The sequence below is a fragment of the Streptomyces sp. 12E genome, from assembly GCF_055633275.1.
This window is the reverse complement of record NZ_JBVNCJ010000001.1, coordinates 340,381-455,723: the sequence shown is the minus strand read 5'-3', so window position 1 is coordinate 455,723 and position 115,343 is coordinate 340,381. Positions and strand designations below refer to the sequence as shown.

84 protein-coding genes and 6 pseudogenes (2 of these 90 only partly in view) are annotated in these 115,343 nt (G+C 73.4%); 52 read left to right on the top strand and 38 right to left on the bottom strand.

Translation table 11 applies throughout. The features are described 5' to 3' along the window. From ACZ8ZB_RS02055 to msrA, 3 genes are all read left to right on the top strand, one after another. Positions 1–1,182, top strand: the 3' portion of a protein-coding gene (locus tag ACZ8ZB_RS02055) for a S9 family peptidase (RefSeq protein WP_470735996.1). The gene continues 957 nt to the left of window position 1, outside the view; only the last 1,182 of its 2,139 coding nucleotides appear in the window; its start codon lies beyond the left edge, outside the window; its stop codon occupies positions 1,180–1,182. Between the two features lie 90 nt (positions 1,183–1,272). Further along, positions 1,273–1,716, top strand: coding sequence for an ATP-binding protein (locus tag ACZ8ZB_RS02050; RefSeq protein ID WP_470735995.1), 444 nt, complete (start codon positions 1,273–1,275; stop codon positions 1,714–1,716). 298 nt (positions 1,717–2,014) lie between these two features. Further along, complete coding sequence (gene msrA / locus ACZ8ZB_RS02045; RefSeq protein ID WP_470735994.1) at positions 2,015–2,527, top strand: peptide-methionine (S)-S-oxide reductase MsrA; 513 nt, start codon at positions 2,015–2,017, stop codon at positions 2,525–2,527. Between the two features lie 47 nt (positions 2,528–2,574). Here the strand turns inward: msrA and ACZ8ZB_RS02040 are convergent, their stop codons facing one another. Next, positions 2,575–3,048 carry a carboxymuconolactone decarboxylase family protein gene (locus ACZ8ZB_RS02040; protein WP_470735993.1) on the bottom strand — a complete coding sequence of 158 codons (474 nt, stop codon included), beginning with the start codon at positions 3,046–3,048 and terminating at the stop codon, positions 2,575–2,577. 176 nt (positions 3,049–3,224) lie between these two features. Here ACZ8ZB_RS02040 and ACZ8ZB_RS02035 point away from each other — a divergent pair, with 176 nt between their 5' ends. The 6 genes from ACZ8ZB_RS02035 (at position 3,225) to ACZ8ZB_RS02010 (ending at position 11,754) form a co-directional block, all read left to right on the top strand. Beyond that, positions 3,225–3,449, top strand: coding sequence for a hypothetical protein (locus ACZ8ZB_RS02035; protein WP_470735992.1), 225 nt, complete (start codon positions 3,225–3,227; stop codon positions 3,447–3,449). A 598-nt stretch (positions 3,450–4,047) separates the two neighbouring features. Next, a complete protein-coding gene (locus tag ACZ8ZB_RS02030) occupies positions 4,048–6,327 on the top strand; it encodes a catalase (RefSeq protein WP_470735991.1) in 2,280 nt (759 codons plus the stop codon). A 259-nt stretch (positions 6,328–6,586) separates the two neighbouring features. Continuing rightward, positions 6,587–7,768, top strand: a complete 1,182-nt coding sequence (locus ACZ8ZB_RS02025) for a spore photoproduct lyase family protein (protein WP_470735990.1) — start codon at positions 6,587–6,589, stop codon at positions 7,766–7,768. A gap of 80 nt (positions 7,769–7,848) precedes the next feature. Beyond that, positions 7,849–8,703: an ABC transporter ATP-binding protein gene (locus tag ACZ8ZB_RS02020; RefSeq protein WP_470735989.1), complete on the top strand. Its 855-nt coding sequence runs from the start codon at positions 7,849–7,851 to the stop codon at positions 8,701–8,703. After that, positions 8,700–9,683 carry an ABC transporter substrate-binding protein gene (locus tag ACZ8ZB_RS02015; RefSeq protein WP_470735988.1) on the top strand — a complete coding sequence of 328 codons (984 nt, stop codon included), beginning with the start codon at positions 8,700–8,702 and terminating at the stop codon, positions 9,681–9,683. The genes ACZ8ZB_RS02020 and ACZ8ZB_RS02015 overlap by 4 nt, the downstream gene beginning before the upstream one ends. A 4-nt stretch (positions 9,684–9,687) precedes the next feature. Further along, positions 9,688–11,754, top strand: coding sequence for an iron ABC transporter permease (locus tag ACZ8ZB_RS02010; RefSeq protein WP_470735987.1), 2,067 nt, complete (start codon positions 9,688–9,690; stop codon positions 11,752–11,754). 274 nt (positions 11,755–12,028) lie between these two features. Here ACZ8ZB_RS02010 and ACZ8ZB_RS02005 read toward each other — a convergent pair whose 3' ends face one another. The 6 genes from ACZ8ZB_RS02005 to ACZ8ZB_RS01980 form a co-directional block, all read right to left on the bottom strand. Then, positions 12,029–12,622, bottom strand: coding sequence for a sugar O-acetyltransferase (locus tag ACZ8ZB_RS02005; protein ID WP_470741400.1), 594 nt, complete (start codon positions 12,620–12,622; stop codon positions 12,029–12,031). Between the two features lie 116 nt (positions 12,623–12,738). Further along, the gene (locus ACZ8ZB_RS02000) at positions 12,739–14,778 is read right to left on the bottom strand and encodes an RICIN domain-containing protein (protein WP_470735986.1); all 2,040 of its coding nucleotides are present in this window, start codon (positions 14,776–14,778) and stop codon (positions 12,739–12,741) included. 121 nt (positions 14,779–14,899) lie between these two features. Further along, complete coding sequence (locus ACZ8ZB_RS01995) at positions 14,900–16,942, bottom strand: beta-galactosidase (protein ID WP_470735985.1); 2,043 nt, start codon at positions 16,940–16,942, stop codon at positions 14,900–14,902. Between the two features lie 73 nt (positions 16,943–17,015). Next, positions 17,016–18,353 carry an ABC transporter substrate-binding protein gene (locus tag ACZ8ZB_RS01990; RefSeq protein WP_470735984.1) on the bottom strand — a complete coding sequence of 446 codons (1,338 nt, stop codon included), beginning with the start codon at positions 18,351–18,353 and terminating at the stop codon, positions 17,016–17,018. Between the two features lie 76 nt (positions 18,354–18,429). Continuing rightward, positions 18,430–19,377, bottom strand: coding sequence for a carbohydrate ABC transporter permease (locus ACZ8ZB_RS01985; protein WP_470735983.1), 948 nt, complete (start codon positions 19,375–19,377; stop codon positions 18,430–18,432). A 4-nt stretch (positions 19,378–19,381) separates the two neighbouring features. Next, positions 19,382–20,308: a carbohydrate ABC transporter permease gene (locus ACZ8ZB_RS01980; RefSeq protein WP_470735982.1), complete on the bottom strand. Its 927-nt coding sequence runs from the start codon at positions 20,306–20,308 to the stop codon at positions 19,382–19,384. A gap of 345 nt (positions 20,309–20,653) precedes the next feature. On the opposite strand from ACZ8ZB_RS01980, the gene ACZ8ZB_RS01975 reads away from it, so the two are divergent. Both ACZ8ZB_RS01975 and ACZ8ZB_RS01970 read left to right on the top strand, forming a co-directional pair. Further along, entirely contained in the window at positions 20,654–21,646 is a 993-nt protein-coding gene (locus ACZ8ZB_RS01975; RefSeq protein WP_470735981.1) for a LacI family DNA-binding transcriptional regulator, read from the top strand. Between the two features lie 426 nt (positions 21,647–22,072). Further along, positions 22,073–22,834 (top strand): sulfite exporter TauE/SafE family protein, encoded by a 762-nt coding sequence (locus ACZ8ZB_RS01970; RefSeq protein WP_470735980.1) that lies wholly within the window; start codon positions 22,073–22,075, stop codon positions 22,832–22,834. Positions 22,835–22,860: 26 nt separating this feature from the next. Here ACZ8ZB_RS01970 and ACZ8ZB_RS01965 read toward each other — a convergent pair whose 3' ends face one another. Then, positions 22,861–23,655, bottom strand: a complete 795-nt coding sequence (locus tag ACZ8ZB_RS01965; protein ID WP_470735979.1) for an SDR family NAD(P)-dependent oxidoreductase — start codon at positions 23,653–23,655, stop codon at positions 22,861–22,863. A gap of 185 nt (positions 23,656–23,840) precedes the next feature. Between ACZ8ZB_RS01965 and ppk2 the strand changes: the two genes are divergently transcribed. Continuing rightward, positions 23,841–24,839 carry a polyphosphate kinase 2 gene (gene ppk2, locus ACZ8ZB_RS01960; RefSeq protein ID WP_470735978.1) on the top strand — a complete coding sequence of 333 codons (999 nt, stop codon included), beginning with the start codon at positions 23,841–23,843 and terminating at the stop codon, positions 24,837–24,839. A 5-nt stretch (positions 24,840–24,844) separates the two neighbouring features. On the opposite strand, the gene yicI is transcribed toward ppk2, so the two are convergent. Then, the gene (gene yicI, locus ACZ8ZB_RS01955; RefSeq protein WP_470735977.1) at positions 24,845–27,115 is read right to left on the bottom strand and encodes an alpha-xylosidase; all 2,271 of its coding nucleotides are present in this window, start codon (positions 27,113–27,115) and stop codon (positions 24,845–24,847) included. A gap of 294 nt (positions 27,116–27,409) precedes the next feature. On the opposite strand from yicI, the gene ACZ8ZB_RS01950 reads away from it, so the two are divergent. From ACZ8ZB_RS01950 to ACZ8ZB_RS01935, 4 genes are read left to right on the top strand one after another with little or no spacing between them, the layout of a single operon-like run. After that, positions 27,410–28,669, top strand: coding sequence for an ABC transporter substrate-binding protein (locus ACZ8ZB_RS01950; RefSeq protein ID WP_470735976.1), 1,260 nt, complete (start codon positions 27,410–27,412; stop codon positions 28,667–28,669). An 11-nt stretch (positions 28,670–28,680) separates the two neighbouring features. Continuing rightward, complete coding sequence (locus ACZ8ZB_RS01945) at positions 28,681–29,634, top strand: carbohydrate ABC transporter permease (protein ID WP_470735975.1); 954 nt, start codon at positions 28,681–28,683, stop codon at positions 29,632–29,634. 5 nt (positions 29,635–29,639) lie between these two features. Continuing rightward, entirely contained in the window at positions 29,640–30,467 is an 828-nt protein-coding gene (locus ACZ8ZB_RS01940; protein WP_470735974.1) for a carbohydrate ABC transporter permease, read from the top strand. Between the two features lie 34 nt (positions 30,468–30,501). After that, the gene (locus ACZ8ZB_RS01935) at positions 30,502–31,881 is read left to right on the top strand and encodes a GH1 family beta-glucosidase (RefSeq protein ID WP_470735973.1); all 1,380 of its coding nucleotides are present in this window, start codon (positions 30,502–30,504) and stop codon (positions 31,879–31,881) included. Between the two features lie 12 nt (positions 31,882–31,893). On the opposite strand, the gene ACZ8ZB_RS01930 is transcribed toward ACZ8ZB_RS01935, so the two are convergent. From ACZ8ZB_RS01930 to ACZ8ZB_RS01920, 3 genes are all read right to left on the bottom strand, one after another. Beyond that, positions 31,894–33,129 carry a PP2C family protein-serine/threonine phosphatase gene (locus ACZ8ZB_RS01930; protein WP_470735972.1) on the bottom strand — a complete coding sequence of 412 codons (1,236 nt, stop codon included), beginning with the start codon at positions 33,127–33,129 and terminating at the stop codon, positions 31,894–31,896. 101 nt (positions 33,130–33,230) lie between these two features. After that, positions 33,231–33,983, bottom strand: coding sequence for an IclR family transcriptional regulator (locus ACZ8ZB_RS01925; RefSeq protein WP_470735971.1), 753 nt, complete (start codon positions 33,981–33,983; stop codon positions 33,231–33,233). A 109-nt stretch (positions 33,984–34,092) separates the two neighbouring features. Further along, the gene (locus ACZ8ZB_RS01920) at positions 34,093–35,517 is read right to left on the bottom strand and encodes a cellulose binding domain-containing protein (protein ID WP_470735970.1); all 1,425 of its coding nucleotides are present in this window, start codon (positions 35,515–35,517) and stop codon (positions 34,093–34,095) included. Between the two features lie 297 nt (positions 35,518–35,814). Here ACZ8ZB_RS01920 and ACZ8ZB_RS01915 point away from each other — a divergent pair, with 297 nt between their 5' ends. Together ACZ8ZB_RS01915 and ACZ8ZB_RS01910 are read left to right on the top strand one after the other, a co-directional pair. Further along, the gene (locus ACZ8ZB_RS01915) at positions 35,815–36,663 is read left to right on the top strand and encodes a GntR family transcriptional regulator (RefSeq protein WP_470735969.1); all 849 of its coding nucleotides are present in this window, start codon (positions 35,815–35,817) and stop codon (positions 36,661–36,663) included. Between the two features lie 153 nt (positions 36,664–36,816). Then, positions 36,817–37,993, top strand: a pseudogene (locus tag ACZ8ZB_RS01910) (glycoside hydrolase family 64 protein). 56 nt (positions 37,994–38,049) lie between these two features. On the opposite strand, the gene ACZ8ZB_RS01905 reads toward ACZ8ZB_RS01910, so the two are convergent. Next, positions 38,050–40,671, bottom strand: a complete 2,622-nt coding sequence (locus tag ACZ8ZB_RS01905) for a SpoIIE family protein phosphatase (RefSeq protein WP_470735968.1) — start codon at positions 40,669–40,671, stop codon at positions 38,050–38,052. A gap of 121 nt (positions 40,672–40,792) precedes the next feature. On the opposite strand from ACZ8ZB_RS01905, the gene ACZ8ZB_RS01900 reads away from it, so the two are divergent. Genes ACZ8ZB_RS01900 through ACZ8ZB_RS01890 form a run of 3 tightly spaced genes read left to right on the top strand, consistent with a single transcriptional unit; the run spans position 40,793 to position 43,699 of the window. After that, on the top strand, positions 40,793–41,890 hold the full coding sequence (locus tag ACZ8ZB_RS01900) for an AI-2E family transporter (protein ID WP_470735967.1): 1,098 nt from the start codon (positions 40,793–40,795) through the stop codon (positions 41,888–41,890). 38 nt (positions 41,891–41,928) lie between these two features. Further along, positions 41,929–43,152: a cysteine desulfurase-like protein gene (locus tag ACZ8ZB_RS01895; protein WP_470735966.1), complete on the top strand. Its 1,224-nt coding sequence runs from the start codon at positions 41,929–41,931 to the stop codon at positions 43,150–43,152. Continuing rightward, a complete protein-coding gene (locus ACZ8ZB_RS01890) occupies positions 43,145–43,699 on the top strand; it encodes a DUF1990 family protein (RefSeq protein WP_470735965.1) in 555 nt (184 codons plus the stop codon). Before ACZ8ZB_RS01895 ends, ACZ8ZB_RS01890 begins: the two co-directional genes overlap by 8 nt. On the opposite strand, the gene ACZ8ZB_RS01885 is transcribed toward ACZ8ZB_RS01890, so the two are convergent. Continuing rightward, positions 43,680–45,596: an AMP-dependent synthetase/ligase gene (locus tag ACZ8ZB_RS01885; RefSeq protein ID WP_470735964.1), complete on the bottom strand. Its 1,917-nt coding sequence runs from the start codon at positions 45,594–45,596 to the stop codon at positions 43,680–43,682. The genes ACZ8ZB_RS01890 and ACZ8ZB_RS01885 overlap by 20 nt on opposite strands. Positions 45,597–46,238: 642 nt before the next feature. On the opposite strand from ACZ8ZB_RS01885, the gene ACZ8ZB_RS01880 reads away from it, so the two are divergent. From ACZ8ZB_RS01880 to ACZ8ZB_RS01865, 4 genes are all read left to right on the top strand, one after another. Continuing rightward, positions 46,239–47,003, top strand: a complete 765-nt coding sequence (locus ACZ8ZB_RS01880) for an ABC transporter ATP-binding protein (protein ID WP_470735963.1) — start codon at positions 46,239–46,241, stop codon at positions 47,001–47,003. Positions 47,004–47,006: 3 nt separating this feature from the next. Then, positions 47,007–49,535: an FtsX-like permease family protein gene (locus tag ACZ8ZB_RS01875; RefSeq protein ID WP_470735962.1), complete on the top strand. Its 2,529-nt coding sequence runs from the start codon at positions 47,007–47,009 to the stop codon at positions 49,533–49,535. A gap of 113 nt (positions 49,536–49,648) precedes the next feature. After that, entirely contained in the window at positions 49,649–50,917 is a 1,269-nt protein-coding gene (locus tag ACZ8ZB_RS01870) for a sensor histidine kinase (RefSeq protein ID WP_470735961.1), read from the top strand. Further along, positions 50,905–51,564 carry a response regulator gene (locus ACZ8ZB_RS01865; RefSeq protein ID WP_470735960.1) on the top strand — a complete coding sequence of 220 codons (660 nt, stop codon included), beginning with the start codon at positions 50,905–50,907 and terminating at the stop codon, positions 51,562–51,564. The genes ACZ8ZB_RS01870 and ACZ8ZB_RS01865 overlap by 13 nt, the downstream gene beginning before the upstream one ends. Before the next feature lie 152 nt (positions 51,565–51,716). On the opposite strand, the gene ACZ8ZB_RS01860 is transcribed toward ACZ8ZB_RS01865, so the two are convergent. Further along, positions 51,717–52,262: a DoxX family protein gene (locus ACZ8ZB_RS01860; protein WP_470735959.1), complete on the bottom strand. Its 546-nt coding sequence runs from the start codon at positions 52,260–52,262 to the stop codon at positions 51,717–51,719. Positions 52,263–52,388: 126 nt separating this feature from the next. Between ACZ8ZB_RS01860 and ACZ8ZB_RS01855 the strand changes: the two genes are divergently transcribed. The 5 genes from ACZ8ZB_RS01855 (at position 52,389) to ACZ8ZB_RS01835 (ending at position 62,134) form a co-directional block, all read left to right on the top strand. Further along, positions 52,389–52,715: a nuclear transport factor 2 family protein gene (locus tag ACZ8ZB_RS01855; protein WP_470735958.1), complete on the top strand. Its 327-nt coding sequence runs from the start codon at positions 52,389–52,391 to the stop codon at positions 52,713–52,715. A gap of 484 nt (positions 52,716–53,199) precedes the next feature. Further along, complete coding sequence (locus tag ACZ8ZB_RS01850) at positions 53,200–56,574, top strand: pyruvate carboxylase (RefSeq protein ID WP_470741399.1); 3,375 nt, start codon at positions 53,200–53,202, stop codon at positions 56,572–56,574. Positions 56,575–56,643: 69 nt separating this feature from the next. After that, positions 56,644–57,354, top strand: coding sequence for a hypothetical protein (locus tag ACZ8ZB_RS01845; RefSeq protein WP_470735957.1), 711 nt, complete (start codon positions 56,644–56,646; stop codon positions 57,352–57,354). 588 nt (positions 57,355–57,942) lie between these two features. Further along, positions 57,943–60,954, top strand: coding sequence for a 3-keto-alpha-glucoside-1,2-lyase-like domain-containing protein (locus ACZ8ZB_RS01840; protein ID WP_470735956.1), 3,012 nt, complete (start codon positions 57,943–57,945; stop codon positions 60,952–60,954). 382 nt (positions 60,955–61,336) lie between these two features. Further along, positions 61,337–62,134 (top strand): VOC family protein, encoded by a 798-nt coding sequence (locus ACZ8ZB_RS01835; RefSeq protein WP_470735955.1) that lies wholly within the window; start codon positions 61,337–61,339, stop codon positions 62,132–62,134. 24 nt (positions 62,135–62,158) lie between these two features. Here the strand turns inward: ACZ8ZB_RS01835 and ACZ8ZB_RS01830 are convergent, their stop codons facing one another. The 4 genes from ACZ8ZB_RS01830 to ligA form a co-directional block, all read right to left on the bottom strand. Next, a complete protein-coding gene (locus ACZ8ZB_RS01830) occupies positions 62,159–62,548 on the bottom strand; it encodes a RidA family protein (protein ID WP_470735954.1) in 390 nt (129 codons plus the stop codon). Between the two features lie 174 nt (positions 62,549–62,722). Further along, positions 62,723–63,373, bottom strand: coding sequence for a phosphoribosyltransferase (locus ACZ8ZB_RS01825; protein WP_470735953.1), 651 nt, complete (start codon positions 63,371–63,373; stop codon positions 62,723–62,725). 130 nt (positions 63,374–63,503) lie between these two features. Next, entirely contained in the window at positions 63,504–64,412 is a 909-nt protein-coding gene (locus ACZ8ZB_RS01820) for an SMP-30/gluconolactonase/LRE family protein (RefSeq protein ID WP_470735952.1), read from the bottom strand. Positions 64,413–64,626: 214 nt separating this feature from the next. Further along, positions 64,627–66,708: an NAD-dependent DNA ligase LigA gene (ligA, locus tag ACZ8ZB_RS01815; RefSeq protein WP_470735951.1), complete on the bottom strand. Its 2,082-nt coding sequence runs from the start codon at positions 66,706–66,708 to the stop codon at positions 64,627–64,629. Between the two features lie 108 nt (positions 66,709–66,816). Between ligA and ACZ8ZB_RS01810 the strand changes: the two genes are divergently transcribed. From ACZ8ZB_RS01810 to ACZ8ZB_RS01800, 3 genes are all read left to right on the top strand, one after another. Beyond that, on the top strand, positions 66,817–67,389 hold the full coding sequence (locus tag ACZ8ZB_RS01810) for a TetR/AcrR family transcriptional regulator (RefSeq protein ID WP_470735950.1): 573 nt from the start codon (positions 66,817–66,819) through the stop codon (positions 67,387–67,389). Between the two features lie 45 nt (positions 67,390–67,434). Beyond that, a complete protein-coding gene (locus tag ACZ8ZB_RS01805; protein ID WP_470735949.1) occupies positions 67,435–68,622 on the top strand; it encodes a GDSL-type esterase/lipase family protein in 1,188 nt (395 codons plus the stop codon). 263 nt (positions 68,623–68,885) lie between these two features. After that, positions 68,886–72,158, top strand: coding sequence for a LamG-like jellyroll fold domain-containing protein (locus tag ACZ8ZB_RS01800; protein WP_470735948.1), 3,273 nt, complete (start codon positions 68,886–68,888; stop codon positions 72,156–72,158). A gap of 243 nt (positions 72,159–72,401) precedes the next feature. Here the strand turns inward: ACZ8ZB_RS01800 and ACZ8ZB_RS01795 are convergent, their stop codons facing one another. Next, positions 72,402–73,433, bottom strand: coding sequence for a LacI family DNA-binding transcriptional regulator (locus ACZ8ZB_RS01795; RefSeq protein WP_470735947.1), 1,032 nt, complete (start codon positions 73,431–73,433; stop codon positions 72,402–72,404). Between the two features lie 174 nt (positions 73,434–73,607). Further along, positions 73,608–73,916: pseudogene (locus ACZ8ZB_RS01790) on the bottom strand (substrate-binding domain-containing protein); the annotation flags it as partial. Here ACZ8ZB_RS01790 and ACZ8ZB_RS01785 point away from each other — a divergent pair. Beyond that, positions 73,812–74,162: pseudogene (locus ACZ8ZB_RS01785) on the top strand (carbohydrate ABC transporter permease); the annotation flags it as partial. The pseudogenes ACZ8ZB_RS01790 and ACZ8ZB_RS01785 sit on opposite strands and share 105 nt — an antisense overlap. 55 nt (positions 74,163–74,217) lie before the next feature. Then, positions 74,218–75,408 carry an MFS transporter gene (locus ACZ8ZB_RS01780; protein WP_470735946.1) on the top strand — a complete coding sequence of 397 codons (1,191 nt, stop codon included), beginning with the start codon at positions 74,218–74,220 and terminating at the stop codon, positions 75,406–75,408. A gap of 47 nt (positions 75,409–75,455) precedes the next feature. Here the strand turns inward: ACZ8ZB_RS01780 and ACZ8ZB_RS01775 are convergent, their stop codons facing one another. After that, positions 75,456–76,286, bottom strand: coding sequence for an alpha/beta fold hydrolase (locus ACZ8ZB_RS01775; protein WP_470735945.1), 831 nt, complete (start codon positions 76,284–76,286; stop codon positions 75,456–75,458). 115 nt (positions 76,287–76,401) lie between these two features. Here ACZ8ZB_RS01775 and ACZ8ZB_RS01770 point away from each other — a divergent pair, with 115 nt between their 5' ends. Beyond that, entirely contained in the window at positions 76,402–77,004 is a 603-nt protein-coding gene (locus ACZ8ZB_RS01770) for a DUF998 domain-containing protein (protein WP_470735944.1), read from the top strand. On the opposite strand, the gene ACZ8ZB_RS01765 is transcribed toward ACZ8ZB_RS01770, so the two are convergent. After that, on the bottom strand, positions 76,968–77,198 hold the full coding sequence (locus ACZ8ZB_RS01765; protein WP_470735943.1) for a hypothetical protein: 231 nt from the start codon (positions 77,196–77,198) through the stop codon (positions 76,968–76,970). The two genes, ACZ8ZB_RS01770 and ACZ8ZB_RS01765, sit on opposite strands and share 37 nt — an antisense overlap. A gap of 395 nt (positions 77,199–77,593) precedes the next feature. Here ACZ8ZB_RS01765 and ACZ8ZB_RS01760 point away from each other — a divergent pair, with 395 nt between their 5' ends. Beyond that, on the top strand, positions 77,594–78,067 hold the full coding sequence (locus ACZ8ZB_RS01760) for a DUF4396 domain-containing protein (protein WP_470735942.1): 474 nt from the start codon (positions 77,594–77,596) through the stop codon (positions 78,065–78,067). A 19-nt stretch (positions 78,068–78,086) separates the two neighbouring features. On the opposite strand, the gene ACZ8ZB_RS01755 is transcribed toward ACZ8ZB_RS01760, so the two are convergent. Next, entirely contained in the window at positions 78,087–78,305 is a 219-nt protein-coding gene (locus tag ACZ8ZB_RS01755; RefSeq protein WP_470735941.1) for a hypothetical protein, read from the bottom strand. Between the two features lie 208 nt (positions 78,306–78,513). On the opposite strand from ACZ8ZB_RS01755, the gene ACZ8ZB_RS01750 reads away from it, so the two are divergent. The 5 genes from ACZ8ZB_RS01750 to ACZ8ZB_RS01730 are packed head-to-tail and all read left to right on the top strand — an operon-like array spanning position 78,514 to position 90,914. After that, positions 78,514–79,368, top strand: coding sequence for a DUF4132 domain-containing protein (locus ACZ8ZB_RS01750; protein ID WP_470735940.1), 855 nt, complete (start codon positions 78,514–78,516; stop codon positions 79,366–79,368). Beyond that, positions 79,365–84,422 carry a hypothetical protein gene (locus ACZ8ZB_RS01745; RefSeq protein ID WP_470735939.1) on the top strand — a complete coding sequence of 1,686 codons (5,058 nt, stop codon included), beginning with the start codon at positions 79,365–79,367 and terminating at the stop codon, positions 84,420–84,422. Before ACZ8ZB_RS01750 ends, ACZ8ZB_RS01745 begins: the two co-directional genes overlap by 4 nt. 35 nt (positions 84,423–84,457) lie before the next feature. Continuing rightward, positions 84,458–85,627 (top strand): ATP-binding protein, encoded by a 1,170-nt coding sequence (locus tag ACZ8ZB_RS01740; RefSeq protein ID WP_470735938.1) that lies wholly within the window; start codon positions 84,458–84,460, stop codon positions 85,625–85,627. A gap of 5 nt (positions 85,628–85,632) precedes the next feature. Further along, positions 85,633–89,160, top strand: a complete 3,528-nt coding sequence (locus ACZ8ZB_RS01735) for a vWA domain-containing protein (protein WP_470735937.1) — start codon at positions 85,633–85,635, stop codon at positions 89,158–89,160. After that, complete coding sequence (locus ACZ8ZB_RS01730; protein WP_470735936.1) at positions 89,157–90,914, top strand: hypothetical protein; 1,758 nt, start codon at positions 89,157–89,159, stop codon at positions 90,912–90,914. Before ACZ8ZB_RS01735 ends, ACZ8ZB_RS01730 begins: the two co-directional genes overlap by 4 nt. 88 nt (positions 90,915–91,002) lie before the next feature. Here the strand turns inward: ACZ8ZB_RS01730 and ACZ8ZB_RS01725 are convergent, their stop codons facing one another. After that, the gene (locus tag ACZ8ZB_RS01725; protein ID WP_470735935.1) at positions 91,003–91,512 is read right to left on the bottom strand and encodes a hypothetical protein; all 510 of its coding nucleotides are present in this window, start codon (positions 91,510–91,512) and stop codon (positions 91,003–91,005) included. Between the two features lie 162 nt (positions 91,513–91,674). On the opposite strand from ACZ8ZB_RS01725, the gene ACZ8ZB_RS01720 reads away from it, so the two are divergent. Continuing rightward, positions 91,675–92,247 (top strand): hypothetical protein, encoded by a 573-nt coding sequence (locus tag ACZ8ZB_RS01720; protein WP_470735934.1) that lies wholly within the window; start codon positions 91,675–91,677, stop codon positions 92,245–92,247. Positions 92,248–92,353: 106 nt separating this feature from the next. Here the strand turns inward: ACZ8ZB_RS01720 and ACZ8ZB_RS01715 are convergent. Both ACZ8ZB_RS01715 and ACZ8ZB_RS01710 read right to left on the bottom strand, forming a co-directional pair. After that, positions 92,354–92,769: pseudogene (locus ACZ8ZB_RS01715) on the bottom strand (DUF475 domain-containing protein); the annotation flags it as partial. 138 nt (positions 92,770–92,907) lie between these two features. After that, positions 92,908–93,870: an NADP-dependent oxidoreductase gene (locus ACZ8ZB_RS01710; RefSeq protein ID WP_470735933.1), complete on the bottom strand. Its 963-nt coding sequence runs from the start codon at positions 93,868–93,870 to the stop codon at positions 92,908–92,910. Between the two features lie 126 nt (positions 93,871–93,996). Between ACZ8ZB_RS01710 and ACZ8ZB_RS01705 the strand changes: the two genes are divergently transcribed. Next, complete coding sequence (locus ACZ8ZB_RS01705; protein WP_470735932.1) at positions 93,997–94,977, top strand: GlxA family transcriptional regulator; 981 nt, start codon at positions 93,997–93,999, stop codon at positions 94,975–94,977. Between the two features lie 25 nt (positions 94,978–95,002). On the opposite strand, the gene ACZ8ZB_RS01700 is transcribed toward ACZ8ZB_RS01705, so the two are convergent. The 3 genes from ACZ8ZB_RS01700 to ACZ8ZB_RS01690 all read right to left on the bottom strand — a co-directional run bounded on the left by ACZ8ZB_RS01700 (position 95,003) and on the right by ACZ8ZB_RS01690 (position 98,473). Continuing rightward, the gene (locus ACZ8ZB_RS01700; RefSeq protein ID WP_470735931.1) at positions 95,003–96,535 is read right to left on the bottom strand and encodes an FAD-dependent oxidoreductase; all 1,533 of its coding nucleotides are present in this window, start codon (positions 96,533–96,535) and stop codon (positions 95,003–95,005) included. A 48-nt stretch (positions 96,536–96,583) separates the two neighbouring features. Continuing rightward, complete coding sequence (locus ACZ8ZB_RS01695) at positions 96,584–97,471, bottom strand: AurF N-oxygenase family protein (protein WP_470735930.1); 888 nt, start codon at positions 97,469–97,471, stop codon at positions 96,584–96,586. Positions 97,472–97,621: 150 nt separating this feature from the next. Continuing rightward, the gene (locus ACZ8ZB_RS01690; protein WP_470735929.1) at positions 97,622–98,473 is read right to left on the bottom strand and encodes a hypothetical protein; all 852 of its coding nucleotides are present in this window, start codon (positions 98,471–98,473) and stop codon (positions 97,622–97,624) included. Between the two features lie 354 nt (positions 98,474–98,827). On the opposite strand from ACZ8ZB_RS01690, the gene ACZ8ZB_RS01685 reads away from it, so the two are divergent. Then, a complete protein-coding gene (locus tag ACZ8ZB_RS01685; protein ID WP_470741398.1) occupies positions 98,828–100,228 on the top strand; it encodes an MFS transporter in 1,401 nt (466 codons plus the stop codon). 57 nt (positions 100,229–100,285) lie between these two features. Here ACZ8ZB_RS01685 and ACZ8ZB_RS01680 read toward each other — a convergent pair whose 3' ends face one another. The 3 genes from ACZ8ZB_RS01680 to ACZ8ZB_RS01670 form a co-directional block, all read right to left on the bottom strand. After that, on the bottom strand, positions 100,286–101,845 hold the full coding sequence (locus ACZ8ZB_RS01680; protein ID WP_470735928.1) for a mucoidy inhibitor MuiA family protein: 1,560 nt from the start codon (positions 101,843–101,845) through the stop codon (positions 100,286–100,288). Positions 101,846–101,851: 6 nt separating this feature from the next. Further along, positions 101,852–103,879: a DUF4139 domain-containing protein gene (locus ACZ8ZB_RS01675; protein ID WP_470735927.1), complete on the bottom strand. Its 2,028-nt coding sequence runs from the start codon at positions 103,877–103,879 to the stop codon at positions 101,852–101,854. Positions 103,880–104,003: 124 nt separating this feature from the next. Beyond that, the gene (locus ACZ8ZB_RS01670; protein ID WP_470735926.1) at positions 104,004–104,231 is read right to left on the bottom strand and encodes a hypothetical protein; all 228 of its coding nucleotides are present in this window, start codon (positions 104,229–104,231) and stop codon (positions 104,004–104,006) included. Positions 104,232–104,589: 358 nt separating this feature from the next. Between ACZ8ZB_RS01670 and ACZ8ZB_RS01665 the strand changes: the two genes are divergently transcribed. Further along, positions 104,590–104,922, top strand: a complete 333-nt coding sequence (locus ACZ8ZB_RS01665; protein ID WP_470735925.1) for a hypothetical protein — start codon at positions 104,590–104,592, stop codon at positions 104,920–104,922. Between the two features lie 667 nt (positions 104,923–105,589). Here the strand turns inward: ACZ8ZB_RS01665 and ACZ8ZB_RS01660 are convergent. Then, entirely contained in the window at positions 105,590–106,147 is a 558-nt protein-coding gene (locus tag ACZ8ZB_RS01660) for a DUF2087 domain-containing protein (protein ID WP_470735924.1), read from the bottom strand. Between the two features lie 344 nt (positions 106,148–106,491). On the opposite strand from ACZ8ZB_RS01660, the gene ACZ8ZB_RS01655 reads away from it, so the two are divergent. The 4 genes and pseudogenes from ACZ8ZB_RS01655 (at position 106,492) to ACZ8ZB_RS01640 (ending at position 110,062) form a co-directional block, all read left to right on the top strand. Further along, entirely contained in the window at positions 106,492–108,195 is a 1,704-nt protein-coding gene (locus ACZ8ZB_RS01655) for a PP2C family protein-serine/threonine phosphatase (RefSeq protein WP_470735923.1), read from the top strand. 236 nt (positions 108,196–108,431) lie between these two features. Next, a pseudogene (locus ACZ8ZB_RS01650) lies at positions 108,432–108,737 on the top strand (methyltransferase domain-containing protein); the annotation flags it as partial. Continuing rightward, a pseudogene (locus tag ACZ8ZB_RS01645) lies at positions 108,721–109,689 on the top strand (lectin); the annotation flags it as partial. The pseudogenes ACZ8ZB_RS01650 and ACZ8ZB_RS01645, both read left to right, overlap by 17 nt. Positions 109,690–109,792: 103 nt before the next feature. Next, the gene (locus ACZ8ZB_RS01640) at positions 109,793–110,062 is read left to right on the top strand and encodes a hypothetical protein (RefSeq protein ID WP_470735922.1); all 270 of its coding nucleotides are present in this window, start codon (positions 109,793–109,795) and stop codon (positions 110,060–110,062) included. Positions 110,063–110,228: 166 nt separating this feature from the next. Here the strand turns inward: ACZ8ZB_RS01640 and ACZ8ZB_RS01635 are convergent, their stop codons facing one another. From ACZ8ZB_RS01635 to ACZ8ZB_RS01625, 3 genes are all read right to left on the bottom strand, one after another. Beyond that, entirely contained in the window at positions 110,229–110,999 is a 771-nt protein-coding gene (locus tag ACZ8ZB_RS01635) for a GNAT family N-acetyltransferase (protein WP_470741397.1), read from the bottom strand. Between the two features lie 207 nt (positions 111,000–111,206). Further along, positions 111,207–111,707: an N-acetyltransferase gene (locus ACZ8ZB_RS01630; RefSeq protein ID WP_470735921.1), complete on the bottom strand. Its 501-nt coding sequence runs from the start codon at positions 111,705–111,707 to the stop codon at positions 111,207–111,209. A gap of 295 nt (positions 111,708–112,002) precedes the next feature. Continuing rightward, positions 112,003–112,851 carry a helix-turn-helix transcriptional regulator gene (locus ACZ8ZB_RS01625; protein WP_470735920.1) on the bottom strand — a complete coding sequence of 283 codons (849 nt, stop codon included), beginning with the start codon at positions 112,849–112,851 and terminating at the stop codon, positions 112,003–112,005. 101 nt (positions 112,852–112,952) lie between these two features. On the opposite strand from ACZ8ZB_RS01625, the gene ACZ8ZB_RS01620 reads away from it, so the two are divergent. Continuing rightward, entirely contained in the window at positions 112,953–113,717 is a 765-nt protein-coding gene (locus ACZ8ZB_RS01620; RefSeq protein WP_470735919.1) for an SDR family oxidoreductase, read from the top strand. A gap of 74 nt (positions 113,718–113,791) precedes the next feature. Here the strand turns inward: ACZ8ZB_RS01620 and ACZ8ZB_RS01615 are convergent, their stop codons facing one another. Then, positions 113,792–114,214 (bottom strand): MerR family transcriptional regulator, encoded by a 423-nt coding sequence (locus ACZ8ZB_RS01615; protein ID WP_470735918.1) that lies wholly within the window; start codon positions 114,212–114,214, stop codon positions 113,792–113,794. Positions 114,215–114,415: 201 nt separating this feature from the next. Between ACZ8ZB_RS01615 and ACZ8ZB_RS01610 the strand changes: the two genes are divergently transcribed. Further along, positions 114,416–115,343, top strand: partial view of a SulP family inorganic anion transporter gene (locus ACZ8ZB_RS01610; RefSeq protein ID WP_470741396.1) — the 5' portion only. 563 nt of this gene lie beyond the right edge of the window; the window shows 928 of its 1,491 coding nt (coding positions 1–928); the start codon lies at positions 114,416–114,418; its stop codon lies off the right edge, out of view.

Sequence of the window (115,343 nt, the reverse complement as noted above, 5' to 3'; positions counted from 1 at the left end):
CTCGATCCGCGAGGACACCTGCTCGGCACCACGGTGGCCGCCCAGCGCCCCGACTGCGGCCTGGAGCTGCTCGCCCTGGGCCGCGACGGACGCAGCGCGGTGCTGGCGTGGAACGTGCGCGGGGTCAGCGAACTGGAGGTGACCGAGCTGACCGCCGCCCGGCCGCCCGGCCTCCCGGCCGGCGTCCCGTCGTCCCGGTCCGCCTCCGCCGGTGCCGCACGGGCCGTCGGCCTGCCCCACGAGGTGGTCACGCGCATCGCGCCCACCGCCGACCCCGACGCCCCCGTCGTCGCGCTGTCCGGATCCCGGCGCCATCCCGGAGTGTGGTGGCTGCCGCACGGACTGCCCCTGCGCACCCCGTGGTCCTCGCGCGACGAGGACGTGTTCCCCGAAGGCCGCACGCCGGTGCGCCCGATGCCCATGAGCCCCGTGGCCCGCGACGGCCTCGTCCTGGGCGGCTGGTACTACCGTGCCCCGGGCCGCTCGCCCGGCGAGCCGGCACCGTGCGTCCTGCACCTGCACGGCGGGCCGGAGGAACAGGAACGCCCGGTGCTCGAACCGCTCTACCTCGAACTGCTCGGCAGGGGACTGGACGTCTTCGCGCCCGACGTCCGCGGCTCCTCCGGCCACGGTCGCTCCTTCGTCGACGCCGACCTGGGCACGGGGCGCTTCGACGCGATCAACGACGTCGCGGACTGCGCGGCCCACGTGATGGTGCGGGGCCTCGCCGATCCCCGGCGGATGGCCGTGATGGGCCGGTCGTACGGCGGCTACCTGGTGATGGCGTCCCTGGTGTGGCACCCGGACCTGTTCCGCACCGGCGTGGCGGTCTGCGGCATGTCGGACCTCACCACCTTCTTCGCCGGGACCGAACCCTGGATCGCGCAGTCCGCCGCCCACAAGTACGGCCACCCGGAACACGACCGGGAACTGCTGCGCGCGCTGTCGCCGATGAGCCGCATCGACGCCCTGCGGGTCCCGGTCCTCGCCGTGCACGGCGAGCACGACACCAACGTGCCTCCGGGGGAGTCCGAGCAGTTCGTCCGGGCGGCCAGGGAGCGCGGACTGGAAGCGGAACACCTCCTGCTGCACCACGAGGGCCACGACTTCCGCCGCTCCGACAACCGGCGCCTGTTCCGCCGGACCGCCGCCGACTGGCTGGAACGGCACCTGGCGGGCTGAGGTGTCAAAGGCACCTGTCACACTTCGGTGGCGTGTGGGGGAGCGATGCGGGTAGTCGCGCGGTGTGATCGGTGAGTGAAGGCGGACCGGATGGAACCAGTTCCAGTCGACGAGGGGGACACGGTGCCGGGGGCGTCACGGCTGGGGGCTTCGTACGCCCTGGACGAGGACGGCACCTGGATAGCCCAGGCGCGCCACCTCGCCGCGGCGTTCCTGAACCGGGCACGGGCGGAGGACGGCCTGCCGGTGTCGGCCCGCGCGGTGGAGATCACCCAGCTCGTGGTCAGCGAGCTGGTCACCAACGCCCGCAAGTACGCTCCGGGGCCCGTCGGCCTCGATCTGCGGGTGGTCGGCGACGCCGTCGAGGTGGTCGTCCGCGACGGCAACCCCGTGCCGCCGGTGGTCCGGGACGCGGACCCCGGCCGGGTGGGCCAGCACGGGCTGGAGATCGTGATGGCCGTCGCCCAGGCCCTGGACGTACGGCAGGAGCCGGCCGGCAAGAGCATCACGGCCCGCATCTCGCTGATCGCCTGAGTCCGCCGGCCCGCGGCTCGCTCGCCGTTCCCGGCAGCTTCGTCCGGACCACCTCACGGTGCGCCGCGTGCCCCCGCGTCCGGCGGGCCGCGCGACGGGAACGGCCCGCGTCCGCCCGCGTGCGGGGCGGCCGTCCGGCGCGGTCGCGGACGAGCCGTACCCGGCGGGCGCGAACGCGCCCGTGCGCCGTTGCCCGGCCCGCTGTCCGGGGGAGCCGGCACGGCCGGAACAATGGGGCCGCCGGCGCGGTTCTCACCGATGAACGCCGCAGGACACGTGGGAGAAGGGCGAGACGAAGATGACGACGAACGAGGAGAGGGCGCTGCTCGCGGGCGGCTGCTTCTGGGGCATGCAGGAGCTGATCCGCACGTTCCCGGGCGTGCTGACCACCCGGGTGGGCTACAGCGGAGGTGACGTGCCGAACGCGACCTACCGCGACCACGGCACCCACGCCGAGTCGATCGAGATCACCTACGACCCCGCCGTCACCGACTACCGCGCGATCCTGGAGTACTTCTTCCAGATCCACGACCCGAGCACGAAGAACCGGCAGGGCAACGACATCGGGACGAGCTACCGTTCCGCCATCTTCTACCTCGACGACGAGCAGAAGCGCGTCGCCGAGGAGACGATCGCCGATGTGAACGCCTCGGGGCTGTGGCCGGGCCCCGTGGTGACCGAGGTCGTGCCGGCCGGCCCGTTCTGGGAGGCCGAGCCGGAGCACCAGGACTACCTCCAGCGCTACCCGGACGGCTACACCTGCCACTTCCCGCGGCCCGGCTGGCGTCTGCCGAAGCGCGCGGAAGCCTGACCGGACGCCCGTCCCGTCCCCACCGGGGCCGGGACGGGCGCGCCCGGTCAGCCGAACTGGCCGGGCCGGTAGCCGCCGGCGGGCTGCTGGTTGATGACGTTGACGCGGTTGTAGGCGTTGATGAGCGCGATCAGCGAGATCAGTGCGGCGAGCTGGTCCTCGTCGTAGTGCTTGGCCGCGTTCGCCCAGACCTCGTCGCTGACACCGCCGGCCGCGTCGGCGAGCCGGGTGCCCTGCTCCGTCAGCTCCAGCGCGGCCCGCTCCGCCTCGGTGAAGACGGTGGCCTCCCGCCAGGCGGCGACCAGGTGGAGCCGGACCGGCGTCTCCCCGGCCGCGGCGGCGTCCTTGGTGTGCATGTCGGTGCAGAAGCCGCAGCCGTTGATCTGGCTGGCGCGGATCTTCACCAGCTCCTGGGTGGCGTGCGGCAGCCCGGAGTCCGTCACCGCCTTGCCCGCCGCGTTGATGTGCTTCAGCACCTTGGCCGCGAGGGGGTTGGCGAAGAGGTCGATGCGCGCTTCCATGGTGATCTCCTGGTCGGTTCTTGCGGTTACGCAGCACTGACGGATGGGCTCCGCTTCATGTGACCGGAACGGCGGTGTGACCTACGTCTCTCTGTCGGACGGTGCCGCGCGACGTGCCGTTCTCGGGGCACCGGACGACCGATAACCTGGCCGGATGGACGGGGAGCGGAGCGTCGGTGAGTGAGCGTCGGGAACGCGACTGGACGGACATGACGCCCGGGGACTTCGATCTCGACGCCCCCTTGTGCCTCAACGTGGGGACCGGTCCCCACGTGGTGCCGGCCGAGCCGGACGAGTACGGCACGGCGCCGCTGTTCGGGGAGGAGACCCCGGCGCGGGGCCCCGGCCCGCGCCGTGCCCCGCGCAGGACCGCCCCCGCCGAGCAGGGGCAGCTGTTCTGAACCCGGCGCGGGGGACCGACGCGCTCGGGGAGCCGCGTGGCCCCGGACGGGGCGGTGTCCGTGCCCGAGGCGGACGAGCCCGTGTCGTCGACGACGCGGCGGTACCGCCCTCCGCCGCCGAGCGCCCGGGAGCTCTGGTGCGTCCGCCGGGCCGCGTGTCCGCCTGCGTGCGGGCATGCCGGAGGACTGGACGCGGCCCCACGGCCGCTTGGCCCAGGCCCGATTCAAGCGGTGAGGTGCCGCGCGGGCGAGTGCCCCGGACACGAGGGGCGGGCGGGCACCCGTCGGCGGGGTGACGTGCCGGACCGAATCCGCATGCCTTGACCGCCGGGCCGGGGGTACGCGGGCGGGGCGGTCGGATCAGGAGGGGAGGCGCGGAGAGGGGAGTGCGGGTGTGCCGAGGCGCGGGGCGCGGTGCTCCGGGCGTGGTTTCACCCCGTCGGCGGGCGTTCGCTGCGCGGGCGTGTCCGCCGTGAGACGTTGACGGCACCCGATGTCCTTTTCAGGCTCTTTGTCTCCCGGGCCGCCCGCAGTCGGCAACTGAACGTACGGCCACCCGTCCGTGGCCGGTCCGAAGCGGAGGAGTGTCACCCCCCCCATGAGCGAGGCCAACCCCGTCAAGCGGGCAGCGCAGAAGATCGCCGAGAAGCTGCAGGAGGACGGATCGGCTCCGGCCGACGGCGTCCCCGGAAGGCCGGGCCCCCGGCCGCCGTCCGTGACGGAGCCGACCGAGCCCCGTGAACCGCTGCCGCCGAAGCCGGACCAGAGCGGTCCGGCCACCGTGTCGCCCACCGGCCGGCCCACCGGCGCCGACCAGGCCAGGGTGGCGCAGTCAGGGAGCTATCTGACCAACGCCCAGGGCACCCGGCTGTACGACACCGACCACTCGCTCAAGGCGGGTCCGCGCGGCCCCGTGCTGCTCCAGGACCACCACCTGCGCGAGAAGATCATGCACTTCGACCACGAGCGCATCCCGGAGCGCGTGGTCCACGCCCGCGGCGCGGGCGCGCACGGGGTCTTCCAGAGCTACGGCACGGCGGCCTCCGTGACCAAGGCGGGGTTCCTCGCCCCGGACGTCGAGACGCCGGTGTTCGTGCGGTTCTCCACCGTGGTCGGCTCACGCGGGTCCGCCGACACCGTGCGCGACACCCGCGGTTTCGCCACGAAGTTCTACACCAGCGAGGGCGTCTTCGACCTGGTGGGCAACAACATCCCCGTCTTCTTCATCCAGGACGCCATCAAGTTCCCCGACGTCGTCCACGCCGCGAAGCCGCACCCGGACCGGGAGATCCCGCAGGCGCAGAGCGCGCACGACACCTTCTGGGACTTCGTCTCGCTGCACACCGAGGCGACCCACCACACCATCTTCTTCATGGGCGACCGCGGCATCCCGCGCTCCTACCGCATGATGGAGGGCTTCGGCGTCCACACCTTCCGGCTGGTGAACGCCGAGGGCGGCACGACCCTGGTGAAGTTCCACTGGAAGCCCAAGCTGGGCGTGCACTCCCTGGTGTGGGACGAGGCGCTGACGATCAACGGCGTCGACCCGGACTTCCACCGCCGGGACCTCGCCGACGCCATCGAGGCGGGCGCCTACCCGCAGTGGGAGCTGGGCATCCAGACCTTCCCCGACACCCCGGAGCAGACCTTCGAGGGCATCGACCTGCTGGACCCGACGAACATCGTGCCCGAGGAGCTCGCCCCGGTGCAGCCGATCGGGCTGATGACCCTCAACCGGAACCCGTCCAACTTCTTCGCCGAGACGGAGCAGGTCGCCTTCCACGTCGGTCACCTCGTGCCCGGTATCGACGTCACCGACGACCCGCTGCTCGCGGGACGGCTGTTCTCGTACCTGGACACCCAGATCACGCGCCTGGGCGGCCCCAACTTCCCGCAGCTGCCGATCAACCGCCCCCACGCCCCGGTCAACGACATGCTGCGCGACGGCATGCACCAGACCGCCGTGCACCGGGGCGTGGCCCCCTACCGGCCCAACTCCCTCGACGGCGGCTGTCCGTTCACCGCGGGCGCGGACATGAGCGCGTTCATCGAGACGCCGGTGACCGTCCCGGAGGGGCGGAAGGTGCGCGAGGCGCCGGAGTCGTTCGCCGACCACTTCAGTCAGCCCCGCCGGTTCTGGCTGAGCATGAGCCCGGTGGAGCGCGAGCACATCATCGGCGCGTACACCTTCGAGCTGGGCAAGTGTTACGAAGAGGCCATCAGGGTGCGGACCCTCCAGGTCCTGGCCAACATCGACCCCGAACTGTGCGCCGGTGTCGCCGAGGGTCTCGGTCTGCCCGCGCCCGAGCCCACCGTCCCGCTCGCCGACGTCGAACCGAGCCCGGCCCTCTCGCAGATCGGGGGGACCTGGCCGGTGGACGGCCGTGTCATCGGCGTCGTCGTCGGCCCGGACGGCGACCTCGAGGGCGTCCACGCGGTGCGCGACGCGGTGCTCGAGGCGGGCATGGTCCCGCTGGTCGTGGCGCCGACCGGCGGCACGCTCGGCTCGGGCGACTCGGCCCTGACCGTCCAGCGCAGCTACGTCACCGCGCGCTCCGTCGAGTTCGACGCCGTGCTGCTGGCCGGGGCGCCGGCCATGGGCGGCGACCTGCCCGGCGCGCGCGACGGCAAGGGCGCGCCGTCCGCCGCGCGGCGGACGGCGACCGATCCGCGGATCGGAATGCTGCTGGCCGAGGCCTTCCGGCACGGCAAGGCGATCGGCGCGTGGGCGGGCGGTGAGGCGGCCCTCGAAGCGTCCGGCGTTCCCACCGACGCCCCCGGCATCGTGGTCGGTGACTCCGGCTCCGCCGTCCTCGGCCAGGTCCGCGAGCTGCTGGGCTCGCACCGCGTCTGGGAACGCTTCACGGCCCGGGCCTGACACCCCGGCCGCGGTCGGCCCCGGCGACCGGCTCGGCCGCCGGGGGAGCGGACGGACACCCAGGGGCCCCGGCGGCCGGCCGGGCCGCCGACGGCCGTGCGGTGGTGCGTGAGGGCGGCCGGACGGCCGTCGGTGAGCCGCGGTCCGGCCGGCCGCGGTGTGCCGTCCCGTCGCCGTACAGTGGGAGGATGGCCGGATTCCGACGGAACCGGCCGGCGGGCACCCGTACCGCCTCCCCGTTCGAGAAGCCGGTCAGGACATGCGCCACCACCCCTCCCCGTCCCACGGCCCGCAGGAGCCGCTCTTCGGCCTCGACGCGTTGCCGGTGGCGACGGCGGCCGAGCCGGCGCCGTCCGCCCCCGCCTTCCGGGACTCCGCGCAGGCGCGTCGGCTCCTCGCGATCCGGGAGATCCACGCCGAACCGGCCGCCGCCGCCTCGCCCCGCGGACGGCAGATCCTCGCCCGGTTCCCCGGAGCCCGGCTGATCGAGACGGACTCCCACTGGCGCGTCCCCGAGCTGCACGGCAACGAAGGCAGCGCCGACCGCTGGATGCGGATCAAGCGCGAGACCCTCGTACTGGGCGTGAAGAAGACGCTCACCACGCGTCCCAACGGCCGCTCCGCCGACTGGATCGCCCCCGGCCCGTCCAACGGCTGCGCCCTGTCGTGCGTGTACTGCTACGTGCCCCGCCGCAAGGGCTTCGCCAACCCGATCACCCTCTTCACCAACATCGACCGGATCATCGCCCACCTCGGCCGCCACGTCGCCGCCCAGGGCCCCAAGACGGAGCCCAACCAGTGCGACCCCGGGGCCTGGGTGTACGACATCGGGGAGAACGGCGACTGCTCCGTCGACGCCCTCGTCTGCGACAACACCGCCGACCTGGTGCGCGCCTTCCGCGACTGGCCCACCGCGAAGGCGTCCTTCGCGACCAAGTTCGTCAACCCCGACCTGCTGGAGCTCGACCCGCGCGGCCGCACCCGCATCCGGTTCTCGGTGATGCCGGCCGACGACTCACGCCTGCTGGACCTGCGCACCAGCCCGGTCGACCGGCGGATCGCCGCCGCCGCGGACTTCCTCGACGCCGGGTACGAGGTGCACTTCAACCTCTCGCCCGTCGTCGTCCGCCCCGGCTGGCAGGACGCCTGGGCCGGACTGCTGCGGCACATGGACGACGTACTGCCGCAGCGCGTGAAGCGGCAGGCCCGTGCCGAGGTCATCATGCTCACCCACAACGCGGACCTGCACGAGGTCAACCTCCGCTGGCACCCGCGCGGCGAGGAGGCGCTGTGGCAGCCCGCCGCGCAGGAGACCAAACGCTCCCAGAACGGCGCCCTCAACCTCCGCTACCGCGCCGGCATCAAGCGCGGGGCCCTCACGGACCTGCGTGAACTGGTCGCCCGGCACGCACCGTGGCTCGATATCCGCTACGCCTTCTGACGGGACGGCAGGAACACGCTCAGGCTTTCTCCCAGGTCACCCCTTGATAACACGAATTAAGGGTAGGCTAACCTTGCCTCGTGATTCCTGCTGAAGAGGCGGCCCCGGGTCCGCGCGGCCATCAACTGTCGGCCACCGATGTGACCGTGGCGTACGACGGCGTCGACGTCGTGCACGACGCGGCGCTGACCCTGCGCCCCGGCGAAGTGACCGCCCTGGTGGGCCCGAACGGCAGCGGCAAGTCGACCCTGCTGCGCACCGTCGCCCGGCTGCAACGGCCGCGGAGCGCCACGCTCACGCTCGACGCCGGCACCGACGCGCTGGCCCTCGGCCCCCGGGAGTTCTCCCGTCGCGTCGCCCTGCTGCTCCAGGGACGCCCCACCCCCAGCGGTCTCAGCGTGCGGGACGTCGTCGAGTTCGGCCGCTACCCGCACCGTGGCCGCTGGGGCGGCACGGACCCCGGTGGCCGCGCCGCCGTGGACCGCGCCCTCGCCCTCACCGGCGTCGCCGAACTCGCCGAGCGCGGGGCCGAACACCTCTCCGGAGGACAGCTCCAGCGCGTGTGGCTGGCCGGCTGCCTCGCCCAGGAGACCGGCGTCCTCCTCCTCGACGAACCGACCACCTACCTCGACCTGCGCTACCAGGTCGAACTCCTCGACCTCATGCGCGACCTGGCCGACGAACACGGCATCGCCGTCGGCGTCGTCCTGCACGACCTCGACCAGGCGGCGGCCGTCGCCGACCGGATCGTGCTCCTCGCGGCCGGACGCGTCGTCGCCGAGGGCCTGCCCGAGGACGTCCTCACCCCGGAGCGCCTGACCGAGGTCTACGGCATCCGGATCGAGGTCGACACCGACCCCCTCACCGGCCGGCTGCGCACCCGCGCCATCGGCCGTCACCACACCCGAAGCGAAAGGCTCGGCACCACCTCATGAGACGACTCCTGCTCACCGCGCCCCTGGCCACCGCCGCCACCCTCCTGCTGGCGGCCTGCGGCACCACCGAACCCGCCGCCGACGACGCCGGCGCCAAGGAGTCCGCGCAGGCCATCACCCTCACCGACGCCACCGGCGCGAAGGTGGAGCTGGACGGCCCCGCCAAGAAGGTCGTCGGCACCGAGTGGAACGTCGTCGAGCACCTGGTCTCCCTCGGCGTCGACCCGGTGGGCGTCGCCGACGTCAAGGGCTACAACACCTGGGACGCCGCCGTCCCGCTCAAGAACGCGCCCGAGGACATCGGCACCCGCGGCGAGCCCAGCATGGACACCATCGCCTCGCTCAAGCCCGACCTCATCGTCGCCACCACCGACCTGCAGCCCGACGCCGTCAAGCAGCTGCGCAAGGTCGCCCCGGTCCTGGAGGTGAAGTCCGCCGACGCCGCCGACCCGATCGGGCAGATGCTGAAGAACGTCGACCTCATCGCCGAGGCCACCGGCACCACCGAGCGCGCGGCCACGCTGAAGAAGGACTTCGACGCCAAGCTCGCCGAGGGGAAGAAGGCCCTCGCCGACGCCGGCCTGGACGGCGCGGAGATCGCCTTCGCCGACGGCTACGTCGCCTCCAACCAGGTCTCCGTGCGCCCCTACACCTCCGGTTCGCTGATCGGCGCCGTCAACGAGCGGCTCGGACTGAAGAACGCCTGGAAGCAGAAGGGGGACGAGGCCTACGGCCTGGCCGCCACCGACGTCGAGGGACTGACCGACCTGGGCGAGGTCCAGTTCGCCTACATCGGCAACGACGGCGACGCCGCCAGCGACCCCTTCGGCAAGGAGCTCGCCGGCAACTCCGTGTGGAAGTCGCTGCCCTTCGTGAAGTCCGGTGACGTCCACCGGCTGGACGACGGCATCTGGATGTTCGGCGGCACCGGCTCGATGGAGGCGTACGCCGACGCCCTCGTCGCCTCGCTGACGAAGTAGCGCGATGGCCGTCACCGCCACCACTCCCACCGCCCGTCCGGCGACGGTGTCGTCCCGGGCGGGCGCGGCCGCGGTGACGACCGCGCTCGTGCTCCTGGTCGCCGCCCTCGCCGTCGTCGACATCACCCAGGGCACCGCCGCGGTCGGCCCGGCCGAGGTCCTCAAGGCCCTCACCGGCCGGGCCGACCCGGCCGACGCGTCCGTCGTCATCGCCTCACGGCTGCCCCGCATGACCGCCGGGATCCTCGTGGGCGCGGCCCTCGGCATGGCCGGCGTCGCCCTGCAGGCCGTCAGCCGCAACGTCCTGGCCTCCCCGGACACCCTCGCCGTCAACGCGGGTTCCTACTTCGCCCTCGGCGTCGCCGCCGTCACCGGCGTGTCCCTGCCGCTGCTCGCCTCCTCGGGCATCGCCTTCGCCGGCGGGCTCGCGGCGGCGGCCGTCGTCCTCGGACTGTCCGGGCTCGGGGCCGGCACCGTGCGGCTGGTGCTCGCCGGCACCGCGCTCGCCCTCGGGCTCACCGCCGTCACCGAGGGGATGCTCCTGCTGTTCCCGGAGCAGACCGAGGGCCTCTACCAGTGGAACCAGGGCAACATCGGCCAGAACGGCTTCGACGGCGTCCTCCAGATGCTGCCCGTCGCCGTCGTCGCACTCGTCGGCCTGCTGCTCATCGCCCGCCGGATCGACGCCCTCGCCCTCGGCGACGAGGCGGCCCGTGGGCTCGGCGTCCCGGTGCGGGCCACCCGTGTCACGGCCGTCGTCCTGGCGACCCTGCTCTCCGCGGCGGCCGTCACCCTGGCCGGTCCGATCGGCTTCGTCGGCCTGTGCGCCCCGGCCCTCGCCCGCCCGCTCGCCCGCCGGGCCCGTGGGCTGCGGCGGCTGCGGGCGGGCGTGCCGGTCGCGGGCCTCGTCGGCGCCGCGCTGGTGCTCGGGGCGGACGTGCTGCTGCGCGCGTCCGTCGACGCGGACACCGCCGTCGCGGTGCCCACCGGCGTGGTCACCAGCCTCGTCGGCGCGACGTTCCTGGTGGTGATGGCGGCCCGGCTCCGCGACACCGCCGGCGCCGCCGCGCCGGACAAGCTGCGCATCCGCAGCCGCGCCGTCTTCCTCACCACGCTCACCGTGCTGTCGGTCGTCCTGGTCGGCGTCACCGTCGCCGCCGTCCTGCTGGGCGACAGCAAGCTGCTGCTGGGCGACGTGGTCAACTGGGCGCAGGGCAGGGCGGGCAGGACCGTCTCCTTCGTGCTGGACACCCGTGTGCCCCGGGTGTCCGCCGCGCTCCTCGCCGGAGCGGCGCTCGCGCTGGCCGGCACCTTGGTGCAGGCCGTCACCCGCAACCCGCTCGCGGAACCCGCCGTCCTCGGCGTCTCCGGCGGCGGCGCGCTCGGCGCGGTGATCCTCGTGACGACGGTCCCCGTCGCCGGGGGCTGGGGCGTCGCCGGGGCGGCCTTCGCCGGATCCGCGGTCACCGCGGTCGTCGTGTTCGGCCTCGCCGCGCGCGGCGGCTACCAGCAGAACCGGCTGGTGCTCGTCGGCATCGGCGCCGCGACCGCGACGACGGCCCTGATCAGCCTGCTGATCGTGCTCACCGACCCGTTCAACGCGACCAAGGCCCTCACCTGGCTGTCGGGCTCCACGTACGGCCGGACCCTGCCCGACGTCCTGCCCCTCGCCGCCGTCCTCGCGATCGGTGTCGCGGTGGCCGGCGTACGGCACCGGGAACTCGACCTGGTCTCCCTCGACGAGGACACCCCCCGGCTCCTCGGACTCGACCTGGCGCGCGGCAGACTGGGCTTCCTCGTGCTGAGCGTGCTGCTCACCGCCACCGCCGTGGCCGCCGCGGGCACCATCGGCTTCGTCGGCCTGGTCGCACCGCACGCGGCGCGCGCCCTCGTCGGACGGCGGCACACCCGCGTCCTGCCGGTCGCGCTGCTCCTGGGCGCCGTCCTGGTGTGCACGGCCGACCTGCTGGGCCGCACCGTGATCGCCCCCGCCCAGCTGGGCGCCGGCCTGATGACGGCCGTGATCGGAACGCCGTACTTCCTGTACGTGCTGGTGCGCAGCCGCCGGTAGTCCGGCGTGGCGATCGCCGCCCGCCGCGGGACGGCGGGCGGCGGGCTCGGCCGAAGGCCTTGACGGCCCGGCAGTACGTCCACGCGGTGCCGGTGCGGGCGGTCTTCGCAAGGCGCTGTCGAGCCGTGGCGTGTCGGCGCCGGGACCGCGGTCCGGCCCCGGACCGCGGTCCCGTGCCCGAACGACGCCCCTGGCACCCGTCCTCCCGCACCACGCGCGTCCGGCGAACCGTCCGCTCCTGGCCGCACGCCCGGACGGCGGTGGCGGAACGCGCTCAGGCCCGCGCGGTACGGGGCGGCCGGTAGCTCCATTCCCGGTCCGCGTCGGTGATCGGCCGCAGGACGCGGGCCGGGGTTCCGGCGACGACCGTCATCGGCGGCACGTCGGCGCTCACCACACTGCCCGCGCCGACGACCGAGCCCCGCCCGACGGTCACCCCGGGCAGGACCACCGCGCCGGCCCCGATCCACACGTCGTCCTCGATGCGCACCGGCGCCGAGAACTGGCTGCCGTCCCGGCGCAGTTCCGGGTGGACCGGATGGCCGGTGGTGCTGACGGTCACGTGGGGCGCGAACATCACGCGGTCGCCGACGAAGACCTCGACGTCGTCGACCAGGGTCAGGCCGAAGTTGACGTACACGTCGTCGCCGAGGTGCACGTGCCGGCCGTAGGCGACGTACAGCGGCGGTTCGATCCACACGCCACGGCCCACCGAGCCGAGCAGTCCGTCCAGCAGGGCGCGGCGGGCCTCCTCGTCGCGCGGGCCGGTGGCGTTGTACTCGGCGGCGATCTCCTTGCCGCGCAGCCGCTCCTCCTCGAGGCGGTCGAGGCCGGGCGCCGAGTCGGTGTACAGCTCGTGGGCCGCCATGCGGCGGCGTACCTCGCGCTCGGCGGCGTCGTCCTGTGCCACGGGTTCTCCAGGGTGTCGTGGAAGCGGACCGGCCGCACCACGGGGCGGTGGTGCGGCCGGGTGGGACGGACCGGTCAGTCCGTGACGTCGGTGACCGTCCAGCGCTGGTTGGAACCGGAGTTGGGCTGCCACGTCGTGACCGCGGCGCCCTCGTGCGTGGCCTGTCCGCCGACCTCGAGGAGTCGCCCGGTGGCCGCGTTGACCAGGGTCCAGGTGCCGTCGCCCGTGGTCGACATGATCCACTCGGCGGCCGGGTCCCGCTTTCCGGTGTCGGGCTCCACCACCGGTACGTCGTCCCGTACGGCGAGACGCCTGCCGTCCACCGCACTGGTGAACTCGTAACGCTCCCGCACGCCGTCGTCGGGACGCACCGCGCTCAGCCGCCACCGCTGGGCGGCCGGGCCGTCACCGGAGCCGATCACGAGGTTCGTGCCGCCGTCCGCGACGGTGACCGCCTTGCCGCTCTGCACGCCGGTGAGGGTGTAGGTGTGCCCCTTGCGCAGCAGCGGGGCGTCCTCCGCGACGCCGGAGACGCCCTTGATCTCGAAGGACGTCACCGACTGGGCGGGCACGGCGAAGGTGGCCGCGCGGTCGGTGACCTTGACGGCCCGGTGCCGCTCCAGCTTGCCGTCGGCGCTGGTCACCACGGGGGTGACGGTCGCGTTGCGGCTGACGGTGCGGAACCTGGACAGGTCGACGGTGACGTTGCGGACCTCGGTGGTGCTGTTGACGTGGACGAGCGAGGCGCCCTTGCCGTTCTTCGTCACCGCCGCCGCGCTGGAGGTGTCGTCCACCTTGATCAGCCGGTCGCCCGGCTTGATGAAGTGGGTGAAGTTGCGGGCGGTGTCGAACTTGGTGTTGGTGCGGATGGGGCAGGTCTCGAGAGTGTCCTCGGAGGTGCAGCCGAAGGGGAGCTGGATCTCGCCCCAGTTGCCGCCCCCGGCGGACTCGCCGCCGGGCTTCATGTTGTCGTAGTCCTCGACGGGCTGCCAGAACACCCAGGCGCGCGGCTCCAGTTCACGCAGGTCGTCGACGATGCGCTGGGCGAGGCCGAGACCGGGGCGCATGTCCGTGAAGCTCTGTCCGTCGCCCCAGTCGCCCTCGACCTCGCTCATCCACAGCCGCTTGTCCTCGGCCTTGGCGATGTCGCGCACGGTGGTGCGCTGACCGGTGCCGTAGGTGTGGACGTTCATCTGGCCGACGAGGTCGCGCGTCTCGGGCGAATAGGCGTTCCAGTTCTGCGCGAAGACCGACGGGTTGGTCTCGTCCATGGCGGAGATCTCTGCCTTGGTCTTCGCCTTCTTCAGCGCCGGGGCGAGCGCGTGGAGCACCTTCTCCTGGAGCCCGGGGCCGATGTGGGCGCCTTCCTGACGTCCGCCGACGGGTTCGCCGTCCGCGCCGAGGCGGGTGCTCCAGTAGGTGGTGTTCGGCTCGTTGAAGGGGTCGACGGTGTCGACCTCGATGCCGTGCGCCTTCTCCAGCCGCTTGGTGGCGCCCGCCAGGTAGGCGGCGAAGTCGTCGACCGACTCGGTCTTCAACTGGTCGGCGCCGGCGTCGAACCCACCGGACACGTAGCCGCTGACCGTCATGAACCAGGGCGGGGAGTTGCTGAAGGTCTCCCAGTGGGTGATGTCCTTCTTGATGCGGTCCACCCACCAGCGCTGGGTGGCGTCGGCGTCCTCGTTCCAGTCGGCGGGGTCCTCGGCGTCCCACCAGTCGGTGTCCTCGCGGGTGGTGCCCGCGGGAGCCTTCCACCAGCCCTCGACCGCGCCGCCGGCCCGCAGGTAGTCCTTCACGTCCGGGGCGTTGCCGCCGCCGATGTTGTACCGGGCGATGTTCAGGGCGAGGCCGTCGTCGCCGAACAGCAGCCGCGCGAGCTTCTCGCGGATCTGGGGCGGGTAGTCGCCGGTGGCGTTGGCGAACCAGACGAGGCTGGTGCCCCAGCCCTCGAACTCCTCCTGCTGGTAGGAGGGGTCGGGCCGGACGGTGACGGAGGGGAGGTCCGCGGCCTGGGCGGCGGACGTCGGCCCGGGGACCAGGGCGGCCCCGGCGGCCAGGGCTGCGGTGAGCCCGGCGGCCGTGAGGAGCCGTCTGTTGCGGGTGCGGCGTGCCATCGGTGTGCTCCCAACAGTGAGGTGTGGTCGCGCTTCGGTGGACCCTCCCGCCGTGCCGGCGGCCGACAGGAGGGGCGGCCCCCGGAACGGGTGCGTGCCGTTCCGGGGAGTCGTGGGGGTGTCAGACGGCGGGCTGCCGCAGTACGGCGACCTCGCGGGGGCCGAGCGTGAGGGCGCCGTCGGCGCCGGTGGCGCCGACGAGCACCTCCCCGTCGAGGCCGTGCACCGGGACGGTGCCGTCGGTCCGGTTCACCAGGAACAGGAACCGGTTCTCGGCGTCCCGGCGTACGACCGGCTCGACCGGTCCCCGTACCTCGGCCGGGAGTTCGCTCTCCACCCCGGCCGGCCCCAGCAGCCGCGGCAGCAGCGAGGTGAGCCCCTCGACGCCGAGCCGGGTGGAGACGTACGTGGCGGAACCCCCGCCCGTCGGACGCCGGGTGACGGCGGGCCTGCCCGCCTGCTCGCCGGTGCGGTAGCGGGCCAGGACCTCGGTCCCGGCCCCGGTCACGGTGATCCGGTCGGTCCACAGGGTGCCGGTCGTGCCGTCGTCGAGCTCCACGCCGTCACCGGCGAGCAGCGGCCCGAACTCCTCGATGCGGATGCCGAGCAGATCCCGCAGGGCGCCCGGATAGCCGCCGAGCCAGACGTGGTCGTGCTCGTCGACGACACCGGAGAAGTACGTGGTGATCAGATGGCCGCCCTGTTCGGCGTACCGGGTGAGGGTCTTCGCCAGGTCGGCGGGGACCAGGTGCAGCACGGGGGCGATCAGCACCCGGTGGCGGTGCAGGTCGGACCGGGTGGTGACGAGGTCGGCTCGGATGCCGAGGGCGAGGAGCGCCGAGTACCAGTCGAGCGCCTCCTGCCGGTAGTCGAGCAGGGAGGTGGGGTGGGAGTCCTGCTCGCTCGCCCACCACGACTCCCAGTCGTAGAGGATGCCGACCCGGGCGGGCTCCCGTTCGGACCCGGCGATCGGGGCGAGCGCCTTCAGGGTCGCGCCGAGTGCGGTGACCGCGCGGAACAGCTCGCTGTCCGCGCCGGCGTGCGGGACCATCGCCGAGTGGTACTTCTCGGCGCCCGCCGCCGACTGCCGCCACTGGAAGAAGCACACCGCGTCGGCGCCGTGGGCGACGTGCAGCAGCGAGTCGCGGGCCAGGTCGCCGGGCCGCTTGGCCACGTTGACGGGCTGCCAGTTGACGGCACTGGTGGAGTGCTCCATCAGGAACCAGGGACGCCCGCCGGAGATGCCGCTGGTGAGGTTGGCGGAGAAGGACAGCTCGTCGCGGTCCTGCGGGCCGGGGTGGACGTAGTGGTCGTTGGAGACGAAGTCGATCTCGTCGGCCCAGTCGGGGTAGTTCATCCCCTTGGTGTTGCCCATCACCATGAAGTTGGTGGTGACGGGGACGTCCGGCGTGAGCTCCCGCAGGATCTCCCGCTCGGCGCGCAGGTGCTCCTTCAGCGCGTCCGAGGAGAACCGCTTGAAGTCCAGCTGCTGGGTGGGATTGGGGTGGGAGGCGGCCAGCCGCGGCGGCAGGACCTGCTCCCAGTCGCTGTAGCGCTGCGACCAGAACGCCGTGCCCCAGGCGTGGTTGAGGGCCTCCACCGTGGTGTAGCGGGCGCGCAGCCAGTCGCGGAAGGCGCGGGCCGCGTCGTCGGAGTAGTCGTAGACGTTGTGGCAGCCCAGTTCGTTGTTGACGTGCCAGGCGACGAGCGCCGGATGACCGGCGTAGCGGGTCGCCAGCTCCCGGACCAGGCGCAGCGCGTACCGGCGGAAGACGGGCGAGGTGGGACGCCAGTGCTGGCGCGCACCCGGCCACAGTGTCTCGCCGGTGGCCGTGACCGGCAGGATCTCCGGGTGGGCCGTGGTGAGCCAGGGCGGCGGGGAGGCGGTGGCGGTGGCGAGGTCGACGCCGACGCCGCCCTCGTGCAGCAGGTCCATCACCTCGTCGAGCCAGGCGAAGTCCCAGGTGTCCTCGGCCGGTTGCAGCCGGGCCCAGGAGAAGATCCCCACGGACACGAGGTTCACGCCGGCCTCCCGCATCAGCCGGACGTCCTCCTCCCACACGGTGCGGGGCCACTGCTCGGGGTTGTAGTCGGCGCCGTAGACGAGACGGGGGGCGGGGTCACCGTCCGCCCCGCCCGTGCGGGACAGGAGGGTGGAGATCATGGCGGTCCTTCCGAGGTGTGGTGCACGGGGGCGGCGCGGAGTCCGCCCGCGCCGCCCTGCGTCTGGTGCCGTCCTACTTCTCGACGGTGAAGCCCTGCTCCTCGGCGTACTTCACCGAGGCGTCCTGCCAGGCCTTCAGACCGTCCGCGAGCGTGGTGTCCGAGACGTAGGCCTTGCCGACCGTGTCGTTGAAGACCGAGTGGGCGTACTGCTGGAACGGCAGGTACGACCAGTCGCTGGCGACGTTCGCGGCGGACTCGGCGAAGATCTTGTTGGCTTCCTGGCCGCCGAGGTAGTCGAACTTGGTGCTCTGGAAGTCGGCGGACTGCAGCTCCGCCTTGGTGGCCGGGAAGGCGCCCTGCTCGACGCGGGTTTGGACGCCGTCACCGGAGTTCGCGTACTCCACGAAGGCGTAGGCGAGTGCCTTGTTCCTGCCGAGCGAGGGCAGGGTCAGCGAGCTGCCGCCGTTCTCCGCGCTGGCCTTGTCGCCCTTCGTCCAGGCCGGCATCGGGGCCGCGCGCCAGTCGCCGGCCGCGTTCGGCACGCCGCTGACGAAGTTGGCGGGCATCCAGGCACCGGTGGTCAGGGTGGCGATGGTGCCGTCGCCCAGGCCCTTGTACCACTCGTCGGTCCAGCCGTTGACCGGGGCGAGGAGCTTCTCGTCGATGAGCTTCTGCCAGGTGTCCGTGTACTTCCTGGCCTTCGCGTCGCTGAAGTCGATCTTCACGTTGGTGCCGTCGACCTTGTACGGACGCGAGCCGGCCTGCCACAGCAGGCTGGTGGTGAAGCCGGCGTCGCCGGCGTCGTTGGCGATGTAGACCTTGGGGTCGGCCTTGTGCAGCTTGCGCGCGGCGTCGACGTACTCGTCCCAGGTGGTCGGGACGGCGATCTTGTGCTTGTCGAAGACCTTCTTGTTGTAGAACATCGCCATCGGGCCGGAGTCCATCGGCAGGCCGTAGACCGCCTCGCCCTCGCTCACGGCGTTCCACGGGCCGGGCGTGTACGTGGAGGCCAGCTTGTCGGCGCCGAAGGGGGCCAGGTCGGTGAGGCCCTTGCCGAGGGCGTACTGGTTCACCGCGAAGTACTCGACCTGCGCGACGTCCGGGACGCCCTTCTCGGCCGACATCGCGTTCGACAGCGCGGTGTAGTGCTTGTCGCCCGACCGCTCGCTGACGAGGTTGATCTTGACCTTCGGGTACTTCTTCTCGAAGTCGGCGGCGACCGTCTTCAGCGTGGGCTCCCAGGACCACACCGTCACCGTGCCGCCCTTCTTCAGGGCCGCCTGGACGTCCGAGGCGGAGACCGCCTCGTCGGTGGAGCCGTCGTCGGAGCCGCCGCAGGCGGTGGCGCCCAGGGCGACGGCGGACAGAAGGGCGATGCCGCGCAGCAGGCGGCCGGTGTTTCTGCGCATGAGGGTGCTTCCACTTCTTCGTGGGCGGGACGGGTTCTTCGTGGACGGGGCTGAGGGGCCGCCGGGGAGCCGCGCGTCACTCCTTGACGCTGCCCGCGGCGAGACCCGACTGCCAGTACTTCTGGAGCAGCAGGAACGCGGCGATGAGCGGCAGGATGGTGAGCAGCGAACCGGTGATCACCAGGTTGAAGACGACCTCGCCGCCGACGGTCTCGGCCTGGGAGTTCCACGCGCTCAGACCGAGCGTCAGCGGGTACCAGTCCGGGTCCTTGAGCATGATCAGCGGCAGGAAGTAGTTGTTCCAGGTGGCGACCGTGGTGAACAGCAGCACGGTCACGGTGCCGGGGGCGAGCAGCGGGAGGGCGACGGTGAAGAAGGTGCGCGCCTCGCCGGCCCCGTCGATGCGGGCGGCCTCGAGGAGCTCGGTGGGGATGGCCTCGGTGGCGAACACCCACATCAGGTACAGGCCGAACGGCGAGACCAGCGAGGGGATGATCACCGCCCACGGCGTGTCGGTCAGGCCCATCTCGCTGAACATCAGGAAGGTGGGCACCGCGAGGGCCGTGCCGGGCACCGCCACCGCGCCGATGACCGTGGCGAAGACGCCGCGCTTGCCGGGGAAGTCGAACTTCGCCAGCGCGTAACCGCCGAGGACCGCGAGGAGGGTGGCCCCGCCGGCGCCCAGCACCACGTACAGCAGCGTGTTCAGCAGCCAGCGCGTGAACACGCCGTCGTGGTAGGTGAACGTGGAGCGGATGTTGTCCCACAGCGCGAAGTCGTCGGCGAACCACATCCCGGCCGAGTCGGCCAGACCCGCCTGCGTCTTGGTGGCGTTGACGACCAGCCAGACCAGCGGCACGACGGTGTAGAGGACGACCAGGGAGGTCAGCACGGTCAGCAGCACGCTGCGCCGGGGCTTGTCGACGGAGTGCCTGCGTGTTCCGCGCAGCCGTGGCGCGCCGCGGCCGGAGCCGGAGGTCCTGGCGGGTGCGGCCGGGGCGGCGGTGGTGAGAGGGCTGCTCATCGGGTCACGCTCCCTTGCGCATGCCGCGCAGCTGCACGACGTAGGCGATCACCATCGTGATCAGGCCCATGATGATGGCCACCGTCGCGGAGTAGTTGTGCTGCTGGCCGTTGAAGGACAGCGAGTAGGTGTAGAAGTTCGGCGTGTAGTCGGTGGTGAGGGCGTTGCGGGCGAGCGGGCGCAGGATGTTCGGCTCGTTGAACAGCTGGAAGCTGCCGATGATGGAGAAGATCGTCGCGATGACCAGGGCGCCCCGGATCGCGGGCAGCTTGATCGCGGTGATCACGCGGACCTGTCCGGCGCCGTCGATCTCCGCCGCCTCGTACAGCGAGTTCGGGATGACCCGCAGCGCCGAGTAGAAGATCAGCATGTTGTAGCCGACGAACTCCCAGGTGACGATGTTGCCGATGGACGCCAGCACCAGGTCGGGGGAGAGCGGGTCGGGCAGCGAGACGCCGAACGCCCCGTTGACGTCGCCGACCAGGCCGTACTTCGTGCCGTACATGAAGCCCCACATGAGGGTGGCGACCACGGCGGGCACCGCGTACGGCAGGAAGATCGTGATGCGGAAGAAGTTCTTGCCGTAGAGCCGGCCGCTGTCCAGGGCCAGCGCCACCAGCAGCGCGATGCCGAGCATGATCGGCACCTGGACGCACAGGAAGAGCGAGACCCGGCCGAGGGCCGCCCAGAACCGGTCGTCCTTGAGCGCCTGTTCGTAGTTGTCGAGGCCGACGAAGGTGGTCCCGCCGATGAGCTGGTCGCGGAAGAGGCTCAAGTAGACCGAGTACGCGATCGGCGCCAGGAAGACCAGGGCGAACACGGCCACGAAGGGGCCGATGAAGCCCCACCCCGTCCAGGAACGGCGGTCCCGTCTCGCCGGGGGAGGCGCCGGCCTCGGCTCGGCGTCCACCGGCGGTTGCAGCGTCGTCATGTCGTTCCTCGCTCGTCACCGTTCCGGACCGGCGGCCGCCCGGCGCGTGAGCCGGACGGCATGCCCCCTGTACGTGATGTTTGCGTAAACATCGACCACCGCGGCGCGCCGTCGAGCTGTTATGTTTACGTAAACATCGGATGGCGGAATGTTTACACTGCCCTCCTGAGGACGGTCAAGGGTTTCCTGGGGAAACCGTGACGCAGGCAGCGATGGGAAGGCGGCTGACGGCGAGTGGACACGGCCGAGAGAACGCCGGCGAACGCATCAGGCCCCGCCACCGGGTCCACCGCGGCCGGCGGCGGCGCGCGGCGCGCCCCGGGGGGCGCCCGGACCACGGCCTCCATGGCCGACGTGGCCCGCCTGGCGGGGGTCTCGTCCCAGACCGTCTCCCGCGTCTCCAACGGCTACGCGGGAGTGACCGAGGAGACCCGCCGCCAGGTGCTGGCCGCGATGAAGGAGCTCGGCTACCGGCCCAACAGCGCGGCCCGCGCCCTCAAACGCGGCGAGTTCCGCACCATCGGCGTCATCACCTTCACCCTGTCCACCACCGGCAACGTCCGCACCCTGGAGGCGATCGCCACCTCCGCCGCGCACGAGGGCTACGCCGTGACCCTGCTGCCGGTCGCCGTGCCCACCCAGGACGAGGTGCGCGGGGCGTTCTCCCGGCTGGAGGAACTCGCCGTCGACGCCGTCATCGTCATCATGGAGGTCCACCTGCTGGACGCGGCGATGGTCCAGCTCCCCCCGCACGTCCAGGTCGTGGTCGTCGACTCCGACGCCGGCGACCACTACACGGTCGTCGACACCGACCAGGCCGGGGGCACCCGCGCCGCCGTGCAGCACCTGCTCGGCCTCGGCCACCGCACGGTGTGGCATCTGGGCGGCCCCGAGGACTCGTTCGCCGCGCAGCGCCGTACGGACGCCTGGCGCGCCGCCCTTGTCGAGGCCGGACGGGTGCCGCCGCCCCTCGTCCGGGGCGACTGGTCGGCGGACTCGGGCTACCGGGCCGGTCTCGAACTCGCGGCCCGGGACGAGTGCACGGCCGTCTTCGCGGCCAACGACCAGATGGCGCTGGGCCTGCTGCGCGCCCTGCACGAACACGGCCGGCGCGTCCCTGAGGACGTCAGCGTGATCGGCTTCGACGACATCCCCGAGGCGTCCTCCTTCCTCCCCCCGCTGACCACCGTCCACCAGGACTTCGCCGAGGTGGGGCGGCTCTGCGTGCGGGCGGTGCTGAGCAAGATGCGCCGGGGCGGCCCGGAACGGGGCACCACGCTCGTCCCGACCCGACTGGTGCCGCGGGCCAGCACGGCACCGCCGCCGGAAGCCGTCTGACGAGCGGACTCCCGTTCCGCGCAGACGGGCCGGCGTGCGGGACCCGGCGTGCGGGAGCACGTCCGGGCCACTTCTTCGTGCTGTCGTACGCCGGCTCCGGCCTTCGCGCCGGGCCGGCCGGGCGGGTCACGGCCGAGCACGCCCGCGCCGGCGTCCGCCCGGGTCCCCGCCTCCGCGCCGAGGCCGCCCGCTCCTTCGACGGGCCGGGCCCCGCCGGCCCCGGCCCGGTGTCCGCGCCGGAGCGGTTCCGGACGGCCCCGGGCCCTCCTCCGAGGGCAGCGGCGCCCACGCGGGTGTGGCCAGGATCTCCCGGCCTTTCGGTGATCGCCGGGGACGCGGAGGCTAGCGTCCACCCATGAACGTTTCTTCGGGCCCCGGCCCGCGGCAGGCACCCCCGGGCGGCGACGAGGCGACCGGGGCCACGGCATGACGCCGCCGGAGATGCTCGGCGTCTTCGCGGCGGGCGTCGGCGCCGGCGCCATGAACGCCGTCGTCGGCTCGGGGACGCTGGTCACCTTCCCCGTGCTGCTCGCCACCGGGCTGTCCCCCGTCACCGCCACGGTCTCCAACGCGCTCGGACTGATCCCGGGTTCCGTCAGCGGCGCCATCGGCTACCGCAGGGAACTCGCCGGCCAGGGCCGGCGCGTCCGCAGGCTCGGGGCCGGCGCCGCGCTGGGCGGACTCTGCGGCGCGACGCTCCTGCTGGCCCTGCCCGCCGAGGCGTTCGAGACCATCGTGCCGACCCTGGTGGGGCTCGCCCTCGTCCTCGTCGCGTTCCAGCCCCTGATCGCCAAGAAGGTGCGCAGCCGCCGCGCGAAGAAACACTCCCCCCGCCGCGACGGCGGATGGCCGCTGTCCGCCGGCCTGACCCTGGCCAGCGTCTACGGCGGCTACTTCTCCGCGGCCCAGGGCATCGTCTACATGTCCCTGATGGGCCTGTTCATCGACGAGCCGCTGCAACGCCTCAACGCCGTCAAGAACGTCCTCGCGGCGATCGTCAACACGGTCGCCGCGGCCTTCTTCCTGTTCGTCGCCGACTTCGACTGGACGGCCGTCGCGCTCATCGCGGCCGGATCCGCCCTGGGCGGCCAGCTCGGAGCGAGGACCGGCCGCAGATTCAGCCCCGCGGTGCTGCGCGCCCTCATCGTCACGATCGGCACCGTCGCCCTCGTCCAGCTGCTCCGCTGATCACCGTCCGCTCCCGGGACACGTCCTCAGGGCAGGATCGAATCCACGTAGCCGCCGTCGACACGCAGTGCCCCGCCCGTGGTCGCGGAGGCCTGCTCCGAGCTGAGGTAGACGACCATGTGGGCGATCTCCTCCGGCTCGATCAGCCGTTGCAGCAGCGACTGCGGACGGTGCTCGCGCATGAAGGCGCGCTGCGCCTCGTCCCACGGGAGCTCGGGGCCGACGAGTCCGTGGACGAAGTCCTCCACTCCGCCGGTGCGGGTGGGCCCGGCGATGACCGAGTTCACCGTGACGCCCGTGCCCGCCGCCTGTTTGGCGAATCCCCGGCTCACCGCGAGCAGTGCCGTCTTGGACATCCCGTAGTGGATCATCTCGGCGGGCGTGACGATCGCCGAGTCGCTGGCGATGTACTGGACGCGTCCCCAGCCGCGCTCGGTCATATCCGGCAGGAAGAGCCGGGTCAGCCGCACCGCGGCCAGGACGTTCACCTCGAAGTAGCGCCGCCACTCGTCGTCGGTGATCTCCAGCGGGTTCGCGGACCCGAAGACGCCGAGGTTGTTGACGAGGACGTCCACCCGCGGCAGGGCCTCGGCGACCTGCTCGGCGCCCGCACCGGTGGTCACGTCCGCCGTGACCGGCACCACGTCGGCGCCGGGCACCTCCCGTTCGAGGGTGGCGGCGCTGTCCCGTACGCGCTCGGCGGAGCGTCCGTTGACCGCGACCCGGGCGCCCGCCCGCGCCAGTCCGGTGGCGATCGCCGCACCGATGCCCTGGGTGGAGCCGGTGACCAGTGCCGTACGGCCCTCGAGGTCGATCTGCACGTCGTGCGTTCCCTTCGCCTGGGTACCAGTGCCTGCATGCGATGCCCGAACACGGACGGAAGGCGCTGCCCGCGCACGCGTTCCGCCCGGTCCTGTTCCTTCCCCGGACGCTCGGTCGAATCACCGCATGTCGCCCGGCGGGCATACGCTTTTGGTGACGCACTCACAAGGAGGCGGGAGACGACGTGACGGCCGAACACACGGACGCGCAGGACGGCCGGACGGAGACCGGGACCGGCGCGAACGGCGGCGACCTGCTCGACGGGCTGGAGGTGGACGACCGGCGCCCGGAGCGGCCCGTGCTGCTCGACGCCGACGGCACCCCGATCGAGACCTGGCGGGAGAACCACCCCTACGACCGCAGGATCAAGCGGGCGGAGTACGACAGGACCAAGCGCATCCTGCAGATCGAGCTGCTGAAGATGCAGCGATGGGTGAAGGACACCGGTCAGCGCGTCGTCGTGCTCTGCGAGGGACGGGACGCGGCCGGCAAGGGCGGCACCATCCAGCGGTTCACGGAACGCCTCAACCCCCGCGGCGCCCGCGTGGTCGCCCTGGAGAAGCCGACCGAGCGGGAGGCGGGGCAGTGGTACTTCCAGCGCTACGTGGCCCACCTGCCGGCCCGCGGCGAGATCGTCTTCTTCGACCGCTCCTGGTACAACCGAGCGGGCGTCGAGCGGGTCATGGGGTTCTGCACGGACGCCGAGTACCGCCAGTTCCTCGAGCAGGCGCCCCTGTTCGAGCGGCTGCTCACCGACGACGGCATCATGCTGGTGAAGTTCTGGTTCTCCGTCTCCCGGGCCGAGCAGCGGACCCGGTTCGCGATCCGCCAGGTCGATCCGGTGCGCCGCTGGAAGCTGTCGCCGATGGATCTCGCCTCGCTCGACCGCTGGGACGACTACACCGAGGCCAAGATCGAGATGTTCCGGGCGACGGACACGCCCCACGCGCCGTGGACGGTCGTGAAGAACAACGACAAGCGCCGGGGCCGGCTGGAGGCGATGCGCAGCCTCCTCGACCGCTGCGACTATCCGGCGAAGGACCACGGGGCCCTGGGCAAGCCGGACCCGCTGATCGTGGGCGCGGCGGACACCCTGCTGGAGGCCGGTGAGGAACCCTCGGTCCTCTCACCGACCCCCCTCGCGGGTCCCGGCGACGGCCCGGGCAGTCACCCGGACACATGACCCGGTCATCCCAGCGGCAGCGTCACCTCGCCCGAGCCCTGTGCCTCGGCGCCACCGGGCACGCGCACCGTGAACGGCCGGTCGGTCCCGGACGCGGTGACGCGCAGGGCGTCGCCGTCCCGCCGGACCCGGAACGTCGCGGCCGCGAGCCCCGCCGTGTCCGGCACGGTGACCTCGGCCGCGTAGTCGGCCGCGGCCGGGGGGTGCACGAGCAGGACCGGGGCGTCCAGCCAGTCGCCGTCGGGCCGGGAGTCGTCGCCGGCCAGCGGCAGCACGGCGCCCTCACGGACGTAGAGCGGAAGGCTGTCGTAGCCGTGCCGTTCGGTGCGCCAGCACGGGCCGGTGACCCGCTCGCCGCTCAGCAGATGGGTCCAGGTGCCCCCGGGCAGGTAGACCTCCACCTCGCCGTCCTCGCTGAACACCGGCGCGACCAGCAGGTCGGGGCCGAGCATGTACTGGCGGTCGAGCGGGCGGCACGCCGGGTCGTGCGGGAACTCCAGCACCATCGGCCGCATCACCGGGACGCCCGCGCGGTGGGCCTCGACGGCGGCGCCGTACAGGTACGGCATCAGGCGGTGCTTGAGCAGGGTGAACCGCCGGGCGACGTCGACCGCCTCGTCGCCGAACTCCCACGGCACCCGGTACGACGTGGAGCCGTGCAGCCGGCTGTGCGAGGAGAGCAGGCCGAAGGCGAGCCAGCGCTTGAACACCTCGGGGACGGGCGTGCCCTCGAAGCCGCCGATGTCGTGGCTCCAGAAGCCGAACCCGCTCAGCGACAGGGACAGACCGCCGCGCAGCGACTCGGCCATCGCCTCGAAGGACGACCAGCAGTCGCCGCCCCAGTGCACCGGGTACTGCTGGCCGCCGGCGGTCGCGGACCGGGCGAAGAGCACCGCCTCGCCCTGCCCGCGCTCCTTCTCCAGTAGCTCGAACACCGTCCGGTTGTACAGGTGCGTGTAGTAGTTGTGCATCCGCTCGGGGTCGGAGCCGTCGTGCCAGACGACGTCGGTGGGGATGCGCTCGCCGAAGTCCGTCTTGAAGCTGTCCACCCCCTGGTCGAGCAGCGGCTTGAGCTTCGACTGGAACCAGGCGCGGGCGTCGGGGCTGGTGAAGTCGACCAGGCCCATGCCGGCCTGCCACAGGTCCCACTGCCACACGTCGCCGTTCGGACGGCGCACCAGGTGCCCGAGGGCCGCGGCCTCGTCGAAGAGCGGGGACTTCTGGGCGATGTACGGGTTGATCCAGGCGCTGATCCGCAGGCCCTTCTCCTTGAGCCGGGCCAGCATGCCCTCCGGGTCGGGGAAGACGTCCGGGTCCCACTGGAAGTCGCACCACTGGTACTCGCGCATCCAGAAGCAGTCGAAGTGGAACACCGACAGCGGGATGCCGCGCTCGGCCATGCCGTCGACGAACGACGTCACCGTCGCCTCGTCGTACGACGTGGTGAAGGAGGTGCTGAGCCACAGGCCGAACGACCAGGCCGGGGGCAGGGCCGGGCGTCCGGTGAGGGCCGTGTAGCGGCCGAGGACGTCCTTCGGGGTGGGACCTGCGACGACGTAGTACTCCAGCGCCTGGTCCTCGACGCTGAACTGGACCTGCCCCACGGATTCGGAGCCGATCTCGAAGGAGACGGCGCCGGGGTGGTTGACGAAGACGCCGTAGCCGCGGGAGGAGAGGTAGAACGGGACGTTCTTGTAGGCCTGCTCGCTGCTGGTGCCGCCGTCGGCCTGCCAGACGTCGACGGTCTGGCCGTTCTTGACGAACGGGGTGAAGCGCTCGCCCAGGCCGTAGACCTGCTCGCCGACGCCGAGCGACAGCCGGCTCAGTACGTGGTGGGCTCCCTCGCCGGTGGTGGCGAAGGCGGTGCTCTTGGCCCCGGCGCGGGTCAGTTCGCGTCCGTCCGCGTCGTGGAAGGTGAGCGCGAAGGGACCGCTCCCGTCCAGGCGCAGGGACAGGGGGCCGCTGGTCAGCTCGGTGACGGTGCCGTCCTGGCGTACCGTCCCCGCGCCGTCCGCGTCCCCGGTGAGGGCGAAGTCGGGGCCCGGCCGGTACTTGCCCGCGTGATGGGTGACCCGCACGCCGATCACGCCCTCGGCGGGGGAGAAGCACTCGACCGTGATCAGCGGTGCGTTCAGGGTGTCGCCCCTGCGCGTCACTCTCTTCACGGCGGCGTAGCCGGTGAAGCGCTTCGATTCCGGGCGCACATCGCGCACTTCGGTGGCGTACGAGATCTGCACACCGTCACGGATGCGCCAGAAGCCGTCAGTGAATTTCATGGTCTTCCTCGGAGGGGGAGGGCGGCAGAGGCCCGGGAGAAAGCCTCTGACCAGGAACTATGACAGGAGACGCAGAACCTGTCACGCCTTGGGACAAGCAGATCGTATCGCTGGGGGGCTAGCGCGACCGGCTTCCGCTGGCGTATTAGTAATCAGGCAAAACAAATTACACCCGGTGAAGCGCCAGGCAACACCTCGGCGAGAGCCGCCATCAGTCGAAGCGCTTCACCAGCCTCCTGAAAGAGTCACCAGCTCAGCGCACGTTGAGCCGGTCCCCACGCAAGGGCACCCACCGTGACAGCACTTCCTCCGGTTGCCGCACACCGCGCGCGCGGACGTTCGCGCGCAGCCGTCACGTCGTTCGCCGCCGTCTCCGTCCTCATCGCCGGAGCGGCGCTGACCGGCTGCGCACAGCAGCGCGACAGCGACGTGTACACCGTGATGAACTCCTCGACCGACGAGACCTACCACCGCTGGGACGCCGAGGCGATGGCCCGCTGCGGCGAGCAGCTGGGCGTGCGCGTCGAGCAGCAGAGCGTCCCCGCCTCGCAGGTGATGACGAAAGCCCTGCGCATGGCCTCGTCGAAGTCGCTGCCGGACATCGTGCAGTTCGACGCCTCCGAGATGCCGACCTTCGCCGACGCCGGCGGGCTCGTCGACCTGCGCTCCCTGGGCCTCGCCACCGACGACGTCCCCGAGGGCATCGTCGACTTCGGCTCCTACAAGGGCACGTACTACGGAGCGGCCCGCTCCGTGAACACCCTCGCCCTCTTCTACAACAAGGACATCCTGGACGAGGCGGGCGTCGCGGTGCCCACCACCTGGGACGAACTGCGGCAGGCGGCGAAGAAGCTCACCGAGGGCAACCGGTACGGCCTGGCGCTCAGCGCGGGCGGCGCCGAGGACGGCGTCTTCCAGTTCACGCCCTTCATGTGGTCCAACGGCGGCGACGAGACGGACCTCGACAGCCCTCGGGTCGTCGAGGCGCTCGACTACTGGAAGGCGCTGCTCCAGGACGGGTCGCTGTCCAAGTCCACGGTCAACTGGACGCAGGCCGACGTGAACGACCAGTTCATGGCCGGCAACGCCGCGATGATGATCAACGGCCCGTGGCAGGTCGAGACCCTCAACACCAAGAAGTCGCTGCATTGGGGGATCGCGCAGATCCCCGTCCCCGAGGCGGGCGCCGACTCGGTGGGGCCGCTCGGCGGCGCCGTGCTCACCGTGCCCAACACCGGCGACACCGAACGCGAGAAGACGGCCGGCCGGATCGTCGCCTGTCTGGCGAGCGAGAAGGAACAGCTCACCTACGCCCTGAACAGCTGGATGGTCCCGGCCAACGAGAAGGCCGCCGCGAAGTGGCGCGAGGAGGTGCCCGAGCTGGACGCGCTGGCCGACCAGGTCGCCGCCGCCCGGTCCCGCACCGCCAAGCTCGGCGCCGGCTGGTCGGGCGTGTCGCTCGCCCTGCAGAGCGCCTTCCAGTCCGCCCTGACCGGCCAGTCCAGCGAGACCGCCCTGCAGCGCGCCCAGCGGCGCGCCACGAGCGGGAACTGAGGTACGCCCCCATGACCACGTCCACCGTCACCGCTCCGGTGTCCGCGAAGACCCCCGGGACGGGCGCAGCGCCGGACCCGGCCCGGCAGCGACTGCGCCGCAGACTCGCCCAGTGGGGCTTCGTCGCCCCCGCCGTCGTCTTCATGCTGCTGTTCTTCGGCTACCCGCTCGTCCGCAACGTCGTGATGAGCTTCCAGCACTACACGCCGAAGACGTTCTTCACCGGCGAGGCCCCCTTCAACGGCACCGACAACTGGTCGTCCGTCTTCCAGGACGTCCTGTTCGGCAAGGCCCTGTGGCACACCCTCGTCTTCACCGCCGGCTCCCTGCTCGGCCAGTTCTGCATCGGCCTCGCCCTCGCCGTCTTCTTCAACCGCAGGTTCCCCCTCGGCGGCGTCCTGCGGTCGCTGATCCTGCTGCCCTGGCTGGTGCCCATGGTGGTGTCCGGCATCGTGTGGCGCCGCATCCTCGACCAGGACACCGGCGTGCTCAACACGTTCCTGGACACCCTGGGCCTGGGCGGTCAGACCCCGTGGCTGACCAGCCCCGACATGGCGCTGCTCTCGGTGATCATGGTCAACATCTGGATCGGCATCCCGTTCAACATGGTCATCCTCTACGGCGGCCTCCAGGAGATCCCCAAGGAGCTGTACGAGGCGGCCTCCCTGGACGGCGCCTCGGGCTGGCGGACCTTCCGCTCCGTCACCCTGCCGATGCTCAAGCCGGTGATCACGGTCGTCCTGGTGCTCGGCTTCATGTCGACGGTCAAGATCCTCGACCTGATCCTCGCCCTCACCGACGGCGGACCCGCCGACGCCACCCAGACCCTGGGCACGCTCACCTACCAGAACTCCTTCGTGGAGCTGGACTTCGGCGCCGGCGCGGTCGTCGGCAACGTGCTCATCCTCATCTCCGCGGTGTTCGCGGTGTTCTACCTGCGGGCCAACCGCACCGAGGGGAAGTGACCGACATGGCCGCTCACACTCCCGCCGCGTCCCGGCGCCGCTGGGGCTCCACCGCCGCCGGTGTGCTGATCCTGGGCGTGATGCTCTTCCCGCTGTACTGGATGCTCAACACGGCGCTCCAGCCCGAGTCCGGCCTGCTCCAGGTCGACCCGGTGCCGGGCGGCCTGGACCTCTCCGGGTTCTCCAAGGCCCTCAGCGACCAGGGCGGACACCTGCTGACCTCGCTGCTGGTCTCGTTCGGCGCCGTCGCCATCTGCCTGGCGATCTCCGCCCCGGCGGCCTACGGACTGGCCCGGTTCGGCCTGCGCGGCTCGCGCACGATCGTGTTCGGCACCCTGATCACCCAGATGGTGCCGGGCATCGTCATCGCCAACGCCCTCTACAACTCCTACGTCGACCTGGGCCTGGTGAACTCCTACTTCGGCCTGATGCTCGCGGACGCCTCGCTCGGCATCCCGTTCTCCATCGTCCTGATGCGCTCCTTCATGGTGTCCATCCCGGGGGAGGTCATCGAGGCCGCCGAGATCGACGGCGCCGGTCCGGTGCGGGTCTTCCTGCGGGTGGTGCTCCCGATGAGCCGCAACTCGCTGATCACCTCCGGCCTGTTCGCGTTCCTGTTCTCGTGGAGCGACTTCATGTTCGCGCTCACCCTGAACACCACCGACGACGTCAAGCCGATCACCCTGGGCATCTACCAGTACATCGGCGCCCACGTCGGAGACTGGGGCGCGGTCATGGCCGCGTCCGTGCTCTCCGCCGTCCCGGCCGCGATCCTGCTCGTCCTCGCCCAGAAGTACATCGCCGCCGGCATCACCGGGGGCTCCGTCAAGTGATCACCACCGCACACACCGAGATGGACCGACACGCATGAGCGACTTCCCCCGTTTCCCGCCCGGCTTCGTCTTCGGCGCCGCGACCGCCTCGTACCAGATCGAGGGCGCGGCGTACGAGGACGGCCGCGGCCCGTCCATCTGGGACACCTACAGCCACACCCCCGGCCTGGTCGCGAACGGCGACACCGGTGACGTCGCCTGCGACCACTACCACCGCTACCCCGAGGACGTGGCCCTGCTGCGCGACCTCGGCGTCGGCTCGTACCGCTTCTCGATCGCCTGGCCGCGCATCGTGCCCGACGGCGCCGGCCCGGTGAACCCCAAGGGCCTGGACTTCTACTCCCGGCTGGTCGACGAACTCCTCGCCGCCGGCATCGAGCCCGCCGCCACCCTCTACCACTGGGACCTCCCGCAGGCGCTGGAGGACCGGGGCGGCTGGCGGGTGCGGGAGACCGCCGAGCGGTTCGCCGAGTACGCGGCCGTCGTCGCCGAGCGCCTGGGCGACCGGGTGCCCCGCTGGATCACCCTCAACGAGCCGTGGTGCAGCGCCTTCCTCGGCTACTCCGTGGGCCGTCACGCGCCGGGCGCCCGCGAGGGCCGGGGGGCCCTGGCCGCCGCCCACCACCTCCTGGTCGGCCACGGGCTCGCCGTCCAGGCGCTCCGGTCCGCCGGGGTCCGCGAGGTCGGCATCACCCTCAACCTCGACCACCACCTGCCCGCCACCGACTCCGCCGCCGACCGGGAAGCCGTCGTGCGCGCCGACACCCTGCACAACCTGGTGTGGACGGAGCCGATCCTCGCCGGGCGCTACCCGGACACCGAGGAGGACACCTGGGGCGAGCTGATCACCGGACAGGACTTCCGCCGCGACGGCGACCTGGAGCTGATCAGCCGGCCGCTGGACTTCCTCGGCATCAACTACTACCGCCCGATCGTCGTCGCCGACGCCCCGTACCGGGAGGGCGACCCCGCCCTGCGCGTGGCGACCGACAACCGCTACGCCGAGACGGCGATGCCCGGCGTCCGGCACACCGCGATGGGCTGGCCGGTGGCCCCGGACACCTTCACCGATCTCCTGGTGGACCTGAAGGAGCAGTACGGGGACGCCCTGCCGCCGGTGCACATCACCGAGAACGGCTCCGCCGAGGACGACGAGGTGAGCGCGGACGGCGCCGTGCACGACACGGGCCGGGTGGCGTACCTGCGCGACCACCTCACCGCGCTGCGGGCCGCGATCGACGCGGGCGTGGACGTGCGCGGCTACTACGTGTGGTCCCTGCTCGACAACTTCGAGTGGGCCTTCGGCTACGACAAGCGCTTCGGCATCGTCCGGGTCGACTACGACACGCAGCGGCGCATCCCGAAGGACAGCTACCACTGGTACCGGCGCATGATCGCCGCCCAGCGGCCCTGACGGACCGGCCGCTCAGGCGGCGCCTTCGCGGTCGTCGAAGGCGCCGCCGGCGTCCGGTTCCGGGCGCGCCGTGAGCGGCAGGACGACGGGGGAGCCCGCGTCCGCGGCCCCGGCGGTGACGGGGGGCTTGCGCAGCAGGAGCAGCGCCGCGTCGTCGTGCAGCCGGCCGCCCACGTGGTCCAGCAGTTCCTGGTGCAGCGCGGCGAGCGTGCGGGCCGGCTCGTCGCACAGGTGCCGGGCCAGGCCCTCGGCCAGCGGGTAGAACTCACGGCCGGCGTCGCGGGCCTCGGTGACCCCGTCGGTGTAGAACAGCAGCTGGTCCCCCTCGGTGAAGGACACCACCTGAAGGCCGGGGGACTCGCCCGACAGGGCGCGCAGCCCCAGGGGCGGCGCCGGACGGACGGGGTCCACCGGCACCACCTCGGTGCCGCGGACCAGCAGCGGGGGAGCGTGTCCGCAGTTGACCACCTCCAGCCGCCCCGGCTCCGGGTAGCCGGCGACCACGGCGGTGACGAAGTCGTCGTGGCCGAGGTTGCGGGCCAGGCTCCGTTCGATCCGGCGGACGACGTCCAGCAGATCGGGCTCGTCGTAGGCGGCCTCCCGGAAGACACCGAGCACCAGGGCGGCCGTCCCCACGGCCGGCAGTCCCTTGCCGCGCACATCGCCGACGATCATCCTGACCCCGTACGGAGTGGGGATGAGGGCGTAGAGGTCCCCGCCGATCCGGGCCTCCGCCGCGGCGGCGCTGTAGTGGACCGCCGTCTGGAACGGGCCGACGGTCTCCGGAACCGGAGTGAGCAGGGCGTGCTGCGCGGTCTCCGCGACGGAACGGACGGCGGCGAGCACCCGCTCGCGGCGTTCCCGCAGGGCGCTGGCGAGCGTGCCGGCCAGGGCGACGGTCATCAGCGCGGCGAACACGACGGTCAGCTCCGAGGCCGACATGCCGTGCCGGACGCCGATCGCCGGGCCGAGGAGGGAAGCCGGGAGGCCGACACCGAGGACCCCGACCGGCCGGCTGGTGGCCGCCGCCAGCGCCGGAGCGGCGGCGAGCAGCGGCAGCCAGACCTTGCCGGTCCCGCCGACGAGGTCGACGCACATGACGACGCAGACGATCAGTACGGAGAGGGCGGGTGTGCCGGCCGCCCAGTGTGCGGCGGCCCGCGCCCGGGGCGACCACGCGTGGCGGACCCCCCGCTCGTACTGCCGCATCGGCCAGTGGTCGCGTCCATGCTGACGGGCGTGACTCATGTGTCGTCCGCAGTCCTCACCTTTGCGCGGCGTGCGCGCATCCGTAATGTCTGACTTAATCAGGAAAGGTGATCGTTGCGTACGTCACAAGAGTGTGCTTTTCAGATAGTGAACGACAGCCCCCGGGTGACCCGCCCGGCGGCCGGCAGGAGGCGCTCACGGACCTCGTCGAGCCGGTGCAGCCGGTCCTTCGGCATGGAGACGCCGAGCGAGCCCAGGGTGTCCCCGCTGTAGACCGGCACCGCGATGCAGACGGTGCCCAGGGAGTACTCCTCCAGGTCGGTGACGGCCGGGGCCAGGGTGCTGCTCTCCAGTCGGCGGACCAGTTCCCCGGCCGTGGTGATCGTCCGCGGGGTGAGGTCGTTCAGCGGATGCCGGGAGAGGTACTCCTTGCGGGCCTCGTCGCCGAGCTCCCGGAGCACCGACTTGCCCAGCGCGGTGGCGTGCCCGGCGTCCTCGAACCCCACCCACAGCTCGGCCCGCGGGGTGCGAGGGCCGTCGACGATCTCGGCGACGCGGATCTCGCCGTCCTCGTAGAAGGTGAGGTAGGCGGCGGTGGACAGCTCGTCCCGCAGGGCGGCGAGCGCCGGCCGGACCCGGCTGAGCAGCGTCTGGCCGTGGCCCGCCGTGTGCAGGGTCTGGAACCGGTCGCCCAGGACGAATCCGCCGTCGTCCAGCTTGCGCAGGTACCCGTCGTGCACCAGGGTGCGCAGCAGGTGGTAGGCCGTGGCCAGGGGCAGCCCCGTCTCACGCGCCAGCTGTTTCGCCGGTGCGCCGTTCCGATGGGCGCTCGCCGCCTCCAGCAGCCGGAAGGCCCGCTGCACGGAGGTGATGAGCGTCGGGCCCGCGCCCATGTGACCAGCCTGCGCCGGACGCCCGCCACAGGCAAGGGGGAATCCCGCTCCACCCGGGTGGAGCGGGAGCTCTTGGAGAAGGCCGCGGACGGCGGCCGCGGTCAGGACGTCACGGAGCGGGAACCTCGTCCACGAAGGACGTGCCGGCGGCCCGGTAGGCGTCGACCCTCGCGGTCGCCTGGGCGGGGGTGAGCACCTGGTCCTTGACGTGCAGCACGTAGTCGACCTGCTGGTCGTAGGCGCGGGGGGTGGCCGACGTCTGGCCCTCGAGGTCGATCAGCCACTGGTTGAAGTTGATCGACATCGGACGCTCCGGCAGGTACGCCGCGTCGTGCGTGCCGAAGTGCCGGCCGTCGACGTAGTAGGTGATGGCGCTGTCGTCGATGGTCACCACCAGGTCGTGCCAGCCGGCGAAGCTGCGCCGGCTCTCGCTGTGCTGGTTCACGGCCTGCCAGGGATCCGGGTCGTAGGTCTCCCAGGAGGTCGTGTAGAGGATGTTGGACGGCTCGCCCCAGCCGCCGTTGGGCAGGTACTCGAAGTCGTACTCGGCGTAGTCGTCGGCCATCGGGGCCTTGAGGTCGTTGATGGTGAAGAAGGTCTGGACGACGCGGTCGCCGTCGGGGCCGTACTTCGGGGTGTCGGAGAACCGCACGCGGGCGGCGTAGGTGCCGTTCCTGAACTTCATGCTCCTGGTGAGGACTTCGGTGTGCCGGGTGGAGGCGCCGGTGCCCGCGGTGGAGGTCTCCAGGTTCATCACCGAGTTGCCGCCCGAGGCGCTGAACGTGACCTTGGACGGGTCCCAGGCCGCGCCGGGCACGCCGGGGCCGCCGGAGCCGGACCGCACGCTCCAGCCGTGCGCGGAGATCGCCGGGTCGGTGTGCGAGGTGTAGTCGAAGTCGTCGAACAGGGTCTGGCCGTCGCCCGGCGGGTCGGTCGGGTCCGTGGGGTCGGTCGGATCGTCGCCCTCGGGGGCCGCGCCCCACACCGTGGCGCCGGCGAGCTGGGCGGTGACCTTGTTCCAGTCGGCGTACGAGGTCTGCGCGCCGTCGAAGGAGTAGTCGTCGCTCTGCCGCAGCGCCTGCCAGTCGGCCCGGTGGAAGCGCAGCTGCATGTCCCCGGTGTCGGCGCCGGGAGCCAGCGATCCGGCGGACGCGGCGAACCCGATCTCCAGGTAGCGGTCGGCCGTCGCGGTGGGGCGGGCGAGTGTCCCGAACGTGCCGGTGACGGCGGAACAACCCTTGACCGCCCAGGAACAGGCGAAGCGGTACGAGGCGTTCGGGGAGTCGGCCTTGAAGTAGTAGCGGATCTTCACCTGGCTCAGCCGCACGGTCGAGGAACCGGTGTTGCGGATCTTGAACCAGGGCTCGCTCTGGTCGGCGGTGGCGCCGCCCGCACTGGTGCGGTACTGCACGGTGACGGCGCCGTCCGCGGCGGCGGCGGTGGTGGAGGGGAGACCGGCCAGGGCGGCGCTGCCGAGCAGGGCGGTCAGCGCGAGTGCCGCGCGGGTGCGGCGGCCGGCGGGACGAGTACTCATCCGTGTCCTTTCACAGTGGGGGTGGCGCACGGCGGATCGTCTGTGCGGTGAGCCGGGGAGCTCACGGTGGCGGCCCGGCCCGTCGTCGGGTTGACCAGTTGCCACCAGGGCCTTACCAGTTGATGTCGAGAGAAGGTGGCATGGACCGATGTGGACGTCAACCCTCCGCGTGGGAAAGCGCTTTGGCATTCCGCGACGGACTCCCTTGCGGGCCGTACCAGTTATGGTCGAGGCCGTACCAGTGATCCGGCGGCCGCACGGCCCGCCGCGCCGCCCGGCGACGAACGGGAGCCCCGTATGGAGATCGACCGTGCCGCCTCGGGCGCCGTGCTCAAGCGTGAACGGGTCCGCGACGCGATCCTGGAGCTGATCGAGGCACGGCGCCCCGGCGACGCCATCCCCTCGGAACGCAGTCTGTGCGCCCGGCTCGGCGTGTCCCGGCCCACGCTGCGCGCCGCCGTGGACGAACTCGTGGTCGCGGGGCTGCTGGTGCGCGAGCACGGCCGCGGCATGTTCGTCGCCGCCGAGAAGATCACCCAGGAACTGGTGGCGGAGCGGAGCTCCTTCGCCGTGCCCCGGGCCGGGGGTGTGTGGACCAGCCGGCTCCTGGAACTCCGCACCCTGCCGGCCGGCGCCCGGGTGGGCCGCAGACTGCGCGTCTCGCCCGCGGCGCGGATCCGCTACGTCGCCCGCCTCCGGCTGGTCGACGGCGCGCCCATGGCCATCGAGCACCTGCACATCCCGGCGGACCTCGTGCCGGACCTGACCGGCGAGGAGCTCGAACAGGGCGATCTGTACGAGCACTTCCGCGACCGGCACGGAGTGCGGGTCGGTGAGGCGGTGCAGTCCATCGAGCCCACCGTGGTGACCCGCGCGGAGGCGGACCTGCTCGAGGTGCCCGAGCTGTCGCCGGCCCTGCTGTTCGAGCGCCTCACCACCGACACCGGCGACCGCCCCGTCGAGTACGTCCGCTCCCTCTACCGGGGCGACCGCTACCGCATCGTCTCCCGGCTCAGGCTGGGCCCGGCGGCCGTGCGCCCGAGTCCGCCGGAAGGGCATCATCCGGGCATCCCGCCGGGGGACTTCGCCGCGGGCGCCCCCGTCACCTTCTCGACGCGAGGCGTGGTGCAGGGGGACGGCGACTGACCGGCCGTCGCGGTGGGTGAATCCGGAACCGCGCGCTCTCCATCCGTTGACAGGTCCATACCAGGGCGAGACGCTGCTGAGAGCGCTCTCAGAAAGTTTCCCCCCACACTCGAACGGAGAGGGGGCACGCTGCGCACACTCAAACGCCGGGCCATGGCCGTGGGGTTGAGCATCGCCACGGTGCTCGGCGGCTCACTGCTCGCCACCGGAGTGCCGTCCCCCGCCCACGCCGCGGTCCCGGACACCGTCCCCCTGAAGATCACCAACAACTCGGGCCGCGGCGAGCAGGTGTACGTCCACAACCTCGGCACCCAGCTGTCGACCGGCAGACAGGGCTGGGCCGACGCAGACGGCACGTTCCACCCCTGGCCCACGGGCGACAACCCGCCCACCCCCGCCCCCGACGCCTCGATCACGGGCCCGGCGGCAGGACGGTCCACGACCATCCGCGTCCCCGAGTTCTCCGGCCGCGTCTACTTCCCCTACGGCCGGAAACCCGTGTTCAGGCTGACCACCGGCGGTCTGGTGCAGCCCGCCGTGCAGAACCCGGCGGACCCCAACCGCGACATCCTCTTCAACTGGTCGGAGTACACGCTCAACGACTCGGGCCTGTGGCTCAACAGCACCCAGGTGGACATGTTCTCCGCGCCCTGCTCGGTGGGGGCGCGGCGCGCCGACGGCAGCACGGCGAGCACCGGAAAGCTCAGGCCCGGCGGCTACCACGCGGTCCTCGACACGCTCAGGGGACAGTCCGGAGGCTGGGCCGGCCTGATCCGGACCCGCTCCGACGGCACCGTGCTGCGCGCCCTGTCCCCCTGTACGGACTGGAGACGGGCGCCCTGCCGGCGTCGGTCATGGACGACTACGTCAACCGGGCCTGGCGGAAGTACGCCGGCTCCACCCTGACCGTCACCCCTTCGCCGACCAGCCGGGCGTCAGGTACTACGGCCGGGTCTCGGGTGACGTCATGCGCTTCACCGACAGCGCGGGGGCCGTCGTCACCGGCTTCCAGAAGCCGGACGCCTCCTCCGTCTTCGGCTGTCACAGGAGGCTCGACGCCCCCAACGACCGGGTGCGCGGCCCGATCTCCCGCACCCTGTGCGCCGGATTCAACCGCTCCACGCTCCTGACCGACCCCAGCCAGCCCGACTCGGGCTCCGGCGGCTTCCACCAGGACCCCGTCACCAACCACTACGCCCGTGCCGTCCACGCGCAGATGGCCGACGGCAAGGCGTACGCCTTCGCCTTCGACGACGTGGGCCACCACGAGCCGCTCGTCCACGACGGCAACCCGAGCGAGGCCTCCCTCACCCTCGACCCCTTCAGCTGACCGGGCCGGTGGCGGCGCGGGCCGGGCGCGCCGCCGCCGGACGCCGAGGACGACGGTCAGCGCAGCGGTACGGGCCGCACGGCCAGGACGGCGATGTCGTCGTCGCTGTCGGCGCCCAGCCCGATCAGCAGCTCGTCGCAGAACACGTCGAGGGGTTCCCGGGCCAGCGCGCCGGCGTGCCGGCGCAGCCGCTCCATGGCGTCGTCCAGGTGTTCTCCCCGGCGCTCGATCAGCCCGTCGGTGTACAGCAGAACCGTCGAGTGCGCCGGAATCGCGTCCCGGGCCCGCGGACGGACCGTCCGGGGGTCCACCCCGAGCAGCAGCCCCGAACCGTCCTCCAGGTACCGGGTGCGGCCGTCCGCGTCGACGAGCAGCGGCGGCGGATGCCCGGCGGAGGAGTGCACCAGTTCCCAGGGGCCGCTCCCGCCGCCCTTGACCAGAGCGTAGACACAGGTGGCGGTGGACTCGCGGTACAGGCTGTGGTTCGCCAGGTCCAGGTGGCGCAGGACGGTCTCGGGCGGCTCCTGGCGGTCCACGGCGATGCCCCGCAGCATGCTGCGCAGCTGGCTCATGGCGATGGCCGCGTCCAGGTTGTGCCCGGTGACGTCGCCGATGACCAGCGCCGTGTCCCCGCCGGGCAGGACGAAGCAGTCGTACCAGTCGCCGCCGACCTGCGCGGTGGCCGAGGAGGCCGCGTACCGGGCGGCCAACCGCAGGTGCGCGACCTCCGGCAGCCTGGGCAGCAGCGACCGCTGGAGACGTTCGGCGATGGTGCGCGTCTCCTGGTGGAGACGGAGGTTGTCCACCCCCAGGGCGAGACTGCGCACCAGGTCGTGGACCAGCGGCAGGTCCTCCTCCGTGAACGGCGTGTTCCGTCCGCGGCGGGCCACCGTGAGGGCGCCGATGATCTGCCGGCGGGCCCGCAGCGGGGCGACGACCGCGCTGTCCGCGCCCATGGTCCGGAACAGCCCCAGGTAGTGGGCGTCCAGAGGGCTCGCCACCTGGTCGGACGACGGCGGCCCGGTGAGCAGCAGCGGGCCCGCCCCGCGCAGCGCACGGGCCAGGGGGCCGCGGGCGGCGTCGGACACCGGCGGAAGCCGGCCCTCGTACTCCGCGGGCGAAGGGCCACGGAAGGGGCGGTGGGTGATGGACACCCGCTCCACCTGGTCGTTCTCCGTGAACAGGTCGACCGCGCACCAGTCCGCCAGCCGGTGGGTGAGGATCCGGCCCACCCGTTCCAGGCCCTCGGCCAGGTACGGCGCGTTGCTCAGCGCGGCCGCCGTGTCGGCCAGCAGCGACAGCCGCTCCAGCGCGGACCGGTCCGCGTCCCGGCCGGGGGCCCCGGTGGCCGCCGCGGACGTCCGCTCCGGTTCCCGCCGTGCCACGGACCGGGTGCGGCCGGGCGGGTGCGCGGCGGAACCGGGAACCGCCGCCCGCGGGACGAGCTGGGCGACGAACACGGTGCGGCCGTCGGCCGTCTCCTGCGGCTGGATGAACAGCCGTACGGGGATCAGCCGGCCGTCGCGGTGCAGCGCGGGCAGCGGCACCGAGCGCCCCAGGATCCGGGGCTGCCCGCTGAGCAGCAGGGACGTGAACGCCGCGACGTGCCGTCTGCGGAGGTGTTCCGGGACGAGGGTGGTGAGCGGCCGCCCGACGAGGTCGTCCGGGTGCCAGCCGAGCAGGTCCGCCGCCGACCCGCTCGCCGCGATGATCCGGTTCCGCTCGTCGGCGGCGATCGTCGGGGTGCTGCTCGCCTGCACCTGGCAGGCGTCCCACGTCACCAGGTCCGAGGGACCGGTGCCCGGTTCCCCGGGCACCACCGTCCACGCCGTGGGGTGGGCCCTGGCCAGCTGCCCGACGATCTGGTCGAACAGCCACTGGTGGAAGAGACGCTGCCGCGGCAGCGCCGGAAGCGTCAGCAGACGCCCCTCCCGGGCACCCTCCTCGGCCAGGTCCAGCACCGCGCGCAGGGTCTGCACCGACGGCTCGGCGTCCGGGGGCACGGACACGGACAGCGAGTGGATCGCCTGTCCGGAGGGCTCCCGCCGCAGCGCCGCCGCCACGGCCCCGGTGATCAGCTGACTCGTGTCCAGCGCGACGGCGAGGTCCTTCGGGGGGACACCCAGGTCGTGGCCGGCGCCGACGGCCAGGGCCACCTCGCGCAACAGGGTGTGCCGGTGCTGCTGAGCCGCCGCGTAGAGCGCCGCCGGCACGTCGAGCAGTGTCACCGCCGCTCCCGGGCCGGGGGAGGCCGTGGCGGGCTCCCAGTCGTCCGGGCAACGGGGCGGTCCCTCGGGCCGCAGCTCGAACCACACCGTCTTGCCCCCGTCACCGGTCTCGACGCCCCGCCGGGACGACAGCCCGGTGACCAGCTGCAGACCCTGTCCCGTGCCGGCGTAGGGCGGGCACCCGTGCGGCACGAGCCCGCGGTCCGGCCGGCGGTCGCCGACCCGCACCCGGACCGTGCCGTTCTCGACGCGGGCCGCCACCTCCGCCTCGGTGCGGGCGTGCAGGACGACGTTGGTCACCAGCTCACTGACCAGCAGTTGGGCCGTGTCCACCAGGTCCGGCGCGGCACCGGCGAGGGCGGCCCGCACGAACCGCCGGGCCTCCGCCACGCTCCTGGGCGCGGGAGGGAACCGACGCGACGGTGTCCCGTGGACCTTGGGGTCGCCCATGACCTCAGTCTGCCCCACCGGCCCCGGACGTTCCCGGCCGACACGGCGGCACCCCGCCGGACGTCCTCCCGGACGGATCCCGGGTGATCACCGTGACCGGCGGGCCCCATAGGGTGCCCCCATGTCTGCCACGTTGAACGCGGGAAGAACCCGCGCCGCGCTGCGCACGTCGGCGCGTGTCTCCGGTGAACTGCTGCTGGTCCTGGTGGCGGCGGCGGTGATGCTGTGGGTGCTGGGCCGGATGTGGTCGGTGGTCTGGCCGCTGATAATCGGTCTCCTCCTCACCACGCTCACCTGGCCCCCGACCCGTTTCCTGCGCCGGCGCGGGCTGGCCCCCGCGCTCGCCGCGTCCCTGGTGACCGTGTTGTTCCTGCTGGTGGCCGCGGGCACCGTGGCGCTGATCGCGGTGCCCGTGGCGTCGGAGTCCGGCGAGCTGGCCGACGGTGTCGTCGAGGGTGTCCAGAGGCTGCGCGAATGGGCCGCCGGACCGCCGCTGAACATCGACGACGCCCAGATCGCCGGGGCCTTCGACACCGCGACCGCACGCATCCAGGACAGCGCCGGCGCCATCGCCACCACCGCCGTCACCGGGGTGAGCACGGTCTTCAACGGTGTGGTCACGGCCGTGCTGGCGCTCTTCCTGATGTTCTTCTTCCTCAAGGACGGCCCGCGCTTCCTGCCGTGGCTCGGCCGGCAGCTCCCCGGCCGGCTGGCCACCGACGTCCCGGCCGTGGCCGCGCGGTGCTGGGACGTCCTCGGCTCCTTCGTACGGTCGCAGGCGCTCGTCGGCCTGCTCGACGCCGTGTTCATCGGACTGGGGCTGTGGCTCCTGGACGTCCCCCTGGTGCTGCCGCTGGCGGTGCTGACCTTCGTGTCCGCGTTCGTGCCCATCGTGGGCGCCCTGTTCGCCGGCTTCGTCGCGGTGCTGATCGCGCTGGTGTCCAACGGCCTGACGGACGCGCTGCTCGTGCTGGCCGTCATCATCGTGGTGCAGCAGCTCGAGGGCAACGTGTTCCAGCCCATGATCCAGAGCCGCGGCCTCGGACTGCACGCGGCGGTCGTCCTGCTGGCGGTGACGCTCGGCGGCGCCCTCTCCGGCATCGTCGGCAGCCTGCTCGCCGTACCGGTGGCCGCGCTGATCGCGGTCGTCTGGAACTACCTGCGCGAGCAGCTCTCCGACCCGCCGCCCGCACCGCGGGCCGACGTTCCGTCCGCCTGACCGGCACGCCCGCACACCGCATCGACAGGAGGCATCCCATGACGTACGACCTCGCCGCACTGCGCGCCCGGATTCCCGCGCTGGCCGCCGGCACCGCGCACTTCGACGGCCCCGGCGGCACCCAGACGCCGCTGCCCGTCATCGAGGCGGTCACCGCCGCGCTCTCCGGGCCGCTCTCGATCCGCGGCAACGGCCTGCCCGGCGAGCGCAACGCCGAGGCCGTCGTCGTCGGGGCCCGGCGCGCCATGGCCGATCTGCTGGGCGCCGACCCGGCGGGCATCGTCTTCGGCCGCAGCGCCACCCAGCTCACCTACGACTTCTCCCGGACCCTCGCCGCGACCTGGTCGCCGGGCGACGAGGTGGTCGTCACCCGGCTGGACCACGACGCCAACATCCGCCCCTGGGCGCAGGCGGCCGAGCGGACCGGCTGCACCGTCCGATGGGCGGACTTCGACCCGGCCACCGGCGAACTGACCGCCGACGACGTCCGCGCCCGGCTCTCCGGGCGCACCCGGCTGGTCGCGGTCACCGCGGCCTCCAACCTGATCGGCACGATGCCCCCGATCGCCGAGATCGCACGGATCACGCACGAGGCGGGCGCCCTGCTGTACGTCGACGGCGTGCACTACGCCGCGCACGCCCCGGTCGACGTCGAGGCGCTCGGCGCGGACTTCTTCGTCTGCTCCCCGTACAAGTTCCTCGGCCCCCACCACGGCGTCCTGGCCGCCCGCCCCGATCTCCTGGAGACACTGCGCCCGGACAAACTGCTGCCCTCCACGGACGCGGTGCCCGAACGCTTCGAACTCGGCACGCTGCCCTACGAGTTCCTCGCGGGCACCCGCGCGGCGGTCGACTTCCTGGCCGGGCTGGCCGCCGGGCCGGGCGGCAGCCGCCGTGAACGGCTCGCCGCGGCGTTCGAGGGGATCGAGGAACACGAGGGTGTCCTGCGCGACCGGCTGGAGAAAGGGCTGGCGGAGCTGGAACAGGTCACCGTCCACTCCCGGGCGGCCCGGCGCACCCCGACCCTGCTGCTCACCCTCGACGGCCACCGCACCGAGGACGCCTACCGCTTCCTCGCCGAACGCGGCGTCCACGCGCCCTCCGGGAACTTCTACGCGCTGGAGGCGTCCCGCCGCCTCGGCCTCGGCGACACCGGCGGCCTCCGCGTCGGGCTGGCCCCGTACACCAGCGACGAGGACGTCGACCGGCTGCTGGCGGGCCTGTCCGCCTTCCTGGGGCGGAGGGCGGACGCGCGTGGATGAGGACGGCGGTCTCACCTACGGTCCCCGCGGCGCCACCGCCCCGCAGGCCCCGGTCTGGCCCGCCTCCCCGCCCGGTTTCCGCCGGTTCGAGGCGACCGTGACGATCGGACGGGGGGAGGACGTCTGGAACGCCGCCGGGCAGGCGGTGCTGCGGTGGGAGGTCAAGCGGCGCAGCGGCTTCGCCGTCGCCCCGGCCGACGGGGGCGGCGTCGGCGCGCGCGAGCGCGGGCGGTACACCGTCACGGCGGGCCTCGGCCGGTGCGTCGTGCGGGAACCGGTCGAGGTCGTCGCCGTGGTGGAGACCGGGGACCGGTGCGGTTTCGCCTACGGCACCCGCCGGGGCCACCCGGTCAGCGGGGAAGAGGCCTTCGTCGTGCACCGGGACGACGAGGGCCGGGTCCTGCTGACCCTGCGCTCCCTGACCAGGGCGGCGCCGACGGGTCCCTGGCGCCCGCTCTTCCCCGTCCTCCTGCTGGCCCAGCGCCACGTCCGCGGGCGCTATCTCCGCGCCCTGCGGGACACGGGGGTCAGGAGTACAGCGCCGTGATCTCGTTTGCGTACGCCTCCTGCGCCGCCTGCCGTTTCACCTTCAGCGAGGGGGTGAGCAGTCCGTTCTCCTCGGTGAACTCGCCCTCGACCAGGGTGAAGGCGCGGATGGACTCCGCGCGGGAGACGGCCTCGTTGGCGTAGTCGACGGCCTTCTGCACGTCGGCGCGCATCCGCGGGTCGCGCACGACCTCGGACATCGGGGTGTCGGCGGGCATCCCGCGCACCGCCAGCCAGTGGGCGACCGTCTCGGGATCGAGGGTGATCAGCGCGGCCACGAAGGGGCGGTTGTCGCCGACGACGAGGCACTGGCCGACGGGCGGGCGGCTGCGCAGCCGGTCCTCCAGGACGGCCGGGGAGACGTTCTTGCCGCCGGAGGTGACGAGGATGTCCTTCTTGCGGCCGGTGATGGTCAGATAGCCGTCCTCGTCCAGGGAGCCGAGGTCGCCGGTGGCGAACCAGCCGTCGTCGAGCACCTCGTCGGTGGCGGCCGGGTCGTTCCAGTAGGAGCCGAAGACGATGCCGCCCCTGACGCGCACCTCGCCGTCGTCGGCGATGCGGACCGCGGTGCCGGGGACCGGGAGCCCGACCGTGCCGGGGCGGGGGCCGAGCGGCGGGACGAGGGTGGCGGCGGCGGTGGTCTCGGTCAGGCCGTAACCCTCGTAGACCATGATCCCGGCCGCGTAGAAGAAGAGGTTGAGGTCGCGCTCCAGCGGGGAGCCGCCGCTGATGGCGTAGCGCGTCCGGCCGCCGAGCTCCTTGCGGACCCGGCGGTAGACCAGCAGGTCGTACAGTGCCCAGGCGGCGTACAGGCCGGGTCCGGGGCCCTTGCCGCGGCCCAGGAACCTGTCGAGGTGGGCCTCGCCGAAGCGGACGGCGACGCGGTGGGCGCGTTCGAAGGAGGCGCCCCGGCCGATCCTCTCGGCGGTGGCCCGGCCGGTGTCGTGGATCTTTTCGAACAGGTAGGGGACCCCGACCAGGAACGTCGGGCGGAACGCCTTGAGCGCGGGCCGGAGTTCGTCGGGCCTGAGGCTCGGGAAGTGGCCGATCTCGATGCGGGCGAGCAGGCAGGCGATCTGGATGGTGCGGCCGAGGATGTGGGCGAGCGGGAGGAAGAGCAGGGTCGAGGCGACCTGGTGGGTGACCTCCTTGAAGACGGGGTGCAGCAGTTCGACCGTGTTGGCGGCCTCGGCGTACAGGTTGGCGTGGGTGAGGGCGCAGCCCTTGGGGCGTCCGGTGGTGCCGGAGGTGTAGCAGACGGTCGCCACGGTGTCGGGGGTCAGGGCCGTACGGCGCCCGGTGACCTCCTCGTCGGGGACGTCCCGGCCGAGTGCGGTGAGCTCGGCGAGGGCGCCCGCGTCCAGTTCCCACACGCGCGGGGGTTCGGGGTGGGCGGCGGTCCCGGCGGCGACGGTGGCCGTGTTCCGCGCGGTCTCCGTGACGACGTACCGGGCGCCGGAGTCACGGACGATCCACCCCGCCTGCTCCGCCGAGGAGGTGGGGTAGACCGGCACGGTCCGGCCGCCGGCCGACCAGACCGCGAAGTCCAGGACCGTCCACTCGTAGCGCGTGCGGGACATCACGGCGACCCGGTCGCCAGGTTCCAGCCCGGCGGCGATCAGCCCCTTGGCCACGGCGGTGACCTCGCCGGCGAAGGCCGCCGCCGTCACCGGGCGCCAGGCGCCGCGCTCCTCGCGCCGCAGCACCACCGCGTCGGGGGCCTCGGCCGCGTTGGCGAACGGGATGTCGGCCGTACTGCCGGTGGTCCGCCGCGGGGCCAGGGCCGCCGTACGGACCTCGCGCACGACGCCGTGTTCGTCCCTGACGGTCTCGACCCCGGCCCTGCTCGTCAGACCCGCGTGTCGTTTCGCCCGTTTCAGATCCTTGCGTACGCCCATGACGGCTCCCGGTCGCGGCTGATGCTCTCGTGCTGGTGCTGCCGTACTTACTTACTTCGAAGTAAACTTACCCATGCGTAAGGATCAGTCAATGGGCGGGGTCGGTCCGGTCGGTTCGCCGTGCGGATCGCCCCGGCCGGCCCGCGGATGTCCTCGTCCTCCGTCCGGTCCGCCAAGTCGCCCGCGTGATCGGAGAGTCCACCGAGGACGGGACGCCCGGCAGTGTGCTGCGGCGGTGGTCGCGGGAGCGCGGGGCGTCGGCGAAGCAGGCCGCGGTCGCGGTGACCGTCGGACCGCGCCGCGCGCTCCGCACGGAGCCGGCGAGGCCGTCGGCCTCCGAGTCGCCCGTCTCCCCGTGCGGAGTACGGCTGTCGGGGCGAGCCGGCGCGCGGTCGCCGTGGCGGGGTGCCCGTCGGCCCGGACCGTGCGCGCACGGCGTACAGGGCGGTCACGGTGCGGCCGGGTCCGGCCTCGCCGCCGGAACCGCGCCGGGCCGGGGCGGACGGCGCGGCCACGGACGTCATGCCGGGTGGTAGTGCCTGCACCACCACCGTTCGGTCACTGGCTGCATGGGCGGCGGCCTCCGTGCCGCCTACCGTCGTGGAGGTCCCGCAACGAGCTCCGCCCGGAAGGCGCCCCACCATGTCACTCACCCCGGCCGACGTCGCCGTCGGCCTCGACCATGTGCACAAGACGTACGGCGGTGACCAGCCGGTCGTGGCGCTGGACGACGTGAGCGCCGTGTTCACGCGCGGTACGGCGACCGCCGTGATGGGACCGTCCGGATCGGGCAAGAGCACCCTGCTGCACTGCGCGGCCGGACTGGACCGGCCGGACTCGGGGACGGTGCGGATCGGCGCCACCGATCTGTCCTCGATGTCCGAGAAGCGGCTGACCGAACTGCGCCGCAGCCGGGTCGGTTTCGTCTTCCAGGCGTTCAACCTGGTGGGCGCGCTGGACGTGGAGCAGAACATCCTGCTGCCCTCGCGGCTCTCGGGCCACCGGCCGGACCGGGCCTGGACGGCCGAGGTGATCGGACGGGTCGGACTCGGCGACCGGCTGCGGCACCGGCCCGCGCAGCTCTCCGGCGGCCAGCAGCAGCGCGTCGCCATCGCCCGGGCGCTCGTCACCCGCCCCGAGGTGATCTTCTGCGACGAGCCCACCGGGGCCCTGGACACCCGGACCGCCGCCGACGTCCTCGCCCTGCTGCGTGCGGCGGTCGACCAGTTCGGGCAGACCGTCGTCATGGTGACCCACGACCCGGTCGCAGCGTCCTGGGCCGACCGCGTGCTGGTCCTCGCCGACGGGCGGATCGTACGGGACATGGCGCAGCCCGGCGCCGAGCGGATCGCCGAACACCTGGCACTGCTCGGCCGGCGGCAGCCCGTCGCGAGCCGGGAGGGCTGAGCCGTGCTCCACCTGGCCGCACGGATGGTGCGCTTCCGCAAGGGCGGCTTCGTCGCCACGTTCGTCGCGCTCGCCGCCGGCGTCGCCGTCCTGATGACCTGCGCCCTGCTCGTGGAGTCCGGATGGCGCCACGAGGGCGAGCCGGAACGCTACGCCGCCACGGCCGCCGTCGTCGCCGACCGGGAGCTGCGGGTGGCCGGTCCCACGGTGTTCGGCGAGACCGAGTACACCACCGTGACGCTCCCCGAACGCGGCGGTGTCCGCGCCGCGCTGGCCGACGAGCTGGCCGCGGTGCCCGGTGTGGCACGCGCGGTGGGCGACCGCGCGGTCCCGGTCGTCACGTCGGCGGCCCCGGACCTGCCGACCACGGGACACGGCTGGGCGAGCGCCGCCCTCGCCCCGTACCGGCTGGTCTCCGGCGAACCCCCGCGCGCCGACGGGGAGATCGCCGTCGACACCCGGCTCGCCGACGGCCGCGGGCTCGCCCCCGGCGGCACCGTGGACGTCATCGCCGGGGGAGAGAGCCGGCCGTACCGGGTGAGCGGAGTGGTCGAGACGGACGGCGCGTCCGGGGAAGGGGCGGCGCTGTTCTTCACCGACGCGCGGGCGGCCCGCCTCGACCCGCACCCGGACCGCTTCGACGCCGTCGGCGTCCTCGCCGAACCGGGCGCCGACCGCTCCGCCGTACTCGCCGGAGTGCGCCGGGCGGCGGACGGCGCGGGCGCGACGACGTACACCGGTGACGAGCGCGGACTGGCCGCACAGCCCGAGGCCGCGGCCGCACGGGCCTTGACCCTCCAGGCCGGCGGCGCGTTCGGCGGGTACGCCGCGGTGATCATCGTCTTCGTCGTCGCCGGGACCGTGGGCCTGTCGGTACGGCACCGGCGCCGCGACCTCGCCCTGCTGCGCGCCGTCGCGGCCACCCCGGGCCAGGTACGGCGGATGCTCCTCGCGGAGGTGGGCCTGATCGGCCTGGGCGCCGCCGTGGTGGGCGTCCCGGCCGGACTGCTCGCCGCGCGGTACGTCCGGGACGAACTGGTGTCCCGGGAGTTCGTGCCCGAGGGCTTCGCCGTCCGGGGCGGGCTGCTGTCCGCCGCGGCCGTGACCGCGGCCGTCACCGCCGTGGCACTCCTGGCCGTCTGGATCGCCGCGCTGCGCGTCACCCGGATCAAGCCCACCGAGGCGCTCGGGGAAGCGGCCGTCGAGCGCGGCCCCGGCAGCAGGACGCGCGTGGTGAGCGGCCTGGTGTGCCTCGCCGTCGCGCTGTCCCTGACCGGCCTCACCGGCGCCACCGACGGCCAGACCGCGCTGGGCGCCGCGATGGGCATGCTCTGCACGTTCGTCCTCGGGGTCGCACTGCTGGCGCCCTGGATCAACCAGGCCGCGGCCCGGTTCCTCGGGCCCGTGCTGCGGACGGTGTGGGGCGACAGCGGCTACCTCGCCGCCGCGAACCTGCGGGCCAACGCGCGCGGCACGGTCGCCGTGCTCACCGCGCTGGTGCTCTCCGTCGGCTTCGGCGGCACCGTCTGGTTCCTGCAGGACAACCTCCAGCGGCAGACCGTCGTCCAGAGCCGCGACGGCGTCCTCGCCCAGCACGTCCTGACCGGCACCGCCGGCCTGCCCGCCTCCGCCACGGCCGAGGCCCGTCGCGTCCCCGGCGTGCTCGCCGCGACCGGGGTGCGCCGCACCTCGGTCGTCGTACCGGGAGAACTCGAGGCACAGGCCGTGGTCGCCCAGGGCATCGATCCGAAGGGCGTGGAACGGACACTGGACCTCGACGTCCGGTCGGGCAGCCTCGCCGCACTGCGCGCGGACACCATGGCCGTGTCCACCGCACGGGCGGACGCCGCCGGCTGGGACCTCGGGGACGAGGCCGAGCTGTGGCTCGGCGACGGGACGCCCGTCACCCTGCGCGTCGTCGCGCTGTACGAACGCGGCTGGGGCTTCGGCGACGTCACCCTCCACACGAAGACCCTCGCCGGACACACCGTCACCGGACTCGACGACCAGGTGCTCATCCGCACGGCGCCGGACGCGGACGCCGGAGCCGCCCTGACCGCCCTGGCCGGCCGGTACCCGGCCGCCGCGGTGGTCGACACCGACCGGCTCACCGGCGACATCGCCCGGGACCTGGCCGTCAGCGGCTGGCTGAACAAGCTGCTCATCGCCGTCCTGGTCGGATACGCGCTCCTGGCCGCCGCCAACACGCTCGTCATGGCCGCCCTGTCCCGGACCCGGGAACTCGCCCTGCTGCGCCTGGTCGGCGTCACCCGCCGTCAGGTGAAGCGGATGGTGCACGCCGAACAGGCCGGTCTGCTGGGCGTGGCGCTCGTCATCGGCGGCGCGATCGCGGCCGTCACCCTCACCACGATCGTCAACGCCGTGGCCGGGCAGCGCGTGCCCCACGTGCCGGCCGCCGGCTGGGCCGTCGTCGTCGGCGGCACCGTCACCCTGGCGCTCGTCGCCACGGTGCTTCCCGTCGGCCGGCTCCTGCGCACCCCTCCGGCCGAGGGCATCGGCATCCGCGAATGAGCACGCCGCGCCGGTCCCGGGCCCGGAGCGCACCCGGCGCCGTACCACTGGGCGGATGGCCGGGCGGGCCCGGGACCGGGTGTCCTATCCTCCACACCCGGGAGGTGTGGAGGGTGGTGACTCAGGACGGGGCGGCAGGCGGCCGGCCGGGGCGTTCACGGGCCGTGCCGGCCCGCGCCCGGGCCGCGCTGGACGCCCTGGAACACCTCATCGGCGGTATGGGCACCGGCCTGCTGGCGCTGCTCGCGGTGCTGTGGCTGGCCCTGACGGCGGCGGCCTGCCTGGTCGGTGCGGGGCTGTGGCTGCTGCCGTCCGCCCTGCACGCGGTGCGGGCCGTCGCCGACCGGGAGCGGGCCCGGCTGTCCCGGTGGGGCCCGGAGATCATCGGTCCGGCCGAACCGCCGGCCGGGCTGCGGGCGACGCTCGCGGACCGCTCCGTACGCCGCGAGGTGCGCTGGGTCTGCGCGCACGCGTTCTTCGGCCTGCTCCTCGGACTGATCGGGGCGACGCTGCCGCTGAACGCGGCGCACGACATCACCTTCCCGCTGTACTGGCGCCTCCTGCCCCAGAGCGAGGCCACCGCGGCCCTGGGCTGGTGGACCGTGCGGGACTGGCCCGGCGCCCTGTCCGTCACCCTGTTCGGCGTGCTGTTCGTCGCCGTCATCGTGTTCTGCGCCCCCGCGCTCGCCCGCCTCCAGGCATGGCCCGGACGGCGGCTGCTCGGCCCGGACCCCGGGACCGACCTCGTCCTGCGGGTCGCCGAGCTCACCGCCACCAGGGCCGCCGCGCTCGACGCCCACGCCACCGAACTGCGCCGTGTCGAACGCGCGTTGCACGACGGCACGCAGAACCGGATCGTCGCGGTCACCGTGCTGCTCGGCGCGGCCCGCCGCGCCCTGACCCGCAACCCCGGGGAGGCCGACGCCGTCCTCGAGCGTGCCCAGGAGGCCGCCGAGCAGGCGCTGGCCGAGCTGCGGGCGGTCGTCCGCTCCATCCTCCCGCCGGTCCTGGCCGACCGCAGCCTGCCCGACGCCCTCACCGCCCTGGCGGCCGACTGCCCGGTGCCCTGCCGCGTCGACACCGACGTGCCCGGCCGGTGCGCGGCGTCCGTGGAGGCGACGGCGTACTTCGTGGTCGCCGAGGCCCTCAGCAACATCGCCAAGCACAGCGGCGCCCGCGACGCCGGTGTCGTCGTGCGCCGCGTGGACGACCGGCTGCACGTGGAGGTCCGCGACGACGGCCGCGGCGGCGCGGACGAGCGGAACGGGTCGGGGCTCACCGGCATCCGCCGACGCACCGAGGCGCACGACGGAACACTGGAACTGGCCAGCCCTCCCGGCGGCCCCACCACCCTGAAGGTGACCCTGCCATGCGGATCGTGATCGCCGAGGACGACGCCCTGCTGCGCGAGGGGCTGGCGCTGCTGCTGCGCGCCGAGTCCCTGGACGTGGTGGCCACGGCCGAGGACCCCGACGCCTTCCTGGACGCCGTGGACGCGGAGGAGCCGGACGTCGCCATCGTCGACGTCCGGATGCCGCCCACCCACACCGACGAGGGGATCACCGCGGCCGTGGAGGCCCGGCGGCGCCGGCCCGAGCTCGCCGTCCTCGTCCTGTCCGCCTACGTCGAGCAGGCCTTCGCCACCGACCTGCTGGCCCAGGGCAGCGCCCGGCTCGGCTACCTGCTCAAGGAACGGGTCGGCCGGGTCGAGGAGTTCCTCGAGGCGCTGCACCGGGTGGCGCGGGGCGGCACCGCCATCGATCCCGAGGTCGTGGCCCAACTGCTCACCCGTACCCGGCCGGACGCCCGGCTGCAGCGGCTCAGCCCGCGCGAACGGGACGTGCTGGCGCTGATGGCCGAGGGGCTGGGCAACACGGCCATCGCCGAACGGCTCGTCGTCACCGACGGTGCCGTGCACAAGCACATCCGCAGCATCTTCGCCAAGCTCGACCTGGCGCCGACCGACCGCACGGACCGCCGTGTCGCGGCCGTGCTGCACTACCTGGAGGACGCCCGGCGCCGGGCCTGACCCGGCCGGGCGCCGCCGGGTCGGGCCGCGAGCCGCTCGGTGAGGGCCCCGGCCCGGACGGCCGCGTCCTGGTGGGCGCGCTCGCGGGAGCTCTCGAAGAGCGGGACCGGCCCGGCCGTCGCCGGGTTCCGCGTGGCCGGGGTCGGCTCCGGCTACTCCTCGGACAACGGCTCCCGCTCGGCCTCCTTGGCCTTCCGCAGCCGCCGGACACGCGCCCCCACCGTCATCGTCGTGGCCGCCGCGGTCACGGCGAAGGCCACCGGGATCATCCAGTTCCGGTTGACGGCGTGGCCGAGGGCGTGGTCCAGGGAGAGCCGGCCGGGACCCGTGACGGCGAGTCCGGCGGCCGTCAGGCCCAGGGACGCGGCGTACTCGAAGCCGCCCTCCTGGTTGAAGAAGCCGTTGGGCGTGTGCACGGCGGACGCGCCGGCCATCGCGCCGGCCGCCGCGGCGCCCGCCGCCGGGGTGGCGAGACCGAGCGCGAGCAGCACACCCCCGCCGGCCTCGGCGAGGCCCGCCGCCGCGGCGCTCGCCCTGCCGGGCGCGTAGCCGATGGACTCCATGAACTGGCCGGTGCCCTCGAGGCCGCCACCGCCGAACCAGCCGAACAGCTTCTGCGCGCCGTGCGCCGCGAGCACCCCGCCCGTTCCCAGCCGGAGCAGCAGCAGGCCCAGATCACGTCGGTCGTAACAGGTCACGTCGTCTCCCGGAGCAGTGGCTTGGCCCGACCACCGTCGCATCCCCGCCACCGGCCCGGCGCGCCACCGGTCGCCGTTCGGGTGACGCGGGTGGCGGGACCCGGCGGCCGGCACGACGCTGCAGGCATGACGATCCGGAGCACCCGTCTCAGCGACCCCGCCGTCCGCGCCTTCGTCACGGCCGTCAACAACCACGACCGGGACGGTTTCCTGGCTCTGCCGGCGCCCGGCGCCACCATGGCGGACGACGGTTCCGAGCGCGACCTCACCGAGTGGACCGACCGGGAGATCTTCTCCTCCCACGGGCACCTGGAGGTCGACGACGAGTCCGGCGGCGGCCGCCGCCTCCTCGCCCGCTCCCCCAACGACGCCTGGGGCGAGATGCGCACCCGGTGGTCCTTCACCGTCGACGACGACGGCCGCATCTCCCGCTTCGAGACCGGTGAGGCCTGACCCGGACCCCGCCGACCGGGCCGGCCACGGCCCACTCCGTCGAACGCGGTGCGACGAGGGCCGGGTGAGGGGAGGGGCGGCGGTCCCGCCCGGTCGCCGGCCGGCGCTTCGGACAACGCGTTCAGCCCGGCGTCCGCCGGCCGGCTCCGGCACGGGTGGACGTCGTGGAACCCCGCCGTGGCGCCGGCCGCGGCGAGCGGTCACCCTCCCCGCCGGCCTCCGCGTCGCGCCGGAGGCCACCGCGGTGGGCGGCCGCACCGTCCCGCGCGCGACGCGAGGACGAACTGCTCGAGATCACGGAGCGGCGCTCCCCCGAGACCTGAGAGGGGTCGCCGGGGCCACAGGGGGCCACAAGGGGAAACGTGTCCTCCTACGGTCCCTCACACCGCCGGCGGACCGGAGGTGAGTGGCCCGGCTCACATGGCGTACCGGGCCCGCCGCCGACACGATGGTCTTCGTCACCGGCAGGCTGAAGGGATCGAGCATGTTCCGCAAGGTGCTGGTCGCCAACCGTGGCGAGATCGCGATTCGGGCGTTCCGCGCGGGCTACGAACTGGGTGCCCGAACCGTCGCCGTCTTCCCGCACGAGGACCGCAACTCGCTGCACCGGCTGAAGGCCGACGAGGCGTACGAGATCGGCCGGCCGGGACATCCCGTGCGGGCCTACCTCTCCGTCGAGGAGATCGTCCGCGCCGCCCGCCGAGCGGACGCCGACGCCGTCTACCCGGGCTACGGATTCCTGTCCGAGAACCCCGAGCTGGCGAGCGCCTGCGAAGAGGCCGGCATCACCTTCGTCGGACCCAGCGCCCGGATCCTGGAACTGACCGGGAACAAGGCCCGTGCCGTGGCCGCCGCCCGCGAGGCCGGTGTACCCGTGCTCGGCTCCTCGGCACCCTCCACCGACGTCGACGAACTCGTCCGCGCCGCCGACGACATCGGCTTCCCCGTGTTCGTCAAGGCGGTCGCCGGCGGCGGGGGGCGCGGCATGCGCCGCGTCGAGGAGCCCGCCCAGCTGAGGGAGGCCGTCGAGGCGGCCTCCCGGGAGGCCGCCTCCGCGTTCGGCGACCCCACGGTGTTCCTGGAGAAGGCCGTCGTCGAACCCCGCCACATCGAGGTGCAGATCCTCGCCGACGGGCAGGGCGACGTCATCCACCTGTTCGAGCGGGACTGCTCGGTGCAGCGCCGTCACCAGAAGGTGATCGAACTCGCGCCCGCGCCGAACCTCGACCCGGAGCTGCGCGACCGCATCTGCGCCGACGCCGTGAACTTCGCCCGGCGGATCGGCTACCGCAACGCCGGCACGGTGGAGTTCCTCCTCGACCGGGACGGCAACCACGTCTTCATCGAGATGAACCCGCGCATCCAGGTCGAGCACACGGTGACCGAGGAGGTCACCGACGTCGACCTGGTGCAGGCGCAGCTGCGCATCGCGGCCGGCGAGACGCTCGCCGACCTCGGTCTCTCGCAGGAGACCGTCACCCTGCGGGGCGCCGCGCTGCAGTGCCGCATCACCACCGAGGACCCCGCCAACGGCTTCCGCCCGGACACCGGACGGATCAGCGCCTACCGCTCGCCCGGCGGCTCCGGCATCCGCCTGGACGGCGGAACCACCCACGCCGGTACGGAGATCAGCGCCCACTTCGACTCGATGCTGGTGAAACTCACCTGCCGGGGCCGGGACTTCGGCGCCGCGGTGGGCCGGGCCCGACGAGCGGTGGCCGAGTTCCGCATCCGCGGTGTCGCCACCAACATCCCCTTCCTGCAGGCGGTCCTGGACGATCCGGACTTCCAGGCCGGACGCGTCACGACGTCGTTCATCGAGCGGCGTCCCGAACTGCTCACCGCCCGCCACTCCGCCGACCGCGGCACCAAGCTGCTCACCTACCTCGCCGACGTCACGGTCAACAAGCCGCACGGCGAGCGGCCCCAGCTGATCGACCCGCTGACGAAGCTGCCGCCACTGCCCGCCGGCGAACCGCCGGCCGGCTCGCGGCAGCGGCTCGCCGAACTCGGCCCCGACGGTTTCGCCCGCAGGCTGCGCGACTCGCCGACCATCGGCGTCACCGACACCACCTTCCGCGACGCCCACCAGTCGCTGCTCGCCACCCGGGTGCGCACCAAGGACCTGCTCGCCGTCGCCCCCGTGGTGGCGCGCACCCTGCCCGGGCTGCTCTCCTTGGAGTGCTGGGGCGGCGCCACGTACGACGTCGCCCTGCGCTTCCTCGCCGAGGACCCGTGGGAGCGCCTGGCCGCCCTGCGGGAGGCCGTGCCCAACATCTGCCTCCAGATGCTGCTGCGCGGCCGCAACACCGTGGGCTACACCCCGTACCCGACCGAGGTGACCGACGCCTTCGTCCAGGAGGCGGCGGCCACCGGCATCGACATCTTCCGCATCTTCGACGCGCTGAACGACGTCTCCCAGATGCGGCCCGCCATCGACGCCGTACGGGAGACCGGCACGGCCGTCGCCGAGGTGGCCCTGTGCTACACCGCCGACCTGTCCGATCCGTCCGAACGGCTCTACACCCTGGACTACTACCTGCGGCTGGCCGAGCGGATCGTGGAAGCGGGCGCGCACGTGCTGGCCGTCAAGGACATGGCCGGACTGCTGCGGGCGCCCGCGGCGGCGACGCTGGTGTCGGCGCTGCGCCGGGAGTTCGACCTGCCGGTCCACCTGCACACCCACGACACCGCCGGCGGCCAGCTCGCCACCTACCTCGCCGCGATCCAGGCCGGCGCGGACGCGGTCGACGGAGCCGTGGCCTCGATGGCGGGCACCACCTCCCAGCCCTCCCTGTCGGCGATCGTCGCCGCGACGGACCACTCCGAGCGCCCCACCGGACTGGACCTGACGGCCGTCGGCGACCTGGAACCCTACTGGGAGAGCGTCCGTAAGGTCTACGCGCCCTTCGAGGCCGGCCTGGCCTCGCCGACCGGCCGCGTCTACCACCACGAGATCCCTGGCGGACAGCTGTCCAACCTGCGCACCCAGGCGATCGCGCTGGGTCTGGGCGACCGCTTCGAGGACATCGAGGCGATGTACGCCGCCGCCGACCGGATGCTCGGCCGCCTGGTGAAGGTCACCCCCTCGTCGAAGGTGGTGGGCGACCTGGCACTGCACCTGGTGGGCGCGGGCGTCTCCCCGGAGGACTTCGAGGAGGAGCCGGACCGGTTCGACATCCCGGACTCCGTGATCGGCTTCCTGCGCGGCGAGTTGGGCACTCCGCCCGGCGGCTGGCCCGAGCCGTTCCGCAGCAGGGCCCTGCGCGGCCGCGCCGAGCTCAAGCCGGTCCGGGAACTGACCGCCGACGACCGCGAGGGCCTGGCGAAGGACCGCCGGCCGACCCTCAACCGTCTCCTCTTCCCCGGCCCCACCCGGGAGTTCGAGACGCACCGCCGGTCCTTCGGCGACACCGGCGTCCTGGACAGCAAGAACTTCTTCTACGGGCTGCGCCCCGGCACGGAGTACAGCGTCGACCTCGATCCCGGTGTACGGCTGCTCATCGAACTGCAGGCGGTGGGCGACGCCGACGAGCGGGGCATGCGCACCGTGATGTCCACCCTGAACGGCCAGCTGCGGCCGATCCAGGTCCGCGACCGGGCGGCGGCCTCCGACGTCCCGGTCACCGAGAAGGCCGACCGGGCCGACTCCGGCCATGTCGCGGCCCCCTTCGCCGGTGTGGTGACCCTCGCGGTCGCCGAGGGCGACGAGGTGGCGGCCGGCGCCACGGTGGCCACCATCGAGGCGATGAAGATGGAGGCCGCGATCACCGCCCCGAGGTCCGGCACCGTCACCCGGCTGGCCATCAACCGCATTCAGCAGGTGGAGGGCGGCGACCTCATCGTGGAACTCGGCTGAGCCCGTGCGGGCCGGTGGAGCCGGACCCGGTCCGTCCCGCCGGTGGCGCGGCGGATAGAGTCCGGCTCCATGCCGGGGACACAGGGATCACGTGGCTTTGCGAACGGTCTGTGGGCCGCCTCCGCACTGGCCGCATGCGCGGGAGCGTTCGCCTGGCTGCTCGGGTGGCTGACGGCCGGGGTGTCGGAGCTGGACGAGCGCTGCGCCCACGGAATGGCGGGCCCCGGGGGCGACTTCCGGGTGGAGCGGAGCAGCTTTCCGCCAGGGGTGCGCTGTGTGTTCGCCGACGGCTCCACGATCTCCGCGGGTGACTTCTTCGGCTGGGTGCTGTGGGTGTGCGTCGTGGTCGCCGCGGCCTGCGCCGTTCTGGCGCTGGTTTGCGAGTTCGCCGGGCTGGGCCAGGAGCGGGCCGTGGTCCGGTTCGGGGTTCTCGCCCTCGTTTCCCTGGTGGTGCTGGCGGTCCTGTGCGCGGTCGTGCCGGCCCTCCTGGCTCCGCCGGGACGCGATCCGCTGTCCACCTGTCCGGCGTTCACCACGGGCGTCTACGAGCGCGCCCTCGAGGTACGGCGGTCGGTGTTCCCCGCGCAGGCGACGTGCGTGTATCCGAGCGGCGTCACCCGCGACCTGGTTCCCGCGTGGTGGGGGACGATGAGCCGGGGCGTGCTCGTCGCCGTGGCGATCGCCCTCCTCGGGCTGGTGCAAGCGGTGCGCCGGCACGGCTGGAGACCACCGGGCCGGCGTTCTCCGGCGGCGGCTGCCCGCTCGGCGCAGGACACGTAGGTTGTGCGTTGGCCAAAGCATTCCCTGACGGATGACGGACGGTACCCATGACCGGCCCTGCCGCAGCACCCGGGGGAACACGTCCCCGTCCGGGCCGGACGGCCACGGTCCGGCGGTCCGGGACCGGGTGCGTCGGCCCGGACACCTACGGCACCCTGTGCCGGCACCTCGTGGCGCACCACTTCCACGTGGACGACGGCCGGCAGGCACGGCTGTTCCCGGGGCCTCACCGCTGCATCCGGCCGGCCCGACTCGGCCTCATGGCCCAACCGGCCGGTTCCGGGCCGGAGCCCGGGAAGGCGGACCGGGACGGCACCGCGTTCACCGCCGAGTCGCGTTCCCCTGTGTCCGTCTGCCGCCCCCCGCTCTCCCCGCAACCGCACACCGCACACCGCACACCGCTCACCGCTCCCGCGACGTACCCATTGCACCGATGAATGCTGCCCACCGGAAGGACTTTGAACTCATCGAGTACAAAGTCTGGACGGCCTGAGCAGAAGTCTCCTAGCGTGTCGGCCGCACCGTTGGCGTTTCGCCCATTCGGCACCGGAGTCATCCGGCCCTCCGGTCGACCCAGCAGGAGGAAGCATGGACGCACGGCTGTACCGGCGCGCCCGAAGATCCCTGACAGGACTGCTCGTCGGCGCGTTCGTCGCGGGCGGGCTCTGGGGAGCCCCCCTGGCATCGGCCCGGCCGGGCTCCGCGCCGCGGGCCGACGCGCCGCCACAGGAGCCCGGAGTCACCCTGCGCGTCTTCGACGTCCAGGTCCCGCTCGACAAGATCTGCACCCTCAAGCCCGGACAGACCCCCAACGTCGACAAGCTGATGCCGACCGTCGACTGGAGCACCACCGGCGACTTCGGCGGGTTCGGCGACAACTTCGTCACCCAGGTCACCGGCAACATCCATGTACCGGCCGACGGTTCCTACACCTTCCGGCTGATCAGCGACGACGGCTCACGGCTGTTGATCGACGACCGGCTGGTCATCGACCACGACGGACTGCACGGCGCCGAGCCCAAGGACGGCGCGGTCCAGCTCACCGAGGGCATGCACGCGTTGCGCATAGACCACTTCGAACGCGGCGGCGGGGAGCAGCTCACCCTCGCCTGGCGTCCGCCGGGCGCCGACGATTTCGCAACCGTGCCGAACACGGCGCTGAGCACCGACGCCGGAGTGGTCCGGGTCACCGCCCCGGGCCGCAAGGAGTGCGAGGGCGTCAGGGACTCGCCGGGCGACGGCCTTCCGCTCAACTCGGTGCGCCCCGACCACACCCTCACCGACCTGCGTCCCGAGGGCTTCGAACCACAGGTCACCGGCATGGACTGGCTGCCCGACGGCCGTCTGGTGGTGAGCACCTGGGGCGGCACCGACAACACGGCCGGCGAGGTCTACGTCATGGACGAGGTCACCGGCACCACCGGCCCGGACAAGGTGAAGGCCACGAAGATCGCCGAGGGACTCAAGGAGCCGATGGGCCTGAAGGTCGTCGACGGCACCATCTTCGTCTCCCAGAAGCACGAGCTGACGGAGCTGGGCGACAGCGACGGCGACGGCGTCATGGACGAGTACCGGACGATCGCCACCTGGCCCTACGGGGGCAACTTCCACGAGTTCGCCTTCGGACTGCTGTACCGCGAGGGACACTTCTACCTGAACCTGTCCGTCGCCATCGACTACGGCGGCGCCACCACGAATCCGCAGCCCGCACCCGGCCGCGGCGCGACCATCAAGGTCAACAGGAAGACCGGCAAGGTGAGTTACCTCGCCGGCGGCCTGCGCACCCCGAACGGCATCGGCTGGGGTCCAGGCGGTGACCTCTTCGCCACCGACAACCAGGGCGGCTGGCTCCCCTCGTCGAAGCTGGTCCACATCGAGCAGGACCGCTTCTTCAACCACTACACCAACCCCGCCGGCCCCTTCGACTCCGAGCCGGTGACCCGGCCGGTGCTCTGGCTCCCGCAGAACGAGATCGCCAACTCGCCCAGCACGCCGCTCCACCTGACCAAGGGCAGGTTCAAGGGGCAGCTGCTGTTCGGCGACGTCACCTACGGCGGCCTCCAGCGCGCCTACCTGGAGAAGGTCAAGGGCCAGTACCAGGGCGCCGTCTTCCGCTTCACCCAGGGCCTCGAGGCCGGCGTCAACCGGATCACCATGGGCCCCGACGGCGCCATCTACGCGGGCGGTCTGGGAGCGGACGGCAACTGGGGCCAGGAGGGCAAGCTCAGGTACGGCCTCCAGAAGCTGACGCCGAACGGCGGCAACACCTTCGACATCCAGGCCATGCGGGTGAAGAAGGGCGGCTTCGAGCTGGAGTACACCCAGCCGCTGTCCCAGGAGACCGCCGACAACCTCGTCAGCCACTACGAGGCCGAACAGTGGCGCTACACCCCGACGCGCGACTACGGCGGTCCCAAGATCGCCGAGGAGACCCTGGAGGTGACCTCGGCGAAGCTGTCGCGCGACCGCAGGAAGGTGACCCTGGCCGTCGAGGGACTCAAACCGGGCCGCGTGGTGCACGTCCGCTCCCCGCGCCCGTTCAGCTCGGCGTCGGGCGAGACCCTGTGGAGCACGGAGGCCTGGTACACCCTCAACGCCATGCCGGGCAAGCAGCCCGCACCGGGCCCGCTGTACGAGGCCGAGGAGGCGTCCCTGACCGGCGCGGCCGGCGTCAACACCGACCACCGGGGCTACTCCGGCAGCGGCTTCGTCGACCGGTACGGCACCCAGGGCGCCACCACGACCTTCGACGTCGAGGTGGACCGGAGCGGGACGTACGACCTGGGGCTGCGCTACTCCAACGGCCCGGACCCCTTCCGGGGCGCCAAGTCCCTCTCCCTGTACGTCAACGGCAAGAAGGTGAGGCAGACCGAGTTCCGCAGCACCGGTGACTGGGACACCTGGTCGACGCAGACCGAGGCACTGCGCCTGCGCGCCGGGCACAACAGCGTCGCCTACCGGTACGACGAGGGCGACACCGGCCACGTCAATCTCGACCTCCTCAGCGTCGACCGGCACGGCGGTCCGGTCGGCCTGTTCGACGGCGACGGCCTCGACCGGTGGCAGCACACCGACGGGCGCCCGGTCCAGTGGCCCGTCACCGACGGCGCGACGGAGGTCTGCTGCGGGGACATCCGCACCAAGGGCGGTTACGACGACTTCAAGCTGCACGTGGAGTACCGGCTGCCGAAGCTGCCCCCGGACGTGACGGGACAGGACCGCGCCAACAGCGGCGTCTACCTCCAGGACCGTTACGAGATCCAGATCCTGGACTCCTACGGCGACACCACACCCGCCACCGACGAAGCAGGGGCGATCTACCTGAAGAAGGCCCCGGACGTGAACGCCGCCAGGGCGCCCGAGACCTGGCAGTCGTACGACATCGTCTTCCGCGCCGCGCGCTACGACGCCGAGGGGAACAAGACGGCCGACGCACGGGTCACCGTGGTGTGGAACGGCAAGAAGATCCACGACGACGTCGCGATCGACGGCCCGACCGGAGGCGGAGCGCCCGAAGGCCCCGCGGCCGGGGCGATCCGGCTGCAGGACCACGGGAACGCGGTGCGCTACCGCAACATCCGCATCGAACCGCTCGGTTAGCGCGCGGGGGCCGGGTCCGGCGTCGTGCCGTCCGAAGCGGACGACGCGGCTCCGGCCCCCTCCTCCCAGGCCGTGCCCGGGCCGCGCGGACCGGTCATGCCGAACGCGGTCGGGGCGGCGGCCGCCGCACCCCAGGTACGCGGTGCTGAAACCGCTGCCCAGGGCCTCCAGGGCGACGTCGTGCGCCTGCGAGCCCGGGGGGGCAGGCTGTTCACGGCGACCGGACCGCAGCCACCCCTCCCGGCTCCTGCTGCCGTTCACGAGGCGTGGGGCGGTGGACGGGAGCAGCCGGCCCGCGACGCCCGGACGGCGAAGCCGGAGGGCGGTTGTCAGTGCCCGGTGGCACGCTGGGGCCAAAGGGAACCAGCGAAAGGACATCGCGGTGATCACCACTGACTTCGCCCCCGGCTCGCCCTGCATGCTCGACCTCGGCACCCCCGACGTCCGGGCCGCCGCAGCCTTCTACGGCGCGGTCCTCGGCTGGGACTACGAGCCCATGGGCGACGGGGAGGACGTGGAAGGGGGGATGTTCGGCAAGAACGGCAAGATGGTCGCCGGGCTGGGCAAGCTCACCGAGGAGGGCGCCCGTCCCGCCTGGATGATCTACTACACCGTCGCCGACGCGGACGCCACGACCCGGGCGGTGGAGCGCGCCGGCGGCACCGTGCGGGTGCCGCCCATGGACCTCGAGAAGTGGGGTCGGATGGCGCAGTACAGCGACCCGCTGGGCGGCCAGTTCGCCGTCTGGCAGCCGGGGGAGAGCAAGGGCGTCGACCTGGTGGACGAGCCGGGCTCGCTGTGCTGGACCGAGCTGTACACGAGCGACGCGGCCGCGGCGAAGGAGTTCTACGGCGGAGTCCTCGGCTGGCGGTTCAGCGACACGCGGATGCCGGGCGGCGAGGGCGTCTACACCATGATCGCCCCGTCCGGTCTGCCCGAGGAGCGGATGCACGGCGGCCTGCTGGAGGTCCGCGAGGAGGACCTCGCCCCGGCGGGCGGGCGGCCGTACTGGCACCCGGTCTTCGCGGTCACCGACTGCGACGCGGCGGTGGCCGAGGTCACCGGGAACGGCGGACGCGTGCGGACGGGTCCGGTGGACGCGGAGGGCGTCGGCCGCCTCGCCCTCTGCCTCGATCCCTTCGGCGCGGACTTCGTGCTGCTCACCCCGGCCGGGAGCTGAGGCCCGGGACGACGGGCCCCGCCGTCACCGGGCCGACCGCTGCGCGTACACCTCTACCTCGATCCTCATCCGGGGATCGGCGAGGCCGCACACGAGCATGGTGGCGGCCGGCCGGACCTCGCCGAAACAGCGGCGCAGGACGGGCCAGCAGGGCTCGAAGTCGGCCCGGTCGGGCAGCAGGTAACGCACCCGTACCACATCGGCGAAGGTGCACCCCGCCTCGGCCAGCGCGGCCCCGATGTTGCGCAGACACTGCTCGGCCTGCTCCACCACGTCGTCGGAGATCGTCATGGTGGTGTAGTCGAAGCCGGTCGTGCCGGACACGTGCACCGAGTCGCCGTGGATCACGGCGCGGGCGTAGCCGATCCGCTCCTCGAACGTCGAGCCGCTGAGGATCGCACGTCGCTCTGTCATACGCGGGACGCTAGGGGGCCGGCGTGGATACGTCCAGCACGGCGAAGGACATGACCTGACGTCTTCGGGCGTATGACGCGCCCCGTGCTCCGCCCCGAGCTGCCGCAGCCGCACGCCTTCGCCGTCGCCCGGCGGGGGACGCCCCGAGCCCGCCGGCCACCGTCGGCCGAGGCGCTAGGCCGGGTGCAGCTCCCGCAGGGCGTCCAGCACCTCCTGGTCGGTGACCTGAGGGAAGTCCTCGTACCACTCGCCGACGGACCGCAGCCGCTGTGGCTGGTACAGGGAGACCACGTCGTCGGCCTCGTCCCGCAGCGCCGCGGCGGTCCCGTGACCGCACACCGGCACGGCCAGCGTCAGCCGCAGAGGACCACCGCGCCGAAGGTGCCGCAGCGCCGCACGGGCGGTGATCCCCGTGACCAGTCCGTCGTCCACGACCACGATGCTGTGACCGCCGAGGTCCGGGGCGGGGCGACCGCCGCGGTAGACCCACCCCCGCCGGTGCAGCTCGACCCGCGCCCGGGCCACCTCGGCGCCGAGCCCGTCCTCCGAGAGGTCCAGGGCCCTCAGCCCCGTACGGTCGAACACCGGGGGGTCGTCCCCGGCGATCGCCCCGACACTCACGCCGGGGGACCCGGGGACCCCGATCCTGCGGACGACGAGGACGTCCAGGGGCACCTGCATCGCCCGGGCGATCTCCGCACCGACCGGGACGCCACCGCGCGGCAGCGCCAGCACGGTCACATTCGCGAGATCACCGCTGCTCGCCCATTCCAGCATCCTGACGGCCAGCTCCTGTCCGGCCTGCGCACGGCTTCGGAATCGCACGGCTCGCTCCCTTCCTCGGCCACCCGTGCCGGGTATCCGTCACCGCCCCGCCACTCACCTGCGGGTGTCACGACGGGGAGCGAGGCGGACGCCGGAGCACGGCCGGCGTCCTCGGTGCCGCCAGGACCGTTCAGAGGCGCGGAGCCCCGGTCACCGACATCACCAGGGAGTACAGGGAGGTGGTGGCGGTGATGAACAGGCGGTTGTTCTTGGGACCGCCGAAGGCGATGTTGGAGACGGGCTCGGGCACCCGCAGCTTCCCGATGAGGGTGCCGTCGGGGTCGTAGCAGTGCACGCCGTCGTCGAGGGCGGCGGCCCACAGGCGGCCCGCTTCGTCGAAGCGGATGTTGTCGAAGCGGACATCGCCCCGGCCCTCGGCGAAGACCTCGCCGCCGGACAGGGAGCCGTCCTCGCGGATGCCGTACACGTGGATCCGGGCGGCCCGCGAGTCGGAGACGTACAGCCGGCTCTCGTCGGGGGACAGGACGACCCCGTTGGGCCCTTCGAATCCCTCCGCGGCGAGGTGGACGTCCCCCGACGCGGGGTCGATCCGGTACACGTTGCACGCGCCGATCTCCGACTCGGCGCGGTGGCCCTCGTAGTCGCTGATGATGCCGAAGTCCGGGTCGGAGAACCAGATCGTGCCGTCGGAGCGTACGACGGAGTCGTTCGGGCTGTTGAGCCGCTTGCCGTCGTACCGGTCGGCGAGGACGGTCACGGTCCCGTCCGGTTCGGTGCGGGTCACGCGGCGGTTGCCCTGCTCGCAGGTGACCAGACGGCCCTGCCGGTCGACGGTGTTGCCGTTGCTGTGACCGGCGGGGGCGCGGAAGACACCGACCGTGCCGGTGGCCTCGTCCCAGCGCAGGATGCGGTCGTTCGGGATGTCGCTCCAGACCAGCTGGCGCCAGGCGGGCAGGTACAGCGGGCCCTCGGCCCAGCGGCAGTCGTCGTACAGGACCTCGAGCCTGCTGTCGCCGTTCACACAGCGTCCGGTACGGAAGCGGTCGTCCAGGATCTCGTACGGGCCGTCGGCGGGCATGGCGTCCTCTCGCGGAGAGTGATCGGAAGGCGATTCAACCATGCGCGCCCGTCACGGCCGGCCGGGCGCGACGCGAGCGGCGACCAGGCCGGGCGCCGGCCTGGTCCGCGGAGCGTTTCGTCGTCCGAGAGGGCGTGCGTGCCGAGCGGCGCACCGCGGGGACCAGGGAGGACCACGACGGGCGTCACCGCGCAGGACGCGGCCGAGGCGCGGCTCAGTCGAGGAGGCCGGCGACCATGGCGGCGAACTCCTCCGGGGTGGCGAGGCGGATGCCGAGCTGTTCGGCCTTCGCGCGCTTGGAACCGGCTCCCTCGCCCGCGACCACGAGGGCGGTCTTCCTGGAGACGCTGGAGGAGGAGCGCCCGCCGGCCCGTTCGACGAGTTCGTTCATCTCGTTGCGGGAGAGCTTCTCCAGCTTCCCGGTCATCGCGCCGGTCACCACCACCGTCATCCCGGCCAGCGGACCGCCCTCCGCCGGTGCGTCGCCCTCGGCGCCGGGGGGCGGCGGCGGAGTGGCGCCGGGCTCCGTCATGTTGACGCCCGCGGCGGCCAGCTTGTCGATGAGCGGCGCGAGTTCGGCCAGTTCCGCGACGATCGAGGGAGCCTTCTCCGCTCCGATGCCCTCGACCCGCTGCATCGCCTCGGCGTCCGCCGCGCGGATGTGGTCCATGGTGGCGAAGCAGCGGGCGATGCGCCGTGACATGGATCTTCCCGTGCCCCGCACGCCCAGCGCGCACAGCACCCGCGACAGCGGCTGCTCCTTGGCCCTGGCGAGCGCGGCGAGCAGGTTGTCGGTGCTGGTCTCGCCCATCCGCTCCAGGGCGAGCAACTGCTCACGCCGCAGGGTGAACAGATCGGCGAGATCGGCGACCAGGCCGGCGTCGACGAGTTGCACCACGCGGGTGGCGCCCAGGCCCTCGATGTCGAGCTGGTCGCGGCCCGCGGCGTAGGCGAGGGACGCGACGAGGTGGCAGTTGCGGCCCTGGGCACACCGCCAGCGTTCCTCACCGGTGTCGATGTCCGAACCGCAGCGCGGACACTGTGCCGGGAACTCGATCGGCCGTTCCTCACCCGTGCGCAGATGGGCCACCGGCGCCTCGATGCGGGGGATGACGTCGCCCGCGCGGTGGACCATGACGTGGTCGCCCAGGCGCAGGTCGCGGCGGGTGATGTCGGCCGGGTTGTGCAGGGTGGCGTAGGTGATGGTGGAGCCGTCGATGACGACCGGTTCGAGGACGCCGCGCGGCGCGATGATGCCGGTGCGGCCGACGTTCCACTCCACCTCCAGCAGGCGGGTGATCTTCTCCACGGCCGGCAGCTTGTAGGCGATCGCCCAGCGCGGCGCGCGGGAGCCGGAGCCCGCGGCCCGCCGGTCCTCGGCGAGGTCGGCCTTGACGACGATCCCGTCGATGCCGAACGGCAGCTCGGCGCGGACCGCGGCGATCTCCCCGACCCGGTCCAGGACCTCCTCGACGCTCTCGGCGACGACGTCCGGGACGGCGGTCCGGGCGCTGGTGCGCACCCCGAGGCCGGCGGCGAACGCCATCAGGTCGCTGTGCGCGAAGTCGTCGAGCTTCCGGGCCAGTTCGGATTCGGTGCCGGGCAGCGGCAGCAGCCCGTAGCCGAAGAAGGTCATCGGCACCGTGTAGAGCCGCTCCCTGGCCCGCAGGGTGCCCGCCGCCGCGTTGCGCGGATTGGCGAACGGCTGCCCGCCGTGACCGGTGCGCACCTCGTTGGCGTACTCGAACTGGGCCGTCGTCATGAGGACTTCGCCGCGCACCTCCACGGTGACCGGCTCGTCCAGCTTCTCGGGCAGCCCTTCGATGGTGCCGATCGCGTGCGAGACGTCCTCCCCGGCCGTCCCGTCCCCGCGGGTGATCAGCCGGGTGAGGCGGCCGCCGTTGTACCGGGCGGCGATCGCGAGCCCGTCCAGCTTGGGACCCACGCTGAAGCGCGTCGCCTCACGGCCGATGCGGCGGGACAGGGACGCGGTCCAGGCGGTGAACTCCTCCGCGGAGAACACGTTGTCCAGGCTGAGCATCGGCGCCGTGTGCGGCACGTCGCCCTCCACCGCGCCACCGGCGACCTTCCCGGTGGGGGAGTCGGGGAGTATCCCGTCGGGATGCTCCGCCTCCCAGTCGGCGATCCCGCGCACCAGCCGGTCGTACGCGTCGTCGTCCAGCGGCGAGGTGCCGCCCCCGTAGTAGGCGGCGGCCGCGCGTACGGCGTCCTCGACCGCCTGCGCGTAGGCGGCGGCGTCCACGATCACTGCTGCAGGTGTTGTCATGCGCTGCATCCTGCCGCCCACCACTGACAACGGGGACCACCGGCGATCGCGGCCGACCCGTTTGCCTATAGACTTTAGGTAAATGAGTAATCGGCGTAGTTGGTTGGGAGGATGGTTATGGCAGCACGCGCGGGACTGAGCACCGGACGCCTGACCAGGGCGGGGGCCGAGCTCGCCGACGAGGTCGGCTTCGACCGGGTCACGGTCTCGGAGCTCGCCCGGCGCTTCGACGTCAAGGTGGCGAGCCTGTACTCCCATGTGAAGAACTCCCAGGACCTCAAGACGCGGATCGCGCTGCTCGCCCTGGAGGAACTCGCCGACCGTGCCGCCGACGCCCTGGCCGGACGGGCCGGCAAGGACGCCCTGACCGCGCTGGCGAACGTCTACCGCGACTACGCGCGGGAGCATCCGGGACGCTACGCGGCGGCCCAGTTCCGGCTCGGCCCGGAGGCGGCCGCGGCCAGTGCGGGCGTGCGGCACGCGCAGATGACCCGGGCCCTCCTGCGCGGCTACGACCTGGCGGAACCGGACCAGACCCACGCGGTGCGCCTGCTGGGCAGCGTCTTCCACGGCTACGTCAGCCTCGAGATGGGCGGCGGGTTCAGCCACAGCGCCCCCGACACACAGGAGACCTGGACCCGCGTCCTCGACGCGCTCGACGCCCTCCTGCGCGCCTGGCCCGCCCCCTGACCACGCCTCAGGCCCGCCCGCCGCCCCGACACACGGACGGAAACCATGCCCTCCACCCCGCACACCCGGACCACCACGCCCGTCACCGCCGACCTCGTACGCGGCGCCCTCGACCTGGAATCCACGGCGAACGGGGTCCTGCCCCACCGCCTGCCCGCCCGGGCCCGCGCCCAGAACACCGACGGACAGCTCGCCATGGCGGAGTCCCAGCCCTCCGGCGTACGCCTGGTCTTCCGCACCCGGGCGACCGCCGTCGAGCTCGACACACTGCCCACCAAGCGGATCTACGTGGGCGCCCCGCCCCGCCCGGACGGCCTGTACGACCTGCTGGTCGACGGACGCCCGGTCGGTCAGGCGTCCGCGGCCGGCGGCAACAGCCTGACCATCGACATGAGCACCGGAACCGTCGAACACGGCACCGGCCCCGTCGCCACCCTCCGCTTCACCGGCCTGCCCCGCGACGACAAGACCGTCGAGATCTGGCTGCCGCACAACGAGACCACCGAACTCGTCGCCCTGCGCACCGACGCCCCGGTGGAGCCGGCGCCCGCCTCCGGTCGCAGGACCTGGCTGCACCACGGCAGCTCCATCAGCCACGGCTCCGACGCGGCGAGCCCCACCACCACCTGGCCCGCGCTCGCGGCGGCGGCGGGCGGAGTGGAACTGGTCAACCTCGGCTTCGCCGGCAGCGCCCTGCTCGACCCGTTCGTCGCCAGGACCCTGCGCGACACGCCTGCCGACCTGATCAGCGTCAAGATCGGCATCAACCTGGTCAACGCCGACCTGATGCGGCTGCGGGCCTTCGCCCCGGCCCTCCACGGCTTCCTGGACACCGTCCGGGACGGCCACCCCGAGACCCCGCTGCTGGTCGTCTCGCCGATCCTGTGCCCCATCCACGAGGACACGCCCGGTCCCACGGCCTTCGACTTCAGCCACCTCGGCGAGGGGCGGCTGCTGTTCGCCGCCGCCGGCGATCCCGAGGAGCGGGCCGAGGGCAAGCTGACGCTGAACGTCGTCCGCGACGAGCTCGAGCGCATCGTGGCGGCGCGGGCGGCGGACGACCCGAACCTGCACCACCTCGACGGCCGCGCCCTCTACGGCGAGGCGGACCACGCAGAACTCCCGCTGCCCGACCGGCTGCACCCGGACGCGGCCGCACACCGCCGCATCGGTGAACGCTTCGCCGCCCACGCCTTCGCGGCCGACGGCCCGTTCGCCGACGCCAGGAGCTGAGCGGGACGTGCGCCGCCCGACCCGGCCCACCCGGGACGGGCGGCGCGCCGGTCGCTCCTGCCGGCCGCGGACGGAGGCCAACGGCCTTCTGCGCGACGCATGTTGACGTGTGGTCATCTCTGCGCAAGGCCTGGACAGTCGTCACACCTCGTGTTGTCATTCCGCTGCACACCGAATTTCCAACGTTGGAAGAACTCCCGGCGGAGCTGACGGCCGCCCCCGTTCCGTCGTGGCCCCATGCCCCCAGTGCGAGGAAGGGTTCGATGACCAGACAACTCACCCGCCCGAGAGCCAGATGGTGGGCCGTGCTGACCGTGACGGCCCTGGCCCTGTCCACGGGCGCCCTGACGCCCGCCGCGACGGCCGCGGCACCGGCTGCCTACGGAGCGCCCGCCGCCCGGGCCGCGGACGCCGACGTGAAGGCGCACGGGCTGAAGGGCGAGTACTTCCGCATGTCGGCGCCGGGCGCCCGGGACTTCGCCGAGCTCGGCGGCGCCCAGCTCGAGCCGCAGATCAACTTCGCCGGTCTGACCGGCACGTTCGAGGAGCTCACCGGGCGGACGGAGCACACCACCGCCCGCTGGACCGGCCGGATCGAGGTCCCGGAGACCGACGACTACACCTTCCACGCCATCGGCGACAACGGCTTCAGGCTGTTCATCGACGGCGAGCCGGTCGTCGACCACTGGGAGCCCGACTGGGACCGCGAGCAGACCAGCGCCCCGGTCAGGCTGACCGCGGGCGAGTCGTACGACTTCCGCCTGGAGATGTTCCAGGACTTCGGCGGGTCGAACATGTACCTGCGCTGGTCGACGCCGACGCTCGCCAGACAGCTCGTGCCGATGACGGCGTTCACCCCGCCCGCCGACTTCGAGGTCTACCCGGTCGGACTGACCGTGGGACAGGACGGACGCAAGCTGCGGGCCCGCTTCGACGGCCGGGTGAGCGGCCTCGCGGGGGTGGCGGAGCACCTGAAGGTGGAGGCCGACACCACCGTCATGCCGGTCGAGTCGGTGAAGGCCGTCCCCGGCGACCGGGCTTCCCTCGAGGTCACCCTCTCCGAGGCGATCCAGAAGAACCAGACGGTCCGGGTCGTCTACGACGGCGAGGGCGGCCTCGAGGCCGGCGGCGAGACCGTCCCCCGGATCGCCCGCCACGCCGAGAACGCCTCCGCCCGTCGCCTCACCACACCGTGGGGCGACAAGGTGGACAGGGACAACCCGCTGCCGGAGTACCCGCGCCCCCAGCAGGTGCGCGCGCGGTGGAAGAACCTCAACGGACCCTGGCAGTTCAGCGCCGCCGAGGCGGGGCAGCAGCCCGTCTTCGGCAAGAACCTGAACGAGAAGATCATCGTGCCGTTCCCGGTCGAGTCCCAGCTCTCCGGGATCGAGCGGCACGAGGACCACATGTTCTACCGCAGGCTCGTGGACGTGCCGAAGAACTGGAAGGTCGGCAAGGGCGGCAAGAACCGGCTCAAGCTGAACTTCGGCGCCGTCGACTACCAGGCCCGTGTCTGGGTGAACGGCCGGAAGGTCGCCGAGCACACCGGCGGCTACGACGCCTTCAGCGCCGACATCACCGACGCCCTCAGGAGCAGGGGCCCCCAGGAGATCGTCGTCGCCGTCACCGACACCGGCGGTGCCGACCAGCCGTTGGGCAAGCAGTCCACCAGCCCCGGCGGCATCTGGTACACCCAGTCGTCCGGCATCTGGCAGACCGTGTGGATGGAGCCGGTCGCCGAGACGTCCATCGACGACGTCGTCACCACACCGGACATCGACAGCAGGACGCTGGCGGTGACCGTCGAGTCCGCCGGCGCCTCCGCCGGGGCACGCGTCGAGGCCGTGGCCCGTGACCACCGCGGCGAGGTCGTCGGCAGGATCAGCGGTCCGGCCGGCGAGGAGCTGCGCCTGCCGGTGGCGGGCCGGCGCCTGTGGAGCCCGGAGGACCCCTACCTCTATGACCTCGACGTCACGCTGAAGGACGGCAGGTCCACCGACACCGTCGACAGCTACTTCGGCATGCGGAAGATCGGCATCGAGGACGTGGGCGGCTACAGGAAGCTCGTCCTCAACGGCAAGCCCGTCTTCTCCCTCGCCACCCTGGACCAGGGCTTCTGGCCCGACGGGCTCTACACCGCGCCCAGCGACGACGCCCTGGCGTTCGACCTGAAGGCGCACAAGCGGCTCGGTTTCAACGCCGTCCGCAAGCACATCAAGGTGGAGTCGCCCCGGTGGTTCTACCACGCGGACCGGCTCGGCCTGCTGGTCTGGCAGGACTTCGTGTCCGGCGACATCACCGACGAGACCGGTCGGAAGGCCTTCATCGACCAGGGCCGGGAGATGATGCGCCAGCATCACGACTCGCCCGCCGTCATCGGCTGGATCGTCTTCAACGAAGGCTGGGGCGAGTGGAGCCGCGAGGAGACCGGCAAGCTCACCGACGCCGTGAGGACCGCCGACCCCTCCCGCGTCGTCAACGCCCACAGCGGTGTCAACTGCTGCAACAGCAAGGGCGACTCCGGCAGGGGCGACATCATCGACCACCACGACTACACCAACGAGGACCCGCCCTTCCCGGACCACCGCGCGGCCATGGACGGCGAGCACGGCGGGTTCACCCTGCGCACCCCGGGGCACATGTGGCCCGGCCCGCCGACCGTCATCTACAGCGGCGTGGACAGCAAGGAGGCGCTGACCCGCGCGTACGTGGAGAACACCGAGAGGTTCTACCTCGACCAGGCCGGCGCGGAGCTGTCCGGCTCGGTGTACACGCAGATCACCGACCTGGAGAACGAGCTCAACGGCCTCTACACGTACGACCGCCGGGAGATCAAGGTCGACCCGGCGCGAGTGCGCGAGGTCAACCTGAAGGTGCTCGCGGCCGGCGCCGCGGCGGGCCGGCGGGCACCGCTCAAGGGCGGCGGCCACTGGTCCCTCGACGAGGGCACCGGCACCACCGCGAAGGACGACGGCCCGAACGGCAAGGCGCTGAACCTCACCGAGGGCGCCACCTGGACCACCGGAGTGAGCGGCAGCGCGCTGAAGTTCGACGGACGGAACCAGTTCGCCCGGACCGACGGGCCGGTGCTCGACACCACCGGCAGCTACACGGTCTCCGCCTGGGTCACCCTCGACGCGCTGCCGGGCAACTACGCCACCGCCGTCAGCCAGGACGGCCGGCGCCAGGCGAGCCCGTTCTACCTGCAGTACGGGCAGGGCGCCTTCGCCTTCAGCACCCCCGACGGCAAGCGGGCGCGCCTGGAGATCCGGCCCGAACCGGGCCGCTGGTACCACCTGGTGGGCGTACGGGACGACGCCACCAACCAGATCACGCTGTATGTCGACGGCAAGAAGGCGGCGACCGTCACGGGCGGTCCGGACCACGTCGGCTCCGGCCCCCTCGCGGTGGGCCGCGCCAAGTGGAACGGTGACGACACCGACTTCTGGAACGGCTCCGTGGACGAGGTGCACGCCTACGACAAGGTGCTCACCGCCGAGGAGGTGACCGCGCTCCACGAGGCGGAGAAGCCGTAGCACCGGCGCGACGAGGGGGCGGACGCCGCGGGCGTCCGCCCCCTGACGCACTCCCGTCGCCGCGGGGCCGGCGTCCGGCTCACGGGCGCGCTCGGCCGGCCCCCGGCCTTCGCTCGGCGTGTCGCCCACCGCACCCCCGGTGCCACAGGCGTGCCGTGCCCGTGGCGGCACCAGGAGCACGGGTTCGTCGCGAAGCCGAGGACGCCGCCCGTGGCGTACCGGGCCGGGCGTGCGCCTGGCGTCTCAGGCGTGCGTCGACTTCCCCGCCGCGGCCCGCCCCAACGTGCTCTCCCGTTCGGCGAGTCGATGACCCGCCCGGATCCGGCGCGGCTGCGGCGCCCGGTCGTTGAGGCGGGCCAGCACCGACTCCACCGCCAGCCGGCCGATGGCGGCCTTGTCCGGCGACACGGACGTGAGCGTCACCGCCCCGAAGCGTCCCTCGATCACGTCGTCGAAGCCGACGACGGCGATGTCCTCCGGTACGCGCAGGCCCCGTTCGTGCAGCACCCGCATCGCCCCGATCGCCATCGGGTCGTTGTAGGCGAACACCGCGTCGGGCCGCCGCCCGCTGTCCAGGATGTGTTTCATCGCCAGCGCCCCGTCGGCATGCCCCCAGCCGTCGGTGGCGGCGACGAGCCCTTCGTCGGTCGGCAGCCCGGCCGCGGTGAGCTCTTCGCGCCAGCCGCGCACCCGCAGTTGCGCCGGCTCGCTGCGTCCGCGACGGGCCCCGATGAACGCCACCTCCCGGCGCCCCAGATCGATCAGGTGCCGGACGGCGGCGCGGGCCGCGGCCACGTTGTCGATGGCGATGTGGTCGTACGGCAGGTCGTACTCCCGCTCGCCGAGCAGGACCAGCGGCACGTCCTCGGCGCGGTCGCGCAGGTCCTCGGCCTCCAGTTCGATGGGGCTGAGGATGAGGCCGTCGATGACCCGGGCCCGGAAGCCCTGGCTCACCAGCAGCTCCTGCTCACGCATGCCCCCGGTGTGGTCGAGCAGCACGATGTAGTCGTGCTCGGACGCCGCGTCGATGACGGAGGCGGCCAGTTCGGCGAAGTAGGGGTTCCCGAGCTCGGGCAGGGCGAGCGCGATGATGCCCGTACGCCCCTTCCGCAGATGCCTGGCGGCGAGGTTGGGGCGGTAGCCGAGCGCGTCGATGGACCGCTGCACCCGCTCGCGCATGGCCGGGGTGACGTGCTGGTAGTCGTTCACCACGTTGGAGACGGTCTTGATGGAGACCCCCGCGTGCGCGGCGACGTCCTTGAGGCTGACCCGCACGGCAATCCCTTCATGAGCGGCCCGCCCCGGTTGGCCGGTGCGGATGCGCGCCGTCACCATGAGCCGCGCACCGAGCCGCTGGGCCCGAGTTTTACAACGTTATACACGCCGCTCCGCGACACTGACAAGGCCACGGAAGCGTCGTCCCGGGAGCCTGTCACCGTCCGTCCACCGTCACCCTCCCGGGCTCTCCCGCGCGATCAGCCGGTGTCCCGCCGTCTCGTCGACCGCCGGTCCTCCCGGCTCGCCGGCGTCCGTGCGCTCCAGCAGAAGCTCCACCGCGCGCCGCGCGACACCGGGCTTGGCGGGGGAGACCGTGGTGATCGCGGGGACGCTGAACCGGGTCGTCTCGATGTCGTCGAACCCGGTCACGTCCTCGACACCGTCCCGCGCGATCTGGAGGAGGCCGCCCGCCTCGACGGCGCCGGTCGCGTGAGGATCCTCTGGCCGGTGATGCCACCGCTGTCCCGCCCCATGCTCGCCGCGGTGCCGGTCCTCGTGTTCATTGGGGCGTGGAACGACTTCCCGTGGCCGTTCGTGTCCACGTCCGACCCGGCGCTGATGACCCTGTCGGTCGGCATCACCGCGGTGAAGGACGCCCACGGCGTCAACTGCGCCCAGACGACGGCGTCCTCGGTGCCGGTCGCACTGCCCCTGGCACTGGTGTTCGCCTTCTTCCGGCGGCACATCGTGAAGTCGGTGGCGACGGCCGGCCTGGGCGGCCGGTGACCCCCGGTGGCGCGCCGGAGGGGACCACGGCCGGCTGAGGCGTTAGCGTCGGGACATGGCCGGTGAGCGCCGCGGATGGCGGGGGTGTCTGCTCGGCGGTGCGGTGTTCGCGGTGTGCATGACCGGCACCACGCTGCCGGCCCCGCTCTACCCCCTGTACCAGCAGGAGTTCGGCTTCTCCGAGCTGACGGTCACCGTCGTGTACGCGGTGTACGCCTTCGCGGTCATCGGAGTGCTGCTGCTGGCCGGCAACGCCTCGGACGCCGTGGGCAGGCGCCCGGTGCTGCTGTGGGGCCTGGGCTGCGCGGTCGCGAGCGCCGTCTGCTTCCTGTGCGCCACCGCGCTGGGCCGGCTGTACGCGGGGCGGCTGCTGTCCGGACTCTCCGCCGGACTGTTCACCGGCGCCGCCACGGCCTACGTCATGGAGTCGGCGCCGCCCGGCGGAACGTCCCGGGCCACGTTCGTCGCCACCGCCGTCAACACGGGCGGCCTCGGCTGCGGCCCGCTGCTCGCCGGTCTCCTCGCCGAGTACGCGCCCTGGCCGCTGTACCTGCCGTTCGCCGTGCACCTCGCCCTGGTGGCCTGTTCGGCCGCCGTCCTGCTGCGGCTCCCGGAGACCGTGGCGGAGCGCCGTCCGCTGAGGACCGTACGGCCGCAGCGGCCGGGGGTGCCGGCACGGGTGCGGCCGGTGTTCGGCCCGGCGGCGACCGCCTCCTTCGTGGGCTTCGCGTTGTTCGGCGTGTTCACCTCCGTCGGTCCGGCCTTCCTCGCGCGGTCCCTGGACGTCACCGATCACGCCGTGAGCGGGCTGGTGGTGGCGCTGGCCTTCTTCTCCTCGACCGGCGGGCAGCTGGCCGCCGGCCGGGCCGGACCGGTCCGGTCACTGCCGCTGGGCTGCGCCGGACTCCTCACCGGGCTGGGGCTGCTCGCGGCCGCGTTGCACCGGGACCTGCTGACGCTGGTGGTGCTCAGCGCGGTCACCGGAGGATTCGGCCAGGGGCTCGCGTTCCGCGGCGCGCTGTCCGCGGTGAGCGGGGCGTCCCCGTCGGACCGGCGCGCGGCGGTGATCTCGACGCTGTTCGTGGTGGCGTACCTCGGCATCTCGGTGCCGGTCATCGGCGTCGGGCTGCTGACCGGCCCGATGGGCCTGGAAGGCGCGGGGCTGGTGTTCATCGCCTGCATGGGAGCCCTCGTCGTCGCCGCGGCCGGCTACCTCCTGCGCCGGCCGGTGCCGACGGGGACGTGAGCGCCGGCCGTGTGCGCTTCCGGCGCCGCCCGGACGACCGGGCCGCGCTAGGACCTGATGAATTCCAGGATGTCGCGGTTGAGGACGTCCGAATGGGTCGTCAGCATCCCGTGGGGATACCCCTCGTAGGTCTTCAGGGTGCCGTTCTTGAGCAGTTTGACCGTCAACGGGGCGGAGTTCTCGTAGGGGACGACCTGGTCGTCGGTGCCGTGCGCGACGAGGACCGGGACGTCGATCCGCCGGAGGTCCTCGGTGAAGTCGGTCTCCGAGAACGCCTTGATGCACTCGTAGTGGGCGTTGGCCGCTCCCGTCATGCCCTGCCGCCACCAGTTGTCGATCACCCCCTGGGAGACCTCCGCGCCGGGCCGGTTGAACCCGTAGAACGGACCCGACGGCACGTCGATGAAGAACTGCGCGCGGTTGGCGGCCAGAGCCGCGCGCAACCCGTCGAAGACCTCGATCGGCACACCGCCGGGATTGCTCTCCGACTTGACCATGACCGGGGGGACCGCGCCGACCAGCACCGCCTTCGAGACCCGGCCGGGCTCGGCCCGCGCGACGTACCGCGCGACCTCTCCGCCGCCGGTCGAGTGTCCGACGTGTACGGCCCCCCGGAGATCGAGGGCTCCGGTCAACGCCGCCACGTCCGCGGCGTAGGTGTCCATCTCGTGGCCGGCCGAGGTCTGACCGGAGCGCCCGTGACCGCGTCGGTCGTGCGCGATCACGCGGTAGCCGTGGGAGAGGAAGAACAGCATCTGGCTGTCCCAGTCGTCGGCGCTGAGCGGCCAGCCGTGGTGGAAGACGATCGGCTGTCCGTCGCGCGGACCCCAGTCCTTGTAGAAGACGGCCGTGCCGTCGGGGGTGGTGACCGTGCCCATGGGTGATCCCTCCACGTGATCCGGGCCGACGGCACCCACCCTACGCTCCGGGCCGGCGCGCCTCATCTCCTGAATGTCCACCGAGGTACGGTTAGGTGGGTCTTATGGTAATTCCATGCCGCTTGTTCCCAGATGGGTCCTCTTCTCTTCGGGGTGTGCGCCCGCCCTGCTGATCGGGGGCTGGACGATCGCGGCGTCGCTGGAAGGACCCGCCTACGACCCCGTCACTCAGACGATCAGCGTCCTGGCGGCCTACGGAGCAGCGGGGTCCTGGGTGATGACCGTCGCGCTGCTGGCGCTGGGCGCCTGCCATCTGCTCACCGCCTGGGGGCTGCGGGCTGCGGCGACGGCCGGACGCGTGGCGCTGGCCGGCGGCGGAGTGGCGGCGCTGGTGGTGGCGCTGCTGCCGGTGCCGAGCAGCGGGGGGTCCCTGCGGCACGGTGCGGTGGCCGCCGTCGGATTCGCGCTGCTGGCCCTGTGGCCGTTGCTGGCCACCGGCGGAGGCGCCGCTCCATGGGCGCTGCGGCCGGCGGTCTCGGCCGCGGCGACCGCCTTGATGGTCGTCGGCGCCGTGTGGTTCCTCGTCGAGACGCGCCGTCAGGGGGCGGCCGGTGTCGCGGAACGCGTGGTGACGGCCCTTCAGTCCCTGTGGCCCTTCGTGGTCGTCGTCTCCTGCCTCCGTCATGCCGGGGGCGGCGACGAGCAGCCCGCGGCATGACGGGCTGAGAGGGTGATGAGGCGCGGCAGCGTGCGGGCGTCGAAGGCGAGCAGGCCGTCGAAGGCGAGCGCGAGGCGGTGGCGCCGGGCGCCGCCCGCGGCGGCCGCCGTCCGGGCGCGTTCATGGCCGGCCTCGGCGCGGGCGACCGATCCGGGCGACTCCCGCCCGAGCGGCCTGACGTCAGCGGCCGGCACGCCCGGGGCGGCGGAATCCGCCCGCGGACGTGGGCCGCTGCCCGGTGCGGGTCCGGGTTCCGGGCGCGCCGGGGTCGTCACGGCTGACCGCGTGCGGGGTGGCGTCGCCGTCGAGCGCGACGTCCTGGGCTCGCCCGGTGAGCCGGCGGAGCGTCGCCTCCGGTGCTCGGCGGGGAGTGTCCCGCGGCCGTGCGGTTCCGTCGTCCGATCCGCTCACCGGTCGTGTGCCGTCCCGGCGGAGCGCGAGCGCCCTCACCGGGGCCGACCGGGCGGGAACGCCCGTGGCACGAGGCCGTCCACGCCGCCGACACTCCGGGGAATATACCCCTGGGGGGTATATGTTGCCGTCGATGGGCCGCACCGGCCGCCCGGAACGCCGAATGGGGATGAGGGCCATGGGACACGACACGCACCGCACCGCCGCCGGGCACGGCCACGCGTCCTGGGCGACGGCGGTGAGAGCGACGCTTCACTGCCTGACCGGGTGCGCCGTCGGCGAGATCCTCGGCATGGTCGTCGGCACGGCCCTGCTGTGGGGGAACGTACCGACCATGGTCCTCGCGATCGCCCTCGCCTTCCTCTTCGGCTACTCCTTCACGCTCTTCGCGGTGGTGCGTGCGGGCCTGCCCTTGAGGGCCGCGATCAGGGTGGCGCTGGCAGCCGACACGGTCTCCATCGCGGTGATGGAGCTGGTCGACAACACGATCATCGCCCTGACACCGGGCGCGATGGACGCGCAGCTGTCGGACGGGCTGTTCTGGTCGGCGCTGATCGGCGGCTTCGCCGTGGCGTTCGCGGTCACCACCCCGGTGAACAAGTGGATGATCGGCCGCGGCAAGGGTCATGCCGCCGCCCACGCGCACCGCTGACCGCAAAGCGCTCGGGGCGCTACGTCCAGGGCTCGCGGTCCAGGACGCGGCGGGCCGCCTCGGCCTCCGCCGCCGACGGGGACAACTCGTCGAGGGTGTCGAGTTCGGTGTCGGCCTCCAGCTCCCGCTCCCAGGCCGCCGCCAGCCGTTCCTGCTCCTCGCGGGGCCTGTTGCTGACGGCCTCCCGGTGGTGGGGGTCCAGGGCTGTGAGGAACCGTCCGACCGGGTCCATGGGCATGCCGTGCTCCTGTCGCTCGAAAGGGGCCGCGCTACCGGTCCAGGATGGCCAGCCGTCCCAGGGGCGGCGGCCCGACACGGCCTGCGACCACCCTGATGGCCCCGCTCCGCGGCGGTGCCCGTCCGGGGGAGGAGGACCCCGGGGTCCGTTGTCAGAGCCCTCCTCTACAGTTCCCGTCACTTGATCACTGCGGGTGCGGGAGGCACGCATGGGGTGGGTGTCGGCAGGCGGCTACGAAGTCGCCCTCGACGGCGGCAAGGTGGTGTGCCGCAACGCGGCCGGACGGCGGCTGAAGTCGGTGCCGTCCAAGATCGCCGACGATCCGGCGGTGGTGGGGCTGCGTCAGCTCACCGAGTGGCTGGAGCGGCACGAACGGCAGTGCCTGGCCGATGTGGAGCGGTGGATGGTGCGCTCGCTGCCGGTGCCGTTCGCGGTCCTGGCGCGGGTGTGGCCGGACCCCGCCTGGCAGGCCGCCCTCCGCGACGTGGTGGTCACCGGTGCGGACGGCGCGGTGGCCGGGTTCCTGCGGGACGCCGACCCCGAGCGCGGCCTCGGCCTGGTCGACCTCGACGGCGACACCGTCCGGCTCACCCCCGGCCTGGTCCGCCTGCCGCACCCCGTGCTCCTCGACGACCTGGAGGAGCTGCGGGAGTTCGCCGTCGAGCTCGGCGTCGAACAGCGTGCCCAGCAGCTGTTCCGCGAGGTGTGGCACCGGCCCGCGGCACTCGACGCCGGGGCCGTCTCCGTCGAGGACTACGCGGGCGGCGCCTTCAAGGAGCTGAGGTTCCTGCACGGCCGCGCGACCCAGCTGGGCTACCGCGTGCGCGGCGGCCACGCCGTGTGCTCCGTCGTGGAGGACGGCCGCGCCGTCGAGGCCCGGGTGTGGGTCGGCGACTACGACGGCTACGAGGAGACGGAGACCGGCCCCCTGGTCTTCACCGACCCGGCCGGCCGGGTGCTGAAGCTCGGCCGGATCGGGCCGGTGGCCTGGTCGGAGGGCATGCGCATGGCGGCCGCGCTGTACGCCGGGCGCGACATCGAGGACGAGGAGCGTGCGGCATGACGACGTACGACGGATTCACGTACGACGAGACCACCTCCGCCGCGCTGCTCGACGCCGGCGCCGTGCTGCCCCCGGGCACCACCGACCGGGAGGACGCCGACGTCCTCACCGTCCGCACGTACACGCACACCGCGCTGGACGGGCGGAAGGTCGTGCGGCTGGTGCCGGGCACGCTGGGCGAGGCGGAGGACCTCGCCCTGGACTTCCTCGGACTGGTCCGCGAGCCGGAGACCCGCGAGGTCGGGCAGGTGCGCCGGGAGACCCTCGGCTTCCCGGCGTGGGCGCTGGTCAACGACCCGGCGAACGGGCACCACGCGCTGGCGCTGGTCAAGGACGTCGAGCGGCTCGCCCGGCAGGCCAAGTCCCGCCCCGGCACCGCGAAGGAGGGCTTCGAGGCGCTCGGCGAGCGGCTCGGCCGGGCCGTGCCGCACTTCCTGCCCACCTTCTACGAGCAGGCCGCCCGCGTCTTCCTCCAGCACGAGAACACCACCTACGCGGCGGCGTTCTTCGGCAAGGCCCGCGACGCGGAGCGGGTGCACGCGCTGACCGTGGACGAGGAGCGGCAGCGGGCCGTGTTCCTGGAGTTCGCCTTCGCCGGGGCCCTGACGGTCAAGGCGCTCAAGGAGCACGTGAAGGCGCTCGCGGCACGGCTCAGCCCGGCCGACGCCTGGGCGCAGTTCCGGCAGCTGACGGTGGAACGCTGCGCGGCCGGCATGCCGCCGTACGCGTCGCTGCCGCAGGACGCCCGCGCCCTGATCAAGGCCGCCGGCCTGGACCGGGACACCGAGGAGTGCGCCCTGGTCGCGGACCTCCTCGTGTCGCCCGCGGCGGTCCGGGCCCCCGCCTCCTTCTGGAACACCTACCGGGCGACCCTCGTCCTCCTCGCCGGACGGCAGCCCGCCGTACGCGTCCGGCTGCTGGAGATCATGCCGGCCGGTCTCGGCCGCTCCGTCGAGGACGACGAGTCCTGGCTGGAGCTGCTCGCCGAGACCGGCGCGGACCGACTGCTCACGGGCGAGGACGAGGCGGCGGACGCGGTCGACGCGGCGGACTGGCTCACCCGCTGGGCCCTGCACCGCAAGCACGGCGGCACGGTCGGCGACCGCTCGCCCGCCACCCTCGCGCTCGTGGAGCGCATGGCCGCGCGCCTGCGTGACCAGGGCCGCCCCGTCGACCTCTTCACCGGCCGCTGGCACGCCGGCGCCGACCTCGACCTGCTGGACCTGTGCGTGGCACGGGACGTGCCGCTGGCCCCGCCCGGAGCCGGCACGGACGTCCACCTCGACCTCGGCCGGTGGCTGGAGGACACCCGGTCCGGGCGGCGCGACCTGACGGCCGTCGCGGCGGACCGGCACGGCCGCCGCATGCTCTACGACGCCGTCGGCAAGCACCACCACCGGCGCACCGGCCGAGGGACACCGGAGGGGATCGCCGGCCACCCCGTGCTCGCCGAGGTGCTCCGCGAGTGGCTCGACGACGCCGCCGACGAGCTGCACCGCGCGACCGGTCTGGCGGCCGCCCGCGCGGCGCTCGAGCGGCTGAGCCCGTTCCGCGCGATCGCCGCACGGATCAGCCCGCAGGCCGTCGCCCGGGCCGCCGCGTTCGACATCGCACCGCTGCTCGGCAACACCCTGCGCGCCGGCGTCCCGGACGAACTGGGCTGGCCCGCCCTCGACGAGGCGTTGCGCCGGCTCGACGCCGTGGCCCGGAGCGACAGCGCGGACACCCTCGCCGTCCACGAGGCCTGGCCGGCCCTGATCCTCTCCCGCCGGCACAAGGCGGTCGTCGTGGGACCCCAGGACATCCTGCTGGAGCACGACCTGCGGCTGCCGGTCGGACTCGACCGCTGGCAGCGCCCGTCGTTCCGCTACACGGACGGCGAACTGCTGGTGATGTGGCGGCACGACGGCAAGCAGTACGGCTACTGGTCGGCCCGCCCCGCCGAGGTGTTCCCGCTCGGCGGGGAACAGCTCCCGCACTGGTACGGCAGCGGCGACGCCGGCGAGACCTCGATCCCGCTGCCGGACGGCGGACGGGCCACCGGCGGACGCGCCCTGCACGCCGGCGACACGGTCCTGCCACCCGCGCGCCGCATCCTCGGGGACGGCACCTCGTACTGGCGCCAGGGACGGCAGGGGACGCGGCAGGTGTGGCTCGAGTACGACCCGGCCACCGGCACGCACGGGCGTGCCTCGCTGCCCGCCTTCCTGCGCTCGGGCATCCGCGACGGCGCCACCCTCCTCCAGCAGCACTGCGCCGTGCTGCCCCTGCAACCCGGCCTGGAAGACAGCCCGTTCGGCACGGACGGCACGGTCCTCGGCCGCTGGGTGCGTACCGAGGGCGACGGCGACGAGGCCCGCACCACCGTCGGCACGCCGGACGGCCGGACCGTCACCCTGCCGACGGCGCACGGACGGATACCGGGCGTCGCGATCGGCGCGCTGCGGCTGCCCGGCGGCGTCGAGCCCGTCGTCGTCGCCCGCCACCGTCAGATCGCCCTGTACACGACCGACGACACCAGCGCCGTACGGGAACTGGGCCGGCTGACACCGCTGGAGCGCGGCGGCGAGTTCGCCGCCGGCACGCGGCTCGTGCCGCCGGTCGACTTCTGGCACGCGCTGCGGCCGCGCGACGAGAACGCCTCGGCGCTCCTGCGGGCACTGAGCGACGAACAGGCCGAGGAACTGCTGCGCGCCGGGGCCCGGGCGCTGGCCGAGCGGCAGGCGAGGATCGCGGTGGCGGGGGAGCCGGCCGGCTCCCCGCAGGCCACCGGAGGGCGGAACCCCGCGGGGGCCCCCGCCGGCAAGCCCGCCGTCCCCGCCGCCGACACGGTGGTGCGGGAGGCAGTGTCCCGCTCCCTGCCCGCCCTCACCGAGCCCCACCTGCTCACCGGTGTCGCCGCCCTCGTGCACGCGGTGCTGCGCCTGGCGGCGTCCGTCGCCACCTTCGTGACGCCTCCGGCGGAGCGGCCCAAGACCGAACGCAGGCGTCTCCAGGGCATGTTCGCCGACTACAGCCCCGAGGACGGCGACGAGCGGACGCTGAGCGAGGCGACCTCCGGCCTCGCCGAGCTGCACGGCTGGTGGGGCAGCGCACGGAGCTGGAGCACACTGCGCCAGATCCGTGCCGTGAACCACGTCCTGTCCGGCAAGCCCGCCGACGGCGCACCCCTGTCCGCGGCGTCCCGGCTCACCGGGACCGCCGACGGGTGGCGCAGCGACGAGTTCACCGTCCCCGGGATCGGCATGGTGTGGCCCTGCGTGCTCGACGCGCTGCGCCCGCTCGCCTACCGAGCCGCCTCGCCCACCCTGACGGAGCCGCACCGCCGGGCGCTGCTCCTGCTGTTCGAAGCGATCGCGGAGGGTCCGCTGGCCGCGCCCGGGGGCGCGCTGCGCGAGGTGGTGCTGAGCGAGCCGCACGACAAGCAGGAACGTGTCGGGCAGGTGCTGCGCCGGGAGGGCCGCACCGTCGTCGTCATCGGCGGCCAGAACGTCGACCACCGCACCGGGCGGGTCGGCTGGCTCGCCCTGGACCACGATCCGGCCGGCGTCTTCGGCGCCGTCGCGCACTTCACGCTGGAGCGGGAGACCGCGCACCCGCCGGCGTTCCCGGCCGAGGCGCTGGCCGCCGTGACCGGCCTGATCCGGGACAAGGGCGCCGCGCCCTGGCAGCCGGAAGCGCCCGCCGCCCTGGCCGCCGCGACGAAGGACGGGCTGGGCCCGGTACAGGCAGCCCTGCTGCTCGCCGGACGGCCGCCGCAGCTCACCGACGAGGTGATCGCCGCCACCGGTCTGAAGCCGCGCCAGAAGGAACTCGGCGACGGGCTGCTGGGCTCGCTGGAGCCCGGCGACCGACTGGCGCTCATCGGCGCACTGCTCCCCGAGGACCCCGCCGGCCTGTGGACCACCGGACCGGACACGGACGCGGCGGGCCGCGTGTGGGCCGAGCGCCTCGACGGGGTCGTGCGCCTGCCCGAGGACCTCGCCGCGGAGCTCTCCCCGGCGGGAGTGCCCACCGGTTCCGTCGAGGAAGTGCTCAACCCGCGCCGCACCCCCTGGATCAGCCGCACCACCGTGCAGCGACCCGACGAGAAGGGCGACCTCGTACCGGACGACCCCCGGGCCCTGCCCGGCCGGTACCACCTGACGCGCGCCGTGGACGCCCTGGCCGGGCTCGCCTACTGCCTGCCGTACGGGCACCCCCTGCGTGCCGTCCTGCCCGAAGGGCTCACCGCGCTGCGCCGCCGCGTCGCGGACCCCGGGCTGCTGCTCGACCTCGACCTGGAGTGGACCGAGAAGGGCACGTCGACCGCCGTCGAGCTGCGCAAGGCGTACGGGCTGCCCGCCACCGGCGGCGCCGACGCGCACGGACTGACACCCGTCGGCGAGGCGCTGGTGCTGCGCCCCTGGTACGGGGACCAGGAGGCCGTCCTGGTCCGCACGAGCGCCCTCACCGCGGTGGACGACCCCCTGTTCGGACTGATCGAGGGACTCGTCGGATCCGGGCGGCGCGACGGCGTACAGGCGCTCCGGACCATCCTGGGCGACGAACTCGCCCGCGCCCTCGCGGCCGGCACCGACCCCGCGGGACCCACCGGCTACGCCCAGGACCCGACCCTGAGCGTGCCCGGCCTGGTCGCCGAGGTCGCAGGGACCCACGGGCTGGGCGAGGACGCGGCGGCGCTCTACCTGCAACTGCTGGCCCTGCCCGACCCGACGGACCGCAACCGGGCCCGCTGGACGGGCTGGAAGCCCGCCCGCACGAAGAAGGCCCGCGCCGAACTGGCCGCCACCGGCCTGGTCGTCGAGGCGAAGCGGGCCCGCGCCGGACGGACCCTCTTCCTGCCGTGCGGCTGGCTCGACCTGAAGTCCCCCGCCCGGCCGGTGGAGATCTGGAAGCGGGGCCTCTACCCGATCCACGACCGCTCCAGCGTGGTGCCGCTGCTGCCGGTGCCCGAACTGTTCGCGCGAGCCTGGGACCGCGTCCGCGCCGGCGACGCACCCGCCTACGAGGAACTCACCACCCGCGCCACCCGCAAGGGCCGCCGCCGATGACCACCGTCCGCCCGCACCCGGAAGAACCAGCGCCGATGACCACCACCCCGTCCCCTTCCCCGGCCCGCCAGATCGTCCCGCCCGAGGACCGGTACGCCACCGAACTCGCCTTCCTCGCCGCGTACGACGACGGGCCGCGGCCGCCCGCCTGGCGGCTCAGCCCGCGCGCGGCCGTCACGTTCGTCATGGGCAGCGACGGCCGGCCCCTGAAGCTCCCCGACGGCGCCGGGGCACCCGACGGGGTCCCGCACCGCATGGTGATCGAGGCCAAGTTCGTCGGGGACCGGGCCCTGGTCGAACGGTGCGTGGTGACCCTCGCCGGCGAGCGCGGTCTGCTGCTCGTCGGCGAGCCCGGCACCGCCAAGTCGATGCTGTCGGAGCTGCTGTCCGCCGCCGTGTGCGGCACCAGCGGCCTGGTGGTGCAGGGCACCGCCGGCACCACCGAGGACCAGCTCAAGTACGGCTGGAACTACGCGCTGCTGCTGGCCCAGGGGCCCACCCGGCAGGCGCTCGTGCCGTCCCCCGTCCTGACCGCCATGTCCCGGGGCGCGATCGCCCGCGTCGAGGAGGTCACCCGCTGCCTGCCCGAAGTGCAGGACTCGCTGGTGTCGTTGCTCTCCGAACGGCGCATCGCCGTACCCGAACTGGCCGGCACCGACGACGCGCTGGCGCACGCGGCGCCCGGCTTCAACCTCATCGCCACCGCCAACCTCCGCGACAAGGGCGTCTCCGAGATGTCCGCGGCCCTCAAACGCCGCTTCAACTTCGAGACCGTCGGTCCCATCGGGGACCTCGACGCCGAGACCGCGCTGGTGCGCGGCCAGGCGCGGGCGTCCGTGGAGCGCGCCGGGGCGCCGTTCCAGGTCGACGACGCCGTGCTGGAGGCCCTGGTCACCGCCTTCCGGGACCTGCGCGAGGGCCGGTCGGCGGAGGGCTGGGAGGTGGAACGGCCGTCGACGGTGATGAGCACCGCCGAGGCCGTGTCCGTCGCCGGCGCGCTCGCCCTCGCGGCGGCCTACTTCCCGGGCGACCGCGACGTCCTCGGACTGCTGCCCGGGCACCTGCTCGGCGTGGTCCGCAAGGACGACCCCGCCGACGCCGCCCGGCTGCGCGGCTACTGGGACGGTCCCGTCCGGCGCCGCGCCGAGCAGGGCTCCGCCACCTGGCGCACCCTGTGGGACCTGCGTACGGTCCTGGAGGGCTGACGGCCGTGTCCCTCTCCCGCAGAGCGGCCCCGCAGGGCCCGCCCGTCCCGCCCGACGAGGCGCTCGCCGCCCTCACCGGCCCGTCCGCGCCCTACCTCGTCGGGGTACGGCACCACGCGCCCTCCCTGGCCGCCGCCGTGCCCGCGCTGCTGGACGAGGCGGAGCCGGAGGTACTGCTCGTCGAGCTGCCCGCGGAGATGCAGCGGTGGCTGCCGTGGCTGGGGCACGAGGAGACGCGGGCCCCGGTGGCGCTCGCCGCCGCCCCCGGCGAGGGCGGCGGCGGGGGACCGGCGTTCTACCCGTTCGCCGACTTCTCGCCCGAACTGGCCGCCGTGCGCTGGGCCGCCCGGCACGGCGTACCGGTGGTCGCCTGCGACCTGCCGCTCGCCGACCGGGCGTGGACCGACGGACGCCGGGCCGCGGGGACGGGGGCCGGCGGATCCGGTCTCGCCGGCGCGCTGCGGGCCCGGCTGACGGGCCGCCCCGGCGACGACCTCTGGGACCGGCTCGTCGAGGCGGCCGCCCCCGGCTCCCCGCCCGAGGCCCTGCGCCGGGCCGCCCTGCTCACCGGGTGGGCCCTGCGCGAGGACGCGGTCGCCTCGGGCGGCGTACCGGAGCTGGACCTGCGGCGCGAGCGCTGGATGCGGGCCCGGCTGGCCGAGGCCACCGCACGGGGCGAGCGGGCCGCCGTGGTGGTCGGCGCCTTCCACGCCCCGGCGCTGCTGCGGCGGGACACGGGGGAGGAGGACACGACGGCCGCGGACGACGCACAACGGACCGTGTGGAACACCTCGCTGATCCCGTACACCTACGCCCTCCTCGACGAGCGGTCCGGCTACCCGGCGGGCATCCGGGACCCGGAGTGGCAGGACATGGTCCTGCGCGCGGCGGGCGACCCGGCCGCGCTGGAGGAGGCGCTGACCCGGGCGGCCGTACGCGTCTGCGCCGAGCTGAGGAGCCTCGGCCACCCCTCGGGACCGGCCGACGCCCGGGAGATCGGCCGGCTCGCCTCCGACCTCGCCCGGCTGCGGGGCCTGCCCGCGGCGGGCCGCGGCGAACTGGTCGAAGCCGTCCAGACGGTGCTCGCGCAGGGCGAGCCGTACGGGCGCGGCCGGGCCGTGGCACGGGCGATGGAACGCGTGCTCGTCGGCACGCGCACCGGGCGTCCCGCCCCGGGGGCGCCGCGCAGCGGGCTCGTCCCCGCGGTCGAGGCCGAGCTGGCCCGGCTCGGCCTGCCCGGGCCCGGGGAGGGCGGCCCCGGTCCCGCACGGGACCTGCGTCTGGACCCGCTGCGGTCCGGCCTCGACCGGTGCCGTGAACTGCTGCTGCGCCGGCTGACGGTGTGCGGGGTGCCCTACGGGGAGGCCAAGGAGGTCGTCGGCGCGGGTGGCGCCGAGGCCCTCACCTCCCGCTGGGAGGTGCGCTGGACCCCCGCCACGGCGGCCGTGCTGACCGCGGCCGGAGTGCGTGGAGTCACCCCCGCGCAGGCCGCCGAAGGAGTCCTGCGCGAACGGCGACGCCAGGAGCGCGACGAGGGCGGACCGACCGCCGCGCAGGCCCTCGAAGGGCTCGAACGGGCGGCGGAGTGCGGCCTGACCGGGCTCGCGGACGAACGGCTCGCCGACGTCGCCGACGTCCTGCCCCAGGCCGGCACCCTGCCCGAGCTCCTCGCCGGGCTGGCCCTGCTCGACCGGCTGCGGGCCGGTCATGTCCCGGGACTCCCCGCCGGTCCGGACCGTGATTCCCGGGTGGCCGCCGCCACGGAGCTGCTCACGGCGGCGGCGGTGCGGCAGGTCGACGGACTGACCGGGTCCGAGGACCCCGCCGACGCCCACGCCCTGCTCGAACTCTCCCACCGGGCCGACCTGTTGGGCGGCATCCGGCTCGCCGACGCCCTGGACCGCCTGTCCGCCGGCGGCTCCCCGCTGATGCGCGGCGCCGCCGGGGCCGTACGCGTCCTGCTCGGACACGAGGAGGCGCGGGCCTTCGGCGACCGCGTGGCCTCCTGGGTCGACGGGGCCACCGACCCCGACTCCCGCGCCGCCCTCACCGCCCGGCTCGGCGGACTGCTGACCGCCGCCGGCCCCCTGCTGGAGGCGGCGGCGCCCGCGCTGGAGCCCCTGCTCACCCGGGTGACCGAGCTGCCCGACCGGGCGTTCCTCGACCGGCTCCCCGCACTGCGCGGCGGCTTCGACACCCTGAGCCCCGCGGCCCGCGACCGCCTCCTCGCGGCCGTCGAGGAACGCCTCGGCACCGCGTACATCGCCGACACGGACGACGTCGCCCCGGCCACGCTCGCCACCTGGACCGAAGCGGACTTCACGGCCCGCGCGACCCTGCGGTCGCTGGACCTGCTGCCCCCACCGGGCGGCGGTCCGCCGCAGGGCGCGCCGGAGCGCGGTGTGCCGGCGGACGCCGGGGAGCGCGGCCTCGCCCCCGCCGACCGCTGGCGCCTCCTCCTCGGCCGCCGCGCCGACCGGCTGCCGCCGTCCGCCGCACCGCTCGCCACCGCGCTGGACGAGCTGTACGGCAGCGGACGCGGGGAAGGCAGCCGGGGCGACCTCACGGGCCCGGGAACCGGCGGGGGACGCCAGGCGCCGTACCCCGGAGTACGGGAGTGGTCCGAGGAACTGGCCGCGCTGTTCGGACCCGGTATCCGGGAGGAAGTGCTGGCGACCGCCGCCGCGTCGGGCCGCGGGGACGTCCTCGCCGAGCTGGACGCGGACAGCGTGCGGCCCTCGGTGGACCTGCTGCGCACCGTCCTGCGGCACGCGGGCGGACTGCCCGAGGCCCGGCTGGCCGCCCTGCGCCCACTGGTACGGCGGCTGGTCGACGCGCTGACCCGGCAGCTGGCCACCCGCCTGCGCCCCGCCCTGCACGGCACCGCCCTGCCCCGCCCCGGCAGACGGCCCGGCGGCGGCCTGGACCTGCCCCGCACCCTGCGGGCCAACCTGGCGACCGCGCGCCGCGCCCCGGACGGCACGGTGCGGGTGATCCCCGAGCACCCGGTGTTCCGCACCCGGGCGCGCCGGGCCGCCGACTGGCGGCTGATCCTGGTCACGGACGTGTCGGGGTCCATGGAGGCGTCCACGGTGTGGGCCGCGCTGACCGCCTCCGTCCTGGCGGGGGTGCCGACCCTCTCCACCCACTTCCTGGCGTTCTCCACGGAGGTCGTCGACCTCACCGGCCACGTGGACGACCCGCTGTCGCTGCTGCTGGAGGTCAGCGTGGGCGGCGGCACCCACATCGCCGCCGGACTGCGGCACGCGCGCGAGCTCGTCACCGTGCCCTCGCGCACCCTCGTCGTGGTCGTCAGCGACTTCGAGGAGGGCTACCCGCTGGGAGGTCTGCTCGCCGAGGTCCGCGCACTGGTCGGTGCCGGCTGCCACGTCCTGGGCTGCGCGAGCCTCGACGACACGGGCCGGCCCCGCTACTCCACGGGGGTCGCCGGCCGGCTCGTCGCGGCCGGCATGCCCGTCGCCGCCCTCAGTCCGCTCGAACTCGCCCGCTGGGTAGGGGAGAAGATCGCATGAGCCCGGACCTGCCTCCGGTCGTCCCGTCCGTCACCGCCGGCCTCGTCGCGGCGCTCTCGCCCCGGCTCCGCAAGCGGCTGGACGCGGGCGTGGCCAAGCTCCTGGCGCGTCCGGCCGTCCGGGAGGGGGACACCGTGCGGATCGCCGTCGACGACGAGACCGACGTCGTCCTGCGGGCGCCCGGCGGGACGGTGACCGACGCGGACGCGATCCGCTGCGGATGCCTGCTGGCCCCCGACTGCCTGCACCGCGCGGCGGCGGCCTCGGCCGCGCCGGTCGCCGAGGAGGCCCCGGCCCCCGCCGAGGTCACGGAGCCGGCGGGGGAGACGGGGCCGGCACCGACGGAGCCCGAGACCGCCACCGCGGAACAACGGGCCGCGGCCCGAGCGGTGTTCGACGCGGCCGCGGCCGTCCTGGAGGCCGGCACGGACGGCGCCGGCGCCGTGCTCCAGGCGGAGCTCCTGCACGCCGCGCACACCGCCCGCCTCGCCGGCCTCCCACGGGCCTCGGCCGCGGCGGTCTCCGTGGTGACCGGGGTGCGCGCGGCCCGCTCCGCCGACCCCGGACACCGCCTCACCGACCTCGCCGGCGCGCTGGCCGCCGTCCTGGGCGTCGCCCACCGCCTCCCGCACGCCACCGGCCCGGACCTGGCCGGACTGCGCGGCACGGTCCGGCAGCCGTACCGCCCGGACGGCTCCCTGCGGCTGTACGGGCTCTTCTCCGAGCCCGTCCTCACCGCGACCGGATACGCGGGCGCGGTCACCTGGACCGCCGACGCGGACGGGCGTCTGTACACGGTCTCGGACGTGGCGCCGGGCGGGCCCGCCCGGGCGACCGGCGCCGCCGACCGGACCGTGCGGATCGGGGACACCGCCCTGACCCACCGGGAACTGTCGCGCGCGGGGCTCGCCGTGTCCGGGGCCACCGTCTCCCCGACGGGCCGTCTCGGCGCGGGGGCGGGGGTACGGGCGGTGCGTGCCTCCGGTGCCGCCTGGCGCGCCGACCCGCTGGACCGGCTGTGGGCGGTACCCGCCGCAGAGCAAGTGGCCCGGGCGCTGAACGGCGGGCAGGACCTGCTGTTCCTGGAGGTGACCCTCGCGGGCACGGTGCGGGAGGCGACGGGCGACTGTCTGCTGGCCGACTGCGCGGGCCTGCCCCTGCGGCTGGCCGTCGCCCACGACGATCCGGCACTCCCCTGCCGCGACAACCTCCGCCTGCTCGCCGCCGCCGGGGACAGCCGGCTGCGGATCGTCGCGCGCCTGGCACCGGGACCGTATCCGCGAGCCCTGCTGCTCGCCGTCGAGCACCCCACCGACCCCGGCGCCCGGGTGGACCTCGGCCTGGACCGCCTCCAGCGCGCGGACCTGCCCGCCGACGCGGTCGCGCCACCCGCGCGGACCGCCCCCACCGGGGACGAGGCCCCGCTGCACCTGCTGCGCCGCCGCGTCCACCAGGCGGTGCCGGGAGGCCGCCGTGTCCTCGCCCTCGCCGGGAACCGGTCGGGTAACGGCGCCCGGCTGCGCCGTCTCGGCCTGGCCACGGCGGGCGATCTCCTCGACGACCTCCACGCCGCCGCCGCGGAGCGCTCCCGTGACCCCTTCGGCCGCCTGCTCCCGGCCGACGCGGACCACTTCGCCCGGGCCTGGCTAGCCGCCGCCGTCTACACCGACGAGGTCGAACGGGCACTGTGCGCGGCCGCCTGGCGAGCCGCCGCGGACCAGGCGGCCTTCCCGGCGGTCCCCCGCGCCTCCTGACGGGCCTCGAAAGGGCTGCTCGACGCCGTCCCCGTCACCGTCCGTCGCCCCGGTCACCGCGCAGGGGTGCGGAACGCCGCACGGATCGTCAGGCAGCCTCGTGGACGACGAGCTTGAACTCCGCCAGGACGATGCTCCGCGCCACGCTGTCGTCATGGGTGGCGCGCACGGCGAGCGGAACTGCCGGGTCGACGAAGACGCCCCACTGCTTCGTCCAGCACTGCATGCCGGGACTCGGCGGCCGGTGCTCCGTCGCCGTGGTGTCGTTGGGCGCCGGAGTGAGACCGAGCGGGTCCCGGACGAACTGGTCGCGCAGTTCGTCGTAGTTCCCGGCCTCCCACTGGATCATCGCGTACAGGACGCCCCAGCCGGCCGTACTGGGCCATATCAGCCCGGACCGGGCGTCCGTGTCCCAGCTCGTGACCACATACCCGTCCGGCTGGTTCACCTGGTGCATGGCGAAGCGATCGGTGGACTCCGCGGTCCCGAACGGGAACCTGACGACCGTGTAAGGGCTGTTCGCCGGAATCGCCTGCGGCGTGTCCCGCTTCAGGGAACAGACCTGCACTCCGGGTGAAGCCGTCGCATGGGTGGACATGGTCCATGTCTGCCCTCTCCCGGCCGGTTCGATGTCGGCGTCGCTGTCCGGGCGCGGAAGGGCCGCTCCCTTCCCTCTCCGGCCGTGCGGAAGGGGACGGGCCGGACGGTCCGGCACGGAAACGAGGTGCGTCCGGCGGCGGCCGTCGCCTACCGTGCGGTCATGCGCGTCGACTTCACCAAGGGGCCCGGCACGAGCTACGACATCGCGGTGCACCGCGAGACCGGGGCGGCGCTCGCCCCGCGCAACGGGCCGGGCGGACATCCGTACCTGCCGCACGACCTGGTGCACTTCCTGGTCGAGGAGGAGGCGGGCATCGGGCTCGGGGTCTACGGGCAACTGGCCGCCGGTGACAACGGCCTGTTCTGGCCCGCCGATCCCGCGGAACGCGCCAAGGCCGCGAGGCGCCGCAAGTCCAGGCCGGTGAAGTCGTCCCCCCGGGCACAGGCGGACATGGCCCTGTCGGAGCGCCTGGCGGGCATCGCCGTGCCCGTGTGGGAGGTGCGGCGCGGCCGTGCGCGGCGGCTGCCCGCGTATGTGACGGCGGGCGAGATCCCCCCGGTGGTCGACCGGATCGTCTCCCGGTTCGACGAGTACGCCGACCGCTGGCACGCGCTGCCGGTCGGCGGTTCGCTGACACTGACGTGGCGAAGCCCCGGCCCGCCCGGGTCCCGTACGGCCGGCGGCGTCTCCCGGAGGCGGACCGTCCGGCGCCGCGCAACCGTCACGCGGTGATTCTCGGCAGCACCCGCTGAAGGGCTCACCGGCGTACGCAGGAGTGGGACGACGCGCTGGTGAACGCGACACCGATGAGGCCGGTGACGATGTCGTCGACCTCGTACCGGGTGCCGAGGAGGAGGACGAGGAGGACCGTCGACAGGAACGTCCCGCCGAACGCGGCGGTCGACGGGTGCGCGTCGGTGACGAGTTCCTGGTAGCGGTCCTTGTCGGTGAGCGCGAGGTGGACGGCCCGGGACGGGGGATCCGGGCGGTGACGGAGACGATGACGACGGGGAGGAGCAACCGCATGCAGCAGACGACGATCAGGATGCCGACGGCGGGGAAGATCCTCTGCCGGAAGGCGTCGAGCCTCGTGAGGACGCCGGCGTTGATCACCGCGCTGTCGAAGGACAGCGACACCTCCACGACGGCGAGGACGGCGACCACGCCCAGCGCCGTCCAGCCGTCGTACAGAGCTCCGGCGGCCAGGCCGAGGCCCGTGACGGCGAAGGCCCGGCGGAACGTCCTCAGCAGCACGCGGCACTCCCCGCTCTCTCGTCGCGCTCCTCGCCGGAGGACGGGCCCCGTTCCGGTGCCTCTTCCGGGGAGGTCCGCTACGCCGGTGGCGCGGAAGGCGGCCGACACCGCGCGGGCGGTCCGTCGGCCGCACGCGGATCACCCCGCGACGTCCAGTACGAGCTTGCCGCGGGTGCGGTTGGTCTCGCCCCGGCGGTGCGCCTCGGCGGCCTGCTCCAGCGCGAACACGCGCTCGACCTCGACCCGGATCGCTCCCGCGTCGACCAGACCGGCGATGGCGGTCAGCGCCGCGCCGTCCGGTTCCACCAGGAGCGGGCTGGTGCGCACCCCGGCCCGGCCGGCCGCGGCGGCGAGCGCCCGGGAGACGCCGCCCGGGACGGAGACGACCAGGCCGCCGGGCCGGGTCACCGCCACCGACCGCACGTCGGTGGCGTCCAGGCCACCGATCAGGTCGATGACGACATCGACCCCGCCGGCCACCTCCTCGAAGCGCTGCCGGGTGTAGTCGATCGTCTCGTCGGCGCCCAGCTCCCTGAGCCAGGCGTGCCGGGACTCACGGGCGGTCGCGACCACTTCGGCGCCCAGGTGCCGGGCCATCTGCACCGCCAGATGTCCGACCCCGCCGGCCGCGGCGTGCACCAGTACCCGCTGACCGGCCCGGACACCCGCCGTGTCGACCAGCGCGTGCCACGCGGTGAGCGCCGCGAGGGGCAGGGCGGCGGCCTCGGCGTGCCCGACCGAGGCGGGCTTGCGCGCGAACTGGCGGGACGGCGCCGTCACGTACTCGGCGTAGCCACCGGCCGGGCGCGGGAACCAGGGCATCGCGTACACCTCGTCACCGGGTGCGAGCGTGGTGACGCCGAAACCGACCTCCTCGACGACCCCGGAGACGTCCCAGCCGAGGATCAGCGGCAGCTTCTGCAGTCCCGCCATGCCCTGTCCCGCGCGGGTCTTCCAGTCCACCGGGTTGACGCCGGCGGCGTGCACCCGCACCAGCACCTCGGTCGGCAGCGGTTCGGGACGCGCGACCCGTCCGGCGGTCAGCACCTCCGGCCCGCCGAACTCGCCGATGGTGACGGCCCGCATGGTGTGCTCGCTCATGCTCTCCTCGTTCCTGTCCGTTCCGCCTGTACGAAGGGCCGGGCCGCGCCCGGCGATCATCAGCTTCGTCGCGTCACCCCGGTCGCGGCGAGTGGCTGGAGAGCCACCTGTCATACCATTCCGGCCATGGCGCATCGCATTGCCGTTCTCGCTCTCGAAGGCGTCCTCACCATGGACCTCGGCATCGCCGCACGCGTGTTCGGCGCGGCGCGCGATCCGTCCGGCGCACCGCTGTACTCCGTGACGACCTGCTCGCTCGGCGGCCGGCCGGTCCGCACCCACGAGGGCTTCCGGATCGTCGTCGACGACGACGAGTCCCTCCTGGAGAACGCGGACACCGTGGTGATCGCCACCCAGGAACCCGAGGGGCATCTGCTCGCCACCGGCGAGCTGCCCGCGGAGGTCGCCGGGGCGTTCGCCCGGATCGGTCCGCACGCCCGCGTCGTCAGCCTGTGCACCTCGGCGTTCCTGCTCGCGGCAGCCGGGCTGCTGGACGGCCTGCGGGCCACCACCCACTGGGCGCTCTGCGACGCGTTCGCCCGGCTCTTCCCCCGGGTCGAGGTCGATCCGGACGTCCTGTTCGTCGACAACGGACGCATCCTGACCTCGGCGGGCGGGGCCGCCGGCATCGATGTGTGCCTGCACCTGATCCGCCGGGACCACGGAGCGGCGGTGGCCGGCGCGGCGGCGCGCCGGTGCGTGGTCGCGCCGTGGCGCGAGGGCGGGCAGGCGCAGTTCATCGAGCACCCGGTGCCGAAGGACGCCGACCGTTCCACCTCGGCCACCCGGCAGTGGGCCCTGAACCGGCTGGCCGAACCCCTCACCCTGGAGGACATGGCCCGGCACGCGCACATGAGCGTGCGCACCTTCACCCGGCGGTTCCGCGAGGAGGTGGGCACCAGCCCTCTTCAGTGGCTGCTGCAGTGCCGGCTGAACCAGGCGCGCCGGCTGCTGGAGTCCACCGATCTGACCGTCACGCGCGTGGCCACGGCGAGCGGTTTCGGCGATGCCGTCGCACTGCGCAAGCACTTCTCCAGCCACCTCGGCCTGTCCCCGCTGGCCTACCGCCGTGCCCACAACGCCCCGGACCTGACGGCGACGGGCTGACCGTCTCGAGATCCCGCCGAGGCAGTCAGCGGCGACGGCGCCGTACCAGGCGGCGGAAGGACCTCGGCCCGCCGGCCGGTGCGGGCAGGGCGCCCGCCACCGCGTCGGCCAGCAGGGAGCCGACGGTCTCGGCCGCGCAGGCGCGGTTGGCGCCGATGCCTCCCGAGGGCCCGCGCTTGATCCAGCCGACGACGTACGTCCCGGGTCTGCCGGCCACCCGGCCGCGCTCGTGCGGCACGGTCCCGGTGGCCTCGTCGAACGGCAGCCCCGCCTGGGCCACCCCGCGACAGCCGACCGCCCGCAGCACCAGGCCGGCCGGGATCTCCAGCCCGGCGGTGCCGCCGGTGACCCGCACGGCACGCGTGGCCTCGCCCCCGCACACCGCCACGGGGGAGGAGAGGAAGCGGAACACGATGCGCCGCCGCCGTCCCGCCGCGCTCGGCGACCGGGACCAGTCGACGGCCTCCCGTGCCACGTCCCGCAGCACCGCCGCCTTGTCCCCGGCGCCGGAGGCGTCGACCGCCGCGCCGATGCGCGGATCGTGGTCGTCGATGAGCAGATCCACCCCGGGAAGGTGCTTCAGGGCGAGCAGTTCGGGCCTGGTGTACGCCGCGTCCCGCGGTCCGCGGCGCCCGAGCAGCACCACCTCGCGCACCTTGCCGCGGCGCAGTTCCGCCAGCGCGTGGCCGGCGATCCCGGTGCCGGCCAGCGTCTTCGGATCGGTGACGAGGATCCGCGCGGCATCGAGGGCGACGTTGCCGTTGCCGACCACGACCACACGCTCGCACGACAGGTCGACGGCGTCCGCGGCGACCTCCGGATGCGCGTTGCACCAGGCGACGAACGTGGTCGCGGAGACACTGCCCGGCCGCTCCTCGCCCGGGATGCCCAGCCGCCGGTCCGTGCCGGCGCCCACCGCGTAGATCACCGCGTCGTGGTGCGCGGCGAGTTCCGCCGCCGTGACGTCGGTGCCCACGTCGAGGCCCAGGTAGGTCCGCGCGCGCGGATGGGCGAGGAAGCGGGCGAAGGTCTCGCCCACCTTCTTCGTGGCCGGGTGGTCCGGCGCCACGCCGTACCGGACGAGCCCGCCGGCGACCGGGAGCCGGTCGACGAACGTCACCTCGGACCGCGTGTGCAGCAGCAGGTCCCTGGCGGCGTACATGCCGGCCGGGCCGGTGCCGACGATCGCGACCCGCAGCGGCCCGAAGTCCGAGGGCAGCACCCGGTCGAAGGACGGCTCGCCCCAGACGTGGAGGTTCGGGCCCGGACGCGTCGGCGTCCCCGCCTGCTCGGGGGCCGTCCCGTCCCGCTCGAAGTAGGCCGCGTTGATCCGCGCGTACTCCCGCTGTCCGCCGGTGAGCCGGTCGACCGGGAGGACGGCGTCCACCGGGCAGGCGTCGGCGCAGGCACCGCAGTCGATGCAGGCCCTGGGGTCGATGTGCAGCAGCTCCGTGCTGCCGAAAGCCCGTTCCTCGGGCGTGGGATGGATGCAGTTGACCGGGCACACGGACACGCAGGTGGCGTCGTTGCAGCAGGTCTGGGTGATCGCGAAGGCCATGGTCGTCCACTCTGCCGAAGGCCGGGAGGAAGCGCGGACCGGAGGTCGTCAGACGAGGTGGGCGCGCTTGTAGAAGTGGAGCGCCGGCCCGGTGAGAAGTCCCACCGAGGCCAGGAACTCCATCAGGCCCGAACAGCTCGCCCGCATCATCGACTTGTGGTGCTCGTTGGCCTTCGCCTCGCGCAGGGCGCGCGCCTCGTCCAGGCCGGCGTTCGCGTAGACCTTCCGGTTCACCATGCTGGTGACGATGACGTAGGCCGCGACGGCGATCAGCAGGGCGTGGACCCGGCGGCGCAGCCACCCGGCACGCGCGAGGTGCCTGCGTGTCTCGTCGCGGGCGAACTTCATGTGCCGGGACTCCTCGACGACATGGATGTTGTTGATGGTGCGGACGAAGGGCACGACCCGCTCGTCGCGCATCCAGTCGCGCTGCATGACGTCGAGGACCTCCTCGGCGACCAGGATCGCCGCGTACGCGGCCTCGCCGAAGGCGACGGTCTTGAAGAACCTGCCCAGTTCGCGTGCGACCCGGTGCGGCCGGTAGGCCGGGGCCCCGAGCTTCTTCGCCCCGCGGGCGAACATGATCGAGTGCCGGCACTCGTCGGCGATCTCGGTGAGTGCCCACTGGACGGTGTCGTCCGTCGGGTCCTTGGCGTAGATGTCCCGCAGCACCATCTGCTGCAGGATCATCTCGAACCAGATGCCGGTGCCGGCGACGGACGCCGCCTCCTGGCGCGTCAGCGCCTTGCGCTGCGCGTCGGTCAGCTCGTTCCAGTACGCCGTCCCGTAGAGCGTGCTCCACTCCGGGCTGGCGCCGTGGAAGTCCGTGTCGAGCGGCGTGTCCCAGTCGACCTCGGTGAGCGGGTCGTAGGAGAGCTGCGCGGACGAGTCCAGCAGCCGCCGGGCTGTGCCGTCGTCGGAGGTCCTGTTCCCCATGCCGAGGGCTCCTCGTATCGAGTCCGGTCAGTATTACCGCGGGTAACAACCCCGCTTGCTGACGAACTGTATAGCAAGAGGAGCCGCGTTCCTACCCCCGAGTAGGGGAGAGGGGCCTCCGGGTCCCGGATGTCGTCCCCCGTCCCGGACTCACTCGACTCCGCTGGGAGTGGGCTGGGGCGTGCGGCCGGCGAGGACCTCCTGAAGCCGCCGCGTGCCCTGCTCGACGGCCGCCGAGGTGCTCTCCCGGTCGACGCCGCCGAGCCCGCCGTTGGTGACCGTGATCGCGTTCGCGCCGATCCGGACGGCGGCCACCTCCAGGGTGAGGGTCACGCGCTCGCCCCCGCTCTCGCCCTTCACCGTCACGGTCAGTCCCTGCCGTGCGTCACCCTCCTCGGGCAGGGACATCTCGACGACCTGGACGGTGCGGTCGCCGTTGTCGCCGCCGGTCAGGGTGAACTGGTCGCAGGTGTCGGGAAGCGACCTCAGCCACTTCATCGACTCGTCGAGAACGGACTCCCGGTAGGCGGCGACCTGGTGGAGGAGCCGGGAGTCGCCCTCCTGGAACCCGTTGAGCGCCGACGCCCCGGACGGGGCGCCCAGCAGCGTCTCGTCGTACAGCGAGTCGATCAGCCGCCGGCACTCCGACGCGTCGCTCCGCCCCTCGAGGAACGCGGCCGCGTCGACCTGTCCGACGAGCAGGGAGTCCCGCCACTCCTCCGGATCCTCGACCTGCCTCCAGCCGTCCTCGAGGTCCGCCTCGGTGATCAGCGCGTTCCGCGCACCGGTCTCGCTGAGATCCGGCGTGGGCGACGACGTCGGGGGCGACTGGGTGGACGTGGGTGATCCGGTCTGCGCCGCGGCGGCCGCCGCGGCGGTCTCCGGCCCGGCCGGCGCGCCGTCGTCCGTGCCGGAACAGGCCGCCGTGGTGAGCAGCGTCCCGGTGGCCAGTACGGCGGCCAGGACACGGGACGAGCGGACGATCGGGCGAGGGGTGGTCACGAGTGCCTCCTGAGGATGGGACGAAGGCCCCGGCGCCGACCCGCTCCGGGCGCTTTCCGCCCTTGTCCTCCCACCGCACCACCGGTCCGCCCGGGCGACCAGCGCAGCGGAGGCACACGGGTGAGAACGGACACCACGTCGCGCCCGAGTATCCGAGTGATCACCGGGCACAAGCGATCCCGAGCGCGCTTCCCGGGGCCTCCCCGGAGGCGCTGGTACGTTCCGTTCGCCACGGCACGCCCCGGAAAGGAATCAGTCACGTCCCCCACCGACAGCGGGCTCACGCCCCCTTCCGCAGCGGCCAAACGCCACCCCACCCTCTTCCGTGCCGTCCGGCGCCGGCGGAATCCGCCACTGCGTCGGACGGACATCACGGTGACGGACGAGCGGGCGGTCAAGCGGGCGGTGAAGGCCGCCTCGCTCGGCAACGCCATGGAGTGGTTCGACTTCGGTGTCTACGCGTATCTGGCCGGCACCATCGGCCGCGTCTTCTTCCCCTCCGGGAGTGACACCGCGCAGCTGCTGTCGTCCTTCGCCACCTTCGCCGTCGCCTTCCTGGTGCGCCCGCTCGGCGGCATGGTCTTCGGGCCGATGGGCGACAGGATCGGCCGCAAGAAGGTCCTCGCGCTGACGATGATCCTGATGGCGATCGGCACCGCCGCGATCGGCATGCTCCCGACCTACGCGGCCGTCGGCTTCTGGTCCCCCCTGCTGCTGATCCTCTTCCGGTTGCTCCAGGGATTCTCCACCGGCGGCGAGTACGGCGGCGCCTCCACCTTCATCGCGGAGTACGCACCGGACAAGCGGCGCGGCTTCTTCGGCAGCTTCCTGGAGCTGGGCACGCTGGCCGGGTACACCGGCGCGGCGGGTCTGGTGACGGCCCTCACCGCCTGGCTCGGCACCGAGACGATGGACGCCTGGGGCTGGCGCATCCCGTTCCTGGTGGCCGGGCCGCTGGGCATCGTCGGCATCTACCTGCGGCTGAAGCTGGACGACACACCGGCCTATCTGAAGCTGGAGGGGGGCAACGCCCACGTCCTTGAGGCCGCGAACCAGGTGGAGAGCACCGCCCGGGGCGACCTCGCCAGGATCTTCCGGCAGCACTGGCGGACGCTGGTGCTGTGCATCGCCCTGGTCGGCGCCTACAACATCACCGACTACATGCTGCTGTCGTACATGCCGACGTACCTCTCGGACGAGCTGCACTACAGCGAGACCCACGGTCTGCTGATCCTGGTGGCCACCATGGTGGTGCTGATGCTGGTCATCAACCAGGTGGGCCGGCTGAGCGACCGGTTCGGCCGCAAGCCGTTGCTGATGACCGGCATGCTGGGCTTCTTCTTCCTGTCCGTCCCGGCGTTCCTGCTGGTGCGGCAGGGCAGTCCGCCCGCCGTCTCGGCCGGCATGCTGATGCTCGGCCTGTCACTGGTCTGCCTGCTCGGCACCATGTCGGCGGCGCTGCCGGCCATGTTCCCGACATCGGTGCGCTACGGCTCCCTGTCGGTCGGCTACAACCTGTCGGCGTCGCTGTTCGGCGGCACGACACCGCTGGTCATCACGGCACTGATCGGCGCGACCGGCTCGGACATGGTGCCGGCGTACTACGCGATGGCCGCGGCTCTGGTCGGTGTCGTCGCGGTGGCCTGCATGAAGGAGACGGCCCGGCAGCCGCTCGAGGGTTCGCCGCCCTCGGTGCAGACGGACCGGGAGGCGGCGGAACTGGTACGGTCGCGGACACCGACACCGAAGTTCTGACGGGGACCCACCGGACGGCGACGGTCCGGGGACGCGGCAGCGGTGCCCGCCCCGGAGTCACAGGCCGGTGACCTTGCCGCTCGCCGAGACGTCGTAGACGAGGGTGATCGTGCGCCGGCCGCCCGGGGCCAGCGGGACGTTCCAGCGGACGATGCCGTCCGCGTCGACGGCGTCGGGCGCGGGGGAACAGGCCTCCCGGCGCAGGCGCACCTCCACCGCCGAGACCTCGGAGACCGGGACGCGCTCCCGGACGACGACCACCCGGTCGTCGTGCTCGCCGGGGGCGGAGAACCTGGAGAGGTGCAGCCGGACGGTCCGGGTGAGCACGGTCCGCTGGGTGATGCCCGCGGTCTCACGGGTCTCCTCGGTGTCCCGCAGCACCCGGTGGTCGTCCCGGCTGCCGAAGGCGAGCTCGACGGGGGCGCCGGGCGCGGTGAAGTCCAGGGTGCCGCGTCCGCTGAACCCACTGCCGCGGACCAGGTCGACGGGCCCGGCGAGCAGCGCGTGGCCCGACAGGTTGTCGCACCGCACCACCTGGTCGACCAGAGGCGACAGTTCGGGCGAGCAGGCGTACTCACTCCTCGCGGGCGCGGTGAAGGAGGAGAGCGGAACACGGTGGGCGCGGCCGTCCGCCGGCACGGAGACCGGTGCGGGGGAGTGGAGCACGCGCACCTCGCCGCCGTCGTCCACGCCCGGCAGTCCGAGCGCGGGGACGGGGCCGAGGTCCGCGATCTCCTCCTCGCGCAGGTCGACGTGGACGCTGCGGCGCTCCGCGGCGGAGCGGTCGGTGAGGGTCAGCCGGTCCTCGCCGAGCCGGGGCGGTTCCGCGGCACGCGCGGAGCGCGCCGTCGACAGGGTCAGCCGTACGTCCGACCAGTCCTCGCCGGTGCGCTGCCAGACGATCGCGTCCGTGTCCAGCGTGAGGGACCCCCCGTCGAGCACGGCCCGGTAGGCGGGCCGCCACACCGCGCACGGCGTGAGGTGGCTCAGGCGCAGCCCGGCCTGCCCGGCGGCCGGGGCGTGCACGGTCAGCTCGATGTGACCGACCAGTTCGGCGGGTTCCGTCTCGGAGAGCCGCACGGCCCGCTGGACGTCGGAGAGCTCGACGACCACGGTGGCCAACTCGGCTTCCACGGAGCGCAGTCGCTCGCCGCTGGAGTCGCGCTCGTTGTCCACCCGGTCCAGCTCCCGGGCCCAGCGGTCCCTCTCCGCCTCCCCGAAGCCGGCGCCCTCGCCGATCTCCCGCAGCAGATCGGCGGCGAGACGGCCGAGCAGGTCGAGGCGGGTACGGAGCCGGTCACGCCGCTGTTCCAGGGCCGTCCGCTCCTCCTTCAGGGCCGCCACCCGACGGCGCAGCGCGGAGTCGTCCTCGGCGGGCTCGGGCCCGCGCGGCGTCCAGGTGCGGACGATCCGCGCGTCGAGCACGGCCGCCGGGTGGCCGGCGGTCAGTTCGGCGTGCAGGGTGCGGTCGACGGCCAGCGCGCTGACCGGCCCGAGGCGCAGTCGCTGCGTGCCGGCCCGCAGGTCGAGCACGGTCGCGCGCTCGACCTGGGCGCGGTCCTCCGTACAGGTGACGGCGGTGACGGGGAGGGGGATGAGCTCCGATGACGTAGACATGCTGGGTCAGCTCCTGCGGTTGCCGCCGGTGAGGGCCTTGCCGGCCGGGATCCTGATCTCGTAGCCGCCGTCCAGGGCGGCGGTGCCGCCGGCGGGCAGCTCGACCCGCCACAGGCGGGTGCCCGGCGCGTGCGGCTCCGGGCCCGCGTCGCCCTTGGGCGCCGTCCAGTCGGCCCGCTCCTCGATCCGGACGTCCGCGTCGGAGGTGACGGGCACGCGCTCGCGGACCTCCACGGAGACGGGCACCGCGAGCCGGTTGGCCAGCTCCACACGGACGCGGTGGTCGAGCACGGTGACGTTGTTGCGCAGTCCCGCGGTCGACTCGCGCAGGTTCACCCGGCGGGTGACCCCGATGGCCTCGGCCGGTCCGAGCCCCACCCGGCACACACCGCCCGGGGCGAGCGTGGGCAGAGCGGCCGTCAGCAGGAAGTCCTCGTCCACGGTGACCTCCACCGGACCGGCCAGCAGCGCCCGGTCGGTGGCGTTGGAGAGCACCAGCGTCGTGTACACGGTCTGCTCCACGGACGGAACGCAGAGGTACTCGGTGCGCAGGCCGACCGGGATCTCGCCGACGGTGACGGTGTGCCAGGTGCCGTCCGAGGGAATGTCGGCGCGGGCGGCGGCGTCGAACCGTTGGTCGAAGGAGCCCGCCGACTCGCGGGGCCGCACGGCGTGTCCGGGAAGGGGCAGCGCGCCGACCGTCTCGGCGCGACGGCGGTGCTCGGCGGTCACCGGGTCGAAGCCGGAGCCGGGGAACAGCCTGCCCCGGCGGCCGTCCTGTTCGTCCGGGCCGCACAGGACGAGCGCGGAGTAGTCGAGTTCGGCGCCGTCCGGCTGCGGCGGACCGGTCACGGGGGCCGACGGCGCGTACCCGGCGACGGCCGCGGCCGCGGCGGGCGGTGGCGGAGCCGCCCCCGGGGCGCCGGGAGCGGCCGGGGCGGCGGCGGGCGCGGCGAGCCGCGCGGCGGTACGCGGCCTGCCGCCCGGCCGGCCCGGCACCGGAGCCGCGGGGCCGCCGAAGGCCGGAGGGGAGGCGCGCTCCGGCAGCGGAGCGGGCGACGGCGGGGGAGCGGGCGCGGTACCGCCCCCGGGCACAGGCCTCATGCCGGATCGGGGGCCCGCCGCGTCGTAACCGGCGAAGAGATCGGTCAGCCCCGCCGGGTGCTCCCGCCAGCCCGAAGGCGCGGGGGCGGGCTGACTGCGACCGATGCGGACCGAGCGGAGCCGGGGCAGGTCGGTGCGACGGCGCAGGTCCGCGGTGGCCAGGGCGATGCGGACACCGGTCCAGTCCTCACCCGTGCGCTGGGCGACCGAGGCGCGCAGCACCAGGGATCCGTCGCTCTCGCCCTCACGACGAGTGAGCCGGTAGGCGGGCGCCCAGACGGCGCCGGGCACCCCGTACTCCACCTCCAGCTCCACCTCCGCGCCGTCCGCGCCGTCCAGCGTCAGGACCGCGCACATCGAGTCGGCCACCGGCGTCGAGGGAGCGCCGGTGGAGGCACGGGAGAGCCTGTCCTCGACGACCGTGAGTTCGTGCTCGGCCCTGCGCAGTTCCTCCTCCAGCTCGCGGAGCCTGCCGTGCAGCCTGGTCAGGCGCTCGTCGACGAACTCGGTGAGCTCCAGCCACGCGTCGACCGGGGTACGGCGGTGCGGGGCGTCCCGCCTGCGGGCCGGCGGCACCGGGCGGAGCGCTCCGACCTCCTCGATCAGACCCAGTTGCCGGTCCCGGCGGCCCTGTGCCGCCGCACAGTCGTCGCGCAGCCGCTCCACTTCGCGCCGCAAGTCGTCGGACGGTTCCGTGTCGAGGAGTTCGGCCTCCGGCTCCGTCCGGGCCTCGGTGACCCGCATCCCGGACGCCCCGACGACGCGGGCCCGCAGGGAGCCCGGGTCCAGCGAGCGGGGCAGTCCCGCCACCCGCACGCGTCCGCCCGCCGGCACCGAGCCCCGGGCCAGCCGCCGGCAGAGCGCGCCCTGCGCGTACACCACCACCGAATCGAGAGCCGATGCCCACTTCGGGGCCGTCCCAGCCGTCATGTGCTCCCCCGCCCAGCCGTGTCCGTGCCGAGGGCAGCCTACGCGGTGGCCTGCCGCCGGTCCTGTCAGGTCCCGATCCCCGTGCGGGCCACGTGCGACGGGTCGTCAGGCGCCGCCCGTCGCCTCACCAGATCAGGCACCAGTACATGCCGTGGTGTCCGATGCCGATACGGCTGTTCCGCGGAACCAGGCGGGGGTCCGGCTGCCCCACGGCCGCCATCGAGCAGGCGGGGTCACCGACCGCGTCGGCGTTCGCCATGCGGTGGGCGGCGGCCGTCGCGGCCGGGGAGGTGTACCACGTGGTGGTCACCCGTTCGCCGCCGCCGGCCGACGGCGTCGGCCCGGGCGTCATGGCGGACGGTGTCCGCAGGTGCTCCGAGGGCGCCGGTCGCGTCGTCGGTGCCCGTGGCGGCACCGGGCGGGCGGGTGATGCCGAGGGCTTGGGTGCGACGGGCTTCGTGGCGGGTGTGGCGGGCCGTGGTGAGGGCTTGGGCGTCGCGGGCTTCGGGGGGTGGCCGGGTACGGCGGGCTTCGACGGGTGCCTGGGTGTGGCGAGTTTCGAGGGGAGTCCGGGCGTCGCGGGCTTCGGGGGGTGGCCGGGTACGGCGGGCTTCGACGGGTGCCCGGGTGTGGCGAGTTTCGAGGGGAGTCCGGGCGTCGCGGGCTTCGGGGGGTGGCCGGGTACGGCGGGCTTCGACGGGTGCCCGGGTGTGGCGAGTTTCGAGGGGAGTCCGGGCGTCGCGGGCCGCGGCGAGGGCTTGGGCATCGGGAAGCCCGGTGGGAACCGTGGTGTTGCGGACCGCTTCGGTGGCGGCGGTGGCGTCGTCGGTCCCGCCTTCGGAGTGCGCAGGGCCGGCGCGCCGGTCGCGGTCCGGTGGGGCACCGGTTGGCGGCTGGGCGGTGCCGGCCGGGTCGTGGGCCTCTGCTCCGGAGGCGCCGGCTCGGTTGTCCTCCGCCGGGCCGACGGCAACGGCTCGCCGGTCGGCCGCTGCGCCGACGAGGGCGGCCGGGTCGTCGGCCGCCTGCCCGGCGAGGTCGGCTGACGGGGCCGGGCCGTCGGCCCGGGCGACAGCGTGGGCGCCGGTGTCCGCCGCGCCGTGCTCGACGGCTCCGTCGCGAACGTCCAGGACGGCAATGGATTCAGTGTCGGGAGGGACAGGTCGTGCGAGGCCGAGGGCGTGGGGCTGGGCGTTCCGCCGTCCTGCGCCACCCACGCCCACACGCCGATGCCACCGAGGACGAGCACCGCGGCGCCGCCTGCGATCCACGGGGCACGCCGCGGCGGGCGTCGGTGACGGTTCATGGTCTTACTGTCCTATGCGACCTGGCGGGGCGCCTGTCGCGTCGCCTGGACGTCGCGCTTTCCGCCCGTCCGAGTGATGCGGAGACCTCCCGGCTTCCTGCCGAACGGGGTGGCTCCGAGTCCGACACGCCGGCTCGGTTCCGTGCCCGGGTTCGTGCGCATCCGTCCACGGGTCATCGTGGAGCCGCCCGACAGCCGTGGTCCTCGCCGAGGGCGAGGGGCTCCAGGGACGGTGCGTCGTCGAGGGGCGCCCGCGACGGTGCCGAGCGCGGCGGTGTCCTCGGCGCCGCGGTCCCGGCCACCGCAGCCCTCATCGCCTTCACGGGCCGAACGGGCCGGCGACCGCGACCCGCTCCCCGCCCGGGACCGGGCGGAGGGGCGGGCGACGACGGCGTCACCGACGCGCATCAGCCGACCCGGACCGTGTCCTCGGCCGGACGGCGGTAGACGCCGTCGCTGCGGTGCAGGTGGCACAGGTCGACGAGGTAGCGACGCAGGGTCACGTGGTCGAGCCGGCTCCCCTCGCACCAGACGCGGAGCTTTTCGTCGACCTCGTTCTCCGCGTACTCCCGGCCGGGATCGAAGGTGCGCTCCGCGATGTGGCGCAGGACGAGCTCCTTCCGGTTCCACTGCGCCGGCAGCTTCACCAGCCGTCCGTCCCGTACGAACGTGCGGAGCACCGCCTCGACCCGTTCGTCCCCGGTGCCGTGGTCCCGCGCGGGCCGCGGCCCGGCCGCCTCGCGAGCCAGGCGGCGGAACGAGTCGTAGGACACCGTGAGGCCGTCGGCGCCCGCTGCGACTGCCTCCCGTTCCTCGAGCCGCCGCAGCGCGAGGAGGGCCTCCTTGGCCGGCAGCCCGGTCCGCTCGACGACCTCGGCGGCGCTCGTCGCGCCCAGCGCCACGGCGGCGAAGACCCGCACCCGGGCCTCGTCGGCGAACAGCCCGGCCACGTTCTCGACCCTCATGGTCCGTCTCCGTCCTTCCGGGGGCCGCCCCCGGACGATGTCCTCGGGACGCTACCCCGGAGGCACATCGGACGCCCGTCGTTTTCCGCGTGCGCACCGGCCCGAGACGGGAAGCCGGCCAGGGGCGTCCCCGAAGCCGGGGCGCGGACCGGCCGCCTCGACGCCCGGACACGCCGTCGTCCACTGCCCGGTTCCAGCGAGGCGAAATTCACCGAAGCCGTCGGACGACGTGGGATCCTCACCCACATGGGCATACGGGGAAGGCAGGAAAGCGGAGGAAGGCACATGCGGCGGGGCACACGGGCGGCGGGCGGGGCGCCGAACCGGCCGGCGAGGAGGTCACGATGACAGGGTCGGAGCGCACGGAGGCCCACGGGCTGTCCGGGCCGGCCGCTTCCGCCACGCTGGAAGCCATCGGCACGGGCGCCTACGTCGTGGACGAGCAGGGCTGCATCATGGCCGTCAACGCCCGCGCCGAGGAACTGCTGGACCGGCCCGCCGCGGAGCTCATCGGCCATGACGCGCACGACCTGCTGCACCGAGGCCCGCAGGGGCAGCAGCTGTCGAGGACGCAGTGCGCGATGCGGCAGGCTTTCCACGCCGGACGCCCGGCCCAGGGCGACGAGGACTACTTCGCACGCGCCGACGGCTCGGTGCTGCCCGTCTCCTGGCTGATCACCCCGTACGGCCTGGACGACCGGCAAGCCGCCACACTCGTCGTCTTCCACACCCCCGGGCATTCGTGGGACACCGTCCCGCGACCGGAGCCGACGGCCCAGTCCCTGTCGGAACTGCAGAGGCTCGCCCTGCTGGCCGAGACCACCGCGCAGCTGACCTCCACCCTCGATGTCGACGAGGCGCTGCAGCGGCTGGTGACCCTGGTCGTGCCCCGGCTGGCGGACTGGGTGATCGTCGACCTGATCACCGAACACGACGAGGTGTGGCGCTCCGTCGTGGTCCATGCCGAGGGCGACACGCGGGTGCAGCACGAGGACCTGCAGGGGCCGATGCCGCCGATCCCCGAGGAATCCCAGATGCCCCTGTCCAGAGCCCTGCGCGGCGTCGCCTCCACCCTGGTCGGCCCGCAGACCTACCAGGGGACGCCGGATTCCGGCATCGCGGTCGAACAGGGCCGTCTGTTCCACGTCACGAAGATGCACTCCGCGGCCATCGCGCCCATCCGCAGCCCCCGCTCGGTCCTGGGCGCGCTGACCCTGGGCCGGGCCGAGAGCCCGGCGCCCTTCGCCCCCGCCGACCTTCCGCTGATCGAGGACATCGCGCGCCGGGCCGGCCTCGCCCTGGACAACGCCCGTCTCTACCAGCGTCAGCGCATGGTGGCCGAGACCATGCAGAACCACCTGCTGCCCCAGATGCCGCGCCTCTCCGGCCTGGAGATGACCGTCCGCTACCTGCCCGCACCCGACGCCTCACACGTCGGCGGCGACTGGTACGACGCCTTCCCCCTGTCCGACGCGTCCACGGCCCTGGCCATCGGCGACGTCGTCGGTCACGACCTGGAGGCGGCGGCCGGCATGGCCCAGGTCCGCAACATGCTCCGCGCCTACGCCTGGTCCCAGCACGAACCCCCCAGCCGCATCGTCGAACGCCTGGACGAGGCGATCCAGCACATCACCGACGTCACCATGGCCACCATGATCTTCGGCCGGATCGAAACCGCCCACGACGGTCACTGGCGGCTGTCCTGGACCAACGCGGGCCACCCCCCGCCGCTGCTGATCAGCCGGGACGGCCTGGCGAACTACCTCACCGACGGCCACGGCATCCTCCTGGGCACCCAGGCGGGTCTGCGGCGCCCCGACGCCACGGCACTGCTCCCGCCGGGGTCCACCCTGGTGCTGTACACGGACGGCCTCATCGAAACGCCCCGCCAGACCCTCGACACGGGTCTGAACCGGCTGCGCCAGCACGCCGCCGCCCTCGCCCACCGCCCCCTCCTCTCCTTCACCGACCAGCTGCTCGACCGTGTACGCCCCGCCGACAACGACGACGACGTGGCCCTCCTGGCCCTGCGCGTCCCCGAAGGCTGAGCCCGTAGGAGGGGATCGGAGGGCCGGACGGGTCAGGAGCGGCGCGCCTCGGCCGTGGGGGCGGGCGCTGGTGGAGGATCGACGGGCGACGACCCCGGGACGGGCCGTCCGGCACCGTCCACCGTGTGAAGAGGCCCGGCCATGAAACCGTCCGACGACCCGTGGCCGAAGTCCTTCGCCGACCGGGCGGCGGGAAGCGCCGGGGGCACCGCTCCCGCCGTCGCACGGGCCGCGATGTGGGCGCCGCCCCACGCGGGCGCGGCCGCTACGGCGAGGACGTCTTCCGCCCCGGACAGGCGGGTGAGGCCGAGCGCATAGACTTCGGCGCCCTCGCCTACGACGACATCGCCGCCCCGGACTTCGCGCCCGGTCGGTTCGGGCTCGTCCACGCGCGCTTCGTGCTGGTGCACCTGCCCGAGCGCGATCGTCTGATCACGGCACCGGCCGGACTCGTCGCACCCGGCGGTGTGCTGGTGCTCGGGGACGCGGTCGACCTGACGAGCGACCGGGCGCCCGGCACGCCGTCACGACTTCGGCGCCGCCATCCCGTTCAAGGCGAGGGTCACCGACCCCGAGGACGGCGCCATCGACTGCACCAGGGTGAAGGTCACCTTCATCATCGGTCACGACAGCCACGGACACCCGCAGACCTCCGCCACCGGCTGCACCGGCATCCTGCGCACCCTGGCGGACGGCGAACACGCCCCCGATGCCGACGTCTTCGGCGTCATCGACGCCGAGTGCACCGACGGCGGCGCCGGCGGTCAGCCCGCGCTCACCGCGCACGACCAGCACATCACCCAGCCCAGCCGCCGTCAGGCCGAGCACTACGGCGACTCCGCCGGCGTCCAGGTCGTCAACCACACGCCCGCGCACGCCGGCAAGACGGTCGGCGAGATCCACCACGGCGACTGGATCTCCTTCACCCCCTACGCCCTCGACGACGCCACCGGCTTCACCGCCCGCGTCTCCTCGGGCGGCAGCGGCGGCACCCTCGAAGTCCGCGCGGGCTCCCCGGCCGGCACCACCATCCCGTACCTCGTCTTCAGAGGCGGCAGCGGCGCGCTCTTCGACGTGGACGAGTTCTCCTTCACCACCTCCACCGGCGGTACCCGCGCGGGTGAGGTGAGGGGGGTGAACGGCAAGTGTCTGGATGTGGACGGCGCGGGCACGGCGGACGGTACGCGGGTGCAGGTCCGGACGTGCAACGGGACGGCGGCGCAGCGGTGGACGGTGGTGGACGACGGTTCGCTGAGGGCGTTGGGCAAGTGTCTGGACGTCTCCGGTGGGAGAAGCGCGGACGGTACGCGGGTCCGGTTGTGGACGTGCAACGGCACGGGGGCGCAGAAGTGGGCGGCCCGGCCGGACGGCACGGTCCGTAATCCGCGGTCGGGCAAGTGCCCGGACGCCTCGGGCGGTACGTGGAGCGACGGCACGCCGGTCCACCCGTGGACCTGCCGCACCGGCCCCGACCAGAAGTGGACCCTGCCCTGATCCCGGCAACGTGCCCCGCCCGGCCGCCGCTTGGCGCTTCCGACCGGGGGTAGTCGATAGGCCTCCAGGGACGAACAAGGCGAAGCACACGAGGAGGCCTGCCATGGGAGCGCACCACGACCACGACGAACAGGAACTCGGCGACCTCGAACCGGGCACACGCCAGCGCGCCCAGTTGCGCGCACGGGTCGTCGACATCGCCTCGACGGCGCTGTGCGTGGTGCTCGCCCTGTGGGCGGTGTGGAGCATCGCCGGCGTGGCGCGCGGAACGACGGAATGGGCGTACAGCGCGGTCGCCTGCGTGCTGCTGGCGGCCGCGCTGACCGCCCGGACGGTGGGTCTGCGACGCGGTGACGTCCGGTCCGGACGGTAGGGGCGACGGGGGAACGGCTCAACACCTTCCTCGGCCGCCACATAGGGGCCCAGGTGCCGCTCGTCGTCCTCCTGGCCTGGGCGGTGATCATGTTGATGTCGCCGGGGGAGCTGGGAGGTGGTGGCCCGCTGTCCATCCGGCGGCAGCGGCCTTCCGGCACGACCCGTCAGCTTTCCGGGGCGAAGAAGTGCAGCGGGCTGTTCGGCTCGAAGCCGATCCGCGGATACAGGGGAGCTCCGGCGGCGGTCGCGTGCAGCGTGGCCCGGGTCAGCCCGGTGGCCCGGGCACCCTCGTACAGGGCCTTGCGGGTCACCGCCTCCCCGTACCCCCTGCGCTCCCACCGCGGGTCCGTGGCCACCAGGACGACGAACAGGCGGCCGTCCGCCTCCACGGCCCCGGCACACGTCACCGGAACGCCGTCCCGCAGCCCCAGGTAGGCGTGCACCCCCGTCCTCCACAGCCTCGAGCCCACGAGGCCGTCGCGGCCGTCCTCCAACGGCATGCCGTAGGCACGCGAGTTGAGGTCGGCGTAGGCCCGCAGATGCTCGTCCGTGCCGACCCGCACGAACGTCAGGTCCGGGTGTGCCGGTTCGGGGACCGGCAGCAGGTCACCGGCCATGCCGAGGCCCGAGAAGGCATGCACAAGACCGACCCGTTCGGCCGCCTCCGTCAGACGCGGGCGCGCCTCGGCGTCGAGGAGGTCCTCGAAGACCCACAGAAAGCCGGCCCGCCGCTTCGACCGCATGATGTCCGCCGCCTGGCCCAGCCGCTTCTCCAGGAGCCCCGCGTCCGCCCCCGTCTCGGTGAGCGTGACGCAGTTCCAGAAAGCGAACCTGGACTCCGCCCAGCGCACCGCGACACCCGGCAGGTCCCGTACGTCCGCGTCCGGATCCCGGTCGAGCACCATCGCCCGCCAGACCGTGGCGAGCTGCTCCATCGATTCCACCGCGTCGGCGAAGTCCCGCGTCACCTTGTCCCCTTTGCTCGATCACCGGTAGGGGCATGTCTGCCCACCGGCACCGGCGAGGCATGCCCGAACCGGCCGGATCCGGAGCCGTGGATGGTGCGGGAGGCGGGGACCTGGCCCACGATCAGTGACGGACCCGCGTACGGCGATGCCTCCGCGTCGGACGGACGGTCCCGCTCACGGATGATCCGGCAGCCGGAGCCACTCCTCCCAGCTCACGTCCCGGCCGATGAAACGAGGCCGCTCGAAGGGCCAGTCCTCGGCGATCCAGCGCGGCACGAACGCGTCCAGCGCCCGCTCCAGTGCACCGCCCACCTCCTCGTCCACCACCCACCAGGAGATCTCGGCGTCCGCTCCCTGCTTCTCGGGCGGGTCGATGTAGACGCAGCCGCGCAGGGCGGTGCGGTCCGCGTTCTCGATCGTGTAGTTGAACGATTCGTGCGCCTCGATCTCCGCGGCGTGCCGCTCCAGGTCGGCGAGGTTCGCCTCGTACGACATCGTGGCTGACGGCCAGCCCCACGCGGGGCCGAAGATCGACCACAGCCGCTCCCGCGAACCCATCACCGTCGGGTAGTCCAGCGGCGCGTCCGCGCCGCTGATCGGGCGCAGCCGGTGGCCCTCGCCGTCGGGTATGCCGACGTGGAGGGGGTGTACGAAATCATGGGGAAGCCAGGTCATGGGCGTAAGCCAACCAGGCAGGAAAGCGCCGTGCAAAGGAATATTCCCATGGCCGACCGGCGTCGCGTGGCGCGACGGAGGCCGTCCCGCGCGTCGGCCGACGCTCCCGGACCGGACGCGGCGGCAGGCAGGGGAGGCAGGCTCGAGGCGAGGTCCGGCAGCAGGACGGGCTCCGGCCGGACCCGCTGCCCGCCCAGGCACTCCTCCGGCCTCGGCGGCCGGCAGCCCGTGTCCCGGTCGTAGCGCTCCTTGGCGGGTACCGCCGGGAACTCGTCGCAGCGGCGCGTACCGATCCCTAGCGTTCGGCCCCGGTGAAGCGGTCCAGGCCGAGCACGGCGAGCAGTCGCAGCTTCTCGTAGCTTTCGGTGCGCGGCGGAGCCGTGAGCACGAGCAGGGTCTGGGACTGGTCCTCGGTGAACAGCGCCTGGCAGTCCAGCTCGATCGCGCCGAGTTCGGGATGGATGAGCGTCTTGTGGTCCTCGAACCGCTGGGCCACCTCATGCCGGTCCCACAGCTCGGCGAACTCCTCGTTCGTCTTCTGGAGGGCGCGCACGAGGTCACCGGCCCGCGAACGCGGGCCCCGCAGCCCGTGGGCGGCGCGCAGGTTCGCGACCTGGGCGCGGCTCTGCCGGTCGCGGTCGGCCTCGGGATAGATCGACCGTTCCGCGGGATCGGTGAACCAGCGGTAGATCGCGCTGCGGGCGAGGCCCGTGTGCTTCGACGCGTCCCCGAGCAGGGCGGCGGCCATCCTGTTCTGCACCAGGGTCTCGGCCAGGTCGGTCAGCACGAGCGCCGGGGTGTCCTCGAGCCGGTCCAGCACCCGCAGCAGCGCGGGAGCGACATGCGGCGAGGCCGACAGCGACACCGGCGCGTTGTGCCCGGCTATCCGGTACAGGTAGGCGCGTTCGTCGCCCGTCAGCCGCAGCGCCCGGGCGAGCGAGGCCAGCATGTGCTCGCTGGGCTGCGGCCCGCGCCGCTGTTCCAGCCGTGTGTAGTAGTCGGTCGACATCACGGCCAGGGACGCGACCTCCTCACGCCGCAGACCCCGGGTCCGCCGGCGTGCGCCCGGGGGAAGACCGAGGTCCTCCGGGCGCAGCGCCTCGCGGCGGCGGCGCAGGAAGTCGGCCAGAGCTGCACGGTCCATGCGGTCGATTATCGTCCGGCACCGGTGGGCGAACCAGGGATCGCCGATCCCCCGACAACCGGTCCCTGCCCCCCAGGCGGCGGACCGGAGACGATCGGGGCATGAACATCTCCGGAAACACCGTCTTCATCCCCGGATCCACCAGCGGCATCGGTCTGGCTCTCGCCCTGGAGCTGAAGGCCAGGGGGAACACCGTCGTCGTCGGCGGCCGGCGCACCGAGCTGCTGGAACGGATCGCGGCCGAGCACCCCGACATCGACACCGTGCGGATCGACACCACGGACGCCGCGAGCATCGCCTCCGCCGCGGAGGAGGTGCTGGACCGCCACCCGGACCTCAACGTCCTCGTCACCATGGCCGGCGTGATGCGCGTCGAGGACTGGCGCGATCCCGCGTCGTTCCTCGCCTCCGCGGAGTCCACGGTGACGACGAACGTGCTCGGCCCGATCCGTCTGATCGCCGCGTTCGTCGAGCACCTGCAGGCACAGCCGGACGCCACGATCATGACCGTCTCCTCGGGTCTGGCCTTCGCGCCGCTCAGGGCCACGCCGAGCTACAACGCCTCGAAGGCGGCGATCCACATGCTCAGCGAGTCCATCCGGCTGCAGTTCGCCGGCACCTCGGTGAAGGTCGTGGAACTCGTGCCGCCGTCCGTCCGCACCGCGCTGCTGCCGGGACACGAGGACAACGAACACGCCATGCCGCTCGGCGAGTTCGTCACGGAGGCGGTGGGTCTGCTCGAGGCCCGGCCCGACGCGAAGGAGATCCAGGTGGAGCGCGTGAAGTTCCTGCGCCACGGCGAGGCCCGCGGCGACTACGACCAGGTCGTCGAGACACTCAACAGAACCGACCCGCACGGGAAGTGAACCGGTTCCTCGACCCGGCACGCCGTGCGGTTCCGGGACCGAAACCCCGTCGTGGAGCTGTCCGGTGGTCCGGCTCAGGCGCGGGGCGCGGGAGAGTCCTGCTCCAGGCGGGCGCGCAGTGTGGTGGCGAAGTCCTCGGCGCGGGCGAGCTGGACGCGGAGCCTGGCGACCTGTTCGCCGGCGGCCCGCTCGTAACCGCGGACGCGCTCCAGCAGCGTCTCCCGCTCCTCGGCGCCGAGGTCCGTGCCGGCGTCGAGGCGGTCGGTGGCGTCCAGCAGGTCGCGCATCTGGTCCAGGGTGAAGCCGAGGGGCTTCATACGGCGGATGACCATGAGCCGCTGCACGTCGGACTCCGTGTAGAGGCGGAAGCCGCCCTGGGACCGGGCGGAAGGGATGACCAGGCCGGTCTCCTCGTAGTGCCGGATCGTGCGCAGAGACAGCTCCGTACGTGCGGCGACCTCGCCGATCTGCATGTGCCTGCCGTCCGCGCCGGGCATGCCCGTCCTCCCTCCGTCGTGGCGGACCACGTCCTCGCCCACCGATCTCTACCCTAACGTTAGGGTAGAGTCGAGGTCGGCGAGGGCGGCTGTGCCGCTGCCTCGCCCTTGCCGTGTCGGGGCCGACGGTGCCTCCGGCGAAGACGCGATGTACAGGTGTCTGCTCCCTTGTCCCTTTCTGCCTCTGCCTCTGCCTCTGCCCTGCCCCGGGCCGCGCGTCTGCGCGGTCTGAAACCCGACTGGCTGCGCGATCCGAAGGTCTGGCGCACCGAGGTGCTGGCCGGCCTGGTGGTCGCGCTCGCTCTGATCCCCGAGGCGATCTCGTTCTCGATCATCGCCGGCGTCGATCCCGCGATCGGGCTGTTCGCCTCCTTCACGATGGCCGTGACGATCGCGGTCGTCGGCGGCCGGCGGGCGATGATCTCCGCCGCCACCGGTGCCGTCGCCCTCGTCATCGCGCCCCTGAACCGCGAGCACGGCTTCGGTCATCTGGTGGCCGCGGTGATCCTCGCCGGCGTCTTCCAGGTCGTTCTGGGCGTGCTGGGGGTGGCGAAGCTGATGCGGTTCGTTCCGCGCTCGGTGATGGTCGGGTTCGTCAACTCGCTCGCGATCCTGATCTTCATGGCCCAGGTCCCCGAGATGCGGGACGTGCCCTGGGCGGTCTACCCGCTGATCGTCGGCGGGCTCGCGCTGATGGTGTTCTTCCCGAAGATCACCACCGTGGTCCCGGCGCCGTTGGTCTCCATCGTCGTCCTGACCGTCATCACGGTCGCGGCCGGGATCGCCGTGCCGACCGTCGGTGACAAGGGTGCCCTGCCGTCCTCCCTGCCCGTTCCCGGCCTGCCGGACGTGCCCTTCACCCTGGACACCCTGACGACGATCGCCCCCTACGCCGTCGCGATGGCCCTGGTCGGTCTGATGGAGTCGCTGATGACCGCCAAACTGGTCGACGACATCACCGACACCCGCTCCAGCAAGACCCGGGAGTCGATCGGCCAGGGCGTCGCCAACATCGTCACCGGATTCTTCGGCGGCATGGGCGGTTGCGCCATGATCGGCCAGACCATGATCAACGTGAAGGTCTCCGGAGCCCGCACCCGTCTGTCGACGTTCCTGGCCGGGGCCTTCC

Coding starts and splice junctions, on each gene's coding strand:
- ACZ8ZB_RS01895 (WP_470735966.1), top strand. CDS start 41,929: ATGACGTACGACCTCGCCGCACTGCGCGCCCGGATTCCCGCGCTGGCC.
- ACZ8ZB_RS01995 (WP_470735985.1), bottom strand. CDS start 16,942: ATGATCTCCACCCTCCTGTCCCGCACGGGCGGGGCGGACGGTGACCCC.
- ACZ8ZB_RS01755 (WP_470735941.1), bottom strand. CDS start 78,305: ATGCCCATGGACCCGGTCGGACGGTTCCTCACAGCCCTGGACCCCCAC.
- ACZ8ZB_RS01920 (WP_470735970.1), bottom strand. CDS start 35,517: ATGAGTACTCGTCCCGCCGGCCGCCGCACCCGCGCGGCACTCGCGCTG.
- msrA (WP_470735994.1), top strand. CDS start 2,015: ATGACGACGAACGAGGAGAGGGCGCTGCTCGCGGGCGGCTGCTTCTGG.
- ACZ8ZB_RS01705 (WP_470735932.1), top strand. CDS start 93,997: ATGGCGCATCGCATTGCCGTTCTCGCTCTCGAAGGCGTCCTCACCATG.
- ACZ8ZB_RS01850 (WP_470741399.1), top strand. CDS start 53,200: ATGTTCCGCAAGGTGCTGGTCGCCAACCGTGGCGAGATCGCGATTCGG.
- ACZ8ZB_RS01980 (WP_470735982.1), bottom strand. CDS start 20,308: ATGACGACGCTGCAACCGCCGGTGGACGCCGAGCCGAGGCCGGCGCCT.
- ACZ8ZB_RS01800 (WP_470735948.1), top strand. CDS start 68,886: ATGACCAGACAACTCACCCGCCCGAGAGCCAGATGGTGGGCCGTGCTG.
- ACZ8ZB_RS01900 (WP_470735967.1), top strand. CDS start 40,793: ATGTCTGCCACGTTGAACGCGGGAAGAACCCGCGCCGCGCTGCGCACG.
- ACZ8ZB_RS01620 (WP_470735919.1), top strand. CDS start 112,953: ATGAACATCTCCGGAAACACCGTCTTCATCCCCGGATCCACCAGCGGC.
- ACZ8ZB_RS01855 (WP_470735958.1), top strand. CDS start 52,389: ATGACGATCCGGAGCACCCGTCTCAGCGACCCCGCCGTCCGCGCCTTC.
- ACZ8ZB_RS01775 (WP_470735945.1), bottom strand. CDS start 76,286: ATGGGCACGGTCACCACCCCCGACGGCACGGCCGTCTTCTACAAGGAC.
- ACZ8ZB_RS01880 (WP_470735963.1), top strand. CDS start 46,239: ATGTCACTCACCCCGGCCGACGTCGCCGTCGGCCTCGACCATGTGCAC.
- ACZ8ZB_RS01970 (WP_470735980.1), top strand. CDS start 22,073: ATGACGCCGCCGGAGATGCTCGGCGTCTTCGCGGCGGGCGTCGGCGCC.
- ACZ8ZB_RS01820 (WP_470735952.1), bottom strand. CDS start 64,412: ATGCCCGCCGACGGCCCGTACGAGATCCTGGACGACCGCTTCCGTACC.
- ACZ8ZB_RS02000 (WP_470735986.1), bottom strand. CDS start 14,778: ATGGCACGCCGCACCCGCAACAGACGGCTCCTCACGGCCGCCGGGCTC.
- ACZ8ZB_RS01925 (WP_470735971.1), bottom strand. CDS start 33,983: ATGGGCGCGGGCCCGACGCTCATCACCTCCGTGCAGCGGGCCTTCCGG.
- ACZ8ZB_RS01830 (WP_470735954.1), bottom strand. CDS start 62,548: ATGACAGAGCGACGTGCGATCCTCAGCGGCTCGACGTTCGAGGAGCGG.
- ACZ8ZB_RS01985 (WP_470735983.1), bottom strand. CDS start 19,377: ATGAGCAGCCCTCTCACCACCGCCGCCCCGGCCGCACCCGCCAGGACC.
- ACZ8ZB_RS01930 (WP_470735972.1), bottom strand. CDS start 33,129: ATGAGTCACGCCCGTCAGCATGGACGCGACCACTGGCCGATGCGGCAG.
- ACZ8ZB_RS01845 (WP_470735957.1), top strand. CDS start 56,644: ATGCCGGGGACACAGGGATCACGTGGCTTTGCGAACGGTCTGTGGGCC.
- ACZ8ZB_RS01710 (WP_470735933.1), bottom strand. CDS start 93,870: ATGAGCGAGCACACCATGCGGGCCGTCACCATCGGCGAGTTCGGCGGG.
- ACZ8ZB_RS01630 (WP_470735921.1), bottom strand. CDS start 111,707: ATGACCTGGCTTCCCCATGATTTCGTACACCCCCTCCACGTCGGCATA.
- ACZ8ZB_RS01655 (WP_470735923.1), top strand. CDS start 106,492: ATGACAGGGTCGGAGCGCACGGAGGCCCACGGGCTGTCCGGGCCGGCC.
- ACZ8ZB_RS01990 (WP_470735984.1), bottom strand. CDS start 18,353: ATGCGCAGAAACACCGGCCGCCTGCTGCGCGGCATCGCCCTTCTGTCC.
- ACZ8ZB_RS01935 (WP_470735973.1), top strand. CDS start 30,502: ATGAGCGACTTCCCCCGTTTCCCGCCCGGCTTCGTCTTCGGCGCCGCG.
- ACZ8ZB_RS01625 (WP_470735920.1), bottom strand. CDS start 112,851: ATGGACCGTGCAGCTCTGGCCGACTTCCTGCGCCGCCGCCGCGAGGCG.
- ACZ8ZB_RS01750 (WP_470735940.1), top strand. CDS start 78,514: ATGGGGTGGGTGTCGGCAGGCGGCTACGAAGTCGCCCTCGACGGCGGC.
- ACZ8ZB_RS01660 (WP_470735924.1), bottom strand. CDS start 106,147: ATGAGGGTCGAGAACGTGGCCGGGCTGTTCGCCGACGAGGCCCGGGTG.
- ACZ8ZB_RS01695 (WP_470735930.1), bottom strand. CDS start 97,471: ATGGGGAACAGGACCTCCGACGACGGCACAGCCCGGCGGCTGCTGGAC.
- ligA (WP_470735951.1), bottom strand. CDS start 66,708: ATGCAGCGCATGACAACACCTGCAGCAGTGATCGTGGACGCCGCCGCC.
- ACZ8ZB_RS01680 (WP_470735928.1), bottom strand. CDS start 101,845: ATGTCTACGTCATCGGAGCTCATCCCCCTCCCCGTCACCGCCGTCACC.
- ACZ8ZB_RS01840 (WP_470735956.1), top strand. CDS start 57,943: ATGGACGCACGGCTGTACCGGCGCGCCCGAAGATCCCTGACAGGACTG.
- ACZ8ZB_RS01725 (WP_470735935.1), bottom strand. CDS start 91,512: ATGTCCACCCATGCGACGGCTTCACCCGGAGTGCAGGTCTGTTCCCTG.
- yicI (WP_470735977.1), bottom strand. CDS start 27,115: ATGAAATTCACTGACGGCTTCTGGCGCATCCGTGACGGTGTGCAGATC.
- ACZ8ZB_RS01810 (WP_470735950.1), top strand. CDS start 66,817: ATGGCAGCACGCGCGGGACTGAGCACCGGACGCCTGACCAGGGCGGGG.
- ACZ8ZB_RS02015 (WP_470735988.1), top strand. CDS start 8,700: ATGAGACGACTCCTGCTCACCGCGCCCCTGGCCACCGCCGCCACCCTC.
- ACZ8ZB_RS02010 (WP_470735987.1), top strand. CDS start 9,688: ATGGCCGTCACCGCCACCACTCCCACCGCCCGTCCGGCGACGGTGTCG.
- ACZ8ZB_RS02030 (WP_470735991.1), top strand. CDS start 4,048: ATGAGCGAGGCCAACCCCGTCAAGCGGGCAGCGCAGAAGATCGCCGAG.
- ACZ8ZB_RS01885 (WP_470735964.1), bottom strand. CDS start 45,596: ATGGGCGTACGCAAGGATCTGAAACGGGCGAAACGACACGCGGGTCTG.
- ACZ8ZB_RS01675 (WP_470735927.1), bottom strand. CDS start 103,879: ATGACGGCTGGGACGGCCCCGAAGTGGGCATCGGCTCTCGATTCGGTG.
- ACZ8ZB_RS01720 (WP_470735934.1), top strand. CDS start 91,675: ATGCGCGTCGACTTCACCAAGGGGCCCGGCACGAGCTACGACATCGCG.
- ACZ8ZB_RS01615 (WP_470735918.1), bottom strand. CDS start 114,214: ATGCCCGGCGCGGACGGCAGGCACATGCAGATCGGCGAGGTCGCCGCA.
- ACZ8ZB_RS01700 (WP_470735931.1), bottom strand. CDS start 96,535: ATGGCCTTCGCGATCACCCAGACCTGCTGCAACGACGCCACCTGCGTG.
- ACZ8ZB_RS01975 (WP_470735981.1), top strand. CDS start 20,654: ATGGCCGACGTGGCCCGCCTGGCGGGGGTCTCGTCCCAGACCGTCTCC.
- ACZ8ZB_RS02005 (WP_470741400.1), bottom strand. CDS start 12,622: ATGGCGGCCCACGAGCTGTACACCGACTCGGCGCCCGGCCTCGACCGC.
- ACZ8ZB_RS01940 (WP_470735974.1), top strand. CDS start 29,640: ATGGCCGCTCACACTCCCGCCGCGTCCCGGCGCCGCTGGGGCTCCACC.
- ACZ8ZB_RS01640 (WP_470735922.1), top strand. CDS start 109,793: ATGGGAGCGCACCACGACCACGACGAACAGGAACTCGGCGACCTCGAA.
- ACZ8ZB_RS01745 (WP_470735939.1), top strand. CDS start 79,365: ATGACGACGTACGACGGATTCACGTACGACGAGACCACCTCCGCCGCG.
- ACZ8ZB_RS01805 (WP_470735949.1), top strand. CDS start 67,435: ATGCCCTCCACCCCGCACACCCGGACCACCACGCCCGTCACCGCCGAC.
- ACZ8ZB_RS01770 (WP_470735944.1), top strand. CDS start 76,402: ATGCCGCTTGTTCCCAGATGGGTCCTCTTCTCTTCGGGGTGTGCGCCC.
- ACZ8ZB_RS01670 (WP_470735926.1), bottom strand. CDS start 104,231: ATGACGCCCGGGCCGACGCCGTCGGCCGGCGGCGGCGAACGGGTGACC.
- ACZ8ZB_RS01945 (WP_470735975.1), top strand. CDS start 28,681: ATGACCACGTCCACCGTCACCGCTCCGGTGTCCGCGAAGACCCCCGGG.
- ACZ8ZB_RS01635 (WP_470741397.1), bottom strand. CDS start 110,999: ATGGAGCAGCTCGCCACGGTCTGGCGGGCGATGGTGCTCGACCGGGAT.
- ACZ8ZB_RS02025 (WP_470735990.1), top strand. CDS start 6,587: ATGCGCCACCACCCCTCCCCGTCCCACGGCCCGCAGGAGCCGCTCTTC.
- ACZ8ZB_RS01740 (WP_470735938.1), top strand. CDS start 84,458: ATGACCACCACCCCGTCCCCTTCCCCGGCCCGCCAGATCGTCCCGCCC.
- ACZ8ZB_RS01905 (WP_470735968.1), bottom strand. CDS start 40,671: ATGGGCGACCCCAAGGTCCACGGGACACCGTCGCGTCGGTTCCCTCCC.
- ACZ8ZB_RS01760 (WP_470735942.1), top strand. CDS start 77,594: ATGGGACACGACACGCACCGCACCGCCGCCGGGCACGGCCACGCGTCC.
- ACZ8ZB_RS01865 (WP_470735960.1), top strand. CDS start 50,905: ATGCGGATCGTGATCGCCGAGGACGACGCCCTGCTGCGCGAGGGGCTG.
- ACZ8ZB_RS02040 (WP_470735993.1), bottom strand. CDS start 3,048: ATGGAAGCGCGCATCGACCTCTTCGCCAACCCCCTCGCGGCCAAGGTG.
- ACZ8ZB_RS01730 (WP_470735936.1), top strand. CDS start 89,157: ATGAGCCCGGACCTGCCTCCGGTCGTCCCGTCCGTCACCGCCGGCCTC.
- ACZ8ZB_RS02050 (WP_470735995.1), top strand. CDS start 1,273: ATGGAACCAGTTCCAGTCGACGAGGGGGACACGGTGCCGGGGGCGTCA.
- ACZ8ZB_RS01780 (WP_470735946.1), top strand. CDS start 74,218: ATGGCCGGTGAGCGCCGCGGATGGCGGGGGTGTCTGCTCGGCGGTGCG.
- ACZ8ZB_RS01915 (WP_470735969.1), top strand. CDS start 35,815: ATGGAGATCGACCGTGCCGCCTCGGGCGCCGTGCTCAAGCGTGAACGG.